Raw genomic sequence first — 112,349 nt, forward strand, 5'->3', positions numbered from 1 at the left:
GCTGTGAGTTCAACGGGTCGATGCAACGCTATCCTTAATCAAGGGGGACGTTGCCATGAAACGAAGAACTCGGATTAACTACACGCCAGAGCAGAAGGCAATTATCTGGGACAGATATAAGCAAGGTGATTCTCTACATGATATCGCCAGAATGTTCGACAGATATCATTCTTCCATTATGCCCACTATCCACCAGACAGGCGGCTACCGTCCTCCCGTGCCAAAACGGCACCGATTAGCGCTTTCGCTTGATGAAAGAGAGGAGATATCCAGAGGGCTGGTAGCAAAACTCAGTATCAGGGACATCGCCACCAAATTATCAAGAGCGCCCTCAACGATTAGCCGCGAGGTCAGGAGGCACGGTGGTGCAAAACAATACCGTGCAGCAAAAGCCGATGCTGCTGCGTGGGAAAATGCGCTGAGACCAAAACCTTGCAAGCTAATTGAAAGCCCCGCATTGTGTAAAATCATTGCAGAGAAGATGCATCAGGACTGGTCGCCGGAACAGATCGCCGGTTGGCTGAAACGCTGTTATCCGGATAATCAGGAAATGCATGTGTCACACGAAACGATTTATAAAACGCTTTTTATACAAACCCGGGGAGCATTAAAAAAAGAGCTGCAGCAATGCCTCAGAAGCGGAAGAGCAGTGCGTAGATCCAGAACGTCATCGCTTAAAGGGAAAGGATTAGGGTCAATCCCGCACACGATACCTATCAGCGAAAGGCCACCAGAGGCCGCTGACAGAGCCATTCCAGGTCACTGGGAAGGTGACCTGATTCAGGGCTCGAATAACTCCTATATCATCACCCTCGTAGAACGTCATTCCCGTTTTGTTATGCTGGCGAAAATCAGAGACAACAAGACCATAACGGTTATATCTGCACTCATCAGACAAGCCCGGGAATTACCTGCTGAGCTTTATAAAACATTAACTTGGGATCGTGGCGCTGAAATGACCAGCCACACACGATTTACTGTAGCGACAGACATTCAGATTTATTTTTGTGATCCTCAATCTCCCTGGCAACGTGGCTCAAATGAAAATACGAACAGATTGCTCAGACAATATTTTCCAAAAGGAACTGACTTATCGGTTCACAGCCAGCAAAGACTTAACAGTGTTGCCAGACAGCTCAACGAGAGGCCGAGAAAAACGCTAGACTATGAATCACCCGCAGAGCGGTTCAATAAGTGTGTTGCGTCCATCAGTTGAACTCACAGCCAAAAGCGGACATTTTATAATTATGAGCAAATAATAATGTGATCTCGGCACTACCAAATTAGACTCGGTTATTGCTAAAAATCAATAAAGTTAATACGATAAGATAACACAAACCGAATGATGGCAATCTATAAAATGGGCAGAGTTTCAAGATATTTCGGGGGATATAGGGGGGGGTAATTAATGCTTTGCTTAGCTTTTGGCTTGGTAAATCATGTAATAATGAATAGGGTAAAGTACTGTGTTTAAAACTTGGACAACTTATGGTGGGGGTATTTTTGCGTTTACAACTCAGCTCTACATGAAACATTAATGAATAAATCTCAAGATATATTTTTATATTAATTTATCATATCTGGATGAAGTTATTAAAAACATGAATAAATTAAAACCAACATGGCAGTTATTCGAGGAACTCGTTTGTCGAATTCTCAAGGTAAACAACTTTCAAATAAAAAGAAATAGCTGCAGAGGGGACGATGGATTTGATCTGCTTGCTGATTTTGGACAAGAAAGATGGGCTATTGAAGTTAAGTTCTACCGCACAGCGCGAGCTCAGCCTTCACTTATTGATGCAGCTGCGGCTCGCATTTCGAGTAATGGCATAGCTGCAGGTGTAAACAAAGGGATGTTAGTCGTTTCGTGCTTTCTCACACCTGAGTTACGAGAGACTCTTGAAAATAAATTTAGTATTACTTTTGTAGATCAGGCTGACTTAAGAATTTGGTGCAGTTCATATCCTGAATTAGCGGAGTCATTGGATGCACTATTAGAAGTCAATCTAAATGAAGCTCTAGCAACACACCTTTCTCGTAAAGAGAGTAACTCTATCATTAGAGATAAGTCTCTTTATAAGAGTAACCGAATTGAAAGACATGAAAATAAAGGTACAGAACTTTGTCTTGAACTACAGAGTATAAAAAAAGGGAAAGCATCCTGGCATCAATATGAAAAAAAATGCGAGGAAATCCTTAAGTATCTGTTTCCTAATGACCTCCATGGCTGGCATTCACAAAAAAGAACCGATGACGGTCTAAACCGTTATGATTATGTATGTCGTATTAGACCCACTACTGAATTTTGGAAGTTTGTTATTGAACACCTCGATAGCCGTTATGTTCTTTTTGAGTTTAAAAACTATTCGGGGAAAATCAAACAAGGCCAGATACTCACCACGGAAAAGTATCTTTTGGAAAAAGGACTCAGGCGTATGGCAATTATTATGACAAGGACAGGAGCAGAGGCACATGCAATAGCTATGACTCAAGGAGCTATGCGAGAGCAAGGTAAACTTATGCTCATAGTAGACGATGATAAAGTATGTGAAATGCTTCATATGAAGGAACGCGGGGAAGATCCAACTGACTGCCTTTTCGAAATTGCCGATAACTTTTTATTGACACTCCCTCGTTAATTCATGATAAACAAATCAAATGGCAAAAATTTAAAAGTTGAATCACCACAGATTTAATTTATCATTCGGAATACTATGTAAATGTTAGCAATGGACCTCGAGCGGATGTAATGAACATCCGCTTCTTGCAGATAGCAGTCTTCAGATGTTGCAGTAGACTGCTGACAGCATAGTGTATTAATTAACAAAAGAGCTGCCAGAGTTTGTTGTTATTCAAAATGTTCTGAGGGTACGACTCCATCCAAAGACGGACTTGAACAAACCTAGCCTGTGAAAGCCCCTCGTCCGAGGGGGCTATTTCTGGTTATAACCTTGTTCTATTTTGTCGACGCATATTTTCTACTGCCAATGCAAAGTCTGTATTGGTAACGTTTTCCTGCCAACGAGACCAAAAATCTATTGTTGCACTTAACGGCTTTTCTGTTGGAGGATCAATTTTAATTCTGCTTGGTAGGAGCACTGAATCACCCACAACCATAGCTTCTCCAACATCCATGATAGGGAGTGCCTCTAAAAGGCTTTCCAAACTTTCGGGTAGTAATTTACGCACTGTCGTTTGATCATCTGCATTCGTTAAACGCAAAGAAATGATGTTGTTACACTGGCTGAGAATAGTGGCACTTACATCTGAAGGTCTCTGGCTTACAATCATCAATGCAACACCATATTTACGCCCTTCTTTAGCAATTTTTTCAAATGCTTCAACCGCTCTGCGTTCAACTGGGTTACCTTCTTTTCTTGGTAAGTATAGATGCGCCTCATCACAGACAAAGGCAACTGGTCTGCGACTCTTCGGATCAGTCCAGAATTGAACCTGATAGATGATACGTGCAACCAACCCGATTATTACTGGCAATATATCAGCCGGAACCTCTGAAAAGTCGATTACTTTTATGCTTGGCTTTTGCTCACCATACTCCATCAGTTTTTCAGCGATCATGCTCAACGAATCGTATTGGTTGTATTTATCAGGACTATTAAAGAGGAAACCATAGCGTCGGTCGTTTAAGCGGCTTGCCATACGAACTAGCAGCCTGGAGAATTCGCCGTTGAAAGGGCCGTTTTTAGGACCTCTTGAGCCATCGACCTTCTCTTCATTTAAATGTTTTAGCTTTCCGATGACATTATTCAGAGAATATGGAATTGGACTGTCGAGTGTAAAAGACTGCAGCAGGTCGGTTCTACCATTCGTTTGAAGGAAAGCTTTCTTTTGCTCGGTAATTGCATCTTGAACAACCACAACTTGGTTATGTGCACTGAATTCACTTCGATCAACGAATAATGACTGAATCTCTTCTGAATTGAGTAACCAATAGGGTAGGAATAGTAGTGAATCATCATCTACATCAACCTCATCCGGCCCTGGTATTCTCAATTGTTTTGCATAGGAAAGTTCTTTATATTCACCGTGTAAATCGAATACCACGAGGTTTGAAGATGGTAGTCGTGAACTTCTTTCAAGAATTGAAGCAACCGTCCACGATTTACCTGAACCTGTGCTACCAAGTAGAGCAGCATGTCGCTGAAATAATTTATTTCCATCAACATAAGCGCGTGCATTTTCATTGAGCTTGTAAGAACCCAATTCAAGCGAGTCCTCTCCATTGCCACATTCAGAAATTACACGCATGAATTCTTCTAGATGGGCATCTTTAAGAATGTAACAGGTCGAGTCGATTTCAGGAACGTGGTCTAGAGATCTCGAAAACTTATATTTTTGATCAATTGCATCCCATCTAGCCCCACCCATTAACGTAATCTTAACCGTGTTGACTACGCTATCTTCAAAAGCGTCTATCTCGTCAGCATCATCTTCTTGCACCTCTAGGGTAAGAGGCTGAGCAACTACTGCTTTGATTACCTTATCAATCATGCCAATGAGCCAACATTCTGTTGCTCCGCTTAGTTGCACTGTTACAAGCTGCCCAACTCTGGCCTTACGCAGGTCCTTGTCACTGTTTACCAGAATAGTTACTTTTCTTGTGTCTACTTCACGAATATTGCCAAGTATGTAGCTGTCATCATTAAAAGTAAAAAGAGCCATATTACCCCCCTAAGAACTCGTTAGTGAAAGCGTCAAAACGCCATAATTCCTTGTCATCTACATGCAGCCAGTTTTCAAACTTTGAATTGTAAATTCTGCTTTTATCTGAAGTTGTCTGTTTGCAGATAAGCCACATATTTGGGCATTTATCTAACCATTCCTCGATCCTTGGGTTTGAATCCCTAGTGATCACTAACGCACGACACTGATCTTGTTCAAGTTTTTGTCTAAATACGTTATTTACGAGTTGGGAATCGTTAAAACCAAATCCTAAAAACAGAAAACAAGTATGGTTCCCAACAGCGTTGTCATATTCAGCCAACTGTGCCCTATCTTTATGTAATCGCTGATATTTGGCTGTACCAGGAGTGATCATCGCCCGTACGACGCCTTCAGGTTTGTTGAGAATCCAACTATTACACTCAATAAGGTGAGCTTCCCATTCAAATGTATTTAATGAGCCATGTGGTTTGTGTAGTCGGACATGTTTGCATTCAACGATTCTTGGTGATTGTCTCGGCTTGCCTAAACCTTTATGTATAGATTGAACTGTTTTTTTTGCTTCATTCCAGTCATAACGCTGAAGGAATCCTCCATAAAATCCTGTAATATATGGAATCTTGTGTCGAACAAAGGCGTACTCAGCTAATAAATCATAATTGGGGGTTGCGACGTGAAGTTGCTTATCGGCCTGTGGCAGAGTCTCAACGAGCTTTTTCAGTAGTGAGCCAGCAGGCCAATCGCGTAATCCTGAAATGATTTGGTGGGCGTGAGCGTTATCATGATACGCAACAAAGCTTGCAGTTAGTTCGACTATTCGAGTGGTCAGAGCCTCATCCTTGATGAAGTCCATAGCAGATTCAAAATCATGGCTACCCTCATCGAGAACGGAGACAACTTGCTGCCATTGTTGTGCCTGAGTATCTGTCATACCACTGGTCAACTCGGCTCGAAGGTGATGCTCTAGGGCTGGCATCCCAAAATTTAGATCAAGTGCACATGAAGTTCCTGTACCAAATAAAACAAACGGCTTCTCAGTAAAAAACTCTGCAATCGCTTGATATGCAGATTCCTTCGTCAACTCCATGTCTCTCCCCCACTTAAAACATCTAATTTCAGTGCTGACCACCTAACATCCGCAGCATTAGTACTTTATGCTCTTACTTTATGGCTTCAAGCTTTTATTGCAGAGCAATTATCAAGAATTCTCATTTGTAGAGCTATATCAAGTTTCTGCCAATTGCAGGATTTACTCCACGTAAACCTGCTTTTAGATCGTCATTGAGAAAATGGATGTTATCGCAGGAAGGAAGTTGAATCGCCACGGGTTTAACAGACACCTCAGAGTCATTTAAGATGACTTAAAGAGAGGTGCCCATGAGCGGTAAACGTTATCCCGAAGAGTTTAAAATTGAAGCAGTCAAACAGGTTATTGATCGCGGTCATTCCGTTTCCAGCGTTGCAACACGTCTCGATATCACCACCCACAGCCTTTACGCCTGGATAAAGAAGTACGGTACGGACTCATCCACTAACAAAGAACAGTCAGATGCTCAGGCCGAGATCCGCCGACTCCAGAAGGAGTTGAAGCGGGTTACTGACGAACGGGACATATTAAAAAAAGCCGCGGCGTACTTCGCAAAGCTGTCCGACTGAGGTACGCCTTTATTCGTGACAACTCCCTTTGCTGGCCTGTTCGTCTGCTCTGCAGGGTGCTGGATGTTCATCCCAGTGGCTTTTACGCCTGGTTTAAGCAACCGTATTCTCAGCGCCACCAGGTAGATCTGAGACTGACGGGACAGATCAAACAGTTCTGGCTGGAGTCCGGTTGCGTTTATGGTTATCGCAAGATCCATCTGGACTTGCGGGATAGCGGGCAACAGTGCGGAGTGAACAGAGTCTGGCGACTGATGAATCGTGCCGGGATAAAGGCTCAGGTCGGGTACCGGAGCCCGCGGGCACACAAAGGCGAGATCAGTATCGTATCGCCCAACAGGCTCCAGCGACAATTCAATCCGGATGTTCCGGATGAGCGTTGGGTAACGGACATAACTTACATCAGGACCCACGAAGGCTGGCTGTATCTTGCTGTGGTTGTTGGCCTGTTCTCACGCAAAATTATCGGCTGGTCAATGCAATCCCGGATGACAAAGGGCATTGTCCTGAATGTGCTTCTGATGGCCATATGGCGACGTAATCCTCTAAAACAGGTGCTGGTTCATTCAGATCAGGGCAGTCAGTACACAAGCCATGAGTGGCAGTCATTCCTGAAATCACACGGCCTGGAGGGCAGCATGAGCCGTCGCGGTAACTGTCACGATAATGCGGTTGCAGAAAGCTTTTTCCAGTTGCTGAAACGCGAACGGATAAAGAAAAAGATCTACGGAACACGGGAAGAAGCCCGCAGCGATATTTTCGATTACATCGAAATGTTTTATAACAGTAAGCGTCGGCATGGTTCGAGCAATCAGATGTCACCGACAGAATATGAAAACCAGTATTATCAACGGCTCAGAAGTGTCTAGATTATCCGTGGCGATTCAATTTGTGGTAAAGCATATATTATCTTATTGCTTCTCCCACAACATCACTGCCGTGACAAAATACAATCAGCCACACGCTGTCAACCTTTGGCATAGATCCATGTCTTGAGGCATACACACCTGATTGACCCTGACCCAAAATTCTGCTCCATTCAGAACCAGGATTCCGGCACGATGACCCCCCCTGAGCGTCACCTGTGTGCCAGTAGCGGACGTTGCAGATACCAGCGAAGCACTAAAACTAATGGTGCAGGATGATGCAGATAATTCTGATGAGAACGCCCAGAATTTGTTACAATGAGCATATAGTTTTAAAAATTTATGAATCTTTAAATGTAGCTTAATTCAGAGGTGATAATGGGTGCCAATGGTTCACTAACAGTCTTCGCCATACTTCTTGCCTGGTATACTCTCTTAACAGATGAGAGACGTGTTGATTTAAAGTTGCGCATATCTAAACTTAATATTATATTTATTATCTTTTTTATATCAACAATCTTGACAATTATATATTCTAAGGTTTTGCTAAGTATTTTCCCGATAAAACCAATTCCTTGGATACTCGGTTTTAACGAAGATACATTAGCTTTTACTTGTCTTTGCATCATAATTGCATTTTTTGGAATCAAGATCCTAGGCAAACAAGTACCAAAAGCAAACCTTACCTATTGGGTCAGCGTTTCAGAAAAGTATCTGCGCGCAAAAAAAATAGAACAACTGGGATATCTATTTGATAAATACCATGAGCAGTTATTCGATATAATTAGTAATAAAAAATGGTATGTTCGCGTACATGAATACTTAAACCCTTCATTATTTTCCATGATGGTGGATCAGGAAAAGATAAAAAAAATACGATTCAAAAAAATCAGAAAATTTCTGTCAAAGCCTTTCCCTTATGAAGACAAAAGCCAAGAAGCCATTCAATTGAATATCTCTAAGCTTCTGAAATCAAAACCTTTCGCCCATCATTTAATTGATACTCATCCTCACGTAGCAATGAAGGCTACCTGTTTACAGTTTAGGAATAATGATGAATATAATACAAATTTCTTTACGTACTTAATATCCAACCCAAACAGCATTATGTATAGAGAGTTACGGGACAATCAAAATCGCTCACATACCGGGGAGTACGCACTCGACGAAAGTAACACCTTGCTTAATTTTTATTTAAATGATATTCGTACGGCGATAGATGTAGGAATATGGAAACCTGTAGGTGATTACGTAGTTAGCTACATAAAAAAACAGAAAGGAAGTTCTAGCTTTTACAATCAACCGGATAATTACTTTTCAAGTAGTGACGAGCGTTGGGAGTGCCCAATCTTCGTTGGATTGGTGTTTTTCGATGTCATGGTATCTGCAGCTATATTTAAACGTTCAAAAGATCATATGTGGCTCATGTATTATCGTCCTTTCCTAAAGGAAATCCTTGAGTGCCATGAAATATCGGGTAGTATAGATATAAATAGAGAATTCCCCATGCGATTTGATTATCTAATATATGAGTTAATCTATAATTGCAATATATGGGTAGGTGCAGCAGAACACCTTAACTATGATGACTGGACGACGGAAGAAAAAGAGCAATCTCCAGAGTACTTTGCCTCTACTACCTTGGGGGAAATGATGTATCTGATTATTACTTCAGAAAAATTGCAGAATAATCAAAAAACATATCTTTTAGAAATTATCATTAAAAGAATGAACTCCCTTGATCAAAATAAGAAGTCTTTTTACTCCGAGGAAATTTTCAACAATCTTATCCGACCGTACTCTTTTACAGCCATTGATACAAACGCAGTAAATGAATTGCGGCAACTTTATAAAGGTGTTGATCATGTTATAAAAAATAAAAATTCAACTTTTGAAGTTGAACTTTCAAAAATATCTTAGTCAATGAATGATCTATAATACTATATTAATTCATCACCTGCAATATAGGCAGGTGGTGACCTGCTCCCAGTTGATCTATCGATCAAAATTTAAGTCATATAGTGTTCAGATGTAAGAATAATGGCAACTTCCGCTCCTCGCTCATAGCGGACCGTTAGGACTGTATAAGCTTCATCATTGGGGTTTGCCGTCAGCGGTAACTTATTGATTATGGCTATAACGCGCACGATTTAAAATCCCTATTCTGAATAGCTCTGATTGTTGTTTTAACGCTAAAAGTGGTTATCAAAACCCAAAAAACATGTTTATAATCAGTTGGTTAGAGAAACGAGAATAATCAGTAAGTTATATGCAAATTGGTAAAATTATGCTTATATATCATATGATTGTGATTGAATGATCTAACTACTGCTGCGCCACATGGGTTGGGTAGAAGCGGCTGACCTGATTGTTAAAGGTATGGAAGGCGCGATCAACGCGAAAACCGTAACCTATGACTTCGAACGTCTGATGGATGGCGCTAAGCTGTTGAAATGTTCAGAGTTTGGTGACGCGATCATCGAAAATATGTAATCCACATTCTGGGTTGTATGAGAACGGGAGCCGGTTGGTTCCCGTTTTTTTGTGCCTGAAAAATTCTTTCCCTGTCATTTTATCCGCTCAGTACCTAGGGGGATCAGGGCTTGTTGTGGTCTATTTATGTTTGGTTTAGCTAAAAAAAGGCAAAACGAGACTAAAGCCTCCGACATAAAGCGCTGACCAGGTCGCCGCAGAGATCAGACTGACTGCATACACTTTCACTGGATGAAGATGCAACATTCCAGCAACTAATGGCACAATGTAACGCAGCATGGCAATAAAGCGCGAAGTAAAAAGTATCGGTACAGAACTGTTTTGCAACCGGCGTCGAACCCGTACTACTGTATCGGCATGACGCGACATGATGCGTGCCAGCCAGGGTAGATGTCCCATCATCATTCCAAGGTGATAATTAACAATTGTCCCGCACCATGCGCCAATCATTACAGCAATTCCCGCTTCCCATGGCGCAATAGTCGCCTTGCCGACGGAAATTACAGCAACCAACATAACAGATGCTGGCGGTAATACAGCTGAAATGAGGAACGTAGATTTTGCGAATGCTATTCCAAAAAGCAGGCCCCACAGGCTGAAAGGATGAAGCGCGAAATGGCTCATCAACGCGTTTACCCACTCCATCAATGCTTCTCCAGTTAAGGTTCCTTGGCTATTTAACCGCGATACGGCTTAATCAGGCCTCAACACAGATGAATTACTGACTGCTGCACTTAATCTGAAACCAGCCACATATCAGCCTCTTCAAACATTTCCTGGACAGTACGGCTTATCTGTTCCTTCTCGTGCTTGCTGGCGTCAGTGTTGATCGCCGGCAATGTCATCATCGGTTTAACACGGACATCAGCGTCGGGGAAAATCCGGTGAACCCTCTTGGTCAATTCGCCCAGAATGATATCTTTTGCACCGGGCAGCCCATCAAAATTCCTTTTGTCATAAACGAGTTCCACGAACATTGCTTATCGTCTCTTTGCTGGATGGATATACAGTATTTATACTGTGTTTTTATCCGGTATTCAAGAGAGGGCATAAACATGGGCTTTCCTTCACTTGCGGCAGATTATGTTGAAACACGAATCTCCCTCGATCAGCAACTAATCAGCCAGCCCGCAGCGACTTATTTCATGCGGGCATCGCGTTCACATTTGAGGGAAGGAATACTTCAGGGGGGCTGCTTGTTGTGGATGCGTCACTTACTGCCTGCGATGGCTCATTGCTGATATGTGCAATTGTAAGTAGCCCGCATAATCGTGCCATTCACACTTAGAGATCATCCGGCATAATCAATCTGCCAAAGCGGACATTGGTAAGCTCATGCAGTATGGATTCACGAAGAACATACGTTATATTTTGTCCTGATTGACACGGGATGAAAGCTCCTGATGGCTCTCTTTTCGCTCGCTGTAACGATCTGCAAGATAACTGGTTTGTCCCTTAAGCAGCAGAGTGATTTTAAACAGCTCCTCGGCTACATCGACGATGCGGTCATACCATGAAGAAGGTTTCATTCGTCCGTTTTCGTCGAACTCTTGCCATGCCTTGGCTACAGAGGACTGGTTGGGGATCGTAAACATCCGCATCCAGCGACCAAGTATACGCATCTGGTTCACGGCATTGAAGGACTGTGAACCGCCGCAGACCTGCATTACCGCAAGTGTTTTGCCCTGCGAAGGACGAATCGCTCCTTCACTTAAGGGTATCCAGTCAATCTGCGCCTTCATGACTGCGCTCATAGCACCGTGCCGTTCCGGAGAACTCCACACCATCCCATCACACCATCTGACCAGACCGCGCAGCTCGGTGACTTTGGGATGCGTGTCCGGCGCATCATCCGGCAGGGGTAAACCGGAGGGGTTAAACAGTTTCACTTCCGCGCCCATCGCCGTCAGCAGGCGACCGGCTTCCTCCGCGGCAAAGCGACTGTAGGAGCGCTCTCTCACTGAACCATACAGGATCAGAATCCGTGGTGGCTCCTGCACGTTCAGGCGTTCAGCGATGTGTTGATCAAAGCATGCAGTATTCAGGGCAGGAAATTGTTCCATTTTTCTCCTCCAGAGAGAGCAGATGATTTCAAAGTTAATACATATGATCTACCATATGTGTATTCTAAAGGGAACGGAGAGAAAAATGCTACAACCTGTTCAGCTTTTCAAAATTCTGTCAGATGAAACACGGCTCGCCATTGTTATGCTTCTGCGGGAGTCCGGAGAACTGTGCGTGTGCGATATCTGTGCAGCTACCGCCGAATCACAGCCCAAAATATCACGACATATGGCCGTCCTGCGCGAGGCAAAGCTTGTTCTTGATCGTCGGGAAGGGAAATGGATCCACTATCGTCTGTCACCTCATATTCCGGCGTGGGCCGCTGAGACAATCACGACATCCTGGCTGTGCCTTCGGGAGGATGTGCGGGAATGGTTGGCAAAGTCGGCCTGTACCTCCTGCTGAGGCAGGAGAACATATTTACATAATCATATATAACGGAGTCTGAAATGTTTTTGGCAGGGAGTATATTTTTACTGACGCTGGTACTGGTGATCTGGCAACCCAGAGGCCTGAGTATTGGCTGGAGCGCGAGTATCGGAGCTGCGCTGGCGCTGGGAACCGGAGTCATTCATATCGCAGATATTCCCGTTGTCTGGAATATCGTCTGGAACGCGACAGCGGCATTTATTGCGGTCATTATCATCAGCCTGTTGCTCGATGAGTCCGGCTTCTTTGAATGGGCCGCACTGCACGTCTCCAGTTGGGGTAACGGACGTGGCCGCCTTTTGTTTACCTGGATAGTCTTGCTTGGTGCCGCTGTTGCTGCGTTGTTTGCCAATGACGGCGCTGCGCTGATCCTGACGCCGATTGTAATTGCGATGCTGCTCGCACTGGGATTCAGCCAGGGCACGACATTGGCGTTTGTCATGGCCGCAGGATTTATTGCAGATACGGCCAGCCTGCCGCTAATTGTTTCTAACCTGGTGAATATCGTCTCGGCGGACTTTTTCGGTCTGGGCTTTACGCAGTATGCCTCCGTTATGATCCCCGTAGATGTGGCAGCGATTGCGGCCACTCTGGTCATGCTGCATCTCTTCTTTCGCAGGGACATTCCGGCGACGTATGACGTTTCGCTGCTGAAGACGCCTGCCAGTGTGATAAAGGATCCGGCAACGTTCAGGGCGGGCTGGATTGTCCTGTTATTGCTGCTTGTCGGTTTCTTTGTTCTGGAGCCACTGGGGATCCCGGTCAGTGCGATAGCGGCTACTGGCGCAGCAATACTGTTTATAGTGGCGAAAAGAGGTCATGCCATCAACACCGGAAAAGTCCTCCGCGGTGCGCCATGGCAGATCGTTATTTTTTCGTTGGGTATGTACCTGGTGGTCTACGGCCTGCGCAATGCAGGGCTTACGGAGTATCTGTCTGACGTGCTGAACCTACTGGCAGAAAAGGGGTTATGGGCAGCAACGTTCGGCACCGGCTTCCTGACCGCGTTCCTGTCGTCGGTGATGAACAATATGCCGACGGTGCTGATTGGTGCACTGGCGATTGACGGGAGCACGGCGACTGGCATCGTCAAAGAGGCAATGATTTATGCCAACGTGATTGGCTGCGATTTAGGCCCGAAAATCACCCCGATTGGCAGTCTGGCAACACTGCTTTGGCTGCATGTGCTTGCCCAGAAAAATATAACGATTACCTGGGGATATTACTTCCGTACGGGTATTATCATGATTCTGCCCGTGCTGTTTGTCACTCTGGCCGCGCTGGCGTTGCGGCTCTCCATCACTTTGTAATGAGATACAGATATGAGCAACATTACCATCTATCACAACCCTGCCTGCGGCACTTCTCGCAACACGCTGGAGATGATCCGTAACAGCGGCAACGAACCAACGATAATTTATTATCTCGATACGCCACCGACCCGTGATGAGCTGATTCAACTTATTTCAGATATGGGAATTACGGTACGTGCATTACTGCGTAAGAATGTTGAGCCTTATGAACACCTGGGTCTTGATGAAGAGAAATTTAGTGATGAGCAGTTAATTGATTTCATGCTTCAACATCCGATCCTGATTAATCGGCCGGTAGTCGTTACGCCGCTTGGCACTCGTCTTTGCCGCCCTTCAGAAATAGTGTTGGATATTCTACCGGAAGGTCAGAAAGGAGCGTTTACCAAAGAGGATGGCGAGAAGGTCATTGACGAAACGGGTAAGCAGATTAAGTAATCTGCCACTTCAAAATACCGGATGTCTGTTCACGCTATGCGGGCATCCGGTTTTCGCTCAAATCGGACCTCTGCGGCAGCAACAGCTTTACCATCGAGGCTTGCCATTAGTGGTAGTGTGTTGAATGCGCTGGCGTGAAAAACTTGGATTCTTGGCGAAAACTCTTCCCCAAAACTAAAACCAAAGTTTAGATAATCAATGAGTTTAAAATGGTAGCTACTGGCTGATTTGAAAGTAGAGAGGATGATAATTTCGACTTTATCAAATGGTTGCTATGATTTTAGCAATGAAATGTTGCGCCACATGGGGTGGACCGAAGCGACTGACTTAATTGTTAAAGGTATGGAAGGCGCGATCATCGAAAACATGTAATCCAGATTCTGGGTTGTATAAGAATGGGAGCCGATTGGTTCCCGTTTTTTTTACCTGCAAAGTGCTTTCCTGGCACTCAGACTATTAAACTCATTTTAATAGCACTAAAGATTTAATTTTTATCTTTGTCATTACAATTCTATTTATTGATAAAAGATATCCATATCTTTCAATATTTATTTAAATATATTCGGGCATGAGAGCTAACTATAATTGAGTGGTGTTTGTATATTGTTGATTTTTAGATGTAAAACAGTCGTTTTAAAAACAAGAAAATATTGGGGGGATATTAAATGTGGTGGCGTTTTAATGTTATTTTTCTCTAATCTTAAATCCATTTTTATCAGCATGTTATGACAATTTATTATTCTGAACGATAATAACGTCCAAAAAAGAACATTTTTCCCGATTGATTTTTTATTACCTTTCTGTTTTTATCTTGGCGACATGCTTGAGAAATGAAATTCAAAGCATGACTCCTTATTATGTGTGTTGCTTACTATTAGTTGATGATGAAAGTGGTTATTAAAATGCTAAGTTTAAAAACGGGTTTAGTGGCTGTTACATTATGTTTTGCTATGACAGTTTATGCAGGAGAAAGCGTAGTCACCGGCGGTTATGTACATACCCGGACAGATGGACAGAACCTTAACGGTCTTAACGCTAAATATGGTTATACCCCAGATGAAAGTGATTTAGGCGTTATAACATCCTTAACTATTTCAGCAAATGACGATAATGATATAGATCGTGGTTATGGTTCTGCATTAGTCGGTGCAAGTTATAAAGTAAATGATGTGATAAAACCTTATGTAATGGTGGGTATTGGGAGAGGTGCGATCAAAGCGAATGGTGAAACTGATACTTCTACAGGTTTTGCCTATGGCGCTGGTATTCAGTTTACCCCCATTGCAGCTTTCACTGTCGATGCAGGCTATGAAGGTTCTAAGGTCTTTGGCGCGCAAGCTAATAGTATTGTAGTCGGTGCCGGCTGGAAATTCTAAGGTTATTTATATGAATAAATTAATGATAATACTAGTTGCATTTTCTACTGTTTCTTTGATGTCTGGTTGCGTATCAGAAGAACAACGCTTAGCTAAGTGCGAAGCGAAGGGAATTAGCCGTGATGTTTGTTATCATGAAGAAAAAGAATATTGGAATAATTACAGTGCTAACATGAGTCGACTGCAGGCTGCTAATACACAAGCAGATGCTTTTAAAGAGTCTATGAGTGATCGCAAGAAGCATAAGCATTATGATGACGATTAATATTTTAGACCACGTACTTACTGTCTTGAGTGCTTATGTTCTTAACATTATAATCATTTATTAATTATTCAAATGCTTATGCTCAGGAATCACTCTCAAAAGCGTATTTTTTTCTGTATATAGTGATGAAATAATGCAGCGCCAGCATGGACTGCAATCAGAAGTAACAGATATTGGCGAGTTGACTCCCCCCAAGGCCAGAGGTATTTATGATAACAATGGCCTTACTTTGGTTTCAGAAAAACGCTTCGCCTGCTGTATGCAATCATTCTTTTGATGAAAGTTTGTACGGGAATACGTGCAGGGCATTGGCTGCAATGGGGTAAACACCAAGGCCTTCTGTTCGAGCTTTAATTTCCTCGAATGAGAGTGAAGGGGAAGGTTCTCGTCCTCCCCACAGATTAATACCTTCAGGAACATCGTCCCGACTGTACTCCTCGGCGATCTCAATAGTTCCGCCGCTATTCAATTCGATCACGACGCTTTTTCCGTCAACAGGAATGAGATTCCCTTCATTGTCAGTGATAAAGATTTTCATTTGCTTACCTCTTATTAGTACATTCATATGATAGCAAAATTGGAAGGAGGGATGTCATTATCGTTATGATCTTTCCAGGGATTATTTTTTATAAAAATCAATTTCTTATGTTGTAGCTTTGGAAGTATGACTGGGCGCATGGCGACTTTTGATTCTATCTACCATGCTCTGTAGAGATAAATTAGAACACGTCAATGCTCATCGCAACGACTGATCAGTTTTCACCACGGGACATGAGAATGCGCAAAGTACTTTTACCGGTAACCGCAGCGGTGTGTCTTTTTTTGATAGGTGTTTTTATTCTTAATATGCAGCTGTGGTATTCCTCTTCGACAGAAATCCTTGGAGGAGCCAGATATGCCGCGAAAAATATGGATAACATACTGGATGAAGCTTTCCAGGCAACTCGAACCGCTATGCACATCGCCGAAAAAAAATGCGATCTGGAGGGTCAATACCAACTTGGAACTGAAGCTGCACTTCGCCCTCATTTGCGAACGCTGATCATTATCCGACAGGGGAAGCTTTGGTGTACGTCACTGCCAGGTAATCGGATCTTGCTTAAGCAAATTCCGGTGATTACTGATACAAATTTGCTGCTTACTCCCGCAAGAAATACGGAAAATGAGATACCCGTTCTGCTGTATCAAACTCGTTTTCAAACCAACCACATCATTGTCACTATTAGCGGGGTGCATATCCGTGGAGCATTGAATGTTCCGTTAAAGGGGGTGACATATTCACTACTCGTAGGTGACGAAGTGCTTGGTTTATTGGGTGATGTGAAAACCGTTACAGCAAGCTCACAGATGTCTTGTCAGGTGAATTCCGCAAAGTATCCGTTCAGCATTATTTATAATGAACCGCCATTGTTTAGTGCAAAAAGGCTGGTTACACAAGGTTCAGGGATTCTGGTTTTTATCCTGTTAATATCTTTCGCAGCCGCTTATGCCATTGATAAATATCTAAATAAGAACGATACCCCAGAAGAAACGTTGCGCAGAGCGATAGTAAAAGGAGAGATCGTGCCTTTTTATCAACCTATCGTAAATGGTCGTGAGGGGACGTTACGCGGTGTTGAAGTGCTGGCCCGATGGAAACATCCAACAGCCGGATATATCTCTCCTGCCTCCTTCATTCCCGTCGCCGAAAAATCAGGCCTGATAGTGCCACTAACTCAAAGTCTGATGAGGCAGGTTGCGGCGAATATGAACGCCATTGCCAGCAAACTGCCATCTGGATTCCATGTCGGTATTAACTTCAGCGCATTCCATATCACTACCCCTACATTTGTTGAAGAGTGTCTGAAATGCAAAGATAGCTTCAGCCGCCATGATCTCAACCTGGTGATTGAAGTTACTGAGCGTGAGCCATTACATATAGATGAAGAACTTGTGCAGAGGCTCAATATCCTGCATGAAAATGGCTTTGTGATTGCGCTTGATGATTTTGGTACGGGCTATTCCGGGCTTTCTTATTTGCATGACCTGCACATTGATTACATTAAAATCGATCAGAGCTTTGTGGGAAGGGTTAATGAGCTTCCCGATTCAACCCGAATTTTGGATTGTGTTCTCGATCTGGCGCGCAAACTGTCTTTAAGCATCGTTGCAGAAGGAGTTGAAACGAAGGCTCAGCTCGATTATCTCAACAAAAACAACATTGTTTTCCTGCAAGGGTACTATTTCTATAAACCAGTAACCTTCACTGAGTTTGTCATGATTCTGCTGGCAAAGCCTAAAGTGAAGGTTTTTGTCGAATAAATACAGGATAACCTTATTGATGAAAAGGGGGCATGAAATCTGCTTCGGGAGTAAAAATCCGATGATTATCTTTATTGTGAGACAAATCTCAGATTATGTTATTTAAAATCTATACCCTTATCGATGTAGTGGTTATTTGTGTTTTCATATACAGCAACTGGATAATGGCATGGCAGATATAACATTCGCGATGGAGCGTGATTCAAGTCACAGTGCAGCGAAAAAAGAGTTGGATGTACGAAACAATACGAAGTACACAAACCGCAACCAGCTTGTGATTGCCGCAGCACTGTTTTTAGGTGGTATCGTCGGGGTTATTGTTTTGGCATTGTATCTAATGGTGCATGAAGGGGTGTTTCTGTATTAATCATTTAAATATTCTTATCGTTGGTGTATTGCTAGTAGGAGGTGGAACAAGCTACTTCTTCTGTATTGATGAACGGAATAACATCGTAGGGAATAGCTGTTTGTGGAGAAAGATTGTAGATCTTACCGTCATAGTGGCTACTTACATAAGAAAATGATCTTAATATAAAGCTAAGATCAGCGGGTAGAGTCGTGGGTTGAGCGTTAACTTCATTGTAAAACCGTTTACAGCTACCGTTCAAATCTAAACCTGAAAAAATTATTCTTTCAAATTTTAGACTAATGGCTATTTGTAACGCGCTAAATGCGACCGTAGCACTACCAAAATGACCATGTGTTACATCAGTTGAAAATGCAATTGTTTTCACTTTTCTGAATGCAGAGCATTTAATTCGAAGATTCTTGTTAGTCATTGTTTTTATTTTATAGCGAATCTTTCTACCGATACCACCTCTGGATTTGCAAATGTCCTTTAACAGAAAACATGTGTTGAGCAAGTTCTCTGCCTCTGTTGAATCAGCTCTTTTAATAACATCTTCACTAATAAAGGTATGCTGAGCATAGGCGGAATACTTATAAAATAAGTCTTTATTGTTTTCATAAAAAGAACCGTCACAAACAACATAAAGTAATATAGGGATATTGTTGTTAATTAAATAGCCTGCGCTACCATTTACGCAAATGCAACTTTTACTACGCATTATCTCAAGGGGTGTATCTAATGATGAAGGTCCAGACAAGTAAATAATACAATCATCGGAAACTCTTTCACCCATTATTCCATTAAGTATACCGTGTGTGATGAGCATGGCGGTTACCGTGGATGTTATTTTTGAAATAATAACATTGAGTATCCGTTCCAAATAAAAGAAGATGTTTCTTTTTGTTTTTTAAACTTGAAGGATTGATTATGTGAATGTATTTTTATTATTATTTTGACAAATGTTTTTTTGAGAGTAAGGTCTGGTAACTCAGGAAAATATGATGATGTTGGCTTTTGTTTTTCGGTTTTAAAATCCAGGCATTTGTTGTGTGAATAAATCTGATTCTGGTGTTCTTGCCTGGTAAGAATTTAACATGAAAATCAGTTACTTTTAGTTACAGGTGGCTGAGGGTGTTTTAATCATATCCTTATAAAAAGTGCGATTTTATAACATCATCCGCCTGTTATTTGATGTGACATAATTCCTGACGGGCTATCAATTCCAGTCCGTCAGGAAGGGAAAACAACATTAGAACTGATAGTTTAACGATACCCAGTAGTTACGACCCGGGTTTACGTATCCGGTAGTGGATTGTGCAGTCTGATAATAATCACCTGCGTAGGTGCTATTACGGCCCACCTGGTAAAGTTTAACCTCGCTAAAGTCTTTATCCAGCACGTTATTAACTGCCGTATTAAGTGTCAGATCTTTGGTCAGTTTGTAAGACATTCCCATGTCCAGGACGGTCCAGGCTTTTAAATTAGCACCTTTATCGTCATAGACGGCTTTTTGTACTGCGCTGAGATTGTCGTAATTTTCAGTGAAGCGTGGGGCCTTACCGCGATAACGTGCGCTCAGCCAGGCGTTCATATCTTCCGTTGCCTGCCAGTTCAGACGGGCGTTAGCCATATGCTTTGGTGTATAGCTTAACGGCGCGCCTTTATTGTCACCATCTTTTTGCTTGCTCTGAGTGTAGGTGTAGTTGAGAGATAAGGTCAGCACATCCGACCATAGAGGGAAGGTGCTGGCAAATTCAACGCCATCGGTCCTCGCCTTGCCGCTGTTGGTATAACTGTTGGTATTATCATCGATAGAATACGAGACAATTTTATTTTTGTATTCAGTATAGAAGCCGGTAATGTTGGCGTTAAGCCCGGCGTTGTTCTCGTAATACAGCCCGGTTTCGTAGCTGATGCTTTCCTCAGGTTTGAGGTCCGGGTTACCGACTGTATTCACCGTTCCCTGCGCGGTTACACCGCTGATCCCGTTATGTAACTGGCTCAGTGATGGTGCTTTATAACCGGTCGTTACGCCGCCTTTGAGGGTCCATTCATCAGATACGTCCCAGACCATATACGCACGTGGGCTGAGATGACCGCCAAAGACATCGTTATGCTCATAGCGTGTTCCTGCGGTTAAGGCCAGCGAATCGAGAATATGCCATTCATCTTCGGCATAGGCTGCCCACGTTTTTTGGTGGAACGTCTCGCCGGTATTGGCCAGCACCACACCATCTTTCATCCGTGCATCCCAATATTCCCCGCCGAGGGTTAACAGATGCGAATCACCTAGTGGTGTCAGCAGCACGGAGTCCAGAATGACGTTGGTGTTCTTCAGTTCACGCGCGTCACCGGCCCGACCTGCGTTCTCTGGCGTGAGTGCGGAGGAGACCAGTTGTCGGCCCTTGTTCTCGGTTTCATTCCAGCCGAGGGAGGATTTCCAGGTGCCGAACGTTAAGGCGGTATCGTGGCCGAGGGTCACTTTGTTACGCTCATAGCGCAGCGTTTTATCATAACCTCCCGTCAGGTTACCCAACTGACCGTCATCGTTGTCATAACGCTGTCTGGCGGAGTCGAGATCCAGCCACAGCGTATTGCTTTCATTGGCTTTCCAGTCGAATCGCGTGCCAATATTGTAGTTTTCCGACTCGGTTGGATAAGGTACGCGGGTGGAAGAGGTATCGCTCAGCGAAGTGACGCTGGAACCCTGACGCTGGGTTGTGCTCCCCCGAACCTGCATATCCAGTACGCCCGCGATTAACGGGCCGCTTGACCAAAAGTTGGCGACCGTACTGTTACCCCATTTATTGCTCTCTTGCAGGTTAACGCCGGTATTGATGGAAGTGCTCCATTTATCGGTGCTTTTTTTGGTGATGATATTCACCACGCCACCGATTGCGTCGGAGCCATAAAGCGTCGACATCGGGCCGCGGATAACCTCAATATGATCGATTGCCGCCAGCGGGGGCATAAAGCTGGTATTCATGGCAGAGAAGCCGTTTGGCGTCACGTCGCTGCTGCCGTTTTGACGAATACCGTCAATCAGGATCAAGGTATAGCTGGCGGGCATGCCACGGATGCTGATCTCCAGACCGCCAGTTTTACCGGTGCTGCTTTCAACATCTACCCCTTCAACAGAACGCAGGGCTTCACCTAAGTCATTATATTTATTGGTTTGTAACTCTTGCTGCGAAATAACAGAGACGCTGGCGGCGGCATTGGTGATTTTCTTTTCGTAACCGGAAGCGGTTACCACCATGACATCTTCAGCAAATACCAGGGGGCTGGAAAATCCTAAACAGGACAGAACGACAGAGGCAACGGGTTTTAAACGCATAGTCAAACTTCCTTTGTTAAAAATCAAAGGCAGTAAGATAATTGATGGAAATGATAATACAAATAATTATCATTACAAATTTACATAACTTGTCACTTCTGGTGTTTTTTTTGAATAAATATACATAAATTGTCATTAATTTTAGATAAGGAAATGGCAGGAAGGGTAAATAGTCAGCATGAGTAATTATTAGATAGGGATTAATATTCCTTTGAATAAATGGCGAGGGATTAATCTATATTTTGAGATTCACATACTACTCATAACGGAGTATCAGAAAAAAGTATGATAATTTTAGAAAATCGTCATACTTTTCTGCGCCGCATCATTTTTTTCGTCATTTCTGTCCGCCATAATCCCTTCCCCAGGAGACTGCTTAACGACTGTAAATCGTTATGCAGCATAAAAATAACGTAAATCTGGATAACATAATGATCAAAGGCAAGCTGGCACTGCTTACGTGCGCATTGACTCTCGCATTAACCTCACCACTTCTCGCCGCGCAAAATGCGAGCGAAGGGCAGACGTTAAAACTGGCAATTGGACCGGAGCCAACGGAAGGTTTTGACCCGATGTTGGGCTGGAGTCATGGCAGCTATCTGCTTTTGCATGCACCATTATTAAAACAAAATGCAGATATGAGCTGGGGAAACCTGCTGACGGAAAAAGTAGAGACCAGCGCAGACGGCAAAACCTGGACGTTGACGTTAAAACCTGACCTTAAATTCTCTGATGGTTCGCCGCTAACCGCTGAAGATGTGGTGTTCACCTATAACAAAGCAGCAAAAAGCGGCGGCAAAATCGACATGGGAAACTTCACCCATGCCAGTCTGAAAGATAACCGCACGGTAGAAATTACGTTGCGTAGCCCGCAAAGTACCTTTGTGAACGTGCTGGGTTCATTAGGAATTGTTCCGCAAAAACGGTATGACGAAAAAACATTCGCTAAAAATCCGATTGGCGCGGGTCCGTATCGACTGGTGAGTTTTCAGCCGGGGCAGCAGTTGATCGTTGAGGCTAACCCCTGGTATGCCGGTAAGAAAAATGATTTCAGTAAGCTGGTGTTTGTCTTCCTTGATGAAGATAACGCTTATGCCGCAGCGCGCAGCGGCCAACTGGGACTCGTACGTATCGCGCCGTCGATGGCGGTCGCTCCTCAGCAGAAAAATTTGAAACTTTGGGTACGCGACAGCGTGGAAAACCGTGGCATTGTGTTCCCGATGGTTCCTGCAGGTAAAAAAGACGCCAATGGCTATCCGATTGGGAACGATATCACTGCCGATGTTGCCATCAGGCGCGCCATCAACTACGCCATCGACCGTAAGCAGCTTGCCGATCAGGTCATGGAAGGCCATGCGATTCCGGCGTATAGCGCGGTTCAGGGTCTGCCATGGCAGGGACAATCAGTTGCGTTCAAAGATGGCGATAGCGAAAAAGCGCGAACGATTCTGGAAGAAGCCGGCTGGAAGGTGGGTAAAGATGGCGTACGTGTGAAGGACGGTAAAGATGCTCGCTTAACGTTGTGGTACGCCAGCGGTGACAGTACACGCCGGGATTTAGCCGAAGCCGTACGTGCGATGCTGGAGCCAGTGGGTATTCAGATTTCTCTGCAATCCGGGAGCTGGGAAACTGTTGAGCGGCATATGCATGCCAACCCGACGCTGTTTGGCTGGGGAAGTCTGGATCCGATGGAGCTTTTCCATCACTACAGTAATCAGGCTGCGGGCGTGGAATATTACAATCCAGGCTATTACAGCAATCCTGTCGTTGAGCAGCATCTTAAACAGGCAATTGACGCTCCGGACTGGCAAAAAGCGTTGCCGTTCTGGCAGCAAGTTGAGTGGGATGGCAAGCAAGGGGCTGGCGTGCAGGGCGATGCTGCCTGGGCATGGTTGCTGAATATTCAGCATACCTACCTGGCAAATCCGTGTATTGACTTAGGTAAAGGCGCACCGGAGATTCACGGTAGCTGGTCACTGCTCAATAATCTGGATGAATGGACCTGGACCTGCCGTTGATGAAGTCTGTTGTGGGCCATTTTCTACGGCTGATAGTGTTATTAGTGCTGGTTGCGGCTGGCACTTTTGTGCTGCTCAGCTTTTCTCCGGTCGATCCGATTCGGGCTTATATCGGCAACGATCTCCTGCATGTGCCGCCGGAGCAATATGCGCGTATCGCGGCTCGCTGGGGATTGGACCAACCGCTATGGGAGCGTTTTGGTCACTGGTTTGGCCGTGTATTACAGGGCGATCTCGGCTACTCAATGTTGTTTAACGCGCCGGTTGCCAGCGTGATCAAGGAGCGCTTTGCGACTTCGTTTGCGCTGCTTGGTGGCGCGTGGCTACTCTCTGGCATATTGGGAACGGCAATGGGGTTTGTCGCGGGTCGCTACCTGAATCGCTGGCCGGATAAAGCAATCTGTCGCCTCAGTTATCTGCTTTCTTCGCTGCCGACCTTCTGGATTGGCATGCTGTTGCTGGCATTATTTGCCGTGCGCTGGCCGGTATTTCCGGTCTGCTGCGCGTGGGAGCCGGGCAATAGCGGCGATATGGCGACGCTGACTGAGCGTCTGCGCCATCTGGTGCTTCCCGTTTGCGCGCTCAGTTTGCTGGGACTGGGACAAATTACGCTTCATACGAGGGAAAGCATCGCCAGCGTGATGAAAAGCGATTTTGTCCGTTTTGCGCGTTCTCAGGGAGATAAGGGCTGGTCACTGTTACGCCATCAGGTTCTGCGTCATGCAATTACGCCTGCGCTGTGTTTGCAGTTTGCCTCGCTGGGGGAGCTGTTGGGAGGCGCATTATTGGCCGAAAAAGTCTTTGCTTACCCGGGACTGGGGCAGGCCACTATTGATGCCGGATTACGTGGAGATCTGCCGTTACTGATGGGAATTGTATTGTTCAGTACCGTATTGGTGTTTATTGGTAACTCGCTGTCTACCTGGCTTGTCCGTATGTTGAACCGTGCTCTGGAACGACCTGATGCTCTATAACCCGACGCCGACGCTGATTCGTCTTTTGCTCTCTTTTAGCTGCCTGTTATTCATTGCAGTGTATGGTGCCGCAATGCTGGATAACCCGTTGAGCGTTAATCTGCTTGCCCGGCATTTACCGCCTGATGCGCTGTACTGGTTTGGCACCGACAACCTTGGTCGCGACCTGTGGATCCGTTGTTTTCAGGGTGCACTAACCAGTCTGCAAATTGGTATTGGTGCGGCGTTGTGTAGCGGTTTCATCGCGTTAGTGATGGCGGCGGTTTCGCGCATACATCCGCGTCTGGATGTGCTTATGCGCCTGATTACCGATGCCATGCTGTCGATGCCGCATCTGCTGTTGCTCATTTTGATCTGTTTTACGCTGGGCGGTGGGAAAAACGGCGTGATTATGGCGGTTGCGCTGACCCACTGGCCGCGTTTGGCGCTAATCCTGCGTGCTGAAGCGCAGCGCGTGGCCCACAGTGACTACTTGACGCTGACCTGGCGTCTGGGGCACGGCCATTTTTACTGCTGGCGACATCACTATCTACCCGCCTTATTACCTCAATGGCTAACGGGAACACTACTGATGTTTCCCCACGCGGTGTTGCACAGTGCGGCGTTAAGCTTCCTCGGTTTTGGGCTGGCACCGCATGAACCGTCACTGGGACTGCTGCTGGCGGATGCGCTGAGATTTATCAGTCATGGCGATTGGTGGTTGGTGCTGTTTCCGGGACTGATGCTGTTCAGTCTGGTGATGTTATTCGATCAGCTCGCAAGGGCGGTACATCGTTTATGGTTACGAGGTGACGCATGTTGAGTTTAAGACAGGTCTCGCTGGAGGTGGCGCGTTATCGCTGGTACGGCGCGAGAAACTGGTCTTCGCTGTTGCAGGATATCTCTTTCGACGTGGCACCGGGTCAAATGGTGGCGTTAGTGGGAGGAAGCGGGGAGGGTAAGAGCCTGCTGCTGCAATGCCTGCTCGATCTCTTACCGGAGAATTTGCGCTTCCAGGGCACTATCACACTGGAGGGCAAAACGCTGAACAGCGATGATATTCGCAAATGTCGTGGCGATACCTTCAGCTATGTCCCGCAAGGCGTTCAGGCGCTTAACCCGCTGCTCTCGATTGAAAAGCATCTGCGCAGGGCATGCCAGCTTTCTGGCCAACAATGGAATGCCGGAAAAATTGAACGATTGCTCCAGCGTAGCCGACTGGAAAGTCGCGTATTAGATGCTTTTCCGCGCCAGCTTTCAGGCGGTATGGCGAAACGTGTCCTGGCCTGTCATGCGTCTCTGAGTCAGGCTCGCTATATTCTGGCGGATGAAATTACCGCCTGGCTTGATGCACCTCTGGCTAATCAACTCCTTGAACAGTTGCGTGAGCAATGTGAGCAAGGGGCTGGCGTTTTATGGGTAACGCATGACCTCACGCTGGCGGCCCGCCATGCGGATCGTATTGTCGCGTTGCATCAGGGAAGGGTGTCGGATAACGTCAGCCGGGAACAGCTGTTACGCGGAGAGATTAGCGAACATCTGCAACGACAATGGCGGGCGCTGCCTGAAAGAAATCAACTTTTTGGAGAGCGCGATGTTGTGCTGTCGTGATGTAACAATCCGTCAGGGAGAAAAGGTTCTGTGGCAAAATCTGACCTTCTCTCTACACCCTGGAGAACGTATTGGGATTTGTGCGCCAAGTGGGACGGGCAAAACGACGCTGGGACGCGTGCTGGCGGGCTGGCAGAAACCAACTTCGGGTGACATTCTGGTTGATGAACAACCGTTACCGATGCACCAGTATTGCCCGGTGCAACTGGTGCCACAGCATCCGGAATTAACTTTTAACCCCCGACGCAGCACCGGTGATGCGGTTCATGATGCCTGGCGACCGGATGCTGAAATGCTTACCCGTCTTCACATCAACCCAGAGTGGTTAACTCGCCGCCCCGGACAACTTTCTGGCGGTGAACTGGCGCGAATTGCTTTACTTCGTGCGCTGGACCCGCGGACACGTTTTCTTATTGCTGATGAAATTACCGCCCAGCTCGATCCTTCCATTCAACGGGATATCTGGGCGCTGCTGCTTGAAGAATGCCAGCGTCGGCCATTGGCTATGCTGATTATCAGCCATCAACAGGCCCTGCTTGAGCAGCTTTGTTCCAGCAAACTCCTTGTAACGTGAAATGAGATAAGGCTTGTAGCTGATCTATTGATTAAATTGATATGTTATATTATAACATTCACTCGCAAATGATTTGAGGGTGAAATTTTGGCTATTTGTATTAAAAAACTGACAATTGCTCTGGGGATGCTTGTAGTCAGTGGTTCGGTTATGGCGCACGGTCATCATTCCCATGGTGCGCCGATGAGCGAAACAGAACAAAAGGCGTCGGAAGGGGTTTTTGATGATAACCAGGTGCAAAATAGGGCGCTGACCGACTGGGATGGCATGTGGCAATCTGTCTATCCGTATCTGGTCAGCGGCGAGCTTGATCCGGTCTTCAAAAAGAAAGCGGAGAAAGACAAAAGCAAAACGGCAGAACAAATTAAAGATTACTACCGTAAAGGTTATGCAACCAACGTAGACACCATCGGCATCGAAAATGACGTAATGGAATTTCACACCGGTAATCAGGTTGCATCATGTAAATACGACTACGCCGGTTATAAAATTCTGCACTATAAGTCAGGCAAGAAAGGTGTACGTTATCTGTTTGAGTGTAAAGACGCTAACAGCAAAGCACCTAAATACGTGCAATTCAGCGATCATATTATCGCGCCGCGTAAATCGAGCCACTTCCATATTTTTATGGGAAATACCTCGCAGGCAGCCTTGCTTGAAGAGATGGAAAACTGGCCTACCTACTACCCTTACCAGTTGAAGGGAGAAGAGGTTGTGGATGAGATGCTGCACCATTAATCCGGGCTAACCTTATCTGTACACACCCGTCACCAGTGGCGGGTTTTTTAATTCATAACCTTCTCTTTCCATCACCCGATGCATTCGTTAGCATATTGTCTCGCAGCAAGTGCATGTGTTTTTTCAGGAAGAGGTTAACGTGTTCGCAGAGTATGGAGTTCTGAATTACTGGACGTATCTGGTGGGGGCTATTTTTATCGTGCTGGTACCGGGGCCAAATACGATATTTGTGTTGAAGAACAGCGTTGGTCGGGGAGTGAAGGGCGGTTATCTCGCCGCAAGCGGTGTGTTTATCGGCGATGCCGTGTTAATGTTTTTGGCCTATGCTGGCGTTGCCGCATTGATTAAAACAACGCCCGTTTTGTTCAACATCGTTCGCTATCTTGGCGCGTTTTATCTGCTGTACCTTGGTGCGAAGATCCTGTATGCAACACTGAAATCGAAAGCAAGCGATGCCGCGCCTGAAGAAGTCCCGTTTGGCGCTATTTTTAAACGTGCGTTAATTCTGAGCCTGACGAATCCTAAAGCTATTTTGTTTTATGTTTCGTTCTTCGTGCAGTTTATTGATGTCAATGCGCCGCACTCAGGGCTGTCATTCTTTATTTTGGCTATTACGCTTGAGATAGTGAGCTTTTTCTACCTGAGCTTTCTTATTTTCTCCGGCGCGTTCGTGACGCAGTATATCCGTACGAAGAAAAAACTGGCCAAAGTGGGTAATTCCCTTATTGGTCTGATTTTTGTTGGTTTTGCCGCTCGTCTGGCCACGCTTCAGTCGTGACGCCATTGGCCCGTTGGTTACGGCGGGCCTTCAATATTACACCCTGCAATTCATTTATAATTGTATTGTTATAACCAATAAATGGTATTTTAAATGTATATTATGAGGCGTACCCTGTGTACAGCAGCGGTTCAGTAAGAACTCGCTGGTTGTCGACTGGAAAAGGGAAGAAAAATGCTTCAAATTCCACAGAACCATATCCATACACGCTCTACTCCATTCTGGAACAAAGAAACGGCGCCTGCCGGAATTTTCGAACGCCACCTTGATAAAGGAACCCGGGCCGGGGTTTATCCTCGACTTTCGGTTATGCAGGGGGCGGTCAAATATCTCGGATACGCAGATGAACACAGCCCAGAGCCCGTAGAGGTGATGGTTATTGAAGCCGGTCAGTTTGGCGTTTTTCCGCCGGAAAAATGGCATAACATCGAAGTGATGACCGACGACACTTACTTTAATATCGATTTTTTCGTTGCCCCGGAAGTTCTGATGGAGAGCGCGAATCAACGAAAAGTCGTGCGTACCGGCAAGGAGTAAATCATGGGCAAAGCAACCTATACCGTAACAGTGACCAATAACAGCAATGGCGTGTCAGTCGATTATGAAACTGAAGCGCCGATGACGCTGTTGATTCCGGATGTGGCCGCTGAAGTGGTTAAAGATCTGGTCAATACCGTACGTTCATACGATACCGAGAATGAGCATGAAGTGTGCGGATGGTAGGCGTTAATTACTCCTACTGATTGAATGCGCTGAATTTTAATCTAATAACCGCACTGCGTTTTGACGACGCCGCGCGGTTTTTTTATCCGTGTTAAACCTGGAAATATCCGGAAAAAGATTTCTTAAGAATACCTTAAGAAATCCGCATTGATTGCTAATGTTGGATCATTCACAGGGGTTATGATCGTGAAACAGTCACAATACAGAACCTCGCTTATGAAACTGAATACCCGACTAACATTACCCACTTTCATTCTTGGGCTGATCATCGTAGCGATCCCGTTCACTGCGAACTGGAATCTACCTTTGCTCAACGGTACTGTCGTCAGATGGATTGAGAATGGCCAGGCGTTATGGCTGCTGTTTGGAGCGCTTTTTACTCTCAGCTACATCCGGCCTTTATCACGTCCTGAAGGCGAGAAACAATTTTGGCTTTGGGCGGCAGTGTGGTGGTTGGTGTTGCTGGGTCGCAGTACCAGTTGGGGCCGTGATTATTTCCCGGAGCACCCTAAACTACTGTTCAGAGTTATCTCAGTGGTATTGATTGCAATGATTATTCTGCCTGTCCTGATATCAAAACGCTTACGCCAGGATATTGCCCGTCGCTTACGCAATGAACCGCTGCCGCTATGGCTGTTAGCGATCACCACCTGTGCATTTTTGATCTCCGATACGGTAGAGCATCATCGTCTGCTGGCCCCTATCTTTTTGCACAACGCGCAGTACGGCGATCTCATTGAAGAGCTGTATGAACTCCCGTTTATGGTGGGATTGTTCCTGATGAACCTCGGTTTTATGCAGCGGGATAAGCAGGAAGAATCTGCTGCCATTCGCTTTAGTGAACCACAGCTGGCGAAGTAACGGGAAAATACCTGAGTCTGGATGACCAGACTCAGGCGGTTAGCGAGGTGACTTACGCAATGGCCTCGCACAAGCGTAATTTCATGTCGCTATACGTCTGTGCGGCATACTTTTCAGCCCATCCCTGATCGCTAATGTGCTCAATACTTACGGCGCAATATTTGGTTTCCGGCGTTTTCGAAATAGGATCGAGATTATCCTGAGTTAACTCGTTACACGCACCAATCCACCATTGATAGGTCATATACACCGTTCCGGCATTGATACGCTCGGATACATCCGCGCGGCTGATGACCTTACCACGACGCGAGCTGACCCATACCAGGTCACGATGACGAATACCCAGTTTTTCTGCATCATGAGTATTGATTTGCACATACCCAGGCTCATCTGCCAGGGCTTGCAGCGCTGCGCAGTTGCCGGTCATTGAACGACAGGAGTAGTGCCCAACTTCACGCACTGTACACAGGACCAGCGGATACTTTTCATCAGGAACTTCTGCGGGCGCTCGCCATTGTGCGGCAAACAGTTTGCCTTTGCCATTGGCGGTATCAAACTGGCTGTTCGCGTAAAGGTAAGGTGTGCCGGGGTGATCGAGCTCCGGACATGGCCACTGAATATGCCCCATTTCACCCATTTTCTCATAGGTTACGCCGTAGAACAGCGGGCACAGCTCGCGCATCTCATCCCAGATTTGCTGGTTACTTTGATACCGCATGGGATAGCCCATTTCACTGGCCAGCAGGCTGATGATCTCCCAGTCACGCTTGACATCACCTGAGGGTTCAATCGCTTTTTCAAAACGCTGGAATCCACGATCGGCGCAGGTAAAGACGCCACCGTGTTCACCCCAGGAGGTGGCCGGCAGGAGGACGTCGGCCATTTCCGCTGTCTTGGTCATGAAGATATCCTGCACGACAATAAAATCGAGCGCGTTAAACCCTTCGCGGACCAGACCTAAATCGGCCTCGGTTTGCAACGGATCCTCCCCCATGATGTAGTAGGCTTTAATTTTGCCTTCAATAGCCAGATGCGGAACTTCGGTGATGCGCGTCCCAACCTTGTCATCCATCTGATTAACGTCAATGCCCCAGGCGTTGGCGAATTTCTCCCTGATGGTGAAATCGGTCACGTCCTGATACCCAGGGAACTAGTTAGGCAGTACCCCCATATCGCACGCGCCTTGCACGTTATTCTGCCCACGCACCGGCCCAACGCCGACGTTAGGGCGTCCCAGATTGCCGGTCAGCAGCGCCAGGCTTGACAAACCACGAACCACGTCAACGGCCTGGCCAAACTGGGTGACGCCCATTCCCCACATCACGGTTGCCGATGGCGCTGCGGCAAATGTACGCATCGCCTGACGAACCTGCTGTGCGGGAACACCCGTTAAATGTTCAACGGCTTCAGGCGCATAGTCCTTCACGGTTTCCCAGTATGTTTCCAGTCCTTCCGCATGCTTTTGTACATACTCGCGATCGTAGAGTTGCTCTTCGATGAGGACATGGCCAAAGGCGTTAACCAGTGCCATATTACAACCGTTTTTTAACTGCAAATGTTGGTCAGCGATACGAGCAGTTTCAATACGACGTGGGTCACAGACAATGATTTTTGCGCCATTCTGGCGAGCTTTAATTACCCTGCGAGCCACGATCGGGTGCGAGTCGGCGCAGTTATAGCCAAAGATCAGCAGACATTTTGAGTTTTCAATGTCGCTGATGGAATTGCTCATGGCGCCATTGCCTAATGTTTCCTGTAACCCGGCAACGGAAGGGCCGTGACAGACACGGGCGCAGCAATCGACATTATTGGTATGGAGAACGCCACGTGCGAATTTTTGCATCACGTAGTTGGTTTCATTCCCTGTTCCACGTGAAGACCCAGTGGTCATAATGGCGCGGGGGCCATAGGTATTTTTGATTTCAGATAAGCGTTTTGCGGTGTAACGAATGGCTTCATCCCAGCTAACGGGAGTGAATTTTCCACCTTTTTCATAACGGATCATCGGGCGAGTCAGACGGGGAGTCAGAAGGCGAGTGTCGTTAAGAAAATCCCAACCATAGTAGCCTTTCAGGCATAACTGATTTTGGTTCGTTACACCCTCTGCGGCCTCGGCGCGGATGATTTTGTTATTCTCAACAACAAGCTTGAGCTTGCACCCGGCCCCACAGTATGGGCATACACTGGTGATTTTTTTCATCAATAACAGACCTGTTAAATGCTGAAATAGCGCGAATTGTAAACGGAGCCGCGCGATACGCATCGCGGACTACGATTTGTCATAGTGACCGGTTGTTTAAGCATAAATCGTGCCAGAAGTGAAAACCCAGTAATTGCAGGGACTGAGGGCGAATGAGTAAAGCAGAATGACTGACGATTCGACATTAATGACGAGCTACGTCAGGGAAAATGTCGCCATCCAATGGTTTAACCTTATGAAAGATCAGAAAAAGATGAAAATAGCAGGTGATACCGATCACAAATTTTAATTTTTCAGCGCTATGCTATGCTTTTATACAACGAGCGAATCGTTAACTTAAAAACATAAGTGAGGGATATTATGGGCATTATTTCATGGGTGATTTTCGGTCTTATCGCTGGGATTTTGGCAAAATGGATTATGCCGGGTAAAGATGGCGGCGGATTCTTTATGACCATCATCTTAGGGGTTGTCGGTGCGGTAGTGGGTGGCTGGATCAGTACCTTCTTTGGTTTTGGTAAAGTTGATGGTTTCAACTTTGGCAGTTTTGTCGTAGCGGTTATCGGTGCGATTGTGGTGTTGTTTATCTATAGAAAAGTCAAAAGTTAAGTAAACATGCAGACAATAGAGGCCACTGATAAGTGGCCTTTTTCTTTGGTTACCACCACCCCAGTTCCGTGCCCAGAACCACGATGATAGCCACGCCAATCATAATAAGCGTTGTTTTTTTCATCGTTATGCTCCAGGCGCAGCGTAACCGCCAATAAAAAACCAGGATAAGAAAACGACAGCGGAAATGAAAATAATGACAGGGAAAATAATACCGAGTCGCATACGATTATCTACCAGAGTTATTTAAAGACGAGTCAGCATAGCAGGGGTTAATGTACGACAAAAGCGGTTTTATCCTGACGTTTTTTATCCTTGTACATTGCGCTGTCTGCGAGATGAAGCGCAAAGTTTACATCAGTCTCCAGCGGATCAATTTCCACCACGCCCAGACTGGCGCCAGGATAAAACAGATGAATATCGCCCAGGTGGTAGTCGCCGCAAATTTGCTGCTGCAACTGATGTTTCACCTGCTGCAGACGAACACGTTGCTCCCTGTCATCTTCCGGTGACAGGCGAGCGACTAAAAATTCGTCACCGCCCAGTCGACCGAGAATGTCATTATCACTACATTTACGCAGCAGGCGGTGCCCAATCTGGATCAGGAACTGGTCGCCAACCTCGTGGCCAAAGCGGTCATTGATCAATTTGAAATCATCCAAATCGATATAGGCGACAACTATCTTCTGCCTGAGGTGGCGGGCGAGCGAAAAAAGGGTCTCTACATTTTCAAAAATTGCGCGCCGATTCGGTAATCCGGTCAGGGCATCGGTGTAGGAGTGAGCAATCAGCGCAGCGTTCGCTTCACGTAACTGAGCAACCAGCGACTCTTTTTGAATAGACTGGGCGATTAGTCCGGCAAACAGATGCAACACCTGTTCACCACGTTCGCTTAACGCATGCTGGCGGCGACTGGTGGCGCAGAGCGTACCGTAAAACGTTCCGTCCGGAAGATGAACGGGAGTACTCAGAAAAGTGGTGATGTCCAGTGCGCGAGCGGTGGTACATTCCGGCCATCGTACGGGCACGTTGTCGCTGTACAAACAGTTTTCCTCAATAGCGCGTTTGCACAGCGTCTCATCCCACGGTACGGACAGCCCTTCGGGGATCTGCATTTGGCAGCTATTACGCGCATACAGAATATGCTGCAGACGGGCATCCAGATCGACCTTGGTCAAGTATGTAGATTCCATCTCAGTCACTACTTCCAGCATTTCCAGAAGTTGGCGTACCAGACTCTCAACTGACTGCTCCGTGGCTAAGGATTGTGAGACTCTGGCAAGGATCATGTCCGACATGAGGTGTAAATACTCCTGAGTGATGACAAGGCTGGCGTGGGCGCATGATAGAACATCCGCGAGCAAGATGAAACACGCGTTCCTGGCTGAAATGTAATCATAAAATTGAAATTAGAACGTAAAACATGGAGATAGAAGGGAAGTCGGGGTAACCTGCCGGCATAATACTTTTAAACAGGAGTAGAGATGAAACTTGCGTCTATTATTTTGCCCGGCTTGCTGGTGCTGGCGGGGTGTACCACGCAGCCTGATGCCCCTAAACCACCAAAAATCGGCATGGCGAATCCGGCATCGGTGTATTGCGAACAAAAGGGCGGTACGCTGGTTGCGGTGCAGACTCCGCAAGGCGTAAGGTCAGACTGCAAACTACCCGGTGGGGAAGTGATTGATGAATGGGCGCTCTGGCGTAGAGATCATCCGACAACGGGCAAGTGATACGCGGTCAGCATTGACGTAGCCACTCAGCGAGCACCAGCGCGTGGTTTTGCTGGGTATTTTTCGCCGCATACAGTAGCGTTAAGGTTTGCTGTCGGGCAATCTCTGCGAGGCGCTTTCCTTCTTGCTGCTGTTGAGCCAGTTCAGCGCGATATTGCTCAGAAAAATGCGAGAAATCAATCAACTCTGCGTGGAATGCCTTACGTAAATCAGATGACGGGGTAAGTGCTTTATTCCATTCGTTGAAAATAAGATCGCTCTTTTTCACCCCGCGAGGCCATAACCGATCGACTAACACGCGGTAACCATCGCTTTTTTCTGCCGGGTCATACACACGTTTGCACTGAATATTCATCTCTTCATCCGCTCCATTAAGCTATCGCTATTACGGTTAAATAAGATCGTAAAACGTGACCATTATAGCATTCCGCCAGCCCTGACTCCCAATTTAAGGGATTGTGATACCAACAAAAAATCGGTAGGCTGAGGCTCCTTATAGTGTCCCTCATTGTCTGGACATAAGGAACGTTTAATGGAAATTTCCCCGATTAAAGATACGCTTCGCATTGCGCTGGTGGGCGATTACAACCCCGATATTGTGGCGCATCAGGCTATTCCTCTTGCTATTGATGATGCCGCTGCCGTCCTGGAATTAGTGGCTGATTATGACTGGCTAACCACATCTGATATCAGCAGCAGTGAGGACCTGGTAGGTTATGATGCCATTTGGGTCGTTCCAGGCAGTCCTTATCGCCACCTGGAAGGGGCGCTGATCGCGATACGCTACGCGCGTGAAAACAGCATCCCATTCCTGGGTACCTGTGGCGGCTTTCAACATGCCATTCTGGAGTATGCCCGCAACGTGCTGGGCTGGATCGACGCCGCCCACGCGGAGACGGACACCACGGGTCGGATGGTGATAGCACCGTTGACCTGCTCGCTGGTAGAAAAAACAGATGATATTGAGCTTCGGGCCAATACGCTGATAGCCAAAGCCTACGGACGGGATGTTATCTCGGAGGGATATCACTGCAACTACGGCGTATCGGAAGATTTTGCCGCTGAGCTGGAGCGCGGCGATCTCCGTGTGACCGGTTGGGATGAGGCTGGTGATATTCGTGCCATTGAGCTGGTGACACATCCATTTTATGTCGGCACGCTCTTTCAGCATGAACGGGGAGCGCTGGCGGGAAAACCCGTACCTCTGGTTCAGGCGATGCTGCGCGCCGCGCGCGGATAAATATTGGGCAGGTTGTTCGCGAACCTGCCCTCTGCATTATGCGCTCGCGATCTCCCGATTGCGCCCCGCGCACAAACCAAACACCGCCATCAGCATCGCTAACACGGCGACACCCGTTAATGGAATCAGCCAACTACCGTTGAGGTCGTGAATTTTCCCCATCAGCGGTGGCCCGCAGGCGGCCAGTAAATATCCGACAGACTGTGCCATGCCGGAGAGCGCTGCAGCCTGATGCGCTGAGCTTGCGCGCAGGCCAATAAAGGTTAAGCCGAGGATCATCGTCGCGCCTGAGCCAAAGCCAAACAGGATGGTCCATAGCAATGCCTGTTCGGGCATTATGGCGAATCCCGCCGCGCCGACGGCGCACATTAACGAAACCAGAGCGGCGATGGCGCGCTGATCCTTAAATCTGTTCAGGACGAGAGGGATCAATATTCCCGGCGCGGCAGTCGCCAGCTGCAGTAAACCATGCAACGAACCGGCCTGAGATTCACTGTAGCCATGGCTAATTAAAATGGCGGGTAGCCAGCCGATGATGACGTAATAGACAAGGGAGTTGATCCCCAGAAACAGCGTCACTTGCCAGGCTAGGCCAGAGCGCCAGATCGCGCGGGAATGCAAGGCGCGCGAGTTACTCAGGCTGGCATGAGCAGTCTGGCGGCATTGGGGCAACCAGATAATCAGCGCCAGCAGCGGGAAGGCCATCAGCACCATCAACGCACCGCGCCAGCCAAATCCATTTAGTGCCAATGGAACCACAATTGCCGAGCCCAGTGCCGCCGCCGCGCCCATGGTCAGCGAGTATGCGCCAGTGAGTTTCGCCACATGCTGGGAAAAATCTCGCTTAATCAATCCGGGTAACAGCACATTTCCCAACGCGATTCCGCAACCAATGATGGCGGTACCGCTAAACAGGAACCCTGACGAAGGCAGCGAACGAATCGCAATACCTACGCAAATCAACAGCATCGCGGCAAACAGGCTACGTTCGATGCCCCAGCAGCGCGCAACGGCGGCAGCCAGGGGGGATACCAGCGCGAAGGCCAGCAGCGGCAGGGTAGTCAGAAGTCCAGTCTGGGCGGTACTCAAACCGTAGTCGGCGCGAATGGCATCCAGCAACGGGGCTGCGCCGGTAAAGGTGACGCGCAGTGTGGTGGCAATCATCAGGATCCCCGCGATCAGCAACGCTGCATTTTTGCCACGGGAGGAAGGTGTAGTAATCATTTTTTTCTCATATCGTCAGGCGAGGCGATACTTTAGCGTTTTTACACTATGGATGAATCAAGCTAAAATGACAGATTATCGCTAAAATAGGACATTCTTATGTTGGGGCTGAGACTGGATGGATATGAGCCCGATTTGCACCACGATGCGGCGGTCGCATTTTGTATTCAGGCTCGGGAAGATGAACTTTTCAGTCCGCTGCATCAGCATCGTAAGGGACAGTTGATCCTGGCGCTGCATGGTGCGATCACCTGTGAAGTTGAAAATGCTATGTGGATGGTGCCTCCGCAATATGCTGTGTGGATCCCTGGCGAAATTCCACACAGCAACCACGTTACCGTAGGCGCGCAATTGTGTTTTCTGTTTATTGAGCCGCAGGCTGTCGTGATGCCTGAACGTTGCTGCACGCTGAAAATCGCCCCGTTATGTCGGGAACTCATTCTGGCGCTGGCGTCCAAATCGGATGCTCAGCGACTGGAGCCGGCAACCCAGCGGCTGACGCAAGTGTTGTTTGATGAACTCCCGCAGCAACCACAGGAGCAGATGCAGTTACCGGTTTCCGATCACCCGAAAATTCGCAGAATGGTCGCAACGATGGCGAAAGAGCCAGCACAATGGCAGACGTTGGGACAATGGGCCAGCGTATTTGCGATGAGTGAACGTAACCTTGCTCGTCTGGTCGTCAAAGAAACGGGGTTGAGTTTTCGCCGCTGGCGTCACCAGCTCCAGCTGATTCTGGCGCTGCAGGCGTTGATCGATGGCCGCAATGTACAACAGGTCGCGCAAATGCTCGGGTACGATTCGACCACGGCATTTATCACTATGTTCAAAAAAGGCCTGGGGCAGACGCCAGGCCGTTATCTGAACGGGCTGGCTACTGCTTCCCAACAATCAACGAGACCAGGCCTGCCGCAATAAGCGGCCCCACCGGCACACCGCGAAACAGCGCCACGCCCAGTACCGTGCCCACCAGTAATCCGGCAACAAGCTGGGGCTGACTGCCCATGAGCGTAACGCCGCGTCCGCCGAGCCATGAGACAAATACCCCGACGGCAATAGCGACCAGTGATTTCCAGTTTACAAAGGAGTGGATGAGCGTGGAGGGCGGTAGCGTTCCGCTGGCGATCGGTGCCATGACGCCAATGGTCAGAATGATAATCCCGACGGTCAGGCCCTGTTTTTCAATCCAGGGGAAGAAAGTATTCAGAGGGGTAACACGGACAATGATCAGCACCAGAATTGAAACAGCGACAGTGGTGTTGTGGCTGACAAAGCCCAGAGCTGCCAGTCCGAGGAGGATCAGCAGAGTGACATCAAACATCGTAGTTTCCTTGCCAAAAGAAAAATAAGCCTGCTTACTGTACGCGTAAATGCGTGACGGAACAGGCTTTTTTTCATGATTATGATTTTTTTTGGGCTAACGCACGATGCGACGTTTTTTACTGCTAACGCAGACCATTATTGTTCGCGGCGGAAAGGGATTAATTCAGGTTGCGCGATACGCAGGTAATCTGCGGTATCCATGATCACGGATTTTTCCAGCAACCCGGCATTAAACGCAATTTCATGAAAACGCTCAAACAGTAGCGGATCAGCGACCAGCTTGAGATTAGGATGAAAACTGAACGGTGGGATAGCGCCAAATACGCAGCCTGTCAGTTCATCTACCTCCGCCGGGCTGGCAAGAGAGGCTCTCAACCCGCCAATATGGCTGGCTAACCGGCTCAGGTCGGCCTGCTGATCGGCAGAGAGGATCGCCAGGACATGCTGATTGACGCCGTTGCCTTTTACTTTGCAGACCAGCGCTTTTGCTCCCTGGCCCAGTGCGGTACCACGAATTTCAGAAACTGCCTCACATTTGCCGACGGCTTCATGGCTTACCACGCGGTACGTTGCGCCTTGCTCTGACAACAGCGAAATTAAACGCTGATGCGTTGCGTTACCTTTGTTCACTTCCGTCATGACTTACTCCTGGTACAACAATGAAAATCCTGCAGAAAAATAATCACGCACCGGCGTGTTTTTTCTGTTTGTTCAGATAGAGCTGTGCATCAGATGCTTTGTAAGCATCATCAATAGTGTCGTTCGGCTGCATATTGTAAACCCCGGCAGAGAAGCTGATGGATATATCATGCGCAATAATTTGTAAGTTATAGCGAATTCTCTCCAGCAGGCGGGGAGTTAAATCACTGGGGTGGTCGATGAGGATAATACAAAACTCATCGCCGCCGAGGCGGATGGCGTAGTCGCTTTTGCGAATAGAGCTTTGAATGGCTTTGGCCAGATGGGTGATAATCCGATCGCCTTCTTTATGCCCTAACGTGTCATTGATGACTTTCAGTTTATCGCAGTCGATGGCGATAAAGGTGACGAGCGTTCCCGTGTTCACCAACTGTTGCAAACGCTGCTCAAGCGCCGGCGTTAAAATTTTACGGTTGTAGAGCCCGGTCATCGCATCACTGACATTTTCCCGCGTGACGTTGTGATACAACCGAAAATGCGTTCTGACCATATTCAGCAGTAATATCGTTGCCAGTAAATAGAATGCGAATATCTTCCAGGACGAGACAATAAAATACATAACATCGAGTGAGAGTGTGATGCGTATACCACCGGGTATGTCCTTCTCATAGTCAACATAGCGGAACAGATCGGTTTCACTTTTATGAACGAGAATCTCTTTACCGGAGCTGGTATCCGAGACCGTTACGTTAAGATAGCGCCAGACGAGAGGGCGGTCACTGGTATAGAAAATATTCTGTAAATTCTCTTTATTAATATCTACCATCACCACACCTTTTAACTTACCGGTGTAGTAGACCGGTGTTAAAAAGCTCATCACTTTTTTCTCGGTCAGGTTATCTTCATAAATACTGGAAATCACCGTGCGGCCGGTGAAAATACCATCAATATCATTCTGGTCGATTCCCAGCGTACCTTTTTGCAAAAACGACCAGTTGTGTATCGCAAATTTCCGCGAGTCGATCAAATCATAGAAATAGACGTAGTTATTTTTGAGATCGACGTAATATCGAAATTTATACTCTAACGTCCCTAATCCCTGACCGTAATCTTTCTGCTGACGATTAACATTGACCGCCCGGTCAAAAGAAGGCAGCAGAAAAATGTCATCAAGCTGCTCACTACATTTTGTTGAGGTGGTCTGCAACGTACCGCGCAATGGCAGATAGTTGTGCTTAGTAAGGTTGAGCCCATGAGCGCCGTTAACACTGTCGAAAGCGGTGCAAAGTGCTTTTTGCTGTTCGAGAGAGGCTGGCTCATGGGGGGACGAAAATGTGCGCATCAGATGGGCTGCGATGCTCTGATTTGTGTACTTATCATAGAGGAACGATGAGTCGGCTTTCTCATTGATATAGCGCATGTACGCATTCATTGCTTTATCGCTGGCAATGAGCTCATAAACCAAAAAAGAAGACGTCAAAACAATTACGCTGACGGAGATAAAGAGCCTGAGCGCTTTATGATGCAATTTCATAATGATTTACAGCCCTGTAAGTCTGATAGTTCAGTCTATCACACGGCATACATCCGCTCTAACGCTACGGGCAAGGACATTTTGTAATAAAAATCATTCGCGCGCTTCACCTTTAACTCTTAATGTTGTATTTATAATGCAACTTATAAAAGGAGACAGGCCAATGAGCGCGACTGAAAAAGCGGGTCATACATTTTTAGCCAGCCTGGGCAAAACCCGTCTGCGTCCGGGCGGCGTTGAAGCAACAGAATGGTTGTTTAGCCAGTCACAGCTGACGCCCGGCAGCCAGGTGCTTGAAGTGGCGTGCAACATGGCCACGACGGCGATAGAGTTAGTTCAACGCTTTGGTTGTACGGTCTACGCTATCGATATGGATAAAACCGCGCTGTCTAATGCCAGAAATAATGTGGCAGCAAATGGGCTGGAAAATCACATCCATGTGATGGCTGCGAATGCCAGTACCCTGCCTTTTGCGGATAACAGTTTTGATGTTGTGATTAACGAAGCCATGCTGACAATGTATGCCGATAAAGCGAAGGCGAAGTTAATTGCCGAATATTATCGTGTGTTGAAGCCCGGTGGGCGCCTGCTCACCCACGATATTATGTTCACCGCCCAAAAACTGGGCGCGGGCGATCAGGGCCAGCTTGTCGATGTGGTGAAATCAAACGTTAGCCCAATGACCAGACAAGGCTGGCGTGATTTGTTTCTTAACTGCGGGTTCGAACAGGTCTTGCAGCAGAATGGCAACATGTCGCTGATGTCACCGCGCGGATTAATTCGTGATGAAGGGCTTACAGGGGCAGTTAAAATTGTGTTTAACGGCTTACGCACGAGCGAAAATCGTCGTCGGTTCCTGAAAATGTTTCGCTTCTTCCGTTCGCAACGTCATCAGCTAAACTACATTGCCTGCTGCTCTGTTAAGGGAAAATAAAAACAGGATGGGGCACTATTTATAAAATCAGTCAGCACATCTACGCGCTGACTGATTTGTTTAGATTAATTGTTACTGGTCGTACTTTGCTTATGAAACAGTTCGCGAAATACCGGGTAAATATCATCCTGGTCGCGGATATGCTGCATCGCAAAGTTATCAAAGGTTGATTGCAGATGTTCGTATTCACGCCATAAGGTTTGGTGGGCGCGGCGAGTGATTTCGATATAGCTGTAATAGCGTACCACTGGCAGTAGCTTTTTCGCCAAAATCTCATGACACAGCGGTGAATCATCTGCCCAGTTATCACCGTCCGATGCCTGTGCAGCATAGATGTTCCACTGGGCAGGGTTGTAGCGATCTTTCACCACTTCATCCATTAACTTCAGCGCACTGGAGACAATGGTTCCCCCGGTTTCCTGAGAGTAGAAGAACTCATGTTCATCCACTTCTTTCGCCTGGGTATGGTGGCGAATATAAACCACCTCCACGTTCTTATAGGTCCGGCTTAAGAACAGATACAGCAGGATATAAAAACGTTTAGCCATATCTTTGGTCGACTGATCCATCGAACCAGAGACGTCCATCAGGCAGAACATCACCGCCTGGCTGGAAGGGTCGGGGCGTTTTTCATAATTTTTGTAGCGTAAATCAAAGGTGTCGATAAATGGCACGCGTTCGATTTTTGCCCGCAGTTCGGCAATCTCTTTGCGTAACCGTTCCTCTTCCAGCAACTGCGCTGGTTCGCTTTTCGCGATGGTTTCCAGATCCGCTTCGAGAGCATGCAGTTCGCGACGCTTACCCGCTGTCATCGCCGTACGGCGCGCCAGTGAGTTTTGCAGGGATCGCACCACGCTAATGTTGGCAGGCACACCGTTAGAGGTAAAACCTGCCCGGTGTGTTTTATACTCCGTTAACTGACGCTGCTGATTCTGCTTCAGGTTAGGAAGTGCTAAATCTTCGAACAACAGATCAAGATATTCATCTTTAGAGATCTGAAAGACGAACTCATCCTGACCCTCACCATCCTGGCTGGCCTGGCCTTGTCCACTTCCTGAGCCGCCACCGCCGCCCTGTGGGCGTTCAATGCGGTCATTCTGCACAAAATGGTCGTTACCCGGATGTACGCGATGGCGCAGGCCACCACGTCCCTGATGAAACATTGGTTCGCTAATATCATCAGTCGGAATAGAGACAGATTCGCCGCTATCCACATCAGTCACCGAACGCTTGTTAATGGCCTCGGAGATCGACTGTTTAATTTGCGATTTATAACGGCGTAAGAAGCGCTGGCGGTTTACCGTGCTCTTGTTTTTGCCGTTAAGACGCCGGTCAATAAACCAGGTCATAAGCCCCCCGTACTGCCAACTGTTCGCCATGTCTGTAAGTGCCGGATGGCGCTGTCGCTATCCGGCCTACGGAACATTGTTTTGCAAGCCCGGTAAGCGCATGCGCCACCGGGCACTTATGTTAAGACGATTTACGTACGCGCAAATACCATTCGCACAGTAAACGCACCTGTTTACGCGTGTAGCCTTTTTCCATCATACGGTCGACAAAATCGTCGTGTTTTTTCTGCTCGTCAGTCGAGGTTTTAGCATTGAACGAAATGACCGGCAGCAGCTCCTCGGTATTGGAGAACATTTTCTTCTCAATAACCGTGCGTAGTTTTTCGTAACTGGTCCAGTTTGGATTGCGACCGCTGTTATTCGCTCTGGCACGCAGAACAAAGTTGACGATCTCGTTACGGAAATCTTTCGGGTTACTGATACCCGCCGGCTTCTCAATTTTCTCCAGTTCTGAGTTCAGTGACTCGCGATCAAACAGCTGACCGGTATCTGGATCGCGATACTCCTGATCCTGAATCCAGAAATCCGCATAAGTGACATAACGGTCGAAAATGTTCTGTCCGTATTCGGAATAGGATTCGAGATAAGCTGTCTGGATCTCCTTGCCGATGAATTCAGCATATTTCGGGATCAGATAGCCTTTCAGGAACTCAAGATAACGCTCAGCTTGCTCCTGCGGGAACTGTTCACGCTCGATTTGCTGCTCCAGTACGTAGAACAGATGAACCGGGTTAGCTGCCACTTCAGCATGGTCAAAGTTAAAGACGCGAGATAGGATCTTAAACGCGAAACGCGTGGACAGACCGTTCATTCCCTCATCAACCCCGGCGTAATCCCTATACTCCTGATAGGATTTCGCTTTTGGATCGGTATCTTTCAGGCTTTCGCCATCGTAAACGCGCATCTTCGAGTAAATGCTCGAGTTCTCAGGTTCTTTCAGGCGAGAAAGAATGGTAAAGCGAGAGAGCGTTTCCAACGTGCCCGGTGCGCAAGGCGCATGGGTCAGCTCACTGTGGTTAAGCAGTTTTTCGTAAATTTTGATCTCTTCAGAGATCCGCAGGCAATAAGGCACTTTGACGATGTAAACACGGTCAAGGAACGCCTCATTGTTTTTGTTATTACGGAACGTTACCCATTCAGACTCGTTCGAGTGGGCAAGAATAATCCCGTTAAACGGCAGGGCGGAGATACCTTCTGTCCCGTTGTAGTTTCCTTCCTGGGTGGCGGTCAGCAGAGGATGCAGCACTTTAATCGGTGCTTTAAACATCTCAACGAACTCCATAATCCCCTGGTTTGAGCGGCACAGTGCGCCCGAATAACCGTAGGCATCAGGATCGTTCTGGGCGTGGTGTTCGAGTTTACGAATATCCACTTTCCCGACCAGCGCAGAAATATCCTGGTTGTTTTCATCACCAGGCTCCGTTTTAGCGATAGCGATCTGCTCCAGAATAGACGGCCAGACTTTGACGACGCGGAATTTTGTAATGTCCCCGCCAAAATCATGCAGACGTTTAGCAGCCCACGGCGACATGATCGTACCGAGATAACGACGCGGGATCCCATACTCTTTTTCCAGGATCTGCGCGTCTTCCTGCGGATTAAACAGGCATAACGGATGATCGTTGACCGGGCTACGTTCGCCATTGGCGCTCAGGACATAAATCGGTACTCGTTGCATCAGCGACTTCAGCCGCTCAGCAAGAGATGATTTCCCCCCTCCCACAGGCCCCAGCAGATACAGAATCTGCTTCTTCTCTTCCAGACCTTGAGCCGCATGCTTCAAATAAGAAACAATCTGCTCAATGGCGTCTTCCATGCCGTAAAACTCTTCAAAAGCGGGATAGCGTGCAATTACCCGATTCGAAAAGAGTCGAGAAAGTCGAGGTTCATGGGCAGTGTCAACCATGACAGGCTCACCAATAGCCATTAATAGCCGCTCTGCCGCGTTGGCATAAGCACTGCGATCTTGCCGACAAGTGGTAAGAAACTCCTGCAGCGTGAACTCTTCGTCCTTGGCAGCTTCATAACGCTGGCGATAGTGATCGAATATATTCATGGTATGCCGTCCTTTCGTTTTTTAGCACATGTTAAGAGCCGTTCATATGAATAGTAGAGGCCCCTGAAGAGGTAAACTGAACGACGTCGCTGCTGAAGAAATAAGCAACTCTCATGCCATTTTAGTGGTCAGGAGATCAACGTATTCGGTGATACACCTTCTAAAATTAAGCGTAGATGGCATTTGCAAAACTTGCCTGTGTGCGCAAATGAATTTCAATGGCATATCAATAACTCATCAGCAAAAAAAGCACATCTTATGTAAAGAATTGGAGCGGGATTCATGCGGTGTTCACCGTGCTGCAAGCAAAATGTCATCACTCGCTGAGAAATTAGGGGGTTACATTCTGGGGCGAATACGTAAAATAGTTGGGCTGAAGCGTATTGGCGGTTACACTTTGACCGCTACACATTTGAATAAGGAATTATGGATTGTGACCAAACTCAAACTTCTGGCACTTGGCGTCCTTGCCGCAACCGCAGTTAGCACCGCACAGGCGGAAAGTCAGTGGACTGTTGGCGCGGGTGTCGGTGTGATTAACAGCCCGTACAAACAGTATGACCGAGATGTTTACCCTGTTCCGGTTGTCACCTATGAAGGCGATAATGTGTGGTTCCACGGCTTGGGTGGCGGTTACTATTTGTGGAATGATACGGCAGATAAGCTTTCCATCATGGCGTACTATGATCCGACGCATTTCAAGCCGGGTGATAGCGATAGCCATGCTTTACGCCAACTCGACAAGCGTAAAAGCAGCTTGATGGCTGGCCTATCATATGTACATAACACCCAGTATGGTTTCCTGCGTACCGCACTGGCGGGTGATACCCTGGATAACAGCAATGGCTTTATCTGGGATCTGGCCTGGCTCTACCGTTACACCAACGGTGGTCTGACCCTGACGCCGGGTATCGGTGTGCAGTACAGCAGCGAAAACTACAACGACTACTATTATGGTGTGTCCAGTCACGAGTCTCGCCGCAGTGGTCTGAATAGCTACAACGCTGACGATGGATGGGATCCGTACCTGGAGTTGACCGCGAGCTATAACTTCCTTGGCAACTGGAACGTGTACGGCACTGGCCGTTATGTGCGTTTGAGTGATGAAGTGAAAGACAGCCCGATGGTCGATAAGTCCTGGTCTGGCATCTTCTCGGTAGGTGTGACCTATAAGTTCTGATGCCACTGCGTGTCAAACACTAGCCCGCATCTCTGCGGGCTTTTTTACGTCATTAAAATTAAGACAACCCCCAGATCATGATGGTGCAATTTGTGCACCCTAACAGGACACATGCACGTTGTTTTGCTTTACTGTGGTGCATTAACACAGGAGGGTGCGATGACAGCGAAACAGGTGACGTTTACAAACCAGGTATCGCTTCCTGCTATTGGGCAGGGAACATGGTACATGGGCGAGGATCCAAGCCGACGCCGGGATGAAGTGTCTGCGCTGCAGGCCGGACTGGATCTCGGCCTGCGATTGATTGATACCGCAGAAATGTACGCTGATGGTGCAGCGGAAGAGGTGGTGGGTGAAGCATTAACGGGACGGCGTGATAGCGCTTTTTTAGTCTCGAAAGTTTACCCATGGAATGCCGGTGGAGAGAAAGCCATTGCCGCCTGCGAAGCCAGCCTGCGTCGACTGAAAACTGATTATCTGGATCTCTATTTGCTGCACTGGATGGGCGATTTTTCATTTGCAGAGACCGTCGATGCCATGGAAACACTGATTGCGCAGGGGAAAATCCGCCGTTGGGGCGTCTCAAATCTCGATTATGATGATATGCAGGCGTTATGGCAGGTACCCGGTGGACGGGAGTGTGTGACTAACCAGGTGCTTTATCATTTAGCCTCGCGCGGTATTGAATATGATTTACTGCCGTGGTGCCAGCAGCAGCAGATGCCGGTCATGGCATACAGTCCGCTGGCCCAGGCGGGACGGCTGCGTGGCGATTTGCTTTCTAATTCAGTGGTGAATGACATTGCGCGCGTGCACAATGTTAGTGCTGCACAGATTTTGCTGGCGTGGGTGATTCGTCAGTCGGGTGTAATAGCAATTCCGAAAGCCGCAAGCGTAGCGCATGTCGAACAAAATGCCGCCGCGCTGGAGATAACGCTCTCTGTGGATGAGCTGAAGCAGTTAGATAAGGTGTATCCGGCGCCAAAAGGTAAAACAGCGCTGGATATGGCCTGATTTGCCAAATGACGATGCTCACGCAGCTTATCAGGCCAACGGCTGTGTGTGGTTTGTAGGCCGGATAAGGCGTTAGCCGCATCCGGCATGATGCGCAGAGTTGTCTTAGCGTTTAGCAACACGAATAGTCTGCGCGAGGCGAGATGGTTTTTCTTCGGTGGTTTTCTGCGGAGCGGTCGCGTAAGCCGTTTCTACACAAACAAACGTTTTGTAGCCATCATCCGGCATGTCGCCCATACTGACGGACAGCGCCGGGCCAGGGTTCCAGCCCACGACATTCAGGTGGTGGTGGTGGACAACGTCGATATTGCGATTCAACGCATCATCATGAATCACGCTGCACGCTTCCGGATTCAGATAGACACGATCGGTGCGGTCCGGGAAGGTCTGGATACCATCAGCCAGCACATCTTCTTTAGCATCATTCACTTTATCGATCAGGCGATCGCCGAGACCACTAACTTTCACTGCCGCAATGTCACCAACGTTGAAATAGGTATGCAGTGCCGAGGTGGTTTCAAACTCACCGTGAGCTTCCAGCTCCATCTCACAGGTGGCTCCCACTTTGAAACGGGCCAGCAGGCAAAACTCGTGCGGCCAAAGCTGACGCGTTTCGGCATTGCTCTGCAGTTCAAACGTCAACACCACGCCATTGTCGTCTTCGTTGTGCGCTTTCAGCGTCCATGGCAAGTTACGGGCAAAACCATGCGAAGGCAGGCCCTGCTGAGCAGCCGGACCAAACCACGGCCAGCAAATTGGTACGCCGCCACGCAGCGCTACGCCGGTTTTAAACGGGGTATTGTTGCTTAACCACAGGACTTCCTCTTCGCCGTTTGGTTTCCAGGAAAGAAGATGTGCGCCCTGTAGCGCGAAAGACGCTTTAACCTGGGGGTGATCGACAACAAGAACCTCAAGCTCATCAAGCTGACGGCGGGAGAGGACAGGGGTAAGCTGTTCAATGACCGGGAGAGCGAAAATTTTGTTAATCATGATGCAATCCTTGGTATGTGAATATTTTGGTCATAAAAAAAGGCGACCGAAGTCGCCTTTTTGGATCAGATACTCATCTCAACTTATTTGGAGATGTGAGCAATCAGGTCCAGAACTTTGTTAGAGTAGCCGGTTTCGTTGTCGTACCAGGATACCAGTTTCACGAAGTTGTCGTTCAGTGCGATACCAGCTTTAGCATCGAACACGGAAGTGCAAACTTCACCGTTGAAATCGGTAGATACTACGTCGTCTTCGGTGTAACCCAGAACGCCTTTCATCGGGCCTTCGGAAGCAGCTTTGATTGCTTTCTTGATTTCTTCGTAAGAAGCAGCTTTTTCCAGACGAACGGTCAGGTCAACAACGGATACGTTCGGGGTAGGAACGCGGAACGCCATACCAGTCAGTTTGCCGTTCAGTTCTGGCAGTACTTTACCTACAGCTTTAGCTGCACCGGTAGAGGACGGGATGATGTTCTGGGATGCGCCGCGGCCGCCGCGCCAGTCTTTGTGAGACGGGCCATCAACGGTTTTCTGAGTAGCGGTGGTTGCGTGAACAGTAGTCATCAGACCTTCGATGATGCCGAAGTTGTCGTTGATAACTTTAGCCAGCGGAGCCAGGCAGTTAGTGGTGCAGGAAGCGTTAGAAACGATGTCCTGACCTTCGTATTTGTCAAAGTTAGCGCCTTTAACAAACATCGGAGTGTTATCTTTGGACGGACCAGTCAGAACCACTTTTTTCGCGCCAGCAGTGATGTGCTTACGAGCGGTTTCATCTGTCAGGAACAGGCCAGTAGCTTCAGCTACTACGTCAACACCAACTTCGTCCCATTTCAGGTTAGCCGGATCACGTTCAGCGGTAACACGGATTTTTTTACCGTTTACGATCAGATGACCGTCTTTCACTTCAACGGTACCGTTGAAACGGCCGTGAGTGGAGTCATATTTCAGCATGTAAGCCATGTAGTCAGCGTCTAACAGGTCGTTGATTGCAACGATCTCGATGTCAGAGCGTTCTTGAGCAGCACGGAAAACAATGCGACCGATACGGCCAAAACCGTTGATACCTACTTTGATAGTCATATATTCCACCAGCTATTTGTTAGTGAATAAAAGGTTGCCTGTAAAATTACAAAAACCTTACGCAGCGTCAAGCGGAATCGTGTCAATCATTGCGACAAATCAATCTGCTGCCTAAGCTTTGTGCAACTGACTCGCCTCACTCTTCCTTTGGGCTTGAAACCACATGGGGTCGGCGGCCCGAATTTTAAAGGGCAATCAAGATAAAAACGTGACTCTGATCACGAATTGCAGGCTGCCATTTCGCAAGGATCAAGTTTAGAACAAAAGTTCGCACTCCGGTGTTAATGTTTTGTTAGAATCTGTCTCGCGATGTGAGTTTAGATAAAGCGAGATGTGAGCAAATGGCTAATCAACCTTCTCCAGAAGAACTGAAAAAAAATTTAACCGAAATGCAGTTCTACGTGACGCAGAATCACGGGACAGAACCGCCATTTACCGGGCGTTTGCTGCATAACAAGCGTGACGGCATCTACCACTGTCTGATCTGCGATAAACCGCTATTTCGTTCCGAGACAAAATATGACTCTGGCTGCGGCTGGCCCAGCTTTTACGAGCCTGTCAGCGATGAGGCTATCCATTACATAAAAGATACGTCACACGGCATGCAGCGCATAGAAATCCGCTGCGGAAACTGTGATGCGCACCTGGGACACGTCTTCCCGGATGGTCCGAAACCTACCGGTGAACGGTACTGCGTTAACTCAGCGTCTTTGAACTTCACCGATAGTGAAAACGGTGAGCAAACCAAGGGTTGAAGAAACGATTCAGCAAATTATTCTACGGAGAGTGGATTTAACATGAATCTTGATGAGATGATCAACAGTATGACGCCGGAAGTTTATCAGCGCTTATCGACTGCCGTTGAGCTCGGAAAATGGCCGGATGGCGTAGCGCTAACGGCAGAACAAAAAGAGAACAGCTTACAGCTGGTAATGTTATGGCAGGCGCGAAACAATATTGACGCGCAGCATATGACGATTGATACCAACGGTGAGATGGTGATGAAGAGCAAGCAGCAGTTGAAGGTTGAGTTTGGTATTACGCCCGAACCGATTGCGACGTTTAAATCCTGATTAACCTGGCCCGGCAAACACAAACATCGGTGTCGGGCCCGCAGTTGCTGTTATTTCTTGTTCATCATCGCCTTCAGGTCGGCAAACGGATTGTATTTCGCCTCGCCGACGTCTTTCTGCGCATCTTCCCCTGCCACTACGGTAGAACCATACTGATCCACCTCAGTGTATTTCGAATGCTCATGATCGTGACAGTACAGGCATAACATCTCCCAGTTGCTACCGTCTTCCGGGTTATTGGAGTGATCGTGATCGATGTGATGTACTGTCAGCTCGCGCAAATTTGAATACACGAACTCACGGGAACAACGTCCACAAACCCAAGGGAAGAGCTTTAGCGCCTTTTCCCGATATCCGACTTCCAGACGGGCGTAATTTTTAGGGATAAAAGCCATAAAAGCGCATGCCTCCAGTAGAAAATGAAGAGCTGCGCCAAAGGTTGACGCAGCAGAATGGGCTAATCATAACCTATTGTGCCAGGCGTTGGGATCAGTGTTTGATGCCTAACGAATCGGCTAACTGCTTCGCCAACTGGTTTTGGTCATCTGCACCGTATTCCCAGAACATGGCGCCTCCCAATCCTTTACTTTTGATGTAGTCGGCTTTGATCGCCACCGAACGCGGATTTTCATAGGAGAGGGCAAAAAGTGCTTTTCCATCTGCAGGCTGCACCGACAGCCACGGCACTTTCGCTTCATCATCCCAATGTTGGCTAAAGCGTTTTTGCGGATCGTTGATCAACTTCGCCACGATATCGTTGTACTTCACGTAGGTATCTTTGCTCAGGTCGACGCCCAGTGATTTGAACAACTCAATTTGCGCAGGCTCGAAATAGGGCTGGGTAACAGGATTTTTCTGCGCGTCAGGTTTGCTCCAGTCAATGCCTGGCTCAACGGCGCGTTTTGGTACGCGTCCATAAAAGCCAATGCCCAGATTCATTTGGCTCGGTTTCAGACCGGCTGCGAGATAGTTACTGACCACAAAATCGGCGCTGTATTTATCCGCCGCGGCGACCGTCGGCCATTGCGTCGAATCATACAGGTTCGAGTTAAAATACTGGGTGCCGTAAGCCATGTCATAGGTCATCAGGTTGATGTAGTCGAGCGATGGTGCAATGGCTTTTACATCCACCCAGCTTTTCGGACTTTCTGCATTTGCGCCCACGGCGATGGTCAGCAGTTTTTTATGCCCCAATGCGGTCCGCAGTTCTGTTAGCAGCGCGGTAAAGTTAGCGCGGTCAGCCGGTTGGCTTTCGACCAGTCCCCAGGCTCCGTTAACCGGATATTCCCAGTCGAGGTCGATACCATCCAGACCATATTTCGCAATTATCTCTTGCGCAGACTGAATAAACACTGCGCGCGTATCCTTCGTTGCCGCCGCACCAGAGAATCCACGCGCTCCCCAACCGCCGACGGAAAGTAACACTTTCAGGTTTGGATTTTGTTTACGCAGCTGTGGAATTTTCAGCAAATCATCCTGCACTTTCTGTGAAAGCCAAATTTGATGCAGTTTGCTGGCGTCTTTTAAGGCGTCATTGGTCTCGTCTTTTTCGTTGTTGTAGACAAGGCCAAACGAATAGTTGAGATGAGTTATCTGGCGAACATCCAGTTTATTGATGTCGCCGCCAGGACCGGCAGTGACGTCGCCACCGCCATTAAAGTAGCCAACTGACATCAGTGAATTGGCGGAAACAACGCTGGCGCAGAGCAGGGGTAATGCTGCCAACAAAGGCAATAGTTTCATCGGTGTTCCTCTTTGACATTTAAACAAGTAAACACGCCACGGAAATGGCGTGGCGAAAAAAAACAGCACCCGCAGGTTAACAGTTTCATAACAGGAAAAATGCGAAGGGGTTCACGCCATTTTAGCGAAGCGGCTGCCAGGTTCACTTGGTTTTCAATTCATCTTTGCACTTATTTGTGATCTTGGTTGTGAAATGCAGATAATAATCTGTGTTTTAAAGATTTGATGTTGACCTCAAAAATTATATGGATAAGTATGATTGTCACTGATGCAAAACTGAACACAAAGGAAAATTCAATGAAAGCACTGGCAAGATTTGGCAAGGCCTTTGGCGGCTATAAGATGATTGATGTACCGGAACCAGTTTGTGGCCCGGATGACATCGTGATTGAAATCAAAGCGGCGGCTATCTGCGGCGCGGACATGAAACACTACAATGTTGATAGCGGATCTGATCAATTTAACTCCATCCGCGGCCATGAGTTCGCCGGTAAAATTGTCCGCGTTGGCGACAAAGTTAAGGACTGGAAAGTCGGTCAGCGGGTGGTTTCTGACAATAGTGGACATGTCTGCGGTGTTTGCCCGGCCTGCGAACAAGGCGATTTTCTGTGTTGTACAGAAAAAGTGAACTTAGGTCTCGACAACAACACATGGGGCGGAGGGTTCTCTAAATATTGCCTGGTGCCGGGAGAAATCCTCAAAATTCACCGCCATGCGCTGTGGGAAATCCCACAAGGCGTTGATTATGAAGAAGCGGCGGTGCTGGATCCTATCTGTAACGCCTACAAATCTATTGCTCAGCAATCCAAATTCCTTCCCGGCCAGGACGTCGTGGTTTTCGGCACCGGCCCATTAGGGCTCTTTTCCGTGCAAATGGCGCGCATTATGGGGGCCGTTAATATTGTGATGGTCGGGCTGGAAGAGGATGTTGCCGTACGCTTCCCGATCGCCAAAGACCTGGGCGCGACAGCTGTCGTTAACGGTTCGACCGAAGATGTGGTTGCACGTTGCCAGGAAATCTGCGGTAAAGACAATCTGGGGCTAGTCATTGAATGCTCTGGTGCCAATATAGCTCTGAAACAATCGATCGAAATGCTGCGCCCGAATGGTGAAGTCGTTCGCGTCGGCATGGGCTTTAAACCTCTCGATTTCTCCATCAACGACATCACCGCGTGGAACAAAAGCATCATTGGCCATATGGCCTACGATTCTACATCCTGGCGCAACGCCATACGCCTGCTGGCCAGCGGAGCGATCAAGGTCAAACCGATGATCACTCACCGTATCGGCCTATCGCAATGGCGCGAAGGATTTGACGCCATGGTCAATAAAACCGCGATTAAAGTCATCATGACTTACGACTTTGATGAATAACATGTTTATTAAAAGGACGTTATCGCATGGAACAAATAGCAAAACCGCACTGCGGCGCCAGACTGGACAGGCTACCTGACTGTCGCTGGCATACGTCAATGTTTGCGATGGTTGCCTTCGGATTACTGGTTTGCTGGAGTAATGCCGTCGGCGGATTAATTCTCGCGCAGTTAAAAGAACTTGGCTGGACTGATAATTCCACCACCGCCACGTTCTCTGCCATTACGACGGCTGGAATGTTTCTCGGCGCGCTCGGTGGGGGAATTATTGGCGATAAAATCGGGCGTAAAAACGCATTTATTCTATATGAAGCGATTCATATTATTTCTATGATCGTGGGTGCGTTTTCACCCAATATGACCTTTCTGATCGCCTGCCGTTTTGTAATGGGAGTTGGATTAGGCGCGCTGTTAGTGACCTTATTTGCCGGGTTTACCGAATATATGCCAGGCAGAAATCGTGGTACATGGTCGAGTCGGGTCTCGTTTATCGGCAACTGGTCTTATCCACTCTGTTCGCTGATTGCGATGGGGCTGACGCCAGTTATCAGCGCGGAATGGAACTGGCGCGTACAGTTGTTGATTCCTGCGGTGCTGTCGCTCATAGCAACGGTTATTGCCTGGCGCAGTTTCCCTGAGTCGCCTCGCTGGCTGGAGTCTCGCGGGCGCTACCAGGAAGCCGAAAAGGTGATGCGGGCAATTGAGGAAGGTGTCATTCGACAGACCGGTAGGCCGCTGCCCCCAGTCGTAATAGATGATGATGGCAAACAACCGTGTTCTGTTCCGTACTCCGCATTATTAACAGGGGTGTTACTGAAGCGGGTTATTTTGGGTTCCTTTGTTCTGATTGCCATGAACGTCGTCCAGTACACCTTAATTAATTGGCTACCGACAATATTTATGACGCAGGGCATTAATCTGAAAGACTCCATTGTCTTAAATACCATGAGTATGTTCGGCGCGCCGTTTGGGATTTTTATCGCCATGCTGGTAATGGATAAAATTCCGAGAAAGACCATGGGTGTAGGGTTATTAGTGTTAATTGCCGTGCTGGGATATATCTATTCACTGCAAACCAGCATGCTGCTGATTACGCTAATTGGTTTCTTCCTGATTACTTTTGTCTATATGTACGTTTGCTACGCCTCGGCAGTCTATGTTCCGGAAATATGGCCAACCGAAGCGAAACTCCGCGGTTCTGGTCTGGCGAATGCGGTAGGACGTATCAGTGGTATCGCTGCGCCTTATGCGGTCGCGGTATTGCTTAACGGTTATGGAGTGACGGGTGTATTTGTACTGCTGGGTGCGGTCTCCATTATTGTCGCTGTCGCCATTGCTACCATCGGAATTGAAACCAAAGGCGTCTCTGTCGAAAGCCTCGGTATTGATGCAGTTACCAGCAAATAATATTGATGGGAAATAAAATGAAAAATTCAAAAGCGATATTAAAAACGCCGGGCACGATGAAAATTATTGCCGCCGATATCCCGGTGCCAAAAGAGCACGAAGTGCTGATTAAAGTGGAATACGTTGGAATTTGTGGATCAGATGTTCATGGTTTTGAATCAGGTCCTTTTATTCCGCCGAAAGATCCCAATCAGGAAATTGGTCTGGGGCATGAATGCGCCGGTACGGTGGTGGCAGTAGGGAACCGTGTGACTAAATTTAAACCCGGCGACCGGGTGAATATCGAACCGGGCGTGCCGTGCGGTCACTGCCGCTACTGCCTGGAAGGGAAATACAACATCTGCCCTGATGTTGACTTTATGGCCACGCAGCCTAATTATCGCGGCGCGCTAACCCACTATCTGTGCCATCCGGAGAGCTTCACTTACAAGTTGCCCGATAATATGGACACCATGGAAGGCGCGCTGGTAGAGCCCGCGGCGGTAGGGATGCATGCCGCAATGCTGGCGGACGTTAAACCGGGCAAGAAAATCGTCATTCTGGGGGCGGGCTGTATTGGTTTAATGACCCTGCAAGCCTGTAAATGTTTGGGTGCTACCGACATTGCGGTGGTTGATGTCCTGGAAAAGCGTCTGACCATGGCCGAGCAACTTGGTGCGACGACCGTGATCAACGGGGCGAAAGAGGACACCGTTGTCCGCTGCCAGCAGTTCTCCGGAGATATGGGGGCCGATATTGTTTTTGAAACCGCAGGTTCAGCGATCACTGTTAAGCAGGCTCCATATCTGGTAATGCGCGGCGGGAAAATCATGATCGTGGGTACTGTACCTGGTGATTCAGCGATTAATTTCCTCAAAATTAACCGTGAAGTGTCTATTCAGACCGTTTTCCGTTATGCCAACCGCTACCCGGTCACGATTGAAGCCATCTCCTCAGGGCGTTTTGATGTGAAGTCGATGGTGACGCATATTTACGATTATGAAGATGTTCAGCGCGCGTTTGATGAATCCGTTAATAACAAATGTGAAATTATCAAAGGCGTTATTAAATTAAATTATTAATCTATTGAAAAGGGAGAAATAACCATGCTGGCAGATATTAAATATTGGGAAAATGATGCTCAAAATAAACATTATGCAATTGCCCACTTTAACGTGTGGAATGCGGAAATGTTAATGGGAGTGATTGATGCGGCGGAAGAATCTAAATCGCCGGTAATTATCTCCTTCGGTACCGGCTTTGTGGGTAATACCTCGTTTGAAGATTTTTCGCATATGATGGTTTCTATGGCGAAAAAAGCCTCGGTGCCGGTTATTACCCACTGGGATCACGGACGCAGCATGGAGATAATCCATAACGCATGGGCCCACGGCATGAATTCACTGATGCGTGATGCTTCCGCTTTTGATTTCGAGGAGAATATTCGCCTGACCAAAGAGGCGGTCGATTTCTTCCACCCGCTGGGTATTCCCATCGAAGCAGAGCTGGGCCATGTGGGTAATGAAACGGTCTACGAAGAGGCGCTGGCGGGTTATCACTACACTGACCCAAGCCAGGCGGCTGAGTTTGTCGAGCGTACCGGCTGTGACTCGCTGGCGGTAGCGATTGGTAACCAGCACGGCGTCTACACCTCCGAACCGAAACTGAACTTTGACGTGGTTAAACGAGTGCGTCAGGCGGTATCCGTTCCGCTGGTGCTGCACGGCGCGTCCGGCATTAGCGACGCGGATATCAAAAAAGCCATTTCATTAGGCATTTCGAAAATCAATATTCACACCGAACTGTGCCAGGCCGCAATGGTGGCGGTGCAGGAGAACCAGGACCAGCCGTTCCTGCACGTTGAACGTGAAGTACGTAAAGCCGTAAAAGAGCGCGCGCTGGAGAAAATCAAATTGTTTGGTTCAGACGGTAAAGCGGAATGACAATATGGATTATATCGAGGTTATTTGTATAGGGGCGGCAATTGTTGATATTCCCTTGCAACCAGTGAGTAAAAATATCTTTGATGTTGAATCTTATCCATTAGAACGAATAGCTATGACCACGGGAGGTGACGCTATTAATGAGGCGACGATTATTTCTCGCCTCGGCCATCGCACGGCGTTAATAGGCCGGATAGGTGACGATGCTGCGGGGCATTTTATTGTCGATCACTGCCGTCGGGAGAATATTGATATTAAAAGCCTGAAGCAGGATGCTGATATTGATACTTCCATTAACGTGGGTTTAGTCACCGCTGATGGTGAACGCACCTTTGTGACTAACCGTAACGGCAGCTTATGGAAACTGAATATAAACGATGTTGATTTTGACCGTTTCTCTCAAGCAAAGCTGCTGTCGCTGGCGAGTATTTTTAATAGCCCGTTGTTGGATGGTGATGCACTGACGGCAATTTTCACTCAGGCGAAAGCGCATAAGCTCATTATCTGCGCGGATATGATTAAACCGCGACTGAATGAAACGCTGGACGATATCCGTGAAGCGCTGAGCTACGTGGATTATCTGTTTCCCAATTTTGAAGAGGCAAAACTGCTCACTGGGAAAGAGACGCTGGATGAGATTGCCGACAGTTTTCTGAACTGTGGCGTGAAAACCGTCGTGATTAAGACCGGCAAGAGAGGCTGTTTTATCAAGCGTATTGACATGAAAATGGAGGTCCCGGCGGTGTCAGGAATTACCGCCATCGACACCATCGGCGCGGGGGATAACTTTGCTTCAGGATTTATCTCCGCGCTGCTAGAAGGCAAACCGCTTCGCGACTGCGCGCTGTTTGCTAATGCAACGGCGGCAATATCGGTACTGAGCGTGGGTGCCACGACGGGTGTGAAGAACAGAAAGCTGGTTGAACAACTTCTTGACGAATACGAAGGGTAATAGCGGCAGATGAAAATGATTCCTTTAGGAAGTACGGATATTACGCTTTCCCGCATGGGATTAGGCACATGGGCTATTGGCGGTGGTCCGGCATGGAATGGCGATCTCGATCTGCAGATTTGTATCGATACCATTGTTGAGGCGCATCGCTGCGGTATCAATCTGATTGATACCGCGCCAGGCTACAACTTTGGCAACAGTGAAGTGATTGTCGGTCAGGCGCTGAAAAAGCTGCCGCGCAGCGAGGTAGTGGTTGAAACCAAATGCGGCATCGTCTGGGAGCGAACAGGCAGCCTGTTTAACAAAGTGGGCGATCGCCAGCTGTATAAAAACCTCACGCCTGAGTCTATTCGCGAAGAGGTTGATGCCAGCCTGCAAAGATTGGGTATCGACAGTATTGATATCTATATGACCCACTGGCAGTCGGTCGAACCCTGTTTTACGCCGATTGCGGAAACCGTAGACACGCTGAACGCACTGAAAAAAGAGGGGAAAATCCGTTCGATTGGTGCGGCAAACGTCAATGCCGGGCATATCAGGGAGTATCTCAAACACGGTGAGCTGGATATTATCCAGGCCAAGTACAGCATTCTTGACCGGGCGCTGGAAGCTGAACTGCTGCCGCTATGTCAGCAGAATGGCATCATTGTGCAGGTATATTCACCGCTTGAGCAGGGGTTGTTGACCGGTACTATCGCCCGAGATTATGTTCCTGGCGGCGCGCGGGCTAACAAGGTCTGGTTTCAGCGGGAAAATATGTTGCGGGTGATTGATATGCTTGGGCAGTGGCAGCCGCTTTGTGAAAAATACCGCTGCACAATCCCCGCACTAGCTCTGGCGTGGATTTTAAAGCAAAGCGATTTGATCACCTTACTGAGTGGCGCAACCGCACCTGAACAGGTTCGCGAGAATGTCGAGGCGTTAACCATTCCCCTGACAGATGATGATTCATTATTGATGAGGCGAATGGCGGAAGCGTTGGATATAAATTAATTCAGATAGGATTGACCTCTGTTTCTGTGTAAAAGAGTATTAAAATCTGTGATTCAGACATGTTCTTTTGAAAATAAATATAGCCTGTGAGATACTAGGGTCTTATTATTACTTTGCAGGAAACAGAGGTATCATCGTGGCGGCAAAAGACAGGATTCAGGCCATTAAGCAAATGGTGGCTAACGATAAGAAAGTGGTGGTATCTAATTTAAGTTCAATCTTTCAGGTGACTGAGGAAACGATTCGCCGCGATCTTGAAAAACTGGAAGATGAAGGTTTTTTGACCCGAACATATGGCGGTGCAGTGCTCAATACCACTGCGTTGTCCGACAATATTCATTTTTATAAGCGTGCAAAATCTTTCTTCGAAGAAAAGCAGATCATTGCACGTAATGCATTACCGTTTATTAAAAATAAGACCACAATGGCTGCCGACTCCAGCAGTACCGCGATGGAATTATTAAAGCTGTTGAAGGAAAGAAACGATCTGACGTTGCTTACCAATTCGGCTGAAGCATTTCATGAGCTGGCGCAGTCAGAAATTAACGTGGTCTCTACTGGCGGTGAGCTGAATAAGAATACGCTGTCGCTGCAGGGAAGAATCACCAAGGAGATTATCAGCCGCTATCATGTTGATATCATGGTGATGAGCTGCAAAGGTTTGGATATGCAGAGTGGGGCGCTTGATTCTAATGAAGCGGAAGCGGAAATCAAAAAAACCATGATCCGCCAGGCGACTGAGGTGGCATTGTTAGTTGATCACTCAAAGTTTGATCGTAAAGCTTTCGTTCAGCTAGTGGACTTTAGCCATATTAATTACCTAATAACCAATAAGGCACCGGGTGCAGAGTGGATTGCATTTTGCAAAGAGAATAATATTCAACTCGTTTATTAACTATAGCGAGGGTTGTGTCGATATTATTTTAGTTTGCACCTGGGAAATGCCATAAGAATCTAATGATGATGGATGGCGCGGCAAAATTGCTTCTGCCGCGATCGCCATACTTTCTATTTAGCTGAATTTGAGGCATCCAGATGGAACAATGTGACCCTATCGGCGCAAGATTAGATCGCTTACCTTTATCTCGATTTCATTTTCGTATTTTCGGCATTATTAGTTTTAGTTTGTTAATAACCGGTTTTCTCAGCTATTCCGGGAATGTGGTATTAGCAAAATTAGTCAACACTGGCTGGTCAAACAATTATCTAAATGCCGCGTTTACCTCAGCGCTGATGTTCGGCTACTTTATCGGTTCACTAGCCGGCGGCTTTATTGGTGATTATCTCGGTCGACGCAAAGCGTTCCGCATCAATTTGTTAATCGTCGGGGCCTCAGCCTGCGCTGCAACGTTTGTGCCCAACATGTACTGGCTTATCTTCTTCCGCTGTCTGATGGGGATTGGAATGGGGGCGCTAATTATGGTGGGCTATGCCTCATTTACAGAATTCATTCCACCCGCGGTACGTGGGAAATGGTCTGCCCGTCTGTCATTTGTCGGCAACTGGGCACCAATGCTATCTGCGGCAATTGGCGTCGTGATCATTGCACTTTTAAGCTGGCGGGTGATGTTTCTGCTCGGTGGCATGGCAATGCTGTTGGCCTGGTATCTGTCGGGAAAATACTATATTGAATCCCCACGTTGGCTGGCTGGTAAAGGGAAGAGAAGCGAAGCTGAAAAACATCTTATGCAGGTTGAATCGCAAATTGAGCTAGAAAAAAACATCACTTTACCATCCTGCCGGAACGAATGCCCGTCGGCGGATTTAAGCACGGCAAGTGGTTCATTTTGGCTATTGTTTAAGGGGCCAATGTTGCGCTGTACACTGGTGGCGATCACGGTGCTTATCGCAATGAATATTTCGCTCTACACCATTACGGTATGGATCCCGACTATATTTGTTAATTCGGGAATCGATGTAACGAAATCCATATTTATGACTGCGATAATTATGATTGGCGCGCCAGTTGGGATATTTATTGCCGCGTTAATTATCGATCGCTTTCCACGGCGATTGTTTGGCTCATTCTTGTTGATTATTATCGCATTGCTCGGGTATTTCTATTCACTTCAAACTGAAGAGTGGGCCATTCTGAGCTACGGGCTGGTGATGATTTTTTTTCTGTATATGTATGTCTGCTTTGCCTCTGCAGTTTATGTCCCAGAACTATGGCCCACGCACCTAAGATTGAGAGGATCAGGTTTTGTTAATGCGGTGGGAAGGATTGTCGCTGTGTTTACGCCCTATGGCGTCGCTATTTTGTTGACCCGCTATGGCTCCGTTACGGTCTTTATCGTGTTAGGAGTAATGTTGGTTCTATGCGCGCTGATTCTTTTTTGTTTTGGCATCGAAACACGCAAAGTATCGCTGGAAGAGATTTCAGCGCTGGCCTGAGATAACGCGCCGACAGGAGTGACCCTGTCGGCATCGCTTACGGTTGGGTTTCCAGCCAGTCGTCCAACGTATACAGCGTTGCACCCGCCGCCGCCATTTCTATAAAGGCGTTTGCACTGTCCTGGGGTTGAATATTAACCCCACGGCAGCCGTCGGTAATAACGCTGACGGTGTAGCCAAGATCGAGCGCATCCAGTACGGTGAATTTAACGCAATAGTCGGTTGCCAGACCCATGATGATGAGCTCGGCAATGCGGCGTTCGAGTAGCCATGCATTCAGCGCGGTAGCCTGACGACGACCGTTATCAAAAAACGCACTATAGCTGTCGACCAGCGGGTTCTCACCTTTAGTGAACGTTTGAGTTATCGCACGCTGGTTCAGCAGCGGATGCAGGGCTGCACCTGCGCTGTTTTGTACGCAATGATCGGGCCAGAATGTCTGCGCCAGTCCATCGAGTTGTCCCTGGCTGTAGGGCTCGACCTGATGCTGGCTGGCAAAACTGCCGTGATTAGCCGGGTGCCAGTCCAGACTGGCAACGACCATGTCGCCGCGTAAGGCACACCAGTCAATCAGACGGTTGGCAATATCGATTGTGCTGTCACCTTGTGGGACCGCGAGGGCACCACCGGCACAAAAGTCATTTTGTAAATCGACCAACAGTAAGGCTCGGGCCATGGGCATAGACTCCTTTAATCGTCAGGCGTGAGCTCACCACGCAGATTTTGCGTCATCGCTTCACGGATCGTCTGCGTATCCAGTCCCTGACTCAGCAAATAGTGCAGTTTGGTGAGTGTGGCTTCGACGGTCATATCCGCGCCGCCAATCACGCCAGCATGCGCTAGCGCATTGCCTGTCGCGTAGCCCCCCATGTTCACCTTGCCGGACATACACTGCGTAAGGTTCACCACCACAATGCCACGCGAACTCGCATCTTCAAGTTCTTTCAGGAACTCTTTATTCTGCGGCGCATTCCCCACGCCGTAGGAGCGCAAAATTAATGCTTTTACAGGTTGGCGCAGGAAGTTGCGTACTACATCAGCGGAGATCCCAGGATAAATGGTGACCACGCCAATCGGTTGCGGAGTGATAGGATGCACAATCAACTCACCTGTACCGTGAGGTGCGGGCGGAGTTCCCAGCCGACGAATGTGGATCCCGGCTTCCAGCAGTGGTGCAAGGTTGGGTGAGGCAAACGCGTCAAAACCATCAGCATGCGCTTTAGTGGTCCGGTTGCCGCGAAACAATCGATTGTTGAAAAACAGGGTAACTTCATTGATCGGGTAATTTGCTGCAACGTACAACGCATTCAGCAAATTGATTTGTCCGTCAGAACGTAGTTCTGCTAATGGGATTTGTGACCCTGTCACAATGACCGGCTTGCCCAGATTCTCCAGCATAAAAGAGAGCGCCGAAGCCGTAAACGCCATGGTGTCAGTGCCGTGCAGAATGACAAAACCATCGTAATCGTCGTAGTGCGCTTTAATGTCTTCCGCAATATGCTGCCAGTCTTCCGGCGTCATATCGGAGGAATCCATCAGCGGGGCGTATTCGTGGATGGTGAAGTCTGGCATCTCCGGACGGTGGAATTCAGGCATCAATGCCAGCTGGCGCTGCAGATGACCGGAAACGGGAATATAACCCTGTTCTGAGCGCTGCATACCAATGGTACCGCCGGTATAGGCAACGTAAATTGATTTTTTCTGCATGACTTTTCTTCTGTCTCAAAGAAAACCCCTCTTCATCCCGAAGAGGGGCCAATAGTTAGCGAACGTTGGCGCAGGTCAGGCAAAACGCATAGCGGTTTTGCGGATCGTTGAATGCGGCCAGCTTATCGCTTTCGGCTTTTACTGCACTGGCCGCAGAGGCCAGCGGTGGTGGGAGCATAGCCTGAATGGCGTCAGGTAGCATGGCGCGAACGGAGCCTGACATGCTGTCCATCACCATATCAACGAATGTCGGTTCGTCCTGATAATACGCAATGTGCCATTGTTTCAGTTTGGCCAGCTCAGCCGCTTTCGCCACGGCGTCATCAAAATCACCCAGACTGTCTACCAGACCGTTGGCTTTTGCATCCTGTCCGGTCCAGACGTGGCCCTGCGCGATTTTGTCAATCTGCTCAGGTGTTGTTTTACGCGCATCTGCGACCAGCGTGATAAAGCGCTTATAGCCGTTCTCGATGCTAAGTTGCATCATTTGCTGCACTTCTGGTGGTAACGCTTTGGTGATGGAGATATCCGCCAGTGGGGATGTCGCCACGCCGTCGGTGTGTACGCCAATGGAATCCAGACTGTTTTCCACGGTGTTGATCACGCCAAAGATGCCGATTGAACCGGTCAGCGTGCTGGGGTTCGCCACAATGTAGCTTGCTGGGGTGGAGATCCAGTACCCACCGGAGGCTGCCATGCCGCCCATGGACACCACAACCGGTTTACCCGCCGCTTTTGCCGCAGCCAGCTCAGCACGAATGACTTCGGAGGCACTGACGCTGCCGCCAGGGCTGTTCACGCGCAGAACAATTGCTTTCACTTTCGGATCAAGACGGGCTTCGCGGATCTGCGCGGCAGTCGTGTCACCGCCCACATTCCCAGGAGTTTCTTCACCGTCCATAATCGCGCCATTGGCGAAGATAACACCAATGCTGTCTCCAGTATCCGCTGGCGTTTTCAGTGAGTAATCGTAATAGCTGACAGCGCGATAATTTTTATCCGCTTTGCTCCAACCAAACTGTTTGGTCAGCATTTTTTCGACTTCGGCGCTGGAGGCCAGTGCATCCACCAGTTTGTTGTCGAGCGCATATTTCGCGGTATCACCATCGACTTTTGTCAAACCGTCCAGCATGGCCTGTGCGCCAGGGAACACCTGCTGAGCAGGGATCTGGCGATTGGCAGCAACCGTGTCGAGATAGTTCTGCCACAGCTCGCCGATCCAGCGGCTGTCAGCTTCACGCGCGGCAGGAGACATATCATCACGGATAAACGGTTCTACGGCAGACTTATAAGTCCCGACACGGAACACGTGTGTGGAAACTTTCAGCTTGTCGAGCAGGGATTTGTAGTACAAACCGTTGGTGGCAAAGCCGTGCAGATCAACGGAACCCTGTGGAGAAAGATAAATTTTATTGGCGAAACTGGCGAGGTAGTACTGCCCCTGGCTGAAGTTATCGCCTACGGCAAAGACCGGTTTGCCGCTGTCGCGGAATTCCCGCAGCGCTTTACCGATATACTGCATGGAAGGCTGGTCGGCCCCGGCAAAATTTTTCAGATCCATCACAATGCCGGTGATGTTGCGATCATCTTTTGCCTGGCGAATAGTATTCACGATATCGAACAGGGAGTTTTCCTGCAGGCGATCGGAACTGGCACCAAACAGCTGACGACCAATAACGCTTAAGCGACTGGTGCTCGACGGCTTATCGACAATCACCCCCGAGATATCCAGCAGCAGTGCGCCTCGCTCAGCGTGTTCACTGGTATTGCTGCTGCTGACCTGCATCCAGATACCCACGCCCACCAGCACCAAGAAGATGAAGAACAGGTTAAGCACAAATTCACGGACGAAATTAAGTAATCGCCATGTCCATTTAAAAAATCCGGCAATAAATCGCCACAGGGTTCGCATGTATTCTCCCTACCGATTAACAACACGCCATCCCGAAATCCCGGAGAAAGGCGATAAGATGAGGCTATCGTAATGACCAGACAGGCACTTGTCAGCAGGAATCACCGCCTGTGCTGTAACAAAATCCGCTCACGTGTTAATTTTGTGAACAAATCTCATTGTTGGAGTTAAGCAAATGGATGCACTCGAATTACTTATCACCCGTCGTAGCGCTTCTCGTCTTGTCGAGCCGGCCCCGGCCGGAGAGCAACTGCAAAACATTCTGCGGGCGGGAATGCGCGCACCGGACCATAAAACGCTGCAACCGTGGCAATTCTATGTCATTGAGGGTGAAGGGCGTGAACGCTTTAGCACCGTACTTGAGAAAGGCGCGATTGCCGCAGGTAGCGATGAGAAAGCTCAGGAAAAAGCGCGCAACGCACCGTTTCGCGCGCCGCTGATTATTACCGTGGTGGCGAAATGTGAAGAAAACGACAAGGTTCCTCTGTGGGAACAAGAAATGTCTGCCGGTTGTGCGGTGATGGCTATGCAGATGGCCGCAATTGCCCAGGGCTTTGGCGGTATCTGGCGCAGTGGTGCATTAACCGAAAGTGCGGTCGTTCGTGAAGCATTCGACTGTCGCCCGCAAGATAAAATCGTCGGTTTCCTCTATCTGGGTACACCGCAGCTAAAAGCATCCACGACGATCAACCTTGCCGATCCGAGCGCATTCGTCCGTTATTTCTGATATCAACGGCAAAACTGTCTGGATTCTGAGCAAAGACACTCGAATTCAGACAGTCACTCTTACCACATCATGGAATGAGCGCTACCATATCCGGATTGCAATGACAGGAGATGTCCATGAGCGAGCAAGCTATTCGTTTAACGCAATACAGCCACGGAGCCGGTTGCGGTTGTAAAATTTCCCCAAAAGTGCTGGAAACCATCCTGCACAGCGAGCAGGCGAAGTTTGTTGATCCGAACTTACTGGTGGGTAATGAAACTCGCGACGACGCGGCCGTATACGATTTGGGAAACGGCACCAGTGTTATCAGCACCACCGATTTCTTTATGCCGATTGTCGATAATCCGTTTGATTTTGGCCGCATCGCCGCGACTAACGCCATCAGCGATATTTTCGCCATGGGCGGCAAACCGATTATGGCAATTGCTATTCTGGGCTGGCCGCTGGATAAGCTGGCGCCGGAAATCGCCCGCGAAGTCACCGAAGGCGGACGTTTTGCCTGCCGTCAGGCGGGTATTGCGCTGGCGGGCGGCCACTCTATCGATGCCCCAGAGCCTATCTTTGGCCTTGCGGTAACCGGCGTTGTGCCGACCGAACGCGTGAAGAAAAACAGCACCGCAGAGGCAGGGTGTAAGTTATTCCTGACCAAGCCTCTGGGGATTGGCGTTCTGACGACAGCAGAGAAAAAATCACTACTGAAGGAAGAACACAAAGGACTGGCGACAGAAGTGATGTGTCGGATGAACATTGCCGGTGCGGCATTCGCCGATATCGACGGCGTGAAAGCCATGACCGACGTTACCGGTTTTGGTCTGCTGGGGCATCTGAGTGAAATGTGTCAGGGCGCAGGCGTTCAGGCGCAAATTATCTACCAGGATATTCCTAAGCTGCCTGGCGTTGAAGAATACATCGCGCAGGGTGCAGTACCCGGCGGTACCCAACGTAACTTTGCCAGCTACGGACACCTGATGGGTGAAATGCCGCAATCGGTACGCGATCTGTTGTGCGATCCGCAAACTTCCGGTGGCCTACTGCTGGCGGTAACGCCGGAAGCTGAAGCCGAAGTGAAAGCGGTAGCGGCGCAGTTCGGTATCGATCTCACCGCCATTGGTGAGTTAGTGGAAGCTCGTGGCGGTCGCGCCATGGTTGAGATTCGTTAACTCGATGCGGTTGTTTATTGCCGAAAAACCAAGTCTGGCGCGTGCTATCGCCGATGTGTTGCCAAAGCCGCATCGCAAAGGCGATGGTTTTATCGAATGCGGAAATGGACAAGTGGTGACCTGGTGTATTGGTCACCTGCTTGAACAGGCGCAGCCAGACGCCTACGACAGTCGTTATGCTCGCTGGAGTCTGGTCGATCTGCCGATTGTCCCGGAAAAGTGGCAACTGCAACCGCGCCCCTCGGTGACCAAACAGCTCAACGTCATTAAGCGCTTTTTGCATGAGGCCAGCGAAGTTATTCACGCCGGTGACCCCGATCGTGAAGGGCAACTGCTGGTGGATGAAGTGCTGGATTACCTGCAACTGGCGCCTGAAAAGCGCCAGAAGGTGCAGCGTTGCCTGATTAACGACCTCAACCCGCAGGCCGTTGAGCGGGCTATTGAGCGGCTGCGCGCCAACAGTGAGTTTATTCCGCTGTGCGTGTCGGCACTGGCGCGAGCGCGAGCGGACTGGTTGTACGGTATCAATATGACGCGCGCTTACACCATTCTTGGACGTAACGCGGGCTATCAGGGCGTACTTTCGGTCGGGCGCGTACAAACGCCGGTGCTCGGGCTGGTTGTGCGTCGTGATGAAGAGATTGAGAACTTCGTCGCCAAAGACTTCTTCGAAGTGAAAGCGCATATCGTAACGCCCGCCGATGAGCGGTTTACCGCTATCTGGCAGCCGAGCGAAGCGTGTGAGCCGTATCAGGATGAAGAAGGGCGCTTGCTGAATCGCACGCTGGCTGAACACGTGGTGAACCGAATTAACGGTCAACCGGCGATAGTCACCAGCTATAACGATAAACGGGAATCAGAATCCGCGCCGTTACCGTTCTCGCTGTCGGCGTTGCAGATTGAAGCGGCGAAGCGCTTCGGTTTAAGTGCGCAAAACGTTCTGGATATCTGCCAGAAGTTGTATGAAACCCATAAGTTGATTACCTATCCGCGTTCGGATAGCCGTTATCTGCCGGAAGAGCACTTTGCCGGACGTCATGCGGTACTGAACGCGATTAGCGTCCATGCACCGGATCTGCTCCCGCAACCGGCGGTCAATCCCGATACGCGAAATCGCTGTTGGGACGACAAAAAAGTGGATGCGCACCACGCCATCATTCCTACCGCACGCAGTTCGTCCATCAACCTGAACGATAACGAAGCGAAAATTTACAACCTGATTGCCCGTCAGTATCTGATGCAATTTTGCGCAGATGCGGTATTCAGGAAGTGCGTTATTGAGCTGGATATTGCCAAAGGCAAGTTTGTCGCTAAAGCGCGTTTTCTGGCGGAAGCCGGATGGCGCACGCTGCTCGGCAATAAAGAGCGCGACGAAGATAATGACGGGACGCCGCTGCCGGTGGTGGCAAAAGATGACGAACTGCTGTGCGAAAAAGGCGAAGTGGTTGAACGTCAGACTCAACCACCACGTCACTTTACCGATGCCACGCTGCTGTCAGCGATGACCGGGATTGCGCGATTCGTGCAGGATAAAGATCTGAAAAAGATCCTGCGCGCAACGGATGGTTTAGGTACGGAAGCGACGCGCGCCGGAATTATCGAACTGCTGTTTAAGCGCGGATTCCTGGTGAAAAAAGGGCGGTATATCCATTCGACCGACGCGGGAAAAGCGCTGTTCCACTCGTTGCCAGAAATGGCGACGCGTCCGGACATGACCGCGCACTGGGAATCTATACTGACCCAAATCAGCGAAAAGCAATGCCGCTATCAGGATTTCATGCAGCCGCTGGTGGGGACGCTGTATCAGCTTATCGATCAGGCGCGCAGCACACCGGTACGACGCTTTCGCGGAATTGCTGCACCTGGCGGTAGTGGTGGCGATAAGAAAAAGAGTGCGCCGCGTAAACGTCCGGCGAAAAAAAGCCCGCCATCTGAAGAGGCGGGCCTGTAAGTTTGTAGGCCGGATGCGGCACCCGTGCCTTATCCGGCCTACAGGCTTGCAGAGACAATATTAAATCACACCCTGACCCAACATCGCGTCGGCAACCTTTACGAAGCCTGCGATGTTGGCGCCACGTACGTAGTTGGTCTGCTTGCTTTCGCCGCCGTATTCAACGCAGGCATGGTGAATATCCAGCATGATGTGGTGCAGGCGCGCATCCACTTTCTCCGCTTTCCAGCCCAGACGAGCGGCGTTTTGCGCCATTTCCAGACCGGATGTCGCTACACCACCGGCGTTAGCGGCTTTACCCGGTGCGAACAGTACACCTGCCTCGAGGAACAGATCGGTGGCCTCGATAGTGGTCGGCATGTTTGCCCCTTCGGCGACAGCTTTCACGCCGTTGGCGATCAATACGCGTGCTGCATCGACATCCAGCTCATTCTGCGTGGCACACGGCAGGGCGATATCGACCGGAACCGACCACGGCTGTTTGCCTTCCAGATAGGTCAGGCCAAATTCACGGGCATAATCTGCTACACGACCGTCGCGGCTGTCTTTGATTGCGCACAGCCGCGCCAGTTTTTCTTTGGTAAATCCACTTTCGTCAACTACGGTACCGCTGGAATCGGAGGCGGTAACCACCCGCGCGCCAAACTCCATGGCTTTCTCAATGGCGAATTGCGCCACGTTACCGGAGCCAGAAACCGCCACGCGCATGCCTTCAAAGCCCAGACCATGGCGTTTGAGCATCGCTTCGGTGAAATACACCAGACCGTAGCCGGTGGCTTCCGGGCGGATCAGGCTACCGCCGAAAGAGAGACCTTTACCGGTAAAGACGCAGGCGCTGTTATTGGAGAGTTTTTTCATCATCCCGGCCATAAAGCCGACTTCACGGCCGCCCACACCGATATCGCCCGCCGGAACGTCGGTATCGGGACCTAAATGGCGGAACAGTTCGGTCATCAGCGCCTGGCAGAAACGCATGATTTCGCCTTCGCTTTTCCCTTTTGGATCGAAATCGCTTCCGCCTTTACCCCCGCCCATTGGTAGCGTGGTGAGGGCATTCTTAAACGTCTGCTCGAAGCCAAGGAATTTCAGGATCGACAGGTTCACGGAAGGGTGGAAACGCATACCGCCTTTGTATGGGCCAATGGCAGAGCTAAACTGCACGCGCCATGCGCGGTTGACCTGCACCTGATTGCGGTCGTCCAGCCAGACTACGCGGAACTGGATCACGCGCTCCGGTTCAACCAGACGTTCCAGCAATGACATCTGGCGATAACGCGGGTTTTGCTCAAGGAAAGGCCACAGCGTGGTCATTACCTCACGAACGGCTTGCGCGAACTCGGTTTGATTCGGGTCGCGCTTTTGCACATGGTTAAGGAATGACTCCAGAGAACATGTCTGATCCATAGATATAAGAACCTCTTATGTATTGATATGGTTATATTTTTGATTTTTGTGTTAAGTGTTGTGCAGTTTTTGACTATACCATCAGCACTGTGACGCGACGCAAGAAAAAATTAACCCCGCTAAGTAAATTAATATTGCGTCGTGGGTCATAACCAAAAACGATGATCGAAGAGGCTAAAGTTTCTGCCGATTTATACCGTTATACTGAGCATAATTGTCAGTTAAAAAGGAAAGAATATGCGCCGTTTAATCGTGGCAGGCGTGTTGGCCCTGGTGTCCGGCGCGACGCTGGCAAATCAGCCTTATCGCCCGGATGTGCAGGTTAACGTACCGCCGGAAGTGTTCAGTTCCAGCGGTCAGCGGGCGCAGCCCTGTAGCCAGTGCTGTATTTATCAGGATCAAAACTATTCGGAAGGGGCAGTGATTAAAGCTGACGGCGTCTTGCTTCAGTGCCAACGCGATGAGAAAACGATCAGCACAAATCCGCTGGTCTGGCGTCGCGTAAAAGAATAAACGCTTCCAGTAGTGGGATATCGGCAGGCGCCAGCGGATAACGCAGCGCCTCTTCGGGTGAACACCAGACGATATCCTGATGTTCATACGCCTTCAGTTCCCCCTGATATAACGGTACATGCCAGGCATGTAAGTGAATCAGTCGGCCCGAAACCTCGCGCTGCTGACTGGCAATGTAGCGCCCCACGACTGCTTCAATGCCCAACTCTTCACGCAGTTCACGGAACAGCGCGTCGGGCTGACTTTCGCCCGGTTCAACCTTACCGCCGGCAAACTCCCACATGCCTGACTGATCCGCATGTAGCGGACGCTGAGCCAGTAAAATTTTGCCATCACGTTCAATGATAGCGGCGACCACGTCGATGGTTTTCATTATATTCATCAAGATCTAACAGCAGAAAATGACATACTATCGTTATCTTTGTTTTATCTAAAGTATTCAGGAGCCACCGTTGAACGAACCTCAGTCGTGGGTAAAGCCGTTAACGCGTATCCCTTCCAGTCTAAAACCGCTCGTTGCTACGCAGAAAAAACATTATGGCGATGTGCTGCATCCCACGCGCTGGTGGGGGCGGATGCCGTTTCTGTTCTGGCTGGTGGCGCTGTTTGTCGGGTTTCTGGAGCGTAAAAAGGCGCGCTTAACGCCGGTGATGCGCGCGCTGTTGATGACCCGCGTTTCTCAGGTGTGCCACTGCGCTTTCTGCGTTGATGCCAACAGTTTACGGCTGGCTGAACGCTGTGGCGCGCTGGATAAAGTCTTACAGGTTGCCAACTGGCAAGAATCGGCGCTATTTAGCGCAGAAGAGCGAGTAGCGCTGGCCTATGCCGATGCGGTGACCGCAACGCCTCCACAGGTTGATGATGCGCTGAAAGCGCAGATGAAGCAGCATTTTACCGATGATGTCATTACGGAAATGACCGCGCTGATTGCGTTTCAAAATCTCTCGGCGCGTTTTAATGCTGCTCTCGATATTCCTTCCCAGGGGCTGTGCGACAGCTTTAAAGGACGCCCGCATGCTTGATCGTCATATTCATCCGCGATTAAAACCCCTTTTGCATCGCTGCGTAAGCATTATTGATAAACCGGCGATTACCCCGGACGGGCTTACGCTGGTCGGTTTTGCCATTGGCGTGTTGGCCTTGCCATTTCTGGCGTTAGGCTGGTATCTGGCAGCGCTGGCGGCCATTGTGCTCAATCGGCTTTTTGATGGGCTGGATGGGGCTCTGGCGCGGCGCAGAGGGCTAACCGACGCAGGCGGATTTCTTGATATCTCGCTCGATTTTCTGTTTTACGCCTTAGTGCCATTCGGTTTTATGCTCGCCGATCCGGCGGCTAACTCGCTGGCTGGCGGCTGGCTGCTGTTCGCCTTTATGGGAACCGGCAGCAGCTTTCTGGCCTTTGCTGCGCTGGCGGCGAAACATCAAATTGATAACCCGGGCTACGCGCATAAATCGTTTTATTATCTGGGGGGACTGACCGAAGGTACTGAGACGATTTTGCTATTTGTGTTGGGGTGTCTGTTCCCGGAATATTTTGCCGTGATGGCGTGGGTCTTTGGCGCGCTGTGCTGGATGACGACGTTTACCCGGATCTGGAGCGGATACCTGACACTGAAAGCGGTCCAGCGTCAGGAGTAAGATATTGCGTTGCCGGATGCGCTTCGCTTATCCGGCCTACAACGATGGTATATCCAGGCAGAGTAAAGTGTTCTCGCCGCATCTGGCAATAATGACAATCTTACTTACTGGCGTCCGGGCCCCGTTCACCGCTGGCAACCGGATTTTTTGGATTGCTGCTCCACTCATACCAGCCGCCGTCGTAGACGGAGACGTTTTTCCAGCCCATCGCGCGGGCATACATAAACGTTTCTGAAGCGCGCCAGCCGGTACCGCAATAGAAAGAGACCTGTTGATTCGGCAGGATATTCCATTGCTGCCACATGGCGGCGATGTCATCCGCGCTGCGCATGGTGCCATCCGGGTTATGAAAATCTTCCATATGCGTGGAGTCGCTGCCTGCGTGGCCCCAACGTGCACCTGCAATCTCACCTTTTGGCTTAATGTAGCTGTAGCCACTGGTGGTACCGACAAATTCTGGCCATGAACGAATGCTCACCAAAGACGCATCCTGGCGATGCAGCAGACCGCGTGCCTGTTCCATATCGAGCATCAGCTGCGGCTGGGCAGGGATTTTCACGCCGAAATCAGGTTCTGGTTTCACCGTTGGCGGAGTTCCGCGTTCGACCGGTAAACCTGAGTCGGACCAGGTTTGCCAACCGCCGTCGAGCAGACGAACATCTTTCACGCCTGCGTACAGCATAATTTGCGCCACGCGAGCGGCGGCATAGACATCGCGACCGTATAAAATCACCGTGGTGTCGTGGCGGATACCGTGTTTCGCCAGCATCGCTTTGAGCTGCGCGTCGGAAACTTTATTCCACAGCGGTTCGCTTTCAACTTCGTTGGTATCAATGTAGCCCGCACCAGGGATGTGGCTGAGCAGATACAACTTCGGCGCGCCCCAGGCGGCCTCAATCACTTTCCAGTCACCCGCCGGTTTAGCGGTTACGTTTTTACCCTGCTGCAGGTCGTGCAGCCACTGCGGGTACACCAGCTGTTCGAAGTGCGGCAGACGTTGCAGGCGGGCTGGGTCCGTAAGCGCATCGCTGAGGGTGGAGATATGGTTAAAGCCAACTTTTTGCAGGCGGGCTTTGACAGCCTGTATGTCGTTATCGTTACCATACAGCGCTACTGGCGCATCAGTTTTCAACTGATGTGACTGAACCCAGGCGCTGAGTTGTTCATCATTCATCTTGTCGAGCCAGGCGGCAGACAGGTTCAGTGCGGAAGGTTCGTGTCCTGAAGGACCATTAAGCGACTGCGGCCAGCCGTTGTAAAAAGCGCTCTGACGGGTATCGATCGCCGCGCCTTGCTTTTGCTGTAACTGGTCGAGGGTGAGCGTCTGTGCTGTTTCAGCTGCCCAGGAAGAAGCGCAAGCGAGCCCTAAAGCCAGTGCCAGCGCGGTCATTTGAGAAACACGTTTCATCGAATAGCCCGACGTTGAAAAAAAGAGGACGACATTCTGTGCCGCCGGTTAAGTAAAAACCTTGCGTTAACGCAGCATATCGCCACATTCACGCCCAGTTTTCCATCTGAAGTACGCGGCCTGCTGGTGGAACGTCCTGCGCGTCATGGGTCACCTGTACCACCGGGATCCCCAACTTACGCACCTCGGTGAAGACCCATTGGCGAAAGGTGTCGCGTAGCGACGCATCCAGCCGACTAAAGGGTTCATCAAGTAACAGTGCCTGGGGCTGAGCCAGTAGCGCGCGGAGCAGGGCGACACGCGAGCGTTGTCCGCCGGAGAGCGACGCCGGATCGCGCGAATAAAAATCGGTCAGGTCAGCGCGCGCGAGAGCACTTTCCACCGCATGTCGTCTGGCGGAACCCTGCAGGCTGGCAGGTAGGGCCAGCAGTAAATTCTGCCCAACGCTGAAATGGTCAAACAACAACGCATCCTGGAACAGAATGCCAATCTGGCGCTGCGCCGTAGGCAGCGCGTCAACGCGTCGTTCGTTGAGCCACAGCTCGCCTGATGCCTGTAACTGAGGCGACAACGCCCCGACCATCCACGAAAACAACGAGGACTTTCCGCTGCCGGAAGAACCCATAATCGTGACAATGTCACTTTTATCAACCTGAAAGGTAACGTTCTTCAGCAGCGCAGTCGCACCCTGGTACAACGAAACGTTTTGCACAATGAGCATTAGCGGAGTCCTTGTCGAAAGCGGCCAATCCACGCGGCGAGAAAGGCTGCGAGCGCGAAAACGAGCAGTGGTAGAAGAAGCTGCCACAACGCTTGTGTTGCCAGAATCTCGCTGCTACCGCCGCTGCTTAATGCCACCGCTTCGGTGGTCAGCGTGGAATAGCGTCCGGCACCTAGCCACAGCGTCGGCATATACTGGGCGATACTGACCGAGAAGCCAACCGCGAAGGCAATCAATGCCGGACGCACCAGCTGCGGGCATTTCACCAGCCAGAATATCCGCCCCTGCGACCAGCCCAGCGTTTGTGCAATCAAAATTAATCGCGGGTCAATGCGCTGCCAGGCCGGTTTAAGCACAAATAGCATCCAGGGCATCACCCACAGCAGGTGGCCCCAGATAATGGTCGTCATCAGTCCATCCTGTCCGGCATATAACGCCAGCAGATATTGTCCGGTTACCAGTGGTAGCACAGGCAAAATGAGCGGTAGCCAGACCCAGCGGTGCCCGGTTTGTGGACCCCATTCCAGCCAGACAAAAAGTATCAGTAGCGCTAACACGCTGGAAAGGAGCCCTAGCTGCAGGCTATTGCTGAGCGCCTCGTGGTTTAGTGAGGAATAGCTGGCGATAAGCGCCAGTACAAGCGCGCATACCACACCGCTGACGGGCAAGATCTGTACCAGCGGGCGTGCGATTGTTATAGGTGAAAAATGCGGGCGTTCACCATTTACTGCCGGGATAGTACGTCGCCAGGCGCGCCACAACAGATAACTCACCAGCGCGATAATGAGGAGTAACAGCACCAGCAACAGGCTGGCGAGTGCGCCTTTCGCCTGCTGTTCGACATCGCCCTGACTGAGCCATTGCCAGCTCAATACGGCCAGTGTTGGCGGATTTCCGGGGCCGAGGACGATTGCCACATCCACAACGGAGAGTGACCAGGCAACAATCGCCAGCATAGCTTTGCCTAATGCCGGGCCGATAGCGGGCAGTACCAGCCAGTTCAGGCATTGCAGTCGGCTGTAACCCAGCGAATCCAGCACGATAACCTGCTGCGAAAGTTGTTTTTCACTCAGTAGAGCCGAGAGGATCCATAACAAAAAAGCGCTCTCTTTCACCGCCAGCGTCACGCCAAGCCCAATGCCGAAACGGTCTGGCTGTGGGCTGAGGAACGGAAGCCATTGCCAGATTTTACCGCCTTCGGCAAAAACCAACAGCACGCTGGTGGCGAAGGCAACATGCGGGATCGCCAGCAGCCACGGAAGACGGGTGCTTAGTCGCGCCCAGCCTGCACCGGGCCATAAAGCGAGGATCGCCAGCAGCGCGATGATTAGTGCGCCGCCGGCAGCCAGTCCTGTGGAAACAAGCGTCGCCAGTAACGCCTGTGGAAGTTGAGGGTCGGCAAAGAGAGCCAGCCAATGGGTTAAGCTAAGGGCTGGCGCTATCAGAGAAAAAGCCGCTGGCACCAACGGCAGATAAACTGTCGCCATGATGGCCCAGAGTAGCAAAATTAATGCGTACCGTAGCGGCGTAGCCATTCTTGTTCCAGAGCGTTTACCCAGGCAGCATGCGGTTCCGGCAGAATGGCAGGGAGTCCTTGTGGGATCCGTGCCAGCAGCGCATCACGCTGTTCGACAGGTAATTTTTGTGGATCAAGCACCGAAGGATCTCCCCAGACAGTTGAGTCGGCTTTACGCAGTTGTGCTTCGGGCGAAAGCAGGAAGTTTGCCACGACTTTTGCTGCGGCACTGGCGCGGGCATTCGCCGGAATGGCAACAAAGTGCACGTTGCCGAGCATGCCCTGTGAGAAACCAAAACTGTAGCTGCTTTTAGGCAATTCGCCGCTGGCTACTTTTTGCTGCGCGTGGGCTGGGTTAAAGGTCAATGACAAACGCAGGGTGCCGCTATTGAGCAGTACATCCATTCGTGCTGGCGTGGGCGGAAAATCTTTGCCTTCACGCCAAAGTACAGGGTGCAAGGTATCAAGATAATGCCACAATGGCGCGGTAACGTCGGCGAATGTCGCTGCATCTGGCGCAACTTTCAATGCTTGTGGTTTGGTGGTGAGCGAAATTAACAACTGCTCCAGAAACGCCGTGCCGGTAAAGTCTGGCGGGCGCGGATAGGTCACCGTGCCAGGGTGCGCCTGCGCAAATTCAAGCAGTGCCTGCGGAGATTGCGGCGGCTGTGCGGTGAGATCGCGCCGGGCAATAAAGGTGAGTTGGGCACCGCCCCACGGTGATTCAGCCCCCTCCGTTGGAACGGAGAAATCTTCGGTCACCGGTTTCTGGGTATCAACATAGCGCCAGTTAGGTAGCGTTTGCGCCCACTGAGTTTGCAGAAGCCCGGCTTCTTTCAGAGTGCGGAAGTTTTCGCCGTTAACCCACAATAAATCGACAGAACCCCCGGTTTTTCGCCCGGATGCTGCTTCTGTCTGGATACGTTTTACCGCGTCGGCGGCATCTGCGAGACGTACGATTTTCAGGTTAATGGCATAGTGCGTTTTCATCTCGCCGCTAACCCAATCGAGATACTGGTTAACTGCATTGTCGCCACCCCAGGCGTTGAACCACACCGTCTGACCGCGGGCATCATTTTTGATTTGTTGCCAGCCGTCGTCCTGGGCAAACGTCGCCAGCGGACAGAGCATTAAACTCAGGCACAATAAGCAGTAACGCATAGTATCTCCATGGCTAAAAATGGGGGAAGTCTCAGGTTTTTTTTCGCTGATGTTCAAGATAAAGGCTTCTCGCCACTGAAATTATTATGCTCAGAGCGAACAGGATGAACAGGCCGGTTACAAACCAAAATGTACCGCCGGTTAACAGGCTACCCGCCCATGAATAGACGATAGTGGCAGGTAACTGACCGATGCCGGTGGCGATGAAAAAATGGCGAAACCGAATCGAGGTCAGGCCTGCTGCGTAGCTTACCGGATCGAACGGTACAAAAGGTAACAGGCGACAGACCAGAATGGTGTGCTTGCCATAGCGCTCGAAAAAAGCGTCCATGTTGTTCAACACCGTTTTTCCGGTCAGTTTCTCCACCGCGCCACGGCCTAAAACGCGGGCAATAAAAAAGCACAGCGCCGCGCCTGCCATTGCGCTGCACCAGGACAATATGCCGCCCCAAAATGCACCAAACAGCGAGGCGTTGGCAAAGGTGATCACAAAAGCGGGAAGCGGGGCGACGATGGCCTGCAAGATCATCAGGAAGAATGAAACGACCGCCGCCTGAGTTCCGTAAGAACGAATAAAATTCTCAATTGCATGCTGATCGAGCGTGGCAAATGCCGCCAGGCTGCTGTGGAGAAAATCGCTCACGCCAGGTATCCACGCCCACGCTATCAGCGCGAGCAGCAGAAGGATTATCACTCCTGCGCGGTAGTAATGGATGCGTCGTTTTATCATTTATCTGCGCACTCGTGAGGAGCTGATGGATCGACATGCTTATAACGGGCCCAGGCTTTGGTTGCCTGTACGAGGGCGAATAACGCCATCCCCGCCACGCTGAGCTTACCGATAAATGCCCAACTAATTCCTTCGCTGGCCAGTTCGTGCGACATCAGCGTATAAATAAAAATGCCTGGTAAAGTGGTTGCCGCAGATATCACGGTAAATGACCAGAACGGAATAGCCGTCAGCCCATAGGCGTAATTTTGAATGTTGTAAGGGAACAGCGGCACGAGCCGGGTGAGGATCAGAAAGTCAACTCCGCTATTGGCAATACCTTTTTCGATAGCCTGAAACATTGTCGTATGCCCAACGTATTTCAGGAGCAGATCCCGTCCAAGCCAGCGAGCCAGCAAAAACGACAGCGCCGAGGCCACGGTTGCTGCCACTAACGAGATAAGCGTCCCCGCCACGGGGCCAAACAGCACACCGCCGACGATCACCAGGATGCTGCCGGGGATCAGACACAGCGCAGCAACAATAAACAGCAGGATATAAAGCGTATAGCCGAACATACCGCTTTGGCGGATGACGTCTTGCAAATGATGGAAATTGGTTATCAGGTCGGTCAGACCATAATGATGGAAAACTCCCGCCAGAACGCAGAACAGGACCGCGACAATCAGCAGCCGGTATTCTGCTTTATGCGAACTTCTTTTTCATGGGGGTTCTCCTGTAAAACCGAGTGCAATGGAGCATTTTCGTCAGCGAAAAGTGCGCGCGAAGATATAATAAATTCCCGGCCGCAACAATGTATTACCGTCGCTTTATTGATTTTGCACAGAATAAACAGACTCTCCAGGCCGGGCCCGGAGAGTAAAAAAACATAGAAGGTCAGACGCGGAATTTAGCCCATACCGGCGCATGGTCGGACGGTTTTTCCATACTGCGAATTTCATAGTCGATGCCGGTTTCTTCGCAGCGTTCCGCCAATGGGTTGCTCGCCAGCAGCAGATCGATACGTAGGCCACGGTTATCGTCAAAGCCTTTTGAGCGGTAATCAAACCACGAGAACTGGTCATTCTTTTCAGGATTTGCGTGACGGTAGGTATCCACCAGACCCCAGCCCAGCAGGCGTTCCATCCACTCACGCTCCTCCGGCAGGAAGGAACATTTTCCGGTACGCAGCCAGCGTTTACGGTTCTCTTCGCCAATGCCGATATCGAGATCGGTTGGGCTAATATTCATATCGCCCATGATCAATACCGGATTGTCGCGCTTCAACTCTGTCTCAAGATAGTTTTGCAGGTTCTGATAAAACGCGGCTTTGGCCGGGAATTTAGTTTCATGGTCGCGGCTTTCGCCCTGCGGGAAATAGCCGTTGATCACAGTGATGCTGCCCAGAGGGGACGGAATTTCTGCCATGATGATACGACGCTGCGCTTCTTCGTCCTCGCCCGGGAAGCCACGACGTACCGCAATTGGCGTTTCTTTCGTTAACAACGCGACGCCGTAATGGCCTTTCTGACCGTGATAAAAGACGTTGTAACCGAGCTTTGCTACCTCTTCGAGAGGGAACATATCGTCGTGGACTTTTGTCTCCTGTAAGCCAATAACATCCGGTTGGTGTTTTTCGACAATGGCTGCCAGTTGATGGGGACGGGCACGCAGGCCGTTGATATTAAAAGAGACAAATTTCATAGTCACTGCCACTTTGCAAGATGAATAGTGCAAGGATGGTAGCAGAATTTCTGCAGACTGACTGCTTCTTGTCACCTGATTCCAACAATGTTTGCTAATGGTGTTAACGATGGAGCAAAAACTGCACCGTTTTGGCGCGAAGCGCGCCGGAATAGAGCAATAATTTCCGAAAAATTTCGTATACGATCACAATTCCAGAATTATATTTGGCGACTGAATAAAACTGCGTTTTTTCCTCTGTTTAGTCGCCTGATGCGCAAACATATTCACTTTATATGCACGTATAGTGAATATCGTCACGTTGTAACCTGTTGATATTTCGTCCTCGACCTCCGTTTATGCACTTTTTTCGCTGGCTGGCACGAACCCTGCAATCTACATTTACACCGCAAACACTATATTTATTAACATATAAATAACCTTTTATTTACCGTTGAGGTCGCTATGTCTCTGTCAATTACACGTGAAAATTTTGATGAATGGATGATGCCTGTATACGCTCCGGCCCCTTTTATTCCGGTGCGGGGTGAAGGTTCACGTCTGTGGGATCAGCAGGGTAAAGAGTATATCGATTTCGCGGGAGGCATTGCGGTTAACGCGCTGGGTCACGCCCATCCGGCATTGCGCGAGGCATTAAACGACCAGGCGAGCAAATTCTGGCATACCGGAAATGGCTACACCAACGAGCCGGTATTGCGTCTGGCGAAAAAGCTGATTGACGCCACCTTCGCCGAGCGCATTTTCTTCTGTAACTCCGGCGCAGAAGCCAACGAAGCGGCACTAAAACTGGCGCGTAAATATGCCCACGATCGTTTTGGTAGCCAGAAGAGCGGGATTGTGGCGTTTAAAAATGCCTTCCATGGCCGCACGCTGTTTACCGTCAGCGCCGGTGGTCAGCCCGCCTATTCACAGGATTTCGCGCCGCTGCCGCCGGATATCCGCCATGCCGTGTATAACGATCTCGATTCTGCCAGCCAACTGATTGATGACACGACCTGTGCGGTCATCGTCGAGCCTGTCCAGGGCGAAGGCGGCGTGGTGCCGGCAACAAACGCGTTTTTGCAGGGGTTGCGTGAATTATGCGATCGCCATAATGCGCTGCTGATTTTTGATGAGGTTCAGACCGGGGTTGGCCGTACTGGCGAGCTGTATGCCTATATGCATTACGGCGTTACGCCGGACCTGCTGACGACAGCTAAAGCGCTGGGCGGTGGTTTCCCCATCGGCGCACTGCTGGCGACAGAGCATTGCGCCAGTGTGATGACGGTGGGTACGCACGGTACAACGTACGGCGGCAACCCGCTGGCGACGGCGGTGGCGGGTAAACTGCTGGAAATTGTTAACACGCCGGAAGTGCTCAACGGAGTAAAACAGCGCCACGACTGGTTTGTGGAGCGTATTAACGCCATTAACGAACGTTTTGGATTGTTTAGTGAAATTCGTGGACTCGGGCTGCTGATCGGCTGCGTGCTGAACGCGGAATTTGCCGGGAAAGCGAAACTTATCTCGCAAGAAGCGGCTGTTGCCGGGGTGATGGTACTGATTGCTGGCGCTAACGTGGTGCGTTTTGCGCCAGCGCTCAATGTCAGCGAAGAAGAAGTCGCCACCGGACTGGATCGCTTTGCGCTGGCCTGCGAACGCATTAAAGCAGGAGGTTCATCATGATGGTGATTCGTCCCATTGAACGTGCTGATATCACCGCGTTGATGCAGCTTGCCGGTAAGACCGGCGGCGGATTGACCTCGCTACCGGCGAATGAAGCGACGCTGATGGCGCGTATCGAACGTTCGCTACAAACCTGGCGCGGTGAGTTGCCCAAAAGTGAGCAGGGATATGTATTTGTGCTGGAAGACAGCGCCAGCGGAACCGTGGCCGGGATTTGCGCCATTGAGGTGGCGGTAGGACTTAACGATCCCTGGTACAACTATCGGGTCGGCACACTGGTCCACGCCTCGAAAGAGCTGAACGTGTATAACGCGCTGCCGACGCTGTTTCTGAGTAACGATCACACGGGTAGCAGCGAGCTTTGTACGCTGTTTCTCGATCCGGACTGGCGAAAAGAAGGCAACGGCTATTTGTTGTCAAAATCGCGCTTTATGTTTATGGCCGCGTTTCGTGACAAGTTTAATGAGAAGGTCGTGGCTGAGATGCGCGGCGTGATCGATGAACACGGTTACTCGCCGTTTTGGCAAAGCCTCGGCAAACGCTTTTTTTCAATGGAGTTCAGCCGGGCGGATTTTCTCTGCGGAACAGGGCAAAAAGCGTTTATTGCTGAATTAATGCCCAAGCATCCTATTTACACCGATTTCCTGTCTGATGAAGCACAAAGCGTGATTGGTCAGGTACATCCGCAAACGGCGCCCGCGCGGGCGGTGCTGGAGAAAGAGGGCTTTCGCTATCGCAACTATGTCGATATTTTCGACGGCGGGCCGACGCTGGAATGCGATATTGACCGGGTGCGGGCGATTCGTAAAAGCAGGCTGGTGGAAGTGGCGGAAGGTCAGCCAGCAATCGGCGATTATCCGGCCTGTCTGGTTGCCAATGAAAACTATCAAAACTTCCGTGTCATGCTGGTTCGCGCAGACCCGGATACCCAACGTCTGGTACTGACGGCGGCACAACTGGATGCCCTGAAATGCCACGCGGGCGACCATGTACGTTTTGTGCGTCTTTGTGCAGAGGAGAAAACAGCATGACACTATGGATAAACGGTGACTGGGTGACGGGACTGGGCGAGCGCCGGGTGAAAACCAACCCAGTAGGTGGTGATGTGCTGTGGCACGGCAATGATGCCGATGCCACGCAGGTGACGCAAGCGTGCCAGGCTGCGCGTGCAGCTTTTGCCGGTTGGGCTAAACAGCCCTTCAGTGAACGCCAGGCGATTGTTGAAAAGTTTGCTTCATTGCTGGAAAGCAATAAGTCCGAGCTAACCCAGATTATCGCCAGGGAAACCGGCAAACCACGCTGGGAAGCCGCGACTGAACTGACGGCGATGATCAATAAAATCGCCATCTCCGTCAAATCTTACCATGCCCGTACCGGAGAGCAGCACAGCGAACTACCGGATGGCGCGGCAACGTTGCGCCACCGCCCACACGGCGTGCTGGCGGTTTTTGGTCCGTATAACTTCCCTGGTCATTTACCCAATGGCCATATTGTTCCGGCATTACTGGCAGGCAATACGTTGATTTTCAAACCCAGCGAGTTGACGCCGTGGACCGGTGAAGCAGTAACAAAGCTGTGGGAACAGGCGGGATTGCCGCCGGGCGTGCTGAACCTGGTGCAGGGCGGACGTGAAACAGGGCAGGCTCTGAGTGCGCTGGAAGACCTCGATGGTCTGCTGTTTACCGGCAGTGCTAGTACCGGTTATCAGTTGCATCGGCAGTTATCCGGTCAACCGGAAAAAATCCTCGCCCTCGAGATGGGGGGTAATAACCCGCTGATTATTGAGAATCCGGAGGATATTGATGCCGCGGTACATCTGACCATTCAGTCCGCATTTGTCACCGCCGGACAACGCTGTACCTGTGCCCGCCGCCTGCTGGTAAAAAAAGGCGCGCAGGGTGATGCGTTCCTGACGCGTCTGGTGGAGATTAGTCAGCGTTTAATGCCCGGCAACTGGGATGCGGAACCGCAGCCGTTTATGGGCGGACTGATTTCCGAACAGGCCGCGCAGCATGTCTATGATGCCTGGCAGCGTCTGGCGTCGTTGGGGGGACGTACGCTGTTGGCGCCACGTCTGGTGAAAGCGGGAACGTCACTGCTGACCCCTGGAATCATTGAACTGACCGGGGCGGCGAACGTACCTGATGAAGAGGTTTTTGGGCCGCTGCTTGGCGTATGGCGTTATGACAGTTTTGATGAGGCGATTCGTGTGGCGAATAACACCCGCTTTGGACTGTCGTGTGGGTTAGTTTCGCCCGATCGCGGCCAGTTTGAACAGCTACTGCTGGAGGCACGAGCAGGGATCGTCAACTGGAATAAGCCGTTAACCGGCGCTGCGAGTACCGCACCGTTTGGCGGCGTTGGCGCTTCCGGGAACCATCGCGCCAGCGCGTGGTATGCCGCAGATTATTGCGCCTGGCCGATGGCAAGTCTGGAATCACCGGCCTTAACGCTGCCAACGGCGCTTAGCCCCGGGCTGGATTTTTCTCGCGAGGATAATCTATGAAAGCCCGTGAGGTAAATTTTGATGGCCTGGTGGGACTGACTCACCACTATGCTGGATTGTCATTTGGTAATGAGGCCTCAACCAAACATCGATTTCAGGTGTCGAACCCGCGTCTGGCGGCGAAGCAAGGTCTGCTAAAGATGAAAGCGTTGGCGGATGCGGGTTTTCCTCAGGCGGTGATCCCCCCCCACGAGCGGCCTTATATTCCGGTTCTGCGTCAGTTGGGTTTTAGCGGCAGTGACGAACAGGTGCTGGAGAAAGTGGCGCGTCAGGCACCTCACTGGCTCTCCAGTGCCAGCTCCGCATCGCCTATGTGGGTAGCGAATGCGGCAACGGTTTGCCCTTCAGCAGATTCGCTGGACGGGAAAGTGCATCTGACGGTGGCGAATCTGAATAATAAGTTCCACCGTTCGCTGGAAGCGCCTACTACCGAAGCGTTGCTACGGGCGATTTTCCGTGATGAGAATAGTTTTGCTGTCCACGGTGCGTTACCCCAGGTTGCGCTTTTCGGTGATGAAGGGGCGGCAAACCATAACCGCCTCGGTGGAGATTACGGCGATCCCGGTGTACAGCTATTTGTTTACGGTCGTGAAGAAGGCAATGCATCCCAGCCGAAGCGCTATCCGGCAAGGCAATCCCGTGAGGCCAGTGAGGCGGTCGCACGACTGAATCAGGTTAACCCGCATCAGTGTATTTTTGCTCAGCAAAATCCGGATGTCATCGATCTTGGTGTGTTTCATAACGATGTGATTGCGGTGTCGAATCGCCAGGTGTTGTTTTGTCATCAGCAGGCGTTTGTTAGACAGCAGGCGTTATTAGAGCAGTTGCGTAGTCAGGTGGCAGGTTTTACCCCGCTGGAAGTCCCGACTGCGGAAGTTTCGGTGCAGGATGCGGTGACTACTTATCTGTTTAACAGTCAGTTGCTGAGTCGTGACGACGGTTCGATGATGCTGGTCCTGCCGCAGGAGTGCCGGGAGCATACTGGCGTGTGGCGGTATCTGAACCGTCTTCTCGAGGAAGACAATCCGATCGATGACCTGCGGGTATTCGATCTGCGTGAAAGTATGTCCAACGGCGGCGGTCCGGCATGCTTGCGCCTGAGAGTGGTGCTCACCTTGCAGGAACAGCAGGCGGTGAATCCGGCGGTTATCATGAACGATATGCTGTTTAACACGTTGAATAACTGGGTTGACCGTTACTATCGCGATCGTCTTACCGCTGCCGACCTTGCCGACCCACAGCTGTTGCGCGAGGGGCGTGAAGCGCTGGATACGCTGACGCAATTGCTTAACCTCGGCTCTGTGTATCCTTTCCAGTTGGAGGGGATGCGCCATGGATAACTTTCTGGCTATCACGCTCGCAGGTGCCACTCCGGAGGAAACGCAAGGAACCATTCATGGTTTTGACTGGCAGTGGATCGGTCACGGAATTCTGGAACTGACGCCGCTTGCACCCGTTGAACATTCTCTGGTGCTGTCTGCGGGGATCCATGGCAATGAAACCGCGCCGGTAGAGATACTCGACTCATTGTTGTCCCGGTTATTTAGCGGCGAGCTGGCACTAACATGGCGGCTACTGGTGATTCTGGGAAACCCGCAGGCGCTTGCTGCAGGAAAACGGTATTGTCATAGCGACCTGAATCGTATGTTTGGCGGCCGGTGGCAGATTTTTACCGCGAGTGAAGAAACGCGCCGAGCCCATGAGCTTGAGCTGTGTCTGGAAGATTTTTATTCGCGGGCGAAAGAGCCAGCACGCTGGCATCTGGATCTGCACACCGCGATTCGCGGTTCACTGCATCTGCGCTTTGGCGTGTTGCCACAACGCAACGTTGCCTGGGATGAGGGTTTTCTTGAATGGCTGGGAGATGCGGGACTGGAGGCGCTGGTTTTTCATCAGACGCCTGGCGGTACGTTCACCCATTTTAGCGGGGAACATTTTGGCGCACTGGCCTGTACGCTGGAACTCGGTAAAGCGCTGCCGTTTGGACAAAACGATCTGTCCCAGTTTGCGCAAACGGCAGACGCACTGGCGCAGTTGCTGCGAGGCGAGCGAGTATCGACGGGAGAAACATCTCCGCTGCGCTACCGCGTAGTGTCGCAAATCACGCGACGTAGCGACGATTTCATTCTTCATATGGATAACCAGACGCTCAACTTTACCTCTTTTAAAGAGGGAACCTTGCTGGCGCAGGACGGTGATGAACGTTTTATTGTCACCCATGATGTTGAATACGTTCTCTTTCCGAATCCCAACGTGGCCTGTGGTTTACGTGCCGGGCTGATGCTCCAAAAAATGTGATAAATATATATGCCTTGCAGGTTTATCCTTCAGGGCTTATTTTTGCGTGCTGTTTTTATTTATTACGGATTATTCCTGGTGAATTGCTTTCTTAATAATCAGGTTTCAGGTATAGTTCTTCATAATCCTTTCAAAATCATCCTGTTGTAATTTTTTATTGCAACTCTGCGCAATTTATTCTTTTTTTCTTCATAATTGATGAAAATTTGTTTTTTATACTTTCACTGTTTTACCGTTGCTCTGATTAATTGACGCTTAAGCCGGTAAAGTTAATCTCGTCAACACGACATCACATTGCATAAGAGTCGCATGAGTGTCGTAAAAATAACTGAAAGAAAGGATAGAAATTATGCGTAAACTGACTGCTCTGTTTGTTGCCTCTACTCTGGCCCTGGGTGCTGCCAACCTGGCTCACGCCGCTGACACGACAACAGCTGCGCCAGCTGATGCCAAACCGATGATGCACCACAACGGTAAATTCGCTCCGCATCACGACATGATGTTCAAAGACCTGAACCTGACCGATGCTCAGAAACAGCAGATTCGCGAGATCATGAAAGGTCAACGCGACCAGATGAAACGTCCGCCGCTGGAAGAGCGTCGCGCGATGCACGACATTATTGCCAGCGATAGTTTCGATAAAGCGAAAGCCGAAGCGCAGATTGCGAAGATGGAAGAACAGCGCAAAGCCAACATGCTGGCGCATATGGAAACTCAGAACAAGATTTACAACATTCTGACCCCGGAACAGAAAAAGCAGTTTAATGCCAATTTTGAGAAGCGTCTGACAGAACGTGCAGCGCAGAAAGGTAAAATGCCACAAGCTGCCGAGTAATCGATCAGCGTCTACACTAAATCATTCATGCTGTGTTGCACTGATTGCCGCACAGCGTGAAACCAAACTCAAGACCGCCGCTCTTGTCCACAACACGTTTAACGATGTGGGCAGGATCGGCGGTTTTTTCTTTCCTGCCTATTGCACCGGACACACGACACGCTATTCTCCTGAAGCCCGTGAAAATTCTACCTGGATCAGCGCGTTATTCTTTTTTGCAAAACACCGGGTTCATCGCTAAGGCAAATCAACTCTGCTGCCGATAACAATAATCTGCAGGGTGAACATACCAATGATGATTTATGGCTGCCTGTTTACGGCGGGTTGCCGTGCTGCGTCTTTCTGGAGGGATGATGGAATACTTTGATATCCGCAAAATGCCGGTCAATCTGTGGCGAAATGGTGCGGGAGAAACCCGTGAGATTTGCTGTTTTCCGCCAGCAACACGAGATTTTCACTGGCGGGCGAGTATCGCCTCCATTGCAGCCAACGGAGAGTTTTCTCTCTTTCCCGGCGTAGAACGCGTGATTACTTTACTGGAAGGTGGAGAAGTGACCCTGGAAGAGTCAAACACCTTCACACATACTCTGAAACAGCATCAGCCTTTTACCTTTGCCGGTGACAAGGTGGTAAAAGCGAAGCTGACAGAAGGGCAGATGTCGATGGATTTCAATATCATGACCCGACGGGATGTCTGCCAGGCGAAAGTCAGAGTTGCCGACCGTACGTTTACGACTTTTGGTTCGCGCGGCGGCGTGGTATTTGTTATCAGCGGTGCCTGGCAACTGGGCGATAAGCTACTGACCGCCGATCAGGGTGCAAGCTGGCACGACGGTAAACACACCTTACGACTGCTGGAGCGCGAGGGAAAACTGCTGTTCAGCGAGATTAACTGGATGCCGGGCCATTCTCCGGACGCAGTTCAATAATGTCATATTGACCAGACAGAACAGGCCGGCAGAGAATTTTGTAGCCATCATGGTCAAAGCCGGCCGGCATACGCGCCAGGGTAGCCGCTTCATCCAGCGTTGAAACGGCTCCCAGCCACAGCCAGTTGTTGATGATATGGTACTGTGTCATTTCAGCGCGGGTTTCCTGCAGCGCAATGGCATTGCTCCATGGCCAGCAAATCACTCTCACTCTTTCCAGCGCCTCTAACAGACGCAAATGATGGGCTTCATGACTCTCTTTCCCGCAGCACGCTCCGGCGCATCGCTTAAGCGCGGAGCGAAAACAGGCGCGCCCGCGACTCAGGGGTTCCAGCCCCAACAGGCCGTAGCACAGCTGTTGTTCATCCGCGAGGCTTTGCAACGCTTGTAGCGCTGCGCGACGATTGGCAAACAGGCCAAACAGATTGGGGGCATGGGAGAAATCAATATCTCGTGCGTAGACAACCTGAACGGTTCGGTCGGTAAGCTGCAAGGCGCAAAGCTGACGATTGCGCCGCAGTCGTTTATTAAACAACGGCTGCTGTTCTTTGATCAATCGCGCTTCCAGCAGCAGGGCACCAATTTCTCCCGCGGTACAAATCCAGCTAATGCGTTTGGCCTGACGCAGCATTGCTGCTTCGTTTGCGGTACGCAGGTGTGCCATCACGCGGCTGCGAATATTGACGCTTTTACCAATATAGAGCGGCATAGTGTCGCATTCACTGTGAAACAGATAGACGCCTGGCACGGCGGGAAGCGCACTCAAAAATGGACGCAGGTGCTCAGGATATTCATAGATTGCCGCTGCCTCAAATGCCAGGCGCGGGGCTGATTGACGCCGTACCACTTCTCACTCCGGATGCTGGTTATCCATCCAGTGTAACAGTTTGGAACCGATTAAAAAAGCGGCATCAGATCAGGAAAAGGGACCGGACAGCGGTGATCCCAGTGCTATCCGGCAATATGTGACTAAAAGAATTACGCTTTTTTCCAGAAGTCATCAAACACCGTAATCGGTGTGCGACGTTTGTGCTCGGTCTTCAGATACCAGCCTTCAATTTTTTTCGCGACGTCGGCAGCCAGCGTTTTTCCTTCCAGATAATCGTCGATGTTGTCATAGGTGACGCCTAATGCGGCTTCATCCGGCAGAGAAGGACGATCGTCTTCGAGGTCGGCGGTTGGTGCTTTCTTATATAAATGTTCCGGGCAACCCAGCGCGGCAAGCAACTGCTTACCCTGACGCTTGTTCAAACGGAAAATAGGGTTAATGTCAGTACCACCATCGCCGTATTTGGTGAAAAATCCGGTGATGGCTTCTGCTGCATGATCGGTTCCCACGACAACGCCGCTGGTCATGCCGGCGATACTGTACTGAGCCTTCATACGTTCACGGGCTTTTTCATTGCCACGGACAAAATCGCTCAGTTCAATACCCGCTTCACGCAGGGCCTGTTCACTGGCCAGTACCGCACCCTTAATATTGACGGTGAGTACGCGGTCTGGTTGGATAAAGGCGATGGCATCCTGACAGTCCTGTTCATCAGCCTGAACGCCATATGGCAGACGTACGGCAATAAACTGCAGCGCGTCATTCCCCGTTTCTTCGCGAAGCTCGGAAATAGCCATCTGGCATAGTTTTCCCGCGAGCGTTGAGTCCTGCCCGCCGCTAATCCCTAATACCAGTGATTTCAGAAAGGGGTAGGTCTGCAGATAAGATTTAAGGAAATCCACGCTGCGGCGAATTTCTTCTTCTGCATTGATATGCGGTTTTGCGCCAAGCGCCTGGATTATCTCTTGCTGCAGAGTCATTTAACCCCCTATGGAAAATAAAATGATCAAAAAAATGATGTGTTAAAATTATCGCGTTGAGGCCCAAACGACAAGGGATGCGAGCATCATTTTGTTTTAATAGAATTTTCCGAAACCGCCTAAGTATCATCTGATTGCTTGAAAAATGCGTTGTTGTGCTCCAGGCTTATATAACACGCTGAAATACAAGAGGACGGAATATGAACAAGAACCTAACAGGAATTCTGAGTGCAGCGGCTGTTTTGACTATGCTGGCAGGGTGTACGGCTTACGATCGTACCAAAGACCAATTTGTTCAGCCCGTGGTGAAAGATGTGAAGAAAGGGATGAGCCGGGCGCAGGTGGCGCAGATTGCCGGTAAACCTTCTTCTGAAGTCAGCATGATTCATGCGCGAGGGACATGCCAGACCTACATCCTGGGTCAACGAGATGGTAAAGCTGAAACCTATTTTGTTGCTTTAGATGACACCGGACATGTGATTAACTCCGGTTACCAGACCTGCGCAGAGTACGACACCGACCCGCAGGCGGCGAAGAAGTAACAACTGCTTATTGCCTGAGCATTCAGACGAACCGGCCATCGTGCCGGTTTTTTTGTGCCGAACGATCTTATTTATTGCCGCGAATTATTTGCCCGAAATGTGAGGGGGGTCATAACGACAGGTCAAGGAGAGACAATTTAGTTGGTCAAGGAAATACCATCCACTGGTGCAATCCCGTATACTCATTTCAGCCACCTAAAAAAGTAATTTAGCTGACGCAAGTTACCCAGAGCATGGATGCAGGTTATGGCTTGCGGAGTGTCTGGTTGACAGATAATCGCATATGAGGATCGTTTTAATGGAAAAGAAACACATTTATCTGTTTTGTTCTGCGGGCATGTCGACTTCATTGTTGGTTTCGAAGATGCGTGCTCAGGCCGAAAAATACGAAGTGCCGGTTATTATTGAAGCGTTTCCTGAAACGCTGGCCGGAGAAAAAGGTCCAACGGCCGATGTCGTGTTATTAGGTCCACAAATTGCTTATATGTTGCCCGAAATTCAGCGTTTGTTACCCAACAAGCCTGTGGAAGTGATTGACTCGCTGCTGTATGGCAAAGTCGATGGTTTAGGCGTGCTTAAGGCTGCTGTTGCAGCAATTAAAAAAGCCGCAGCAAATTAATTATTTTATTTTAATTTTTCCCGTCAAAGAGTTATTTCATTAACATTCACCGCAATTTTTAATTGCGGTATTTAAGGGTATTTTTCTATGAGTAACGCTATTGCTTCACTTGAAAAGGTACTCCTTCCTTTTGCTGTAAAAATTGGAAAGCAGCCACACGTTAATGCAATCAAGAACGGTTTTATTCGTTTAATGCCGTTAACCCTCGCAGGGGCCATGTTTGTATTAATCAATAACGTTTTCCTGAGCTTTGGGGAGGGGTCGTTTTTTTATTCAATGGGCATTCGACTTGATGCTTCAACTATTGAAACGCTGAATAGCTTGAAAGGCATTGGTGGAAACGTCTATAACGGTACGCTGGGTATCATGTCATTGATGGCACCGTTCTTTATCGGCATGGCGCTGGCAGAGGAACGTAAAGTCGACTCACTGGCTGCTGGGCTGTTATCTGTCGCCGCGTTTATGACCGTAACGCCTTATAGCGTGGGTGAAGCCTATGCCGTTGGTGCGAACTGGCTCGGCGGTGCCAATATTATTTCCGGTATCATTATCGGCCTCGCGGTCGCGGAAATGTTCACCTTTGTGGTTCGTCGCAATTGGGTCATTAAATTACCTGATAGCGTACCGACATCTGTATCGCGCTCTTTCTCTGCGCTGATTCCTGGCTTCCTTATCCTCTCCATTATGGGGATCATCGCCTGGGCATTGAACACCTGGGGTACGAACTTCCACCAGATCATTATGGATTCCATTTCAACTCCGCTGGCGTCGTTGGGCAGCGTGGTGGGCTGGGCCTACGTGATTTTTGTTCCGCTGCTGTGGTTCTTTGGTATTCACGGTTCACTGGCGCTGACTGCGCTGGACAGCGGTATCATGACGCCATGGGCGCTGGAAAACATCTCTATCTACCAACAGTTTGGTTCCGTAGATGCCGCGATGGAAGCCGGTAAGACGTTCCACGTCTGGGCGAAACCGATGCTCGACTCCTATATTTTCCTTGGAGGTAGCGGGGCAACGCTGGGTCTGATTATCGCTATCTTCCTGGCATCGCGTCGTCCTGACTATCGTCAGGTTGCTAAACTGGCACTGCCATCAGGTCTGTTCCAGATTAACGAACCCATCCTGTTCGGTCTGCCGATCATCATGAACCCGGTGATGTTTATCCCGTTCATCCTGGTTCAGCCGATTCTGGCGGCGATTACGCTGGCAGCTTATTACTCAGGCATTATTCCACCGATTACCAACATTGCACCGTGGACCATGCCAACCGGTTTGGGCGCGTTCTTTAACACCAACGGTAGTGTCGCTGCTCTGCTGGTCGCGCTGTTCAACCTCGGTATCGCAACGCTGGTTTACCTGCCGTTCGTGGTGGTAGCCAACAAAGCGCAGAACGTTATTGACCAAGAAGAAAGCGAAGAAGATATCGCTAACGCATTGAAATTCTAAATTTAATCCGGCATGGCTTCACGGTCATGCCGGACTGAACCAGAGGAAAAAAGTATGTTGGATATCGAGAACATCGTCGACACGCAGTCCGAAGCAGAAGAACTTGAAGAAGTGGTGATGGGCCTCATCATCAACTCCGGTCAGGCGCGTAGCCTGGCGTACGGCGCACTTAAAATGGCCAAGCAAGGCGATTTCGAGTCGGCCAAGGCGATGATGGAGCAGTCTCGTCTGGCGCTGAACGAAGCGCACCTCGTGCAAACGAAACTGATTGAAGGCGATCAGGGCGAAGGTAAAATGAAAGTTAGCCTGGTGCTGGTCCACGCGCAGGACCACCTGATGACATCAATGCTGGCGCGTGAGCTGGTGACTGAACTGATTGAACTTCACGAAAAGCTGAAATAGCGAGGAGTGCATAATGCAGCTACAGATTAACGCACCGGAAATCAAAACCGTTTATGAACAGCAGCTGTTTAATGGCAAAAATTTCCATGTGTTCATCTATAACAAAACTGAGAGCATCAGCGGGCTGCATCAGCATGACTACTATGAATTTACCCTGGTTTTAACCGGGCGCTATTATCAGGAAATCAACGGTAAACGCGTACTACTCGAACGTGGAGACTTTGTCTTTATCCCGTTGGGATCGCACCACCAAAGTTTTTATGATTTTGGTGCGACAAGGATCCTTAACGTCGGCATCAGTAAACGTTTTTTTGAACAGCACTATCACCCGCTACTGCCATTTTGTTTCGTTGCATCGCAGGTCTATCGGGCGAATAACTCGTTTCTTACCTATATTGAAACGGTTATTGCATCACTTAACTTTCGCGAGAGCGGACTGGATGAATTTGTAGAAGTGGTCACCTTCTATATTATTAATCGGTTACGTCATCATCGCGAAGAGCAGGTGTTGGATGATATTCCGCAGTGGCTTAAAACCACCGTTGAGACCATGCATGACAAACGGCAGTTTAGCGAGAATGCGCTGGAAAATATGGTACAACTGTCCGCGAAATCCCAGGAGTACCTGACCCGCGCAACCCAGCGTTATTACAGCAAAACGCCGATGCAGATTATTAATGAAATCCGCATTAACTTTGCTAAAAAACAGCTGGAAATGACGAACTATTCTGTAACGGATATTGCTTACGAGTCTGGCTACAGTAGTCCAAGCCTGTTTATTAAAACGTTTAAAAAGCTGACGTCGTTTACACCGAATAGCTACCGTAAGAAATTAACTGAATTTAATCAGTAGATATTATTTGCCAATAACCCATTTTTTATAGCTTGCCCAAAATAGCGTCGGGACAGCCACGCTATACCTGACATACGGGTTGAGCATAATACACGTCAGTGTTTTGACACTGAAGGGAGAAAGTATGAGCCAGAAATTAAAAGTCGTCACTATCGGTGGCGGGAGCAGCTACACCCCTGAATTACTTGAAGGCTTTATTAAGCGCTATCATGAATTACCGGTTTCTGAGTTGTGGCTGGTTGATGTCGACGGTGGAAAAGAGAAACTGGACATTATTTTTGACCTATGCCAGCGCATGATCGATAAAGCCGGCGTGCCGATGAAGTTGTTTAAAACGCTGGATCGCCGTGAAGCACTGAAAGATGCTGATTTCGTTACCACCCAGCTGCGTGTAGGGCAGCTGCAAGCCCGTGAAAAGGATGAACGCATTCCGCTGAGCCACGGGTATCTGGGGCAGGAAACCAACGGCGCTGGCGGGTTGTTCAAAGGCCTGCGTACCATTCCGGTTATCTTTGATATTGTTAAAGATGTGGAAGAACTGTGCCCGAATGCGTGGGTGATCAACTTCACTAACCCAGCCGGGATGGTGACTGAGGCGGTTTATCGCCATACGAATTTCAAGAAATTCATCGGCGTATGTAATATTCCGATCGGCATGAAAATGTTCATCAGCGACGTGCTGGCGCTGAAAGAGAGCGATGCCTTATCTATCGACCTGTTTGGTCTGAACCATATGGTCTTCATTAAGGATGTTCTGGTCAACGGTGTGTCACGCTTTGATGAACTGCTTGACGGCGTTGCTTCGGGTCAGTTGAAAGCCTCTGGCGTGAAGAACATCTTCGACCTGCCGTTCAGCGAAGGATTGATTCGTTCGCTGAAGCTGCTGCCGTGCTCGTATCTGCTGTACTACTTCAAGCCAAAAGAGATGCTGGCGATCGAAATGGGCGAGTACTATAAGGGTGGCGCACGTGCTCAGGTAGTACAAAAAGTTGAAAAACAACTGTTTGAACTCTACAAAAATCCTGAGCTAAACGTTAAACCGAAAGAGCTGGAGCAGCGCGGCGGGGCCTATTACTCCGATGCGGCCTGTGAAGTGATCAATGCCATCTACAATGACAAACAGACCGAGCACTATGTCAACGTTCCTCACCATGGGCATGTTGATAATATTCCTGCCGACTGGGCGGTTGAGATGACCTGTACGCTGGGGCGCAACGGTGCTACGCCGCATCCGCGAATTACCCATTTTGATGAGAAAGTGCTCGGCCTTATCTATACCATTAAAGGTTTTGAAGTGGCGGCGAGCAACGCAGCGTTGAGCGGTGAGCTGAATGATGTGCTGCTGGCGCTGAACCTGAGTCCGCTGGTGCATTCTGACAGCGATGCCGAGATTCTGGCGCGTGAGCTAATTCTGGCACATGAAAAATGGCTGCCAAACTTCGCCGGGTGCATTGAGAAACTCAAAAGCGAACAACACTAACTGAGGTCGGCTATGGAACGCGTACTGATTGTAAATGCGGATGATTTTGGCCTGAGTAAAGGACAAAACTACGGCATTGTTGAAGCTTGTCGCAATGGTGTTGTCACCTCGACAACGGCGCTGATTAACGGTGCTGCAATTGACCATGCGGTACAGCTGAGTCGCGACATACCTGAACTTGCCGTCGGAATGCACTTTGTTCTGACGCTGGGCAGGCCGTTGACGGCAATGCCGGGCCTTACTCGTGACGGGGTACTGGGGAAATGGATCTGGCAGATGGCTGAGGAAGACACTCTGCCGCTGGATGAAATTTCTCAGGAACTGGCCGCACAGTATCAGCGTTTTATTGACCTGTTCGGGCGGGAGCCGACGCATCTGGATAGCCATCACCATGTGCATATGTTCCCGCAAGTTTTCCCTATCGTAGCAGGGTTTGCTGCCCAGAAGGGGATTGCGTTGCGTATCGATCGTCAGGCGGTATTCCAGGCGTCTGACTTACCGGAAACCTTACGGACTTCCCAGGGATTCAGCAGCGAGTTTTACGGTGAGGCGATTTCTGAAGCTCTGTTTTTGCAGATGCTTGATGCGTCAGCCGATCGCGGAGAATCCTCGCTGGAAGTGATGTGTCATCCGGCTTTTATCGATGACATTATTCGTCAAAGTGCCTACTGTTACCCCCGCTTAACTGAGCTCGACGTGCTGACGTCTTCGTCACTGAAATATGCTATTGCGGAGCGCGGTTATCGTCTTGGCAGTTTTCTAAACGTGTAATTCCTGAGTTTGCGGCGCTTGATGCGCCGCATTTTTTTAGGCCGGAATCGTGTCTATTTTTCCGGCGCGTGACCAGACGCGGTGCGCGGTCATCAGCGTCAGCAGGGTATCCATGAACTGTGTGTCTGCACTGTCCGCTTCCACCACGCCTTCTTCTCCTTCCTTTTTGATATTCAACGTTGCTTTAAACTGACGAGCATCGCCAGCCAGGGCGATAGGTTTTAAGTGTTTATACGCTTCGAGTAAGTAATATCGGGCATCTCCGTTCATTGCGATATCCGCAATATTCCCACATGGAACAATGACTGCATCGACCGTCAGGGATGGCGAACCCGCAAAGGTACCGGCGATTGTCAGAACGGAGCCATCGTCGGCAACCACATTCCCCATTCGGGAATAGAGCAGTTTTGCATGAACACCTTCGGCCTGTAGGGCTTGCATGATGGCGAGCAGATCGGCCGATTTCACCTGGTCATTAAGTAAAATGGCGACCACACGGCCCTTAATCTCACCTTGCGCACCTGCATATAAACTGAGTGACGGCGCATTTTTCAAACCGTTGACGTTGGCCGGCGGCATAATTTTGGTTTGTTCCTCAGTGAGTTCAAAACCGAGATTCCCGGCAACCGCCGTGGCGAGGGCAGTATCAATATGAGCTAACTGATCGACCACTCTTTCTCTGATATAGGGGCGCGTAACTTTGCTAAGTTCGAAACTGAATCCGCCGATAATATGCTGCCGTTCAATTGGCGTCTGACTTAGCCAGAACAGACGAGGCTGCGCATAGTATTCGCCGAAAGAGGGGCTGCGTTCGCGGATTTTGTTTCCTTCAATCCGTTCCTGGTACGACTCAAATCCACCGCGTTTTGGCCCCGGAGGTGTTTCACGCGGCCAGTTATCATTGATGGAATTCGGTTCATAGTTGGCTGGGTTGGTATCGATGTCCATGCGATGCATGCCGTCACGCTGGAAATTATGATACGGACAGGTTGGGCGATTAATTGGGATTTCATGGAAGTTGGGCCCGCCCAGACGACTGATCTGGGTATCGGTATAGGAGAACAAGCGGCCCTGCAACAAGGGATCGTTAGTAAAATCGATGCCCGGGACGATGTGTCCGGGATGAAAAGCCACTTGCTCATTTTCGGCGAAAAAATTGTCCGGATTGCGGTTTAGCACCATTTTACCGACGAGTTGTACCGGGACCAGTTCTTCAGGTATCAATTTCGTTGGATCGAGCAGGTCAAAATCGAACTTGAATTCGTCCTCTTCAGGAATGAGCTGTAGCCCCAGTTCATATTCCGGATAATCGCCCGCTTCAATCGCCTCCCACAGATCGCGGCGATGAAAGTCGGGATCCCGACCGGTAAGTTTTTGCGCTTCATCCCATACCAGCGAAGCTTTGCCTGCCAGCGGTTTCCAGTGGAAACGGACAAAGGTGGCTTTCCCTTGCGCATTAATCAACCGAAATGTGTGAATACCAAAGCCTTCCATCGTGCGATAGCTGCGCGGAATACCCCGATCGGACATTGCCCATATGACGTTGTGCAACGTTTCAGGCTGTAATGAGACATAATCCCAGAAGGTGTCATGGGCGCTTTGGCCCTGCGGGATGGCCCAATGCGGCTCCGGTTTAACCGCATGGACGAAATCTGGGAATTTATGGGCATCCTGAATAAAGAAGATGGGAGTATTGTTTCCCACCAGGTCGAAAATGCCCTCTTCAGTGTAAAACTTGGTCGCAAATCCCCGTATATCTCTGACCGTATCCGCAGAGCCTGCGCCGCCCTGAACCGTAGAGAATCTGACAAAAACCGGGGTGATTTTATTTTCATCACTCAGAAAGTCCGCTTTCGTCGTCGCGCTGAGACTGGCATAGGGCTGAAAGTAACCGTGAGCGGCAGAACCTCGGGCATGTACGATCCTCTCCGGGATGCGTTCATGATCAAAATGGGTGATTTTTTCCCGCAGGATGAAGTCTTCCAGCAGAGTTGGCCCACGGTTTCCGGCGCGCAGAGAGTTTTGATCGTCCGCAATGCGCACGCCCTGATTGGTGGTCAGGGCAAAATCCTCGCTTCCTTTGCGAAAACTGTCCAGCGCGTTGAGTTTGTCACTTGTGACGTCAGGCGCTTTTAAGCTGCCGGATGTGGTGGGTTGCATGCCTGGTGGCGTGGGTTCAGGCGCTGGCTGATGTGAACCGTCTGCTGGCGCCAGTGAGTCAAGTCCTGGCTGGGATTCGCTGGCATCATGAACCGGCGCTGAGTGATGGAGTGGGTGCTTATCGTTCTGTGACATTAAACTCGTCTCCTGTTTTCATCGCTGAAAGGGTCGTTGTTGCTGTCAAAAACTTTAACTATAGACCACTCATTCAGCGGCGCAGGTACAGGCCGATGACGTAAAGCGCGATGAACCAGGCAAACAGCGCACGCAAGGCAGGACGTCAGGAGGCAAAATCGGCTAAGATAGCGGTTTTCTGATTTTTAGAATTTGTCTTTAGTGAAGCAACTGATTATGAAACCTCTTCGCCAACAAAATCGTCCGGTTATCAGCTATGTTCCTCGCGTGGAGCCCGCTCCACCAGAGCATGCGATTAAAATGGATGCGTTTCGTGACGTATGGATACTGCGCGGAAAATATGTCGCTTTTGTCTTAATGGGGGAGTCGTTTCAACGTTCGCCTGCATTTACGGTCCCGGAATCAGCGCAGCGCTGGGCTAATCAGGTTCGTCAGGAAAATGAACTGAGCGATTAATGGATATAAAAAAACCGCCGGAGCATGATACTCCGGCGGTTTTTTGTTTTTTAGCTGACAGACTTAGCGATGCGCCAGTTCGGCGTTATCGTCGCTGTCCAGAATTGTTTTATCGGTCTGCTTCAGCCATTGACTGGTCAGCGTACCGGCAGTCATGGAACCGCTTACGTTCAACGCAGTACGACCCATGTCGATCAGCGGTTCAACGGAGATCAACAGCGCAACCAGCGTGACCGGCAGACCCATAGCAGGCAGAACGATCAGTGCGGCAAACGTTGCACCGCCACCGACACCCGCAACCCCTGCGGAACTCACGGTCACGATACCAACCAGCGTGGCAATCCACATTGGGTCCAGCGGGTTGATTCCAACGGTCGGCGCGACCATTACTGCCAGCATTGCCGGGTACAGACCCGCACAACCGTTCTGGCCAATCGTGGCGCCAAAAGAGGCGGCGAAAGAGGCGATGGATTCAGGCACGCCCAGACGACGGGTTTGCGCTTCAACGTTCAGCGGAATTGAGGCTGCGCTGGAACGGCTGGTGAAGGCGAAAGTCAGCACTGGCCACACCTTACGGAAGTATTTCAGCGGGCTAACGCCGTTAATACCCAAGAGGATCCCGTGAACCACGAACATAATGCCCAGACCGAGATAAGAGGCCACGACGAAGCTACCCAGCTTAATGATGTCCTGAAGGTTGGAACCGACAACCACTTTGGTCATCAGCGCCAGAACACCGTACGGCGTCAACTGCATCACCAGACGAACTAGCTTCATCACCCAGCTTTGCAGGGTATCGATAGCCACCAGAACGCGCTCGCCTTTTGGTGCATCATCTTTCAGCAGTTTCAGTGCGGCTACACCCAGGAATGCTGCGAAGATAACTACGCTGATAATCGACGTCGGGTTGGCGCCAGTCAGATCGGCAAACGGGTTTTTCGGAATAAACGACAGCACCAGTTGCGGAACGCTGAGGTCAGCCACTTTGCCAACATAGTTGGTTTCAATCGCGTTCAGACGGGCCGTCTCGGCACCACCTTGCACCAGACCTTCGGCGGTCAGGCCGAACAGGTTGGTCACCAGAACCCCAACCAGTGCGGCAATCAGCGTGGTAAACAGTAGCGTTCCGATGGTCAGGAAGCTGATTTTACCTAACTGAGAGGCATTGTGCAGACGCGCAACGGCGCTGAGAATAGATGCAAAAACCAGCGGCATAACAATCATCTGCAGCAACTGTACATAACCGTTGCCGACAATGTTGAACCACTGTACGGAATCTTTAAGAACCTGGCTGTCGGAACCATAAATGGTATGCAGGGCAAGGCCGAACACGACACCCATGACCAGACCGACCAGTACTTTTTTGGCCAGACTCCACTGTTTGTGCCGGGCTTGCGCCAGCACGAACAGCAGCACTATGAACACGATAATGTTCGCGATTAAAGGAAAGTTCATCCCCGTTCTCCTGATCTTATTATGCGTATCACCGTTTAAAGGTGATTCTGTTGGCGCAAGATTAGCAGAACTGTGACATGCCTCTTATATTCAAATGGAATTGTTTATACCGAAAATGACTTTTTGGCTGATTTATTAGTCAATCTGATGCGTTATGAAACGATTGAACTGCATTTGTAGCGTATTAATCATCTGCGAAGACCAGCGTACAGCGCTGTTCTCTTGTACGGTCTGCGGCATCCAGATTGCCCATGCGAATAGTGCCATGCACAGAAACCGCTCCAGTTGGTTGCCTTTTTGCGGCACGAGAATGGGCAGACGAAAACGCCAGCGGCAGGGCCAAAGCAGGGGAACGCCCGCCGGGGTCAGCATATCGGCCAGAATATGGCTGAGATAACCGAGAACCATACCTTGTAAGGCATCAGCCGGTATTATCCAGGTGTCCGGGACTTTCAGGTAAAACGTGGTCAGCAGGGCAAAGACTGCAAGCAGGCTATGCGTAAACCCGCGATGACCAAATGCCCGGGCAATGGGTTTTGATATCCACTTCAGACGCTGCCCCAGCAGGGATTTGGGATGATCAATATCCGGCAGCAGGCACGTTAAAATGGCGGAAGGAACAATATGCCACCAGTCACCCTGCGCAAGAACGGGCGTTAGCTCGGCATTCTTGGCAAATACCGCACAGGCAATAGAAAAAAGAAGGTGGCCTTCCGCCGTCATGATAAAACCCAATAAACTGTCGATTCATACAGTATAGGGGTTTTATACAGTAGGCGGAAGAGGTGACGTTGTAACCCTTTGTCACAAGTGCGCCATTACCGCGCCAGCCAACCGCCATCCACGGCTAGCGTATAGCCATGAATATAGTCAGAGGCGGAACTTGCGAGGAATACGACCGGGCCTTTCAGATCATTTGGCGTGCCCCAGCGCCCTGCGGGAATACGATCGATAATCTCCTGATTGCGCTCGCTGTCTGCGCGCAGCTGCTGGGTATTATTGGTCGCCATATAGCCGGGTGCGATAGCATTGACATTAATTCCTTTGGCCGCCCATTCATTGGCGAGCAGGCGAGTGATGCCCAGTACACCGCTTTTTGATGCTGTATAGGAAGGGACGCGGATTCCGCCCTGAAAAGAGAGCATCGAGGCAATGTTAATAATTTTTCCGCCATTGCCCTGAGCCAGAAACTGGCGCGCCACGGCCTGTGACAGAAAGAAAACAGATTTGAGATTCAGATTCATCACGTCATCCCAATCCTTTTCACTGAAGTCCAGCGCATCCTGACGGCGTATGGTTCCCGCATTGTTGACCAGAATATCGATCCGGCCAAACGCCGACACCGATTGTGTCACGATGCTGGTGAGAGCATCTTGTTGGCTGAGGTCGGCCTGAATAGCCATAAAACGTCGACCGAGGGCGTTAATTTTCTCTGCGGTTTCATGTGGTATTTTACGATTCACGCCGACTACATCGCAGCCCGCTTCAGCCAGCGCCACTGCCATACCCTGCCCAAGGCCGGTGTCACATCCAGTGACGATGGCTACTTTACCTTCGAGACGAAAAGCTTCCTGAATCATGTTTACCTCAACTATTTATGTCATTAACGCTTGCTCTATAGGGCAAGGATAGGAGAGGTTAAACAGAAACACAATTAAAAATGAAACGATGTTTTAAAAATAAAAAATCTGAGAGGGCGGGCAATACGATCATTGCCCGTTACAGGATTAGCCGCGCAGATGAACAGCAGTAAGTTCGGTGAGCGAGGTTAGTTTGACGTCGGCAAGAACGAAGCGGGGATCTTCCTGATTCTCATGCGCTGGTACGACGATGGAACGCATACGGGCGGCTTTCGAAGCAATCATGCCGTTTACCGAGTCTTCCAGTGCTACGCAGTTTAACGGATCAATGCCCAGTTTTGTGGCGCAATCGAGATAAACCTGCGGGTGCGGTTTGCTGTAGGGCAGTTTTTCTGCGGAAGCCAGAGCGTCGAAGCTGCTGCGCAGATCAAACATGGTCAGCACTTTTTCCAGCATATGCAGCGGCGAGGCGGATGCCAGTCCTACTTTGATGCCCTGAGATTTGCACAACGCCACGGCTTCACGCACACCCGGCAGCAGTGGTTTTGTTTCTTCCACTAACGCAATGGCCCGGGTGATGATGCGCTCGGTGACTTCCTGACGTGAGGGACCGTTCCACGGTTGCTGCGCAAACCACAAATCGACCACCATATCGATGCGTAAGCCAAGAGTATCGGGAAGTTCATGGCGGCGGGAGATATCAACGCCTAAACTTGCTATCACATCCAGTTCAGCCAGATCCCAAAGCGGTTCAGAATCGACCAGTAACCCATCCATATCGAAAATTGCAGCAAGAATTTGACGCGGGGTTGACATTACAACCTCTCCTTTACGGTGATAAAAGGGATTAAGAGCCAGTAATAACAGGCTCTGAGCGTTCATTATGGCTAATTCAGCAGTATACCGCCTTTAAAGATCAGGCGAAAACGGTTATCAGCGGGTAAACTTAGGCCAAAATGACACGTCTTTATCAAGGGGAACTCATGACGTATCAACAAGCTGGACGCATTGCCGTCTTGAAAAGGCTGGTGGGATGGGTAATTTTCATTCCCGCGCTGATTTCAACACTGGTTTCTGTACTGAAGTTTATGTATGCGCACAGCGAAAAGCAGGAGGGAATTAACGCGGTCATGCTCGATTTTGCTCACGTGATGATCGATATGATGCGGGTTAATACACCTTTTCTTAACGTGTTCTGGTATAACTCGCCAACGCCCGATTTTCAAAGTGGACTGAATCTCGTTTTTTGGCTGATATTCATCCTGATTTTTATCGGTCTGGCGTTGCAGGATTCAGGCGCTAGAATGAGCCGCCAGGCACGTTTCTTACGCGAAGGCGTTGAGGATCAGCTGATTCTGGAACAGGCAAAAGGCAGTGAAGGATTATCCCGCGAGCAACTTGAGTCGCGAATTGTGGTACCGCACCATACGATCTTCTTACAAATTTTCCCGCTTTATATTTTGCCGGTGATCGTTATCGTGATCGGCTACTTCTTCTTCTCATTGCTGGGCTTTTTGTAAGTGCCGCTCTATCGGGCCTGCCACGTTGCGAAACGGCAGGCCTGATAAGCAACGCGGTACGTAGTTAAGCAGCGAGTAATCTATCCAGCGCTTTCTGCGCCACAACCAGATGCTGTCCTCCGAACAGAATTGCTCGATTCAGCAGCGTATAGAGCTGGTAGATTGGCTGCCTGTCAAGAAAGTCCAGCGGTAGTGGTGAGACTGACTGGTAACCGTCATAAATTTGCGGCGGCTGATCGGTATGTAACGGCAGCATTGCCAGGTCGCACTCTCTGTCCCCCCAGTAGCAGGCAGGGTCAAAGATGTACGGACCGTTAGGACCGAGGGCGCAGTTCCCGGACCACAAATCACCGTGCAGGAGAGACGGCTGCGGCTGATGAGAAGAGAGACGTTGCTGGACATGTTCGACGATGGCATCAATATTGCCAAACGCAATGCCTTTTTCAGCGGCGAGTTCCAGTTGCCAGCCTATACGCTGCTCGGCGAAAAAGGTTGACCAGCGACGTTGCCAGGTATTGGGCTGCGGTGTGGTAGAGAGCGCGTTATCGAAGTCGAGACCAAACTGAGGCTGGTCGCTCCATTCGTGCAAATGCGCAAGCTGTTGACCGAGGATAAATGCGTTATGCGCATCAAGCGGACGGGGAGGGAGGAAATCCATCACCAGAAAGCTGTAATCTCTGTCTGCGCCTACTGCCCAGACTTTCGGTACCGATACAGTTTGACTGCGGGAAAGTAGCTCCAGCTGATCGGCTTCTGCCGTAAAGCCGGTTAACAGCTCTCTTTCATCGCATTTGACGAAAAAATCTCGCCCCGCATAGCGTAAATGCCATGCGGCGTGAATCTCTCCGCCGGGCAGTTCATTACGCAGTTCGATTTCGCCTTCACCTAATTGCTCGCTTAAAAGACGACTGATAGCCTGCCACATGATGTCTCTCCCCATGTTGTCTGCCAGATCATAAGGTTAGCGCAAGAATGCGGTTAAAAAACACGAACTGACGCACACCACGGACGCGTCATCGCTGGAAAGGCACTTAATGTTTGTCGCTCTTTTTCACCCCGTACCGTTGTGGAGACGTCTGACTGCACATGATTCACTTCTTTGTAATCACGTGATTTTTATCATAGTCGCATAACACCCATGCTGACAGTTTTACGCGAGAATCCCCCTTTCTCTTCAAAAGAGGGACGGTGTCATTACTGAGTGAGATACGAATAAATTTTTTGCGTGTCGTCCAAAGAGCACAGGCGCGTACCCTGATTTAGCGTTGCAGCGCTACCTGCGGCGACGCCGTAACGGACAATATCCTCAAAAGGTGCATTCTCAGCCAGTTTAAGCGTCATGGCCCCGACCATACTGTCGCCCGCGCCTACGGTGCTTTGACTTTTCACCGGTGGCGGAACCACCTGAACGCAGGTATCTCGATCTACGCCCAGCGCCCCTTGCGGCCCAAGCGAGACCACAACGCGGTGCGCTTTTCCACTATGTACGATTTCCTGTGCGGCCTTGCGCACATCATCGGGCTGTGTCAGTTCTCGATTTACCAGCGCACTCAGTTCTTTGAGGTTAGGTTTGACCAGTTCGATATTGCCGATGGCTAACGCCGCCGTCAGTGCTTCACCTGAACTGTCGACAATACAGCGGATCCCTTGTTTTTGTGCGGTGGTAATCAGTCGGGTCAACTTCTCAAGCTGTACGCCGGGCGGCAAACTACCGCTGATGACCAGCAATGCACCAGATTCAATTTCCAGCACCTGATCCTGAAGTTGGTAGAACTCGTCATCGGTCAGCGCAGCACCAGGCATGACAAAACGATATTGTTCGCCGCTGGACTCAACGTGGACATGAAGATTTTGTCGGGTCCAATCTTTGGCTTCGACAGTGGATACGGGAACATTTTCGTCGGCGAGCAATGCAATAAGATGCTCTCCGGTTGCCCCCCCCGCGGGGAAAATCGCCGTTGCGGTTCCGCCAAGATGGGCAATTGCGCGAGCAACGTTGATGCCGCCGCCGCCGGGTTCAAAAACTGGCGAGGTACAACGAAGCTTACCTTCCGGGTAAATTTGCGGGGTGATTGTTGCGCTATCGAGAGAGGGCGCAAGTGTTAACGTATAGATACGTACCATCTTTACCTCCTGTTAGGCTGTCCTCAGTCTGGCACTTAACCTCCCGAAAGTGAAGTAATTAACAACATGATTTTTCATATCTTTATTTAAAATTATCGTCATAAAGTTATATAAATAAAATAAAGGTTTAGGAGCGCTCTTATTCAAAAAATGAAATAAGAATTTATTGCTATGTTATTCGAGTCTTTTTATAATTTGTTACCTTTCAAGGGTCTTTTGTCATTGATCCATATGAAAGTTTCCGAGACCGTAATGGTCTCTTTTTTTGTTGTACGGACTCTTAATAAATGAAGCTTTTGAAGACAGTGCCCGCAGCATTGCTGCTGACGGGAGGCCTGCTTGCGTCAATGCATGCTGCCGCCGATGATTCCGTTTTTACTGTCATGGATGACCCTTCCAGCGCGAAAAAACCCTTTGAAGGTAACCTGAACGCGGGATATCTCGCCCAGTCAGGCAACACAAAAAGTTCTTCTTTAACCGCAGATACCACCATGACCTGGTACGGCCAAACGACCGCATGGTCTCTGTGGGGAAATGCCAGTAATACCTCCTCAAATGATGAGCGTTCATCGGAGAAATATGCCGTAGGTGGCCGTAGTCGTTACAACATGACCGACTATGACTATCTCTTTGGACAGGCAAGCTGGTTGACCGACCGCTACAACGGCTACCGCGAGCGTGACGTGCTGACTGCGGGTTATGGTCGTCAGTTCCTCAACGGGCCTGTGCACAGCTTCCGTTTCGAATTCGGTCCTGGCGTGCGCTATGACGAGCACACGGATGGCACTACCGAAACACAGCCGCTGGGCTATGCGTCCGGGGCCTACGCATGGCAGATGACGGACAATACCAAGTTTACTCAGGGGGTGTCGGTATTCGGCGCTGACGATACCACACTCAACTCTGAAACTGCCCTGAACGTTGCCATCAACGAACACTTTGGGTTAAAGGTGGCTTACAACGTGACCTGGAACTCTGAACCACCGGCAACAGCGCCGGAGCATACCGATCGCCGCACGACAGTTTCCCTCGGTTATCGGATGTAGTGACAAGCCGGGTCAAATAAATGGCCTGGCTTTTCTAAATTAAAGTTAAGTTTATTTAATATTTAATTTGCGTTTTATTTTTCTACCTGGCCATAACGCGTTATTTTCAGACGAATTCGATTAATCGATAAATAAACGAAATCGGAACAGCGGGTGAGCGTCATTTAGCCCCAGATCATCGCAGCCCAGCGCAGCATCAACATGGCCGCACAAATAACGAGCAGAATCACAACCATCTTCCAGTGTTTCTTCGCAAAGCGATTTGTGGGCATTGTTTTTTTCCTGCTCAGGTTAGATGACTTTGTGCAAGTGTAACAAAGATGGTTGGGTGTGAGTGAATTGATTTACATCATAGAGCGCACGTTGATTGCTGCTTTGATCGACCCGTAATGCCGTGTACACTGTCAAACGGTGTTATCAAAAAGCGGGTGTAGGTCCAGTGTGGTCTTTAAGGCGACCAGTGACATATTTCGCAGAGTGAAGCGGGAATCAGCCCACACCTTTTTGATAATTTTAAATATTGAATCTTTGTATGTGATCTTACGTGTAAGTACCATCCAGAATTTCACCTCATTCCTGTCTGTTCCCACCTGTTTCATCAATTCCGCATCACACCTAACTTTCTTCAATTTACCCGTTTCAATTTAGTTCATCTTGTCTGTGTTCGTGTCGTAGAATCTGTGTACCAAATCGTGTACCAATTCCGATAAAGCTGAACAGGGACAAGCATGCCTCTCAACGATACCAAGCTCAGGCGTATAGCTGGCAAGCCATATGATGGACCAGAGGAGATAGCTGACGGTGGTGGACTTTCTGCCAGGATCAGCCCAAAGGGACTTATCACCTTTCAGTACCGCTATCGCTTCAACGGGAAACCGGCCAGGCTAAAACTCGGCACCTACGGCAAGATGTCGATTAAAGAAGCCCGTGACGCTATGGAGGAATGCAAGGGCTGGCTGGAAGAGGGACGCGACCCGGCAATGCAGCGGAAAAAAGCCAGGGACATCGTATCCAGCTCACCAAGCATAAGCACCCTCGTTGATGAGTGGCTTGAAACACCGTCAGTGAAAGAGATGGTGAAGTACGAATACTGGAAGCGGATGCTGAAGCTTCACGTTACCGACAATTACGGTCGACTGATAGCAGATGAGATGAGCCCCGTTGAGTGGGAGCAGATATTCCTGCGCATAACGAAAGGTGGTTCGCCAGTTCAGGCCGGTAACGTGCTGGTGAAGATGAAGCAGGTGATCCGCTATGCGCTGCGCCGAAAACGTATAACTTCAAATTCGCTAATGTTACTCGAAATTAATGATGTCGGTAGCCGCCCGGATGATGGGGAAAGATTCCTGAATGACGAAGAGATCGGCGCGTTCTGGAATGCCATCGATAAAACCAAGATGTCATGGCAAAACAAAATGCTGATCCGCCTTGTGGCGCTTACCGGTTGCCGCGGTGTTGAGTTGAGGCTGGCAAGGAAGGGTGACTTTGACCTGAAGGCGAGGGAGTGGGTAATACCGAAAGAGAACTCGAAAACGCGTAAGCGCTTTGTGCGTGGGATTTCTCAGCTGGCAGCCGACTATCTGCAGAAAGTTTTTGATGTGTACCCCGATCAGTCAATCGTGTTTCCACCGGCTAAGCTGCAGGTGGACAGGCCTATGTCAGCCAGTACATTGATTTCCATCGCGGGGCAGGTGGAAGAGGTAATGGGTGGGGAGCACTGGTCTCTGCACGACCTGCGAAGAACGTGCAAAACAAAGATGGCTGAGCTTGGCGTTGCGCCTCACGTATCAGAGAAGATACTCGGACATAAGCTAACGGGGATGCTGGCTGTCTATGACCAGTATGACTACATCCCCGAGCAGCAGGCAGCGGCAGAATTGTGGGCTGAGAAGATTCAGGCGTGTGCAGCCAATAGTCCTTTATCTTTGCAGAACTGAATAACCTCTACATAGCGGAAGAGAGCGCCGCCTTTAGGTGGGTGGATTTCTTCCACTTCCTGCGGGAATGGTGTGCCAGATTCTTCCCACTGTTTTCGCTTACGATAAAACGTGGTTCTGGAGATACCACCAAGCATCTCCTGAACGCGCTCACGGTTAACCAGAACCGGTTGAATGCTGATTGTTGTTTGCATGCTTTTCTCCAGGCAAAAAGAACCCGGCACTATTGGCCGGGCAAATGGGGGATAACGTGGCAGTGCATCCGCACCCAATAGCCAGCTCATAACTGGCTATCAGTTGCGTCATGAAAATCTGATTGTTCGGTGCGGATCGTCATCTCCTCTCAGTTTTTTAATCAGGTTGTATGCGTCCGGCGCGCGCCAGTTGTCGCCAACGCATTCCCGATTCATCACCTCAACAAGCTCATCCCACTGTTCAATAATCCCTTTGAATGCTGGCACCCGCTTAGCGATAGTGGGGAAGTGGTCACGAATCTCTGGGATGGCTTCCAGCAATTTCATGCAACGCAGCATATCTGATGGGTCGTGTGGCGCGCCAAATCCACTGCCGTAGAACGGCTTTTCCAGCCCTAAAGCAATGGATGCCATCGTCGCACTGCTAACACCGACATTTCCTGTCGTCTGCCACTTCAAAACCTTCATTGCCAAATCTGACATAACCACTCCTTAATTCTGCTGCTTAACCGTGTAATTCCCGTTCGGCTTAACGCCCACTGAAAAGTATGTTCCACCAGTAATGCCGATTCCCCACACATCGCTCGTACCATCATCATGCCTCTTCTCGCTGATGAACTTGCGCAATGCGGCGATGGCGTTCTCAATATCCAGCGTTGAGTTAACCGTCATAGTGATGCGCATAATCTCTCCTCATGCCGCCCGCATAGCGCGGAGGCGTTTTAAGTGTTCTGCTGTTTCGATTTCTTCGGCGATCCGCTCGGCAATTTCGTACTTACTTGGTGCGTTTGATATCGCCAAAACGCGAGTTAGTAACGCATCAAAAAGACGAGGGGAAATCAGATTGCACATTTCTTTGAATTGGTAGGCGAATGTTAACTTTTTGGTAATCCATGCAAGATGGGCATCATCGGCTGACTCGAACAGCCCGAGATAATGGTACTGGCGCATGAAAATGATTACGCTTTTGAATTTTGAAAGTGATGGAACGTACATAACGCCAACAGGTAATTCGCCGTTGTGTTTGCCTTTTGCGTTGATAAAAGAATTGAGCTGGCTTGGGATAAAAATACATGTTTCGGGGGAATAAACCTTATTGCCAATCACTGTAAAGTCCTTGTCCAACTCCCAGCCATCTACGTGATTTTGCTTCCACCATGCGAAAAAGGTTGTGAACGTGAGCCACTCTTCGCATACAGAGCAACCTTTGTAGTGCGGATGCTTTTCCTGGTAGGAGGGGCACGTTGCTCTCTGTAGCATTCCGCACCAAATATCATAAGCCCTATGGTTGATCACCTTTCCATCGAACTCGGCCCCTGTGCAGAAAGGTGAGTCGTTTTTACCAACACCTTTAACAAGGTTGTTCCTGTGAAATTTCCTTGGCTTACTCTCAAGAATTAAATCAATTTCGGCCCTGTCCATCACAACCCCCTTTGCTTGCGTATAAGCTCCAGGTCAGCCTGGCACTCCGCGCACGTCTTGCAGCCGGGAACGGCAGCGCGCCGCGGCACGGGAATTGGTTCGTCGCATTCTTCGCAACGCTCAGCTGATACTGCGTTGCGGTTCAATCTGTGAGCGGAAAGGGCAGCGTTACGCTGAAGCTCTTCAATCTCTGCTGCGGTATCGATGATGTCGGCCATGTTATGCGTCCCAGTTGATACCGGCAGACACGAGCTGTCGGCAATGCCTGATAATTTCAGCGCGGTTGACGGTGCCAAGGCGCCACGGAGAACAATAAGGAGTGATGTCTATTTCTTCGTCCCAGCCAGCTTTATTGCGGGCATCCATCTCGCCCTCATGATCATGCGTCAGCATAATTAAATGGTCGTGGAGCACGAAAAAGGCATCGTAACTATCGCAGTCGCCAGTCCAGTAATCAGGGGATCCCCAAAGGTGCCATTCGTCGTGATAAACCGTTCCATGACGGCCTTCGAAATCACCACACTCAAGGGTGAAATCTGCGGCGTTAATGCTTCTTGGCCTTAGTTGAATAAGCAGCTCCATCGCCGATTTACTGAACTTCTTCTCAATGCGAGCCTTACGGTTTGTGAATTTGTAGCGAGCCATATTCAATGCTCCCGGAACTGTCGGTTAATTCGGTTGAAGGTGAACACCAGCAATAAAAAAGGCCGCGATAGCGACCTGGTGATTCGTTTGGTTAGCGTCATGATTCGACTCCGTATCGGCCTTGCATGCGACCGATGCTGCTAACGAATGCCACCAGGCTAATACCCAGCGGCGCAATTTTCTGGTGATGCTTCTTGATGATTGGCGGAACTACTGCATTCCATTTCGGCTTAGGCCTGCATTTCATAGCCTGCTGAATCTCTGCAACGCATTTACGTCCCTGTGCGCGTACTGCGTTGTCTTGCTCTGGCGTCATGCGGCCTCCCTGCGGGCGAGAAGTTTCGCCCCGAAAGCCATCAGCTCGTCCCGGTCCACAGTTGCGAAGTGGCAGTGTGTACGCGGGTACGGGCGCCAGATGATGAGCATCGAGCCTTTGTTATTTCCCGATACTGGCTTACCGGTGACCGGGTTGATAAATGCCAGGCGCCCGGCAGTGATGAAGCGAACTTCGCTGGCGGTCTGGATTGCTTCTTTGAACCAGCCAACAGAAGTATCAGCCGGTACCAGCATCACCGTGCCGATCTGATTGGCGCTCTCGGCGGCAGCCTTCTTAACGAACGGCGTGATGTCGCTGTATGGTGGATTGAGCCAGCAATAACCAGGGGTAGTCAGGTAATGAGCCCATGGCGTTTCCAGCGAGTTCTGCTCGGCGGTGATGAACTTCCGGCACAGCGCGTTATGCGGCGCTGCTGCGGCATCAAGCTGGAAGCAGAACTCAGCATCAAGCGCAGCGAACAATGCAGGTGGTGTGCGCCATAAATCACGCTGTTCTGCTGGCGTGTTGCTGCCTGTGTAATCGGTCATGATTACTTCCTCATATCCAGCAATTCTGCAATGCGCTGAGCCTTGAAAGGGTTTCTGATAACAGAGAGGCCGTGGTATACCCAGCCTCTTTGCACTACTGAATAGACAAGAGTTATTCGTCCGACTCTGATGTTGTCATGCGCATGTTTCATCGATGTTTTCTCACTCTATTTTATGAGAAGTGATGGCTTCCCGATCTTTATCTGAGCGCCTGGGACATCAATACCGGCCTCAATCTGGTGTTTAATCGCGAGCTTGTCAGGCTTAATTGTCGTTTCATACTCGACAAAGTCAGGGGGGATGGCGTTAACGTCGGTGATTTCAACAGACTTTGACGGGGCGCGAACAGTTACCTGATGCAATCCTGCCTTCATGGACTTCTTCCCGGCAGTTTCAAGTGAGCGAGCGACATACTCTTTAAGGCTCACTACACGGTTCTCTGATGCTTTTGCTCGCTCTATAAGTCTTCTAGCCTCTTCCTTGAGTGCTTCGGCATCGGCAAGTTCGTTTTTGCACACGGCAAGTATTTGCTCGACCTTTGCTTCAAGCTCCCACTCAATGCCATCAAGAGTGTCGGCGATCATTTCAGGCGGCATGTCTGAATCGGTAAGTTTTGCGAAGTCATTGGCGATCTGATAAAGAGCGGTCATTATGCGACCTCCTCAAATTTAATTTTGCATTCTGAATAAATGGCCTGAATGTTTTGCTGCAACTTCATCCCGGCAGTAAGTCGGTATGCTTCAGCGAAATGACGCTTCAGATCTGCCATGGTTTCGGACTTCGCCATTTCTTCACACAGCGATTGCGCCTTATCCATGATTTCTTGCTGCTGTTTCTTGGCATCCTCGCGAATGTCTTCCTCTGGCTTGTGCGGCATAACCGGTTCCTGGAAAATCCCTTCATCTTCATTGATGACGTGGATCGCGTTATCCAGACGCTCTGCGCGTGGCCAGTACTTGCTGGCTCGCTTAACGATGGTCTTACGCGCCATCTCTTCCCAGAAGTTTTTCCATGGTCCGTTCTTGGCCTTGCTGGTTGCTTCCGTAGCTTTGATTTCTGCCAGGCTCATTTCTTCTGTCAGGTAATCGCCATCAGCTGTTTTAACTGTGCAGTATCCACCGACAACTTCACCGCGATCGCCGAATGCGTTGTATTTGTGGGTAGGGGCAGTATCGAGTCCGTTCGATTCGTAGGTGTCATTTGAATACACCAGTTTGCACTGCCCCCACTTAATGGAACCGGTAGACTGCGCAAGATGAAGAAGCCCCATATAGCTGATATCAAGGCACACCATGCCATCGCGCGGCACCAGATAAGCCAGCTTGCTTGCCGGGTTAAGAGTTATGCCGATCGCCGCAACGTTGATGATGGCGTTCTGTGCACTGATAGGGTTTGAAAGCGCCGTCTTGGCTAAGTAGTCGTTACGTTGGAAGTACTGAATAGCGAACTGGCTTTCCTTAGCCCATGTAACTGACTGGTCGGTAACCGCGCCAACAAATAGCGGCTCCTGTTGTTTAACGAACTCAACAATGCTGATGCTCATTGTTACTATCCCTCATCAATATCTGTTTGGTGTCGAGCAATTGTCTCTGCCATGTAGCGAATAAATTCAGCGGCCTTTTCCTGAAACTCGACATCATC

The 112,349-nt window shown here is 49.6% G+C and carries 117 protein-coding genes and 6 pseudogenes (1 of these 123 running past the window's edge); 65 read left to right on the forward strand and 58 right to left on the reverse strand.

Going from position 1 to position 112,349, the window contains the following annotated elements; genetic code table 11:
• Positions 1–55: 55 nt before the first annotated feature.
• Complete coding sequence (locus OGX66_RS05770) at positions 56–1,216, forward strand: IS30-like element ISCfr4 family transposase (protein WP_286510989.1); 1,161 nt, start codon at positions 56–58, stop codon at positions 1,214–1,216.
• 385 nt (positions 1,217–1,601) lie between these two features.
• Positions 1,602–2,639, forward strand: a complete 1,038-nt coding sequence (locus tag OGX66_RS05775; protein WP_071697777.1) for a restriction endonuclease — start codon at positions 1,602–1,604, stop codon at positions 2,637–2,639.
• A gap of 304 nt (positions 2,640–2,943) precedes the next feature.
• On the opposite strand, the gene OGX66_RS05780 is transcribed toward OGX66_RS05775, so the two are convergent.
• On the reverse strand, positions 2,944–4,683 hold the full coding sequence (locus OGX66_RS05780; RefSeq protein ID WP_103928265.1) for an ATP-binding protein: 1,740 nt from the start codon (positions 4,681–4,683) through the stop codon (positions 2,944–2,946).
• A 1-nt stretch (position 4,684) separates the two neighbouring features.
• Positions 4,685–5,770 carry an SIR2 family protein gene (locus tag OGX66_RS05785; protein ID WP_071697887.1) on the reverse strand — a complete coding sequence of 362 codons (1,086 nt, stop codon included), beginning with the start codon at positions 5,768–5,770 and terminating at the stop codon, positions 4,685–4,687.
• Positions 5,771–6,060: 290 nt separating this feature from the next.
• Between OGX66_RS05785 and OGX66_RS05790 the strand changes: the two genes are divergently transcribed.
• From OGX66_RS05790 to OGX66_RS05800, 3 genes and pseudogenes are all read left to right on the forward strand, one after another.
• A protein-coding gene (locus OGX66_RS05790; protein ID WP_270932858.1) for an IS3 family transposase occupies positions 6,061–7,208 on the forward strand; the annotation gives its coding sequence in 2 pieces (ribosomal slippage) (positions 6,061–6,298 and positions 6,298–7,208; 1,149 coding nt in all).
• Positions 7,209–7,583: 375 nt separating this feature from the next.
• Positions 7,584–9,125 (forward strand): hypothetical protein, encoded by a 1,542-nt coding sequence (locus OGX66_RS05795; protein WP_094544820.1) that lies wholly within the window; start codon positions 7,584–7,586, stop codon positions 9,123–9,125.
• Positions 9,126–9,530: 405 nt separating this feature from the next.
• Positions 9,531–9,698: pseudogene (locus OGX66_RS05800) on the forward strand (isocitrate/isopropylmalate family dehydrogenase); the annotation flags it as partial.
• Between the two features lie 135 nt (positions 9,699–9,833).
• Here OGX66_RS05800 and OGX66_RS05805 read toward each other — a convergent pair.
• Positions 9,834–10,343, reverse strand: coding sequence for a DedA family protein (locus tag OGX66_RS05805; protein WP_286511009.1), 510 nt, complete (start codon positions 10,341–10,343; stop codon positions 9,834–9,836).
• An 89-nt stretch (positions 10,344–10,432) separates the two neighbouring features.
• Positions 10,433–10,675, reverse strand: a complete 243-nt coding sequence (locus OGX66_RS05810; protein ID WP_003840850.1) for a DinI family protein — start codon at positions 10,673–10,675, stop codon at positions 10,433–10,435.
• Between the two features lie 78 nt (positions 10,676–10,753).
• Here OGX66_RS05810 and OGX66_RS05815 point away from each other — a divergent pair.
• A pseudogene (locus OGX66_RS05815) lies at positions 10,754–10,950 on the forward strand (S24 family peptidase); the annotation flags it as partial.
• A gap of 112 nt (positions 10,951–11,062) precedes the next feature.
• Here the strand turns inward: OGX66_RS05815 and arsH are convergent.
• Positions 11,063–11,761, reverse strand: coding sequence for an arsenical resistance protein ArsH (arsH, locus tag OGX66_RS05820; RefSeq protein WP_008320415.1), 699 nt, complete (start codon positions 11,759–11,761; stop codon positions 11,063–11,065).
• Between the two features lie 85 nt (positions 11,762–11,846).
• Between arsH and OGX66_RS05825 the strand changes: the two genes are divergently transcribed.
• From OGX66_RS05825 to OGX66_RS05845, 6 genes and pseudogenes are all read left to right on the forward strand, one after another.
• Positions 11,847–12,167 carry a transcriptional regulator gene (locus OGX66_RS05825; RefSeq protein WP_003030762.1) on the forward strand — a complete coding sequence of 107 codons (321 nt, stop codon included), beginning with the start codon at positions 11,847–11,849 and terminating at the stop codon, positions 12,165–12,167.
• 44 nt (positions 12,168–12,211) lie between these two features.
• Entirely contained in the window at positions 12,212–13,501 is a 1,290-nt protein-coding gene (locus OGX66_RS05830) for an arsenic transporter (RefSeq protein WP_016150088.1), read from the forward strand.
• A gap of 12 nt (positions 13,502–13,513) precedes the next feature.
• A complete protein-coding gene (arsC, locus tag OGX66_RS05835; RefSeq protein WP_003030760.1) occupies positions 13,514–13,939 on the forward strand; it encodes a glutaredoxin-dependent arsenate reductase in 426 nt (141 codons plus the stop codon).
• Between the two features lie 291 nt (positions 13,940–14,230).
• Positions 14,231–14,296, forward strand: a pseudogene (locus tag OGX66_RS24590) (hypothetical protein); the annotation flags it as partial.
• A 524-nt stretch (positions 14,297–14,820) separates the two neighbouring features.
• On the forward strand, positions 14,821–15,315 hold the full coding sequence (locus OGX66_RS05840) for an Ail/Lom family outer membrane beta-barrel protein (protein ID WP_088902418.1): 495 nt from the start codon (positions 14,821–14,823) through the stop codon (positions 15,313–15,315).
• A gap of 10 nt (positions 15,316–15,325) precedes the next feature.
• Positions 15,326–15,580, forward strand: a complete 255-nt coding sequence (locus OGX66_RS05845) for a hypothetical protein (protein WP_003846687.1) — start codon at positions 15,326–15,328, stop codon at positions 15,578–15,580.
• A 60-nt stretch (positions 15,581–15,640) separates the two neighbouring features.
• On the opposite strand, the pseudogene OGX66_RS24595 reads toward OGX66_RS05845, so the two are convergent.
• Positions 15,641–15,741 (reverse strand): annotated as a pseudogene (locus OGX66_RS24595) (cytochrome b); the annotation flags it as partial.
• A 104-nt stretch (positions 15,742–15,845) separates the two neighbouring features.
• Positions 15,846–16,118 (reverse strand): hypothetical protein, encoded by a 273-nt coding sequence (locus OGX66_RS05850; protein ID WP_003030757.1) that lies wholly within the window; start codon positions 16,116–16,118, stop codon positions 15,846–15,848.
• Positions 16,119–16,357: 239 nt separating this feature from the next.
• On the opposite strand from OGX66_RS05850, the gene pdeG reads away from it, so the two are divergent.
• Together pdeG and OGX66_RS05860 are read left to right on the forward strand one after the other, a co-directional pair.
• Positions 16,358–17,881 (forward strand): cyclic di-3',5'-guanosine monophosphate phosphodiesterase PdeG, encoded by a 1,524-nt coding sequence (gene pdeG / locus OGX66_RS05855; RefSeq protein ID WP_286511011.1) that lies wholly within the window; start codon positions 16,358–16,360, stop codon positions 17,879–17,881.
• A gap of 169 nt (positions 17,882–18,050) precedes the next feature.
• Complete coding sequence (locus OGX66_RS05860) at positions 18,051–18,248, forward strand: hypothetical protein (RefSeq protein WP_003840854.1); 198 nt, start codon at positions 18,051–18,053, stop codon at positions 18,246–18,248.
• A 31-nt stretch (positions 18,249–18,279) separates the two neighbouring features.
• Here OGX66_RS05860 and waaZ read toward each other — a convergent pair whose 3' ends face one another.
• Together waaZ and OGX66_RS05870 are read right to left on the reverse strand one after the other, a co-directional pair.
• Positions 18,280–19,056 carry a 3-deoxy-D-manno-oct-2-ulosonate III transferase WaaZ gene (gene waaZ, locus OGX66_RS05865; RefSeq protein WP_088902415.1) on the reverse strand — a complete coding sequence of 259 codons (777 nt, stop codon included), beginning with the start codon at positions 19,054–19,056 and terminating at the stop codon, positions 18,280–18,282.
• A 423-nt stretch (positions 19,057–19,479) separates the two neighbouring features.
• Positions 19,480–21,567, reverse strand: a complete 2,088-nt coding sequence (locus OGX66_RS05870; protein WP_032936136.1) for a TonB-dependent receptor — start codon at positions 21,565–21,567, stop codon at positions 19,480–19,482.
• A gap of 395 nt (positions 21,568–21,962) precedes the next feature.
• Here OGX66_RS05870 and OGX66_RS05875 point away from each other — a divergent pair, with 395 nt between their 5' ends.
• The 10 genes from OGX66_RS05875 to OGX66_RS05920 all read left to right on the forward strand — a co-directional run bounded on the left by OGX66_RS05875 (position 21,963) and on the right by OGX66_RS05920 (position 29,823).
• Positions 21,963–23,585 carry an ABC transporter substrate-binding protein gene (locus OGX66_RS05875; protein ID WP_088902414.1) on the forward strand — a complete coding sequence of 541 codons (1,623 nt, stop codon included), beginning with the start codon at positions 21,963–21,965 and terminating at the stop codon, positions 23,583–23,585.
• Positions 23,585–24,559: an ABC transporter permease gene (locus OGX66_RS05880; RefSeq protein ID WP_032936455.1), complete on the forward strand. Its 975-nt coding sequence runs from the start codon at positions 23,585–23,587 to the stop codon at positions 24,557–24,559. Before OGX66_RS05875 ends, OGX66_RS05880 begins: the two co-directional genes overlap by 1 nt.
• Complete coding sequence (locus OGX66_RS05885) at positions 24,549–25,361, forward strand: ABC transporter permease (protein ID WP_003030742.1); 813 nt, start codon at positions 24,549–24,551, stop codon at positions 25,359–25,361. Before OGX66_RS05880 ends, OGX66_RS05885 begins: the two co-directional genes overlap by 11 nt.
• A complete protein-coding gene (locus tag OGX66_RS05890) occupies positions 25,355–26,149 on the forward strand; it encodes an ATP-binding cassette domain-containing protein (protein WP_003846680.1) in 795 nt (264 codons plus the stop codon). Before OGX66_RS05885 ends, OGX66_RS05890 begins: the two co-directional genes overlap by 7 nt.
• The gene (locus OGX66_RS05895; RefSeq protein ID WP_016150096.1) at positions 26,133–26,723 is read left to right on the forward strand and encodes an ATP-binding cassette domain-containing protein; all 591 of its coding nucleotides are present in this window, start codon (positions 26,133–26,135) and stop codon (positions 26,721–26,723) included. Before OGX66_RS05890 ends, OGX66_RS05895 begins: the two co-directional genes overlap by 17 nt.
• Before the next feature lie 87 nt (positions 26,724–26,810).
• A complete protein-coding gene (gene zinT, locus OGX66_RS05900) occupies positions 26,811–27,461 on the forward strand; it encodes a metal-binding protein ZinT (protein ID WP_003846678.1) in 651 nt (216 codons plus the stop codon).
• 139 nt (positions 27,462–27,600) lie between these two features.
• A complete protein-coding gene (gene leuE / locus OGX66_RS05905; protein WP_016152793.1) occupies positions 27,601–28,239 on the forward strand; it encodes a leucine efflux protein LeuE in 639 nt (212 codons plus the stop codon).
• 174 nt (positions 28,240–28,413) lie between these two features.
• Positions 28,414–28,776, forward strand: coding sequence for a DUF1971 domain-containing protein YeaR (gene yeaR, locus OGX66_RS05910; protein WP_003030735.1), 363 nt, complete (start codon positions 28,414–28,416; stop codon positions 28,774–28,776).
• 3 nt (positions 28,777–28,779) lie between these two features.
• Positions 28,780–28,962, forward strand: a complete 183-nt coding sequence (locus OGX66_RS05915; RefSeq protein WP_003030733.1) for a DUF1869 domain-containing protein — start codon at positions 28,780–28,782, stop codon at positions 28,960–28,962.
• Positions 28,963–29,178: 216 nt separating this feature from the next.
• Positions 29,179–29,823, forward strand: coding sequence for a hypothetical protein (locus OGX66_RS05920; RefSeq protein ID WP_088903360.1), 645 nt, complete (start codon positions 29,179–29,181; stop codon positions 29,821–29,823).
• Positions 29,824–29,875: 52 nt separating this feature from the next.
• Here OGX66_RS05920 and fdhF read toward each other — a convergent pair.
• A pseudogene (fdhF, locus tag OGX66_RS05925) lies at positions 29,876–32,023 on the reverse strand (formate dehydrogenase subunit alpha).
• 360 nt (positions 32,024–32,383) lie between these two features.
• On the opposite strand from fdhF, the gene OGX66_RS05930 reads away from it, so the two are divergent.
• Positions 32,384–32,632, forward strand: a complete 249-nt coding sequence (locus OGX66_RS05930; protein WP_003030729.1) for a GlsB/YeaQ/YmgE family stress response membrane protein — start codon at positions 32,384–32,386, stop codon at positions 32,630–32,632.
• A gap of 49 nt (positions 32,633–32,681) precedes the next feature.
• Here OGX66_RS05930 and yoaJ read toward each other — a convergent pair whose 3' ends face one another.
• From yoaJ to OGX66_RS05945, 3 genes are read right to left on the reverse strand one after another with little or no spacing between them, the layout of a single operon-like run.
• Positions 32,682–32,756, reverse strand: coding sequence for a protein YoaJ (yoaJ, locus tag OGX66_RS05935; protein ID WP_099530266.1), 75 nt, complete (start codon positions 32,754–32,756; stop codon positions 32,682–32,684).
• 2 nt (positions 32,757–32,758) lie between these two features.
• A complete protein-coding gene (locus tag OGX66_RS05940) occupies positions 32,759–32,857 on the reverse strand; it encodes a YoaK family small membrane protein (RefSeq protein WP_032941789.1) in 99 nt (32 codons plus the stop codon).
• A 47-nt stretch (positions 32,858–32,904) separates the two neighbouring features.
• Entirely contained in the window at positions 32,905–33,930 is a 1,026-nt protein-coding gene (locus tag OGX66_RS05945) for a sensor domain-containing diguanylate cyclase (RefSeq protein WP_088902413.1), read from the reverse strand.
• 186 nt (positions 33,931–34,116) lie between these two features.
• On the opposite strand from OGX66_RS05945, the gene OGX66_RS05950 reads away from it, so the two are divergent.
• Complete coding sequence (locus tag OGX66_RS05950) at positions 34,117–34,365, forward strand: putative hemolysin (protein ID WP_003030725.1); 249 nt, start codon at positions 34,117–34,119, stop codon at positions 34,363–34,365.
• A 7-nt stretch (positions 34,366–34,372) separates the two neighbouring features.
• On the opposite strand, the gene OGX66_RS05955 is transcribed toward OGX66_RS05950, so the two are convergent.
• Positions 34,373–34,720, reverse strand: coding sequence for a DUF488 domain-containing protein (locus OGX66_RS05955; RefSeq protein WP_003030722.1), 348 nt, complete (start codon positions 34,718–34,720; stop codon positions 34,373–34,375).
• 177 nt (positions 34,721–34,897) lie between these two features.
• On the opposite strand from OGX66_RS05955, the gene OGX66_RS05960 reads away from it, so the two are divergent.
• Positions 34,898–35,605 (forward strand): CTP synthase C-terminal region-related (seleno)protein, encoded by a 708-nt coding sequence (locus OGX66_RS05960; RefSeq protein ID WP_003846671.1) that lies wholly within the window; start codon positions 34,898–34,900, stop codon positions 35,603–35,605.
• 36 nt (positions 35,606–35,641) lie between these two features.
• Here the strand turns inward: OGX66_RS05960 and OGX66_RS05965 are convergent, their stop codons facing one another.
• Positions 35,642–36,829 carry a CynX/NimT family MFS transporter gene (locus OGX66_RS05965; RefSeq protein WP_058842620.1) on the reverse strand — a complete coding sequence of 396 codons (1,188 nt, stop codon included), beginning with the start codon at positions 36,827–36,829 and terminating at the stop codon, positions 35,642–35,644.
• Positions 36,830–36,928: 99 nt separating this feature from the next.
• Here OGX66_RS05965 and OGX66_RS05970 point away from each other — a divergent pair.
• Positions 36,929–37,721 (forward strand): annotated as a pseudogene (locus OGX66_RS05970) (AraC family transcriptional regulator); the annotation flags it as partial.
• On the opposite strand, the gene OGX66_RS05975 reads toward OGX66_RS05970, so the two are convergent.
• The 3 genes from OGX66_RS05975 to dgcJ form a co-directional block, all read right to left on the reverse strand.
• Positions 37,704–38,150, reverse strand: coding sequence for a DUF441 domain-containing protein (locus OGX66_RS05975; RefSeq protein WP_003832453.1), 447 nt, complete (start codon positions 38,148–38,150; stop codon positions 37,704–37,706). The pseudogene OGX66_RS05970 and the gene OGX66_RS05975 overlap by 18 nt on opposite strands.
• A 137-nt stretch (positions 38,151–38,287) precedes the next feature.
• Entirely contained in the window at positions 38,288–38,791 is a 504-nt protein-coding gene (locus OGX66_RS05980; protein ID WP_003030712.1) for a YbaK/prolyl-tRNA synthetase associated domain-containing protein, read from the reverse strand.
• Between the two features lie 43 nt (positions 38,792–38,834).
• Positions 38,835–40,325, reverse strand: coding sequence for a diguanylate cyclase DgcJ (dgcJ, locus tag OGX66_RS05985; RefSeq protein WP_088902411.1), 1,491 nt, complete (start codon positions 40,323–40,325; stop codon positions 38,835–38,837).
• A gap of 163 nt (positions 40,326–40,488) precedes the next feature.
• On the opposite strand from dgcJ, the gene OGX66_RS05990 reads away from it, so the two are divergent.
• A complete protein-coding gene (locus tag OGX66_RS05990; protein WP_044700039.1) occupies positions 40,489–41,259 on the forward strand; it encodes a class I SAM-dependent methyltransferase in 771 nt (256 codons plus the stop codon).
• 65 nt (positions 41,260–41,324) lie between these two features.
• Here OGX66_RS05990 and OGX66_RS05995 read toward each other — a convergent pair whose 3' ends face one another.
• Together OGX66_RS05995 and yeaG are read right to left on the reverse strand one after the other, a co-directional pair.
• On the reverse strand, positions 41,325–42,608 hold the full coding sequence (locus OGX66_RS05995; protein WP_003030708.1) for a YeaH/YhbH family protein: 1,284 nt from the start codon (positions 42,606–42,608) through the stop codon (positions 41,325–41,327).
• Positions 42,609–42,729: 121 nt separating this feature from the next.
• Positions 42,730–44,664 (reverse strand): protein kinase YeaG, encoded by a 1,935-nt coding sequence (yeaG, locus tag OGX66_RS06000; protein WP_003030707.1) that lies wholly within the window; start codon positions 44,662–44,664, stop codon positions 42,730–42,732.
• 433 nt (positions 44,665–45,097) lie between these two features.
• On the opposite strand from yeaG, the gene OGX66_RS06005 reads away from it, so the two are divergent.
• Both OGX66_RS06005 and OGX66_RS06010 read left to right on the forward strand, forming a co-directional pair.
• Positions 45,098–45,844, forward strand: a complete 747-nt coding sequence (locus OGX66_RS06005) for a MipA/OmpV family protein (RefSeq protein WP_003846663.1) — start codon at positions 45,098–45,100, stop codon at positions 45,842–45,844.
• 159 nt (positions 45,845–46,003) lie between these two features.
• Positions 46,004–46,858 (forward strand): aldo/keto reductase, encoded by an 855-nt coding sequence (locus tag OGX66_RS06010; protein WP_200003043.1) that lies wholly within the window; start codon positions 46,004–46,006, stop codon positions 46,856–46,858.
• A 105-nt stretch (positions 46,859–46,963) separates the two neighbouring features.
• Here OGX66_RS06010 and OGX66_RS06015 read toward each other — a convergent pair whose 3' ends face one another.
• Both OGX66_RS06015 and gapA read right to left on the reverse strand, forming a co-directional pair.
• The gene (locus OGX66_RS06015) at positions 46,964–47,848 is read right to left on the reverse strand and encodes a D-hexose-6-phosphate mutarotase (RefSeq protein ID WP_003846660.1); all 885 of its coding nucleotides are present in this window, start codon (positions 47,846–47,848) and stop codon (positions 46,964–46,966) included.
• An 83-nt stretch (positions 47,849–47,931) separates the two neighbouring features.
• Positions 47,932–48,927, reverse strand: a complete 996-nt coding sequence (gapA, locus tag OGX66_RS06020) for a glyceraldehyde-3-phosphate dehydrogenase (RefSeq protein WP_003030697.1) — start codon at positions 48,925–48,927, stop codon at positions 47,932–47,934.
• A gap of 341 nt (positions 48,928–49,268) precedes the next feature.
• Between gapA and msrB the strand changes: the two genes are divergently transcribed.
• Positions 49,269–49,682, forward strand: coding sequence for a peptide-methionine (R)-S-oxide reductase MsrB (gene msrB, locus OGX66_RS06025; RefSeq protein ID WP_003030695.1), 414 nt, complete (start codon positions 49,269–49,271; stop codon positions 49,680–49,682).
• Between the two features lie 42 nt (positions 49,683–49,724).
• The gene (locus tag OGX66_RS06030) at positions 49,725–50,000 is read left to right on the forward strand and encodes a YeaC family protein (RefSeq protein ID WP_003030693.1); all 276 of its coding nucleotides are present in this window, start codon (positions 49,725–49,727) and stop codon (positions 49,998–50,000) included.
• Between the two features lie 50 nt (positions 50,001–50,050).
• Here OGX66_RS06030 and yajD read toward each other — a convergent pair whose 3' ends face one another.
• Positions 50,051–50,395 carry an HNH nuclease YajD gene (yajD, locus tag OGX66_RS06035; protein WP_003030690.1) on the reverse strand — a complete coding sequence of 115 codons (345 nt, stop codon included), beginning with the start codon at positions 50,393–50,395 and terminating at the stop codon, positions 50,051–50,053.
• Between the two features lie 94 nt (positions 50,396–50,489).
• Positions 50,490–51,743 (reverse strand): chitinase ChiD, encoded by a 1,254-nt coding sequence (gene chiD, locus OGX66_RS06040; RefSeq protein WP_049003657.1) that lies wholly within the window; start codon positions 51,741–51,743, stop codon positions 50,490–50,492.
• 297 nt (positions 51,744–52,040) lie between these two features.
• On the opposite strand from chiD, the gene OGX66_RS06045 reads away from it, so the two are divergent.
• From OGX66_RS06045 to OGX66_RS06080, 8 genes are all read left to right on the forward strand, one after another.
• Entirely contained in the window at positions 52,041–53,117 is a 1,077-nt protein-coding gene (locus tag OGX66_RS06045; protein ID WP_044700068.1) for a zinc-binding dehydrogenase, read from the forward strand.
• Positions 53,118–53,143: 26 nt separating this feature from the next.
• Positions 53,144–54,523 carry an MFS transporter gene (locus OGX66_RS06050; RefSeq protein ID WP_003030684.1) on the forward strand — a complete coding sequence of 460 codons (1,380 nt, stop codon included), beginning with the start codon at positions 53,144–53,146 and terminating at the stop codon, positions 54,521–54,523.
• A 17-nt stretch (positions 54,524–54,540) separates the two neighbouring features.
• Complete coding sequence (locus OGX66_RS06055) at positions 54,541–55,584, forward strand: NAD(P)-dependent alcohol dehydrogenase (RefSeq protein ID WP_103798223.1); 1,044 nt, start codon at positions 54,541–54,543, stop codon at positions 55,582–55,584.
• 24 nt (positions 55,585–55,608) lie between these two features.
• Positions 55,609–56,445, forward strand: a complete 837-nt coding sequence (locus OGX66_RS06060; protein WP_048219048.1) for a ketose-bisphosphate aldolase — start codon at positions 55,609–55,611, stop codon at positions 56,443–56,445.
• A gap of 4 nt (positions 56,446–56,449) precedes the next feature.
• On the forward strand, positions 56,450–57,397 hold the full coding sequence (locus OGX66_RS06065) for a carbohydrate kinase family protein (RefSeq protein WP_003846648.1): 948 nt from the start codon (positions 56,450–56,452) through the stop codon (positions 57,395–57,397).
• Between the two features lie 9 nt (positions 57,398–57,406).
• Positions 57,407–58,390 (forward strand): NADH-dependent methylglyoxal reductase, encoded by a 984-nt coding sequence (ydjG, locus tag OGX66_RS06070; protein ID WP_003846646.1) that lies wholly within the window; start codon positions 57,407–57,409, stop codon positions 58,388–58,390.
• A 136-nt stretch (positions 58,391–58,526) separates the two neighbouring features.
• Positions 58,527–59,285 (forward strand): DeoR/GlpR family DNA-binding transcription regulator, encoded by a 759-nt coding sequence (locus OGX66_RS06075; protein ID WP_003030679.1) that lies wholly within the window; start codon positions 58,527–58,529, stop codon positions 59,283–59,285.
• A 140-nt stretch (positions 59,286–59,425) separates the two neighbouring features.
• Complete coding sequence (locus OGX66_RS06080) at positions 59,426–60,784, forward strand: MFS transporter (protein WP_003840879.1); 1,359 nt, start codon at positions 59,426–59,428, stop codon at positions 60,782–60,784.
• Between the two features lie 37 nt (positions 60,785–60,821).
• On the opposite strand, the gene pncA is transcribed toward OGX66_RS06080, so the two are convergent.
• From pncA to sppA, 3 genes are read right to left on the reverse strand one after another with little or no spacing between them, the layout of a single operon-like run.
• Positions 60,822–61,460, reverse strand: a complete 639-nt coding sequence (gene pncA, locus OGX66_RS06085; protein ID WP_003840880.1) for a bifunctional nicotinamidase/pyrazinamidase — start codon at positions 61,458–61,460, stop codon at positions 60,822–60,824.
• A 14-nt stretch (positions 61,461–61,474) separates the two neighbouring features.
• Complete coding sequence (gene ansA / locus OGX66_RS06090; protein ID WP_003030673.1) at positions 61,475–62,491, reverse strand: asparaginase; 1,017 nt, start codon at positions 62,489–62,491, stop codon at positions 61,475–61,477.
• 55 nt (positions 62,492–62,546) lie between these two features.
• A complete protein-coding gene (sppA, locus tag OGX66_RS06095) occupies positions 62,547–64,403 on the reverse strand; it encodes a signal peptide peptidase SppA (protein WP_003840881.1) in 1,857 nt (618 codons plus the stop codon).
• 175 nt (positions 64,404–64,578) lie between these two features.
• Between sppA and OGX66_RS06100 the strand changes: the two genes are divergently transcribed.
• The 3 genes from OGX66_RS06100 to OGX66_RS06110 all read left to right on the forward strand — a co-directional run bounded on the left by OGX66_RS06100 (position 64,579) and on the right by OGX66_RS06110 (position 68,241).
• Positions 64,579–65,130: an NAD(P)H nitroreductase gene (locus OGX66_RS06100; RefSeq protein ID WP_003030670.1), complete on the forward strand. Its 552-nt coding sequence runs from the start codon at positions 64,579–64,581 to the stop codon at positions 65,128–65,130.
• Between the two features lie 116 nt (positions 65,131–65,246).
• Complete coding sequence (selD, locus tag OGX66_RS06105; RefSeq protein WP_088902407.1) at positions 65,247–66,290, forward strand: selenide, water dikinase SelD; 1,044 nt, start codon at positions 65,247–65,249, stop codon at positions 66,288–66,290.
• Positions 66,291–66,294: 4 nt separating this feature from the next.
• Positions 66,295–68,241 carry a DNA topoisomerase III gene (locus tag OGX66_RS06110; RefSeq protein WP_003030667.1) on the forward strand — a complete coding sequence of 649 codons (1,947 nt, stop codon included), beginning with the start codon at positions 66,295–66,297 and terminating at the stop codon, positions 68,239–68,241.
• 60 nt (positions 68,242–68,301) lie between these two features.
• Here OGX66_RS06110 and gdhA read toward each other — a convergent pair whose 3' ends face one another.
• Positions 68,302–69,645, reverse strand: coding sequence for an NADP-specific glutamate dehydrogenase (gene gdhA, locus OGX66_RS06115; protein WP_003832501.1), 1,344 nt, complete (start codon positions 69,643–69,645; stop codon positions 68,302–68,304).
• Between the two features lie 237 nt (positions 69,646–69,882).
• On the opposite strand from gdhA, the gene OGX66_RS06120 reads away from it, so the two are divergent.
• Positions 69,883–70,158: a YnjH family protein gene (locus tag OGX66_RS06120; RefSeq protein ID WP_016150109.1), complete on the forward strand. Its 276-nt coding sequence runs from the start codon at positions 69,883–69,885 to the stop codon at positions 70,156–70,158.
• On the opposite strand, the gene OGX66_RS06125 is transcribed toward OGX66_RS06120, so the two are convergent.
• Positions 70,118–70,531 carry a pyrimidine (deoxy)nucleoside triphosphate diphosphatase gene (locus tag OGX66_RS06125; RefSeq protein WP_088902406.1) on the reverse strand — a complete coding sequence of 138 codons (414 nt, stop codon included), beginning with the start codon at positions 70,529–70,531 and terminating at the stop codon, positions 70,118–70,120. The two genes, OGX66_RS06120 and OGX66_RS06125, sit on opposite strands and share 41 nt — an antisense overlap.
• A 79-nt stretch (positions 70,532–70,610) precedes the next feature.
• Here OGX66_RS06125 and OGX66_RS06130 point away from each other — a divergent pair, with 79 nt between their 5' ends.
• On the forward strand, positions 70,611–71,180 hold the full coding sequence (locus OGX66_RS06130; RefSeq protein ID WP_044712181.1) for a carboxymuconolactone decarboxylase family protein: 570 nt from the start codon (positions 70,611–70,613) through the stop codon (positions 71,178–71,180).
• Positions 71,173–71,796: a CDP-alcohol phosphatidyltransferase family protein gene (locus OGX66_RS06135; RefSeq protein WP_088902405.1), complete on the forward strand. Its 624-nt coding sequence runs from the start codon at positions 71,173–71,175 to the stop codon at positions 71,794–71,796. Before OGX66_RS06130 ends, OGX66_RS06135 begins: the two co-directional genes overlap by 8 nt.
• A 100-nt stretch (positions 71,797–71,896) precedes the next feature.
• Here OGX66_RS06135 and OGX66_RS06140 read toward each other — a convergent pair whose 3' ends face one another.
• The 7 genes from OGX66_RS06140 to xthA form a co-directional block, all read right to left on the reverse strand.
• On the reverse strand, positions 71,897–73,204 hold the full coding sequence (locus OGX66_RS06140) for a sulfurtransferase (RefSeq protein ID WP_057101657.1): 1,308 nt from the start codon (positions 73,202–73,204) through the stop codon (positions 71,897–71,899).
• Between the two features lie 88 nt (positions 73,205–73,292).
• On the reverse strand, positions 73,293–73,925 hold the full coding sequence (locus OGX66_RS06145) for an ATP-binding cassette domain-containing protein (RefSeq protein ID WP_088902404.1): 633 nt from the start codon (positions 73,923–73,925) through the stop codon (positions 73,293–73,295).
• Complete coding sequence (locus OGX66_RS06150) at positions 73,925–75,460, reverse strand: ABC transporter permease family protein (RefSeq protein ID WP_270932855.1); 1,536 nt, start codon at positions 75,458–75,460, stop codon at positions 73,925–73,927. Before OGX66_RS06150 ends, OGX66_RS06145 begins: the two co-directional genes overlap by 1 nt.
• Complete coding sequence (locus tag OGX66_RS06155) at positions 75,433–76,602, reverse strand: ABC transporter substrate-binding protein (protein ID WP_057101655.1); 1,170 nt, start codon at positions 76,600–76,602, stop codon at positions 75,433–75,435. Before OGX66_RS06155 ends, OGX66_RS06150 begins: the two co-directional genes overlap by 28 nt.
• A 31-nt stretch (positions 76,603–76,633) precedes the next feature.
• Positions 76,634–77,332, reverse strand: a complete 699-nt coding sequence (locus OGX66_RS06160) for a TVP38/TMEM64 family protein (protein WP_088902403.1) — start codon at positions 77,330–77,332, stop codon at positions 76,634–76,636.
• On the reverse strand, positions 77,329–77,985 hold the full coding sequence (locus OGX66_RS06165) for a TVP38/TMEM64 family protein (protein WP_174335258.1): 657 nt from the start codon (positions 77,983–77,985) through the stop codon (positions 77,329–77,331). The genes OGX66_RS06160 and OGX66_RS06165 overlap by 4 nt, the downstream gene beginning before the upstream one ends.
• Before the next feature lie 223 nt (positions 77,986–78,208).
• Complete coding sequence (gene xthA, locus OGX66_RS06170; protein ID WP_032949115.1) at positions 78,209–79,015, reverse strand: exodeoxyribonuclease III; 807 nt, start codon at positions 79,013–79,015, stop codon at positions 78,209–78,211.
• A 444-nt stretch (positions 79,016–79,459) separates the two neighbouring features.
• On the opposite strand from xthA, the gene astC reads away from it, so the two are divergent.
• The 7 genes from astC to ves all read left to right on the forward strand — a co-directional run bounded on the left by astC (position 79,460) and on the right by ves (position 87,248).
• Positions 79,460–80,680 carry a succinylornithine/acetylornithine transaminase gene (gene astC, locus OGX66_RS06175; RefSeq protein ID WP_003840894.1) on the forward strand — a complete coding sequence of 407 codons (1,221 nt, stop codon included), beginning with the start codon at positions 79,460–79,462 and terminating at the stop codon, positions 80,678–80,680.
• On the forward strand, positions 80,677–81,711 hold the full coding sequence (gene astA / locus OGX66_RS06180; RefSeq protein ID WP_032936105.1) for an arginine N-succinyltransferase: 1,035 nt from the start codon (positions 80,677–80,679) through the stop codon (positions 81,709–81,711). The genes astC and astA overlap by 4 nt, the downstream gene beginning before the upstream one ends.
• Positions 81,708–83,186: a succinylglutamate-semialdehyde dehydrogenase gene (gene astD, locus OGX66_RS06185; RefSeq protein WP_286511022.1), complete on the forward strand. Its 1,479-nt coding sequence runs from the start codon at positions 81,708–81,710 to the stop codon at positions 83,184–83,186. The genes astA and astD overlap by 4 nt, the downstream gene beginning before the upstream one ends.
• Positions 83,183–84,526: an N-succinylarginine dihydrolase gene (astB, locus tag OGX66_RS06190; RefSeq protein ID WP_003840896.1), complete on the forward strand. Its 1,344-nt coding sequence runs from the start codon at positions 83,183–83,185 to the stop codon at positions 84,524–84,526. The genes astD and astB overlap by 4 nt, the downstream gene beginning before the upstream one ends.
• Positions 84,519–85,484 carry a succinylglutamate desuccinylase gene (gene astE / locus OGX66_RS06195; protein WP_088902399.1) on the forward strand — a complete coding sequence of 322 codons (966 nt, stop codon included), beginning with the start codon at positions 84,519–84,521 and terminating at the stop codon, positions 85,482–85,484. The genes astB and astE overlap by 8 nt, the downstream gene beginning before the upstream one ends.
• 349 nt (positions 85,485–85,833) lie before the next feature.
• Complete coding sequence (gene spy / locus OGX66_RS06200; protein WP_003030629.1) at positions 85,834–86,319, forward strand: ATP-independent periplasmic protein-refolding chaperone Spy; 486 nt, start codon at positions 85,834–85,836, stop codon at positions 86,317–86,319.
• Positions 86,320–86,672: 353 nt separating this feature from the next.
• A complete protein-coding gene (gene ves, locus OGX66_RS06205) occupies positions 86,673–87,248 on the forward strand; it encodes an environmental stress-induced protein Ves (RefSeq protein WP_003030626.1) in 576 nt (191 codons plus the stop codon).
• On the opposite strand, the gene cho is transcribed toward ves, so the two are convergent.
• Both cho and nadE read right to left on the reverse strand, forming a co-directional pair.
• Positions 87,208–88,095 (reverse strand): excinuclease Cho, encoded by an 888-nt coding sequence (cho, locus tag OGX66_RS06210; RefSeq protein ID WP_088902398.1) that lies wholly within the window; start codon positions 88,093–88,095, stop codon positions 87,208–87,210. The two genes, ves and cho, sit on opposite strands and share 41 nt — an antisense overlap.
• Positions 88,096–88,226: 131 nt before the next feature.
• Positions 88,227–89,057: an NAD(+) synthase gene (nadE, locus tag OGX66_RS06215; protein WP_032936096.1), complete on the reverse strand. Its 831-nt coding sequence runs from the start codon at positions 89,055–89,057 to the stop codon at positions 88,227–88,229.
• 200 nt (positions 89,058–89,257) lie between these two features.
• Between nadE and osmE the strand changes: the two genes are divergently transcribed.
• The 7 genes from osmE (at position 89,258) to chbG (ending at position 95,170) form a co-directional block, all read left to right on the forward strand.
• Positions 89,258–89,599 carry an osmotically-inducible lipoprotein OsmE gene (gene osmE, locus OGX66_RS06220; RefSeq protein WP_003030621.1) on the forward strand — a complete coding sequence of 114 codons (342 nt, stop codon included), beginning with the start codon at positions 89,258–89,260 and terminating at the stop codon, positions 89,597–89,599.
• A 298-nt stretch (positions 89,600–89,897) separates the two neighbouring features.
• On the forward strand, positions 89,898–90,218 hold the full coding sequence (gene chbB, locus OGX66_RS06225) for a PTS N,N'-diacetylchitobiose transporter subunit IIB (RefSeq protein ID WP_003840900.1): 321 nt from the start codon (positions 89,898–89,900) through the stop codon (positions 90,216–90,218).
• An 87-nt stretch (positions 90,219–90,305) separates the two neighbouring features.
• Entirely contained in the window at positions 90,306–91,664 is a 1,359-nt protein-coding gene (gene chbC / locus OGX66_RS06230) for a PTS N,N'-diacetylchitobiose transporter subunit IIC (RefSeq protein WP_088902397.1), read from the forward strand.
• A 54-nt stretch (positions 91,665–91,718) separates the two neighbouring features.
• The gene (gene chbA / locus OGX66_RS06235; RefSeq protein ID WP_102191101.1) at positions 91,719–92,066 is read left to right on the forward strand and encodes a PTS N,N'-diacetylchitobiose transporter subunit IIA; all 348 of its coding nucleotides are present in this window, start codon (positions 91,719–91,721) and stop codon (positions 92,064–92,066) included.
• 10 nt (positions 92,067–92,076) lie between these two features.
• Positions 92,077–92,919: a transcriptional regulator ChbR gene (gene chbR, locus OGX66_RS06240; protein WP_085951594.1), complete on the forward strand. Its 843-nt coding sequence runs from the start codon at positions 92,077–92,079 to the stop codon at positions 92,917–92,919.
• Between the two features lie 124 nt (positions 92,920–93,043).
• Entirely contained in the window at positions 93,044–94,399 is a 1,356-nt protein-coding gene (locus OGX66_RS06245; RefSeq protein WP_270932854.1) for a 6-phospho-beta-glucosidase, read from the forward strand.
• Positions 94,400–94,411: 12 nt separating this feature from the next.
• Complete coding sequence (chbG, locus tag OGX66_RS06250) at positions 94,412–95,170, forward strand: chitin disaccharide deacetylase (protein WP_121571658.1); 759 nt, start codon at positions 94,412–94,414, stop codon at positions 95,168–95,170.
• Between the two features lie 36 nt (positions 95,171–95,206).
• Here the strand turns inward: chbG and katE are convergent, their stop codons facing one another.
• Positions 95,207–97,465: a catalase HPII gene (gene katE / locus OGX66_RS06255; protein WP_270932853.1), complete on the reverse strand. Its 2,259-nt coding sequence runs from the start codon at positions 97,463–97,465 to the stop codon at positions 95,207–95,209.
• Between the two features lie 192 nt (positions 97,466–97,657).
• On the opposite strand from katE, the gene cedA reads away from it, so the two are divergent.
• The gene (gene cedA / locus OGX66_RS06260; RefSeq protein ID WP_071524328.1) at positions 97,658–97,921 is read left to right on the forward strand and encodes a cell division activator CedA; all 264 of its coding nucleotides are present in this window, start codon (positions 97,658–97,660) and stop codon (positions 97,919–97,921) included.
• Positions 97,922–97,984: 63 nt separating this feature from the next.
• Here the strand turns inward: cedA and tcyP are convergent, their stop codons facing one another.
• The 4 genes from tcyP to hxpB all read right to left on the reverse strand — a co-directional run bounded on the left by tcyP (position 97,985) and on the right by hxpB (position 101,772).
• Entirely contained in the window at positions 97,985–99,376 is a 1,392-nt protein-coding gene (gene tcyP / locus OGX66_RS06265; RefSeq protein WP_270932852.1) for a cystine/sulfocysteine:cation symporter, read from the reverse strand.
• A gap of 135 nt (positions 99,377–99,511) precedes the next feature.
• Entirely contained in the window at positions 99,512–100,111 is a 600-nt protein-coding gene (locus OGX66_RS06270) for a metal-dependent hydrolase (RefSeq protein ID WP_086551139.1), read from the reverse strand.
• Between the two features lie 83 nt (positions 100,112–100,194).
• The gene (gene kduD / locus OGX66_RS06275; RefSeq protein ID WP_003840907.1) at positions 100,195–100,956 is read right to left on the reverse strand and encodes a 2-dehydro-3-deoxy-D-gluconate 5-dehydrogenase KduD; all 762 of its coding nucleotides are present in this window, start codon (positions 100,954–100,956) and stop codon (positions 100,195–100,197) included.
• A gap of 147 nt (positions 100,957–101,103) precedes the next feature.
• Positions 101,104–101,772, reverse strand: a complete 669-nt coding sequence (hxpB, locus tag OGX66_RS06280) for a hexitol phosphatase HxpB (protein WP_270932851.1) — start codon at positions 101,770–101,772, stop codon at positions 101,104–101,106.
• A gap of 167 nt (positions 101,773–101,939) precedes the next feature.
• Here hxpB and OGX66_RS06285 point away from each other — a divergent pair, with 167 nt between their 5' ends.
• Positions 101,940–102,476: a YniB family protein gene (locus OGX66_RS06285; protein WP_057101647.1), complete on the forward strand. Its 537-nt coding sequence runs from the start codon at positions 101,940–101,942 to the stop codon at positions 102,474–102,476.
• 64 nt (positions 102,477–102,540) lie between these two features.
• Here OGX66_RS06285 and OGX66_RS06290 read toward each other — a convergent pair whose 3' ends face one another.
• Together OGX66_RS06290 and pfkB are read right to left on the reverse strand one after the other, a co-directional pair.
• On the reverse strand, positions 102,541–103,401 hold the full coding sequence (locus OGX66_RS06290; protein WP_003030598.1) for a fructosamine kinase family protein: 861 nt from the start codon (positions 103,399–103,401) through the stop codon (positions 102,541–102,543).
• Positions 103,402–103,670: 269 nt separating this feature from the next.
• Positions 103,671–104,600: a 6-phosphofructokinase II gene (pfkB, locus tag OGX66_RS06295; RefSeq protein ID WP_003843456.1), complete on the reverse strand. Its 930-nt coding sequence runs from the start codon at positions 104,598–104,600 to the stop codon at positions 103,671–103,673.
• A gap of 287 nt (positions 104,601–104,887) precedes the next feature.
• On the opposite strand from pfkB, the gene OGX66_RS06300 reads away from it, so the two are divergent.
• Positions 104,888–105,646: a DUF481 domain-containing protein gene (locus OGX66_RS06300; protein WP_003840911.1), complete on the forward strand. Its 759-nt coding sequence runs from the start codon at positions 104,888–104,890 to the stop codon at positions 105,644–105,646.
• A gap of 164 nt (positions 105,647–105,810) precedes the next feature.
• On the opposite strand, the gene yniD is transcribed toward OGX66_RS06300, so the two are convergent.
• Positions 105,811–105,918, reverse strand: coding sequence for a small membrane protein YniD (gene yniD, locus OGX66_RS06305; protein WP_003030590.1), 108 nt, complete (start codon positions 105,916–105,918; stop codon positions 105,811–105,813).
• Between the two features lie 456 nt (positions 105,919–106,374).
• Between yniD and OGX66_RS06310 the strand changes: the two genes are divergently transcribed.
• Positions 106,375–107,583, forward strand: coding sequence for a tyrosine-type recombinase/integrase (locus OGX66_RS06310; protein WP_275388238.1), 1,209 nt, complete (start codon positions 106,375–106,377; stop codon positions 107,581–107,583).
• Here OGX66_RS06310 and OGX66_RS06315 read toward each other — a convergent pair.
• The 12 genes from OGX66_RS06315 to OGX66_RS06370 form a co-directional block, all read right to left on the reverse strand.
• Positions 107,541–107,777, reverse strand: a complete 237-nt coding sequence (locus OGX66_RS06315) for a hypothetical protein (protein ID WP_032936075.1) — start codon at positions 107,775–107,777, stop codon at positions 107,541–107,543. The genes OGX66_RS06310 and OGX66_RS06315 overlap by 43 nt on opposite strands.
• Positions 107,778–107,885: 108 nt before the next feature.
• The gene (locus OGX66_RS06320; RefSeq protein WP_163199143.1) at positions 107,886–108,260 is read right to left on the reverse strand and encodes a hypothetical protein; all 375 of its coding nucleotides are present in this window, start codon (positions 108,258–108,260) and stop codon (positions 107,886–107,888) included.
• Positions 108,261–108,269: 9 nt separating this feature from the next.
• Positions 108,270–108,461: a hypothetical protein gene (locus OGX66_RS06325; RefSeq protein WP_270932849.1), complete on the reverse strand. Its 192-nt coding sequence runs from the start codon at positions 108,459–108,461 to the stop codon at positions 108,270–108,272.
• A 9-nt stretch (positions 108,462–108,470) separates the two neighbouring features.
• Positions 108,471–109,199, reverse strand: a complete 729-nt coding sequence (locus OGX66_RS06330) for a hypothetical protein (protein ID WP_286511033.1) — start codon at positions 109,197–109,199, stop codon at positions 108,471–108,473.
• A complete protein-coding gene (locus OGX66_RS06335; RefSeq protein WP_192464155.1) occupies positions 109,199–109,417 on the reverse strand; it encodes a TraR/DksA family transcriptional regulator in 219 nt (72 codons plus the stop codon). Before OGX66_RS06335 ends, OGX66_RS06330 begins: the two co-directional genes overlap by 1 nt.
• A gap of 1 nt (position 109,418) precedes the next feature.
• The gene (locus tag OGX66_RS06340; protein WP_286511039.1) at positions 109,419–109,844 is read right to left on the reverse strand and encodes a hypothetical protein; all 426 of its coding nucleotides are present in this window, start codon (positions 109,842–109,844) and stop codon (positions 109,419–109,421) included.
• A gap of 97 nt (positions 109,845–109,941) precedes the next feature.
• Complete coding sequence (locus OGX66_RS06345) at positions 109,942–110,160, reverse strand: hypothetical protein (RefSeq protein ID WP_121567097.1); 219 nt, start codon at positions 110,158–110,160, stop codon at positions 109,942–109,944.
• On the reverse strand, positions 110,157–110,708 hold the full coding sequence (locus OGX66_RS06350) for a phage N-6-adenine-methyltransferase (RefSeq protein ID WP_275388239.1): 552 nt from the start codon (positions 110,706–110,708) through the stop codon (positions 110,157–110,159). The genes OGX66_RS06345 and OGX66_RS06350 overlap by 4 nt, the downstream gene beginning before the upstream one ends.
• A gap of 2 nt (positions 110,709–110,710) precedes the next feature.
• Complete coding sequence (locus OGX66_RS06355; RefSeq protein ID WP_275388240.1) at positions 110,711–110,860, reverse strand: DUF1317 family protein; 150 nt, start codon at positions 110,858–110,860, stop codon at positions 110,711–110,713.
• A 15-nt stretch (positions 110,861–110,875) separates the two neighbouring features.
• Complete coding sequence (locus OGX66_RS06360) at positions 110,876–111,358, reverse strand: siphovirus Gp157 family protein (RefSeq protein WP_275388241.1); 483 nt, start codon at positions 111,356–111,358, stop codon at positions 110,876–110,878.
• Entirely contained in the window at positions 111,358–112,251 is an 894-nt protein-coding gene (locus OGX66_RS06365; protein WP_286511044.1) for a RecT family recombinase, read from the reverse strand. Before OGX66_RS06365 ends, OGX66_RS06360 begins: the two co-directional genes overlap by 1 nt.
• 5 nt (positions 112,252–112,256) lie before the next feature.
• On the reverse strand, positions 112,257–112,349 hold the end of the coding sequence (locus tag OGX66_RS06370) for a host-nuclease inhibitor Gam family protein (protein ID WP_270932848.1). Its footprint extends 201 nt past the window's final position; 93 of the gene's 294 nt are visible here — the last part of the coding sequence; its start codon lies off the right edge, out of view — the gene reads right to left on this strand; it ends in the stop codon at positions 112,257–112,259.

The organism is Citrobacter sp. Cf072 (genome assembly GCF_030334485.1).
Lineage (GTDB): Bacteria > Pseudomonadota > Gammaproteobacteria > Enterobacterales > Enterobacteriaceae > Citrobacter > Citrobacter freundii.

Bases quoted from the DNA above. Each gene is read 5' to 3' on its own strand.
- OGX66_RS06315 (WP_032936075.1), bottom strand. From the start codon at position 107,777: ATGCAAACAACAATCAGCATTCAACCGGTTCTGGTTAACCGTGAGCGC.
- OGX66_RS05875 (WP_088902414.1), top strand. From the start codon at position 21,963: ATGCAGCATAAAAATAACGTAAATCTGGATAACATAATGATCAAAGGC.
- ves (WP_003030626.1), top strand. From the start codon at position 86,673: ATGGAATACTTTGATATCCGCAAAATGCCGGTCAATCTGTGGCGAAAT.
- OGX66_RS05955 (WP_003030722.1), bottom strand. From the start codon at position 34,720: ATGAATATTCAGTGCAAACGTGTGTATGACCCGGCAGAAAAAAGCGAT.
- OGX66_RS06145 (WP_088902404.1), bottom strand. From the start codon at position 73,925: ATGCTCATTGTGCAAAACGTTTCGTTGTACCAGGGTGCGACTGCGCTG.
- OGX66_RS05880 (WP_032936455.1), top strand. From the start codon at position 23,585: ATGAAGTCTGTTGTGGGCCATTTTCTACGGCTGATAGTGTTATTAGTG.
- astA (WP_032936105.1), top strand. From the start codon at position 80,677: ATGATGGTGATTCGTCCCATTGAACGTGCTGATATCACCGCGTTGATG.
- OGX66_RS06045 (WP_044700068.1), top strand. From the start codon at position 52,041: ATGAAAGCACTGGCAAGATTTGGCAAGGCCTTTGGCGGCTATAAGATG.
- OGX66_RS05775 (WP_071697777.1), top strand. From the start codon at position 1,602: ATGAATAAATTAAAACCAACATGGCAGTTATTCGAGGAACTCGTTTGT.
- spy (WP_003030629.1), top strand. From the start codon at position 85,834: ATGCGTAAACTGACTGCTCTGTTTGTTGCCTCTACTCTGGCCCTGGGT.
- OGX66_RS05930 (WP_003030729.1), top strand. From the start codon at position 32,384: ATGGGCATTATTTCATGGGTGATTTTCGGTCTTATCGCTGGGATTTTG.
- chiD (WP_049003657.1), bottom strand. From the start codon at position 51,743: ATGAAACTATTGCCTTTGTTGGCAGCATTACCCCTGCTCTGCGCCAGC.
- gapA (WP_003030697.1), bottom strand. From the start codon at position 48,927: ATGACTATCAAAGTAGGTATCAACGGTTTTGGCCGTATCGGTCGCATT.
- OGX66_RS05995 (WP_003030708.1), bottom strand. From the start codon at position 42,608: ATGACCTGGTTTATTGACCGGCGTCTTAACGGCAAAAACAAGAGCACG.
- sppA (WP_003840881.1), bottom strand. From the start codon at position 64,403: ATGCGAACCCTGTGGCGATTTATTGCCGGATTTTTTAAATGGACATGG.
- OGX66_RS05990 (WP_044700039.1), top strand. From the start codon at position 40,489: ATGAGCGCGACTGAAAAAGCGGGTCATACATTTTTAGCCAGCCTGGGC.
- OGX66_RS06135 (WP_088902405.1), top strand. From the start codon at position 71,173: ATGCTTGATCGTCATATTCATCCGCGATTAAAACCCCTTTTGCATCGC.
- katE (WP_270932853.1), bottom strand. From the start codon at position 97,465: ATGTCACAGAACGATAAGCACCCACTCCATCACTCAGCGCCGGTTCAT.
- OGX66_RS06300 (WP_003840911.1), top strand. From the start codon at position 104,888: ATGAAGCTTTTGAAGACAGTGCCCGCAGCATTGCTGCTGACGGGAGGC.
- OGX66_RS06340 (WP_286511039.1), bottom strand. From the start codon at position 109,844: ATGGCTCGCTACAAATTCACAAACCGTAAGGCTCGCATTGAGAAGAAG.
- OGX66_RS05825 (WP_003030762.1), top strand. From the start codon at position 11,847: ATGCTACAACCTGTTCAGCTTTTCAAAATTCTGTCAGATGAAACACGG.
- OGX66_RS06100 (WP_003030670.1), top strand. From the start codon at position 64,579: ATGGATGCACTCGAATTACTTATCACCCGTCGTAGCGCTTCTCGTCTT.
- OGX66_RS05830 (WP_016150088.1), top strand. From the start codon at position 12,212: ATGTTTTTGGCAGGGAGTATATTTTTACTGACGCTGGTACTGGTGATC.
- OGX66_RS06360 (WP_275388241.1), bottom strand. From the start codon at position 111,358: ATGACCGCTCTTTATCAGATCGCCAATGACTTCGCAAAACTTACCGAT.
- OGX66_RS05975 (WP_003832453.1), bottom strand. From the start codon at position 38,150: ATGTTTGATGTCACTCTGCTGATCCTCCTCGGACTGGCAGCTCTGGGC.
- OGX66_RS06055 (WP_103798223.1), top strand. From the start codon at position 54,541: ATGAAAAATTCAAAAGCGATATTAAAAACGCCGGGCACGATGAAAATT.
- OGX66_RS06325 (WP_270932849.1), bottom strand. From the start codon at position 108,461: ATGCGCATCACTATGACGGTTAACTCAACGCTGGATATTGAGAACGCC.
- hxpB (WP_270932851.1), bottom strand. From the start codon at position 101,772: ATGTCAACCCCGCGTCAAATTCTTGCTGCAATTTTCGATATGGATGGG.
- OGX66_RS05770 (WP_286510989.1), top strand. From the start codon at position 56: ATGAAACGAAGAACTCGGATTAACTACACGCCAGAGCAGAAGGCAATT.
- OGX66_RS06345 (WP_121567097.1), bottom strand. From the start codon at position 110,160: ATGACGCCAGAGCAAGACAACGCAGTACGCGCACAGGGACGTAAATGC.
- OGX66_RS06015 (WP_003846660.1), bottom strand. From the start codon at position 47,848: ATGATTAACAAAATTTTCGCTCTCCCGGTCATTGAACAGCTTACCCCT.
- waaZ (WP_088902415.1), bottom strand. From the start codon at position 19,056: ATGCTCATCACACACGGTATACTTAATGGAATAATGGGTGAAAGAGTT.
- yajD (WP_003030690.1), bottom strand. From the start codon at position 50,395: ATGGCTTTTATCCCTAAAAATTACGCCCGTCTGGAAGTCGGATATCGG.
- OGX66_RS06245 (WP_270932854.1), top strand. From the start codon at position 93,044: ATGAGCCAGAAATTAAAAGTCGTCACTATCGGTGGCGGGAGCAGCTAC.
- OGX66_RS06060 (WP_048219048.1), top strand. From the start codon at position 55,609: ATGCTGGCAGATATTAAATATTGGGAAAATGATGCTCAAAATAAACAT.
- OGX66_RS05810 (WP_003840850.1), bottom strand. From the start codon at position 10,675: ATGTTCGTGGAACTCGTTTATGACAAAAGGAATTTTGATGGGCTGCCC.
- nadE (WP_032936096.1), bottom strand. From the start codon at position 89,057: ATGACTCTGCAGCAAGAGATAATCCAGGCGCTTGGCGCAAAACCGCAT.
- astE (WP_088902399.1), top strand. From the start codon at position 84,519: ATGGATAACTTTCTGGCTATCACGCTCGCAGGTGCCACTCCGGAGGAA.
- OGX66_RS06335 (WP_192464155.1), bottom strand. From the start codon at position 109,417: ATGGCCGACATCATCGATACCGCAGCAGAGATTGAAGAGCTTCAGCGT.
- OGX66_RS05920 (WP_088903360.1), top strand. From the start codon at position 29,179: ATGAAACTGAATACCCGACTAACATTACCCACTTTCATTCTTGGGCTG.
- OGX66_RS06110 (WP_003030667.1), top strand. From the start codon at position 66,295: ATGCGGTTGTTTATTGCCGAAAAACCAAGTCTGGCGCGTGCTATCGCC.
- OGX66_RS06010 (WP_200003043.1), top strand. From the start codon at position 46,004: ATGACAGCGAAACAGGTGACGTTTACAAACCAGGTATCGCTTCCTGCT.
- OGX66_RS05965 (WP_058842620.1), bottom strand. From the start codon at position 36,829: ATGATTACTACACCTTCCTCCCGTGGCAAAAATGCAGCGTTGCTGATC.
- chbA (WP_102191101.1), top strand. From the start codon at position 91,719: ATGTTGGATATCGAGAACATCGTCGACACGCAGTCCGAAGCAGAAGAA.
- OGX66_RS05850 (WP_003030757.1), bottom strand. From the start codon at position 16,118: ATGAAAATCTTTATCACTGACAATGAAGGGAATCTCATTCCTGTTGAC.
- OGX66_RS05845 (WP_003846687.1), top strand. From the start codon at position 15,326: ATGAATAAATTAATGATAATACTAGTTGCATTTTCTACTGTTTCTTTG.
- OGX66_RS05805 (WP_286511009.1), bottom strand. From the start codon at position 10,343: ATGGAGTGGGTAAACGCGTTGATGAGCCATTTCGCGCTTCATCCTTTC.
- astD (WP_286511022.1), top strand. From the start codon at position 81,708: ATGACACTATGGATAAACGGTGACTGGGTGACGGGACTGGGCGAGCGC.
- msrB (WP_003030695.1), top strand. From the start codon at position 49,269: ATGGCTAATCAACCTTCTCCAGAAGAACTGAAAAAAAATTTAACCGAA.
- OGX66_RS05940 (WP_032941789.1), bottom strand. From the start codon at position 32,857: ATGCGACTCGGTATTATTTTCCCTGTCATTATTTTCATTTCCGCTGTC.
- OGX66_RS05950 (WP_003030725.1), top strand. From the start codon at position 34,117: ATGAAACTTGCGTCTATTATTTTGCCCGGCTTGCTGGTGCTGGCGGGG.
- OGX66_RS05795 (WP_094544820.1), top strand. From the start codon at position 7,584: ATGGGTGCCAATGGTTCACTAACAGTCTTCGCCATACTTCTTGCCTGG.
- OGX66_RS05885 (WP_003030742.1), top strand. From the start codon at position 24,549: ATGCTCTATAACCCGACGCCGACGCTGATTCGTCTTTTGCTCTCTTTT.
- OGX66_RS06310 (WP_275388238.1), top strand. From the start codon at position 106,375: ATGCCTCTCAACGATACCAAGCTCAGGCGTATAGCTGGCAAGCCATAT.
- OGX66_RS06080 (WP_003840879.1), top strand. From the start codon at position 59,426: ATGGAACAATGTGACCCTATCGGCGCAAGATTAGATCGCTTACCTTTA.
- OGX66_RS06120 (WP_016150109.1), top strand. From the start codon at position 69,883: ATGCGCCGTTTAATCGTGGCAGGCGTGTTGGCCCTGGTGTCCGGCGCG.
- yniD (WP_003030590.1), bottom strand. From the start codon at position 105,918: ATGCCCACAAATCGCTTTGCGAAGAAACACTGGAAGATGGTTGTGATT.
- arsC (WP_003030760.1), top strand. From the start codon at position 13,514: ATGAGCAACATTACCATCTATCACAACCCTGCCTGCGGCACTTCTCGC.
- OGX66_RS06065 (WP_003846648.1), top strand. From the start codon at position 56,450: ATGGATTATATCGAGGTTATTTGTATAGGGGCGGCAATTGTTGATATT.
- dgcJ (WP_088902411.1), bottom strand. From the start codon at position 40,325: ATGAAATTGCATCATAAAGCGCTCAGGCTCTTTATCTCCGTCAGCGTA.
- chbC (WP_088902397.1), top strand. From the start codon at position 90,306: ATGAGTAACGCTATTGCTTCACTTGAAAAGGTACTCCTTCCTTTTGCT.
- OGX66_RS06320 (WP_163199143.1), bottom strand. From the start codon at position 108,260: ATGTCAGATTTGGCAATGAAGGTTTTGAAGTGGCAGACGACAGGAAAT.
- OGX66_RS05945 (WP_088902413.1), bottom strand. From the start codon at position 33,930: ATGTCGGACATGATCCTTGCCAGAGTCTCACAATCCTTAGCCACGGAG.
- OGX66_RS06050 (WP_003030684.1), top strand. From the start codon at position 53,144: ATGGAACAAATAGCAAAACCGCACTGCGGCGCCAGACTGGACAGGCTA.
- ansA (WP_003030673.1), bottom strand. From the start codon at position 62,491: ATGCAGAAAAAATCAATTTACGTTGCCTATACCGGCGGTACCATTGGT.
- selD (WP_088902407.1), top strand. From the start codon at position 65,247: ATGAGCGAGCAAGCTATTCGTTTAACGCAATACAGCCACGGAGCCGGT.
- OGX66_RS05915 (WP_003030733.1), top strand. From the start codon at position 28,780: ATGGGCAAAGCAACCTATACCGTAACAGTGACCAATAACAGCAATGGC.
- OGX66_RS05870 (WP_032936136.1), bottom strand. From the start codon at position 21,567: ATGCGTTTAAAACCCGTTGCCTCTGTCGTTCTGTCCTGTTTAGGATTT.
- arsH (WP_008320415.1), bottom strand. From the start codon at position 11,761: ATGGAACAATTTCCTGCCCTGAATACTGCATGCTTTGATCAACACATC.
- OGX66_RS05785 (WP_071697887.1), bottom strand. From the start codon at position 5,770: ATGGAGTTGACGAAGGAATCTGCATATCAAGCGATTGCAGAGTTTTTT.
- OGX66_RS05840 (WP_088902418.1), top strand. From the start codon at position 14,821: ATGATGAAAGTGGTTATTAAAATGCTAAGTTTAAAAACGGGTTTAGTG.
- OGX66_RS06290 (WP_003030598.1), bottom strand. From the start codon at position 103,401: ATGTGGCAGGCTATCAGTCGTCTTTTAAGCGAGCAATTAGGTGAAGGC.
- xthA (WP_032949115.1), bottom strand. From the start codon at position 79,015: ATGAAATTTGTCTCTTTTAATATCAACGGCCTGCGTGCCCGTCCCCAT.
- yeaG (WP_003030707.1), bottom strand. From the start codon at position 44,664: ATGAATATATTCGATCACTATCGCCAGCGTTATGAAGCTGCCAAGGAC.
- OGX66_RS05895 (WP_016150096.1), top strand. From the start codon at position 26,133: ATGTTGTGCTGTCGTGATGTAACAATCCGTCAGGGAGAAAAGGTTCTG.
- OGX66_RS06285 (WP_057101647.1), top strand. From the start codon at position 101,940: ATGACGTATCAACAAGCTGGACGCATTGCCGTCTTGAAAAGGCTGGTG.
- OGX66_RS06150 (WP_270932855.1), bottom strand. From the start codon at position 75,460: ATGGCTACGCCGCTACGGTACGCATTAATTTTGCTACTCTGGGCCATC.
- OGX66_RS05890 (WP_003846680.1), top strand. From the start codon at position 25,355: ATGTTGAGTTTAAGACAGGTCTCGCTGGAGGTGGCGCGTTATCGCTGG.
- astC (WP_003840894.1), top strand. From the start codon at position 79,460: ATGTCTCTGTCAATTACACGTGAAAATTTTGATGAATGGATGATGCCT.
- astB (WP_003840896.1), top strand. From the start codon at position 83,183: ATGAAAGCCCGTGAGGTAAATTTTGATGGCCTGGTGGGACTGACTCAC.
- OGX66_RS05980 (WP_003030712.1), bottom strand. From the start codon at position 38,791: ATGACGGAAGTGAACAAAGGTAACGCAACGCATCAGCGTTTAATTTCG.
- pfkB (WP_003843456.1), bottom strand. From the start codon at position 104,600: ATGGTACGTATCTATACGTTAACACTTGCGCCCTCTCTCGATAGCGCA.
- OGX66_RS05960 (WP_003846671.1), top strand. From the start codon at position 34,898: ATGGAAATTTCCCCGATTAAAGATACGCTTCGCATTGCGCTGGTGGGC.
- OGX66_RS06330 (WP_286511033.1), bottom strand. From the start codon at position 109,199: ATGGACAGGGCCGAAATTGATTTAATTCTTGAGAGTAAGCCAAGGAAA.
- osmE (WP_003030621.1), top strand. From the start codon at position 89,258: ATGAACAAGAACCTAACAGGAATTCTGAGTGCAGCGGCTGTTTTGACT.
- OGX66_RS06155 (WP_057101655.1), bottom strand. From the start codon at position 76,602: ATGCGTTACTGCTTATTGTGCCTGAGTTTAATGCTCTGTCCGCTGGCG.
- OGX66_RS06365 (WP_286511044.1), bottom strand. From the start codon at position 112,251: ATGAGCATCAGCATTGTTGAGTTCGTTAAACAACAGGAGCCGCTATTT.
- kduD (WP_003840907.1), bottom strand. From the start codon at position 100,956: ATGATTCAGGAAGCTTTTCGTCTCGAAGGTAAAGTAGCCATCGTCACT.
- OGX66_RS05860 (WP_003840854.1), top strand. From the start codon at position 18,051: ATGGCAGATATAACATTCGCGATGGAGCGTGATTCAAGTCACAGTGCA.
- chbB (WP_003840900.1), top strand. From the start codon at position 89,898: ATGGAAAAGAAACACATTTATCTGTTTTGTTCTGCGGGCATGTCGACT.
- ydjG (WP_003846646.1), top strand. From the start codon at position 57,407: ATGAAAATGATTCCTTTAGGAAGTACGGATATTACGCTTTCCCGCATG.
- OGX66_RS06350 (WP_275388239.1), bottom strand. From the start codon at position 110,708: ATGACCGATTACACAGGCAGCAACACGCCAGCAGAACAGCGTGATTTA.
- OGX66_RS05780 (WP_103928265.1), bottom strand. From the start codon at position 4,683: ATGGCTCTTTTTACTTTTAATGATGACAGCTACATACTTGGCAATATT.
- pncA (WP_003840880.1), bottom strand. From the start codon at position 61,460: ATGGCCCGAGCCTTACTGTTGGTCGATTTACAAAATGACTTTTGTGCC.
- pdeG (WP_286511011.1), top strand. From the start codon at position 16,358: ATGCGCAAAGTACTTTTACCGGTAACCGCAGCGGTGTGTCTTTTTTTG.
- OGX66_RS06160 (WP_088902403.1), bottom strand. From the start codon at position 77,332: ATGATAAAACGACGCATCCATTACTACCGCGCAGGAGTGATAATCCTT.
- OGX66_RS06125 (WP_088902406.1), bottom strand. From the start codon at position 70,531: ATGAAAACCATCGACGTGGTCGCCGCTATCATTGAACGTGATGGCAAA.
- chbG (WP_121571658.1), top strand. From the start codon at position 94,412: ATGGAACGCGTACTGATTGTAAATGCGGATGATTTTGGCCTGAGTAAA.
- tcyP (WP_270932852.1), bottom strand. From the start codon at position 99,376: ATGAACTTTCCTTTAATCGCGAACATTATCGTGTTCATAGTGCTGCTG.
- OGX66_RS06140 (WP_057101657.1), bottom strand. From the start codon at position 73,204: ATGAAACGTGTTTCTCAAATGACCGCGCTGGCACTGGCTTTAGGGCTC.
- gdhA (WP_003832501.1), bottom strand. From the start codon at position 69,645: ATGGATCAGACATGTTCTCTGGAGTCATTCCTTAACCATGTGCAAAAG.
- OGX66_RS06030 (WP_003030693.1), top strand. From the start codon at position 49,725: ATGAATCTTGATGAGATGATCAACAGTATGACGCCGGAAGTTTATCAG.
- OGX66_RS06355 (WP_275388240.1), bottom strand. From the start codon at position 110,860: ATGAAACATGCGCATGACAACATCAGAGTCGGACGAATAACTCTTGTC.
- yeaR (WP_003030735.1), top strand. From the start codon at position 28,414: ATGCTTCAAATTCCACAGAACCATATCCATACACGCTCTACTCCATTC.